Source organism: Nonlabens sp. Ci31 (assembly GCF_012974865.1).
Taxonomy (GTDB): domain Bacteria; phylum Bacteroidota; class Bacteroidia; order Flavobacteriales; family Flavobacteriaceae; genus Nonlabens.
Genome location: NZ_CP043633.1, coordinates 115,344 through 230,686, shown reverse-complemented (window position 1 = coordinate 230,686; position 115,343 = coordinate 115,344). Strand labels below are relative to the sequence as shown.

Annotated in this window: 102 protein-coding genes and 3 pseudogenes (2 of these 105 cut by a window edge); 81 read left to right on the top strand and 24 right to left on the bottom strand. The window is 36.7% G+C overall.

From position 1 onward, the window contains the following. The 4 genes from F0365_RS01075 to F0365_RS01060 all read left to right on the top strand — a co-directional run. Positions 1-2,073 carry the 3' portion of a tetratricopeptide repeat protein gene (locus tag F0365_RS01075; protein WP_169931954.1) on the top strand. The gene continues 1,191 nt to the left of window position 1, outside the view, so the window shows 2,073 of its 3,264 coding nt (coding positions 1,192-3,264); its start codon lies off the left edge, out of view; it ends in the stop codon at positions 2,071-2,073. After that, positions 2,057-3,997 (top strand): transglutaminase-like domain-containing protein, encoded by a 1,941-nt coding sequence (locus tag F0365_RS01070; protein ID WP_169931953.1) that lies wholly within the window; start codon positions 2,057-2,059, stop codon positions 3,995-3,997. The genes F0365_RS01075 and F0365_RS01070 overlap by 17 nt, the downstream gene beginning before the upstream one ends. Next, positions 3,997-5,958, top strand: coding sequence for a DUF3857 domain-containing protein (locus F0365_RS01065; RefSeq protein ID WP_169931952.1), 1,962 nt, complete (start codon positions 3,997-3,999; stop codon positions 5,956-5,958). The genes F0365_RS01070 and F0365_RS01065 overlap by 1 nt, the downstream gene beginning before the upstream one ends. A gap of 76 nt (positions 5,959-6,034) precedes the next feature. After that, on the top strand, positions 6,035-7,555 hold the full coding sequence (locus F0365_RS01060) for a GH3 auxin-responsive promoter family protein (RefSeq protein ID WP_169931951.1): 1,521 nt from the start codon (positions 6,035-6,037) through the stop codon (positions 7,553-7,555). A 75-nt stretch (positions 7,556-7,630) separates the two neighbouring features. Here the strand turns inward: F0365_RS01060 and F0365_RS01055 are convergent, their stop codons facing one another. Beyond that, a complete protein-coding gene (locus F0365_RS01055; RefSeq protein ID WP_169931950.1) occupies positions 7,631-8,236 on the bottom strand; it encodes a hypothetical protein in 606 nt (201 codons plus the stop codon). Between the two features lie 148 nt (positions 8,237-8,384). Between F0365_RS01055 and F0365_RS01050 the strand changes: the two genes are divergently transcribed. The 8 genes from F0365_RS01050 (at position 8,385) to F0365_RS01015 (ending at position 14,337) form a co-directional block, all read left to right on the top strand. After that, the gene (locus tag F0365_RS01050) at positions 8,385-9,461 is read left to right on the top strand and encodes a 2Fe-2S iron-sulfur cluster-binding protein (RefSeq protein WP_169934708.1); all 1,077 of its coding nucleotides are present in this window, start codon (positions 8,385-8,387) and stop codon (positions 9,459-9,461) included. A gap of 195 nt (positions 9,462-9,656) precedes the next feature. Then, positions 9,657-10,619 (top strand): 1,2-phenylacetyl-CoA epoxidase subunit PaaA, encoded by a 963-nt coding sequence (gene paaA / locus F0365_RS01045; RefSeq protein WP_169931949.1) that lies wholly within the window; start codon positions 9,657-9,659, stop codon positions 10,617-10,619. Positions 10,620-10,876: 257 nt separating this feature from the next. Then, on the top strand, positions 10,877-11,161 hold the full coding sequence (paaB, locus tag F0365_RS01040) for a 1,2-phenylacetyl-CoA epoxidase subunit PaaB (protein WP_169931948.1): 285 nt from the start codon (positions 10,877-10,879) through the stop codon (positions 11,159-11,161). A 159-nt stretch (positions 11,162-11,320) separates the two neighbouring features. After that, positions 11,321-11,458 (top strand): hypothetical protein, encoded by a 138-nt coding sequence (locus F0365_RS16485; RefSeq protein WP_240961977.1) that lies wholly within the window; start codon positions 11,321-11,323, stop codon positions 11,456-11,458. A 135-nt stretch (positions 11,459-11,593) separates the two neighbouring features. Then, positions 11,594-12,397, top strand: a complete 804-nt coding sequence (gene paaC / locus F0365_RS01030; RefSeq protein ID WP_169931947.1) for a 1,2-phenylacetyl-CoA epoxidase subunit PaaC — start codon at positions 11,594-11,596, stop codon at positions 12,395-12,397. A 55-nt stretch (positions 12,398-12,452) separates the two neighbouring features. Continuing rightward, positions 12,453-12,812: a four helix bundle protein gene (locus F0365_RS01025; protein ID WP_169931946.1), complete on the top strand. Its 360-nt coding sequence runs from the start codon at positions 12,453-12,455 to the stop codon at positions 12,810-12,812. A gap of 49 nt (positions 12,813-12,861) precedes the next feature. Continuing rightward, positions 12,862-13,359, top strand: a complete 498-nt coding sequence (gene paaD, locus F0365_RS01020) for a 1,2-phenylacetyl-CoA epoxidase subunit PaaD (protein WP_169931945.1) — start codon at positions 12,862-12,864, stop codon at positions 13,357-13,359. Positions 13,360-13,713: 354 nt separating this feature from the next. After that, positions 13,714-14,337, top strand: coding sequence for a hypothetical protein (locus F0365_RS01015; RefSeq protein ID WP_169931944.1), 624 nt, complete (start codon positions 13,714-13,716; stop codon positions 14,335-14,337). A 140-nt stretch (positions 14,338-14,477) separates the two neighbouring features. Here F0365_RS01015 and F0365_RS01010 read toward each other — a convergent pair whose 3' ends face one another. Then, complete coding sequence (locus F0365_RS01010) at positions 14,478-16,607, bottom strand: T9SS type A sorting domain-containing protein (RefSeq protein WP_169931943.1); 2,130 nt, start codon at positions 16,605-16,607, stop codon at positions 14,478-14,480. A gap of 140 nt (positions 16,608-16,747) precedes the next feature. Here F0365_RS01010 and F0365_RS01005 point away from each other — a divergent pair, with 140 nt between their 5' ends. From F0365_RS01005 to F0365_RS00985, 5 genes and pseudogenes are all read left to right on the top strand, one after another. Next, entirely contained in the window at positions 16,748-17,530 is a 783-nt protein-coding gene (locus tag F0365_RS01005) for an enoyl-CoA hydratase-related protein (RefSeq protein WP_169931942.1), read from the top strand. A 75-nt stretch (positions 17,531-17,605) separates the two neighbouring features. Then, positions 17,606-17,962, top strand: coding sequence for a four helix bundle protein (locus tag F0365_RS01000; RefSeq protein WP_169931941.1), 357 nt, complete (start codon positions 17,606-17,608; stop codon positions 17,960-17,962). 58 nt (positions 17,963-18,020) lie between these two features. Beyond that, a complete protein-coding gene (locus F0365_RS00995; protein WP_169931940.1) occupies positions 18,021-19,238 on the top strand; it encodes a 3-hydroxyacyl-CoA dehydrogenase NAD-binding domain-containing protein in 1,218 nt (405 codons plus the stop codon). Positions 19,239-19,250: 12 nt separating this feature from the next. Beyond that, positions 19,251-19,622 (top strand): annotated as a pseudogene (locus F0365_RS00990) (four helix bundle protein). Between the two features lie 44 nt (positions 19,623-19,666). Beyond that, positions 19,667-20,083: a PaaI family thioesterase gene (locus tag F0365_RS00985; RefSeq protein ID WP_169931939.1), complete on the top strand. Its 417-nt coding sequence runs from the start codon at positions 19,667-19,669 to the stop codon at positions 20,081-20,083. Positions 20,084-20,140: 57 nt separating this feature from the next. Here the strand turns inward: F0365_RS00985 and F0365_RS00980 are convergent, their stop codons facing one another. Both F0365_RS00980 and F0365_RS00975 read right to left on the bottom strand, forming a co-directional pair. Next, a complete protein-coding gene (locus F0365_RS00980; RefSeq protein ID WP_169931938.1) occupies positions 20,141-22,795 on the bottom strand; it encodes a Plug domain-containing protein in 2,655 nt (884 codons plus the stop codon). Beyond that, positions 22,788-23,630, bottom strand: a complete 843-nt coding sequence (locus F0365_RS00975; protein ID WP_169931937.1) for a GLPGLI family protein — start codon at positions 23,628-23,630, stop codon at positions 22,788-22,790. The genes F0365_RS00980 and F0365_RS00975 overlap by 8 nt, the downstream gene beginning before the upstream one ends. A 375-nt stretch (positions 23,631-24,005) precedes the next feature. Between F0365_RS00975 and F0365_RS00970 the strand changes: the two are divergent. After that, a pseudogene (locus F0365_RS00970) lies at positions 24,006-24,107 on the top strand (thioesterase); the annotation flags it as partial. A gap of 55 nt (positions 24,108-24,162) precedes the next feature. Beyond that, a complete protein-coding gene (locus tag F0365_RS00965) occupies positions 24,163-24,537 on the top strand; it encodes a four helix bundle protein (RefSeq protein WP_169931936.1) in 375 nt (124 codons plus the stop codon). Between the two features lie 131 nt (positions 24,538-24,668). Here F0365_RS00965 and F0365_RS00960 read toward each other — a convergent pair whose 3' ends face one another. After that, positions 24,669-27,266 carry a T9SS type A sorting domain-containing protein gene (locus F0365_RS00960; protein ID WP_169931935.1) on the bottom strand — a complete coding sequence of 866 codons (2,598 nt, stop codon included), beginning with the start codon at positions 27,264-27,266 and terminating at the stop codon, positions 24,669-24,671. 121 nt (positions 27,267-27,387) lie between these two features. Between F0365_RS00960 and F0365_RS00955 the strand changes: the two genes are divergently transcribed. The 3 genes from F0365_RS00955 (at position 27,388) to F0365_RS00945 (ending at position 31,962) form a co-directional block, all read left to right on the top strand. Further along, entirely contained in the window at positions 27,388-28,599 is a 1,212-nt protein-coding gene (locus F0365_RS00955) for an acetyl-CoA C-acyltransferase (protein WP_169931934.1), read from the top strand. 157 nt (positions 28,600-28,756) lie between these two features. Then, entirely contained in the window at positions 28,757-31,165 is a 2,409-nt protein-coding gene (locus F0365_RS00950) for a hypothetical protein (protein ID WP_169931933.1), read from the top strand. A 251-nt stretch (positions 31,166-31,416) separates the two neighbouring features. Continuing rightward, a complete protein-coding gene (locus F0365_RS00945) occupies positions 31,417-31,962 on the top strand; it encodes a T9SS type A sorting domain-containing protein (protein WP_169931932.1) in 546 nt (181 codons plus the stop codon). 47 nt (positions 31,963-32,009) lie between these two features. Here F0365_RS00945 and F0365_RS00940 read toward each other — a convergent pair whose 3' ends face one another. Next, positions 32,010-32,771, bottom strand: coding sequence for a hypothetical protein (locus F0365_RS00940; RefSeq protein WP_169931931.1), 762 nt, complete (start codon positions 32,769-32,771; stop codon positions 32,010-32,012). Positions 32,772-32,776: 5 nt separating this feature from the next. Further along, positions 32,777-33,574 (bottom strand): hypothetical protein, encoded by a 798-nt coding sequence (locus F0365_RS00935; RefSeq protein WP_169931930.1) that lies wholly within the window; start codon positions 33,572-33,574, stop codon positions 32,777-32,779. Positions 33,575-33,823: 249 nt separating this feature from the next. Here F0365_RS00935 and paaZ point away from each other — a divergent pair, with 249 nt between their 5' ends. From paaZ to F0365_RS00900, 7 genes and pseudogenes are all read left to right on the top strand, one after another. Continuing rightward, positions 33,824-36,361, top strand: coding sequence for a phenylacetic acid degradation bifunctional protein PaaZ (paaZ, locus tag F0365_RS00930; protein WP_169931929.1), 2,538 nt, complete (start codon positions 33,824-33,826; stop codon positions 36,359-36,361). Between the two features lie 107 nt (positions 36,362-36,468). After that, entirely contained in the window at positions 36,469-36,789 is a 321-nt protein-coding gene (locus F0365_RS00925) for a GIY-YIG nuclease family protein (protein WP_169931928.1), read from the top strand. 143 nt (positions 36,790-36,932) lie between these two features. After that, positions 36,933-37,685 carry an enoyl-CoA hydratase/isomerase family protein gene (locus F0365_RS00920; RefSeq protein WP_169931927.1) on the top strand — a complete coding sequence of 251 codons (753 nt, stop codon included), beginning with the start codon at positions 36,933-36,935 and terminating at the stop codon, positions 37,683-37,685. Between the two features lie 94 nt (positions 37,686-37,779). Further along, entirely contained in the window at positions 37,780-38,757 is a 978-nt protein-coding gene (locus tag F0365_RS00915) for an AAA family ATPase (RefSeq protein WP_169931926.1), read from the top strand. A gap of 6 nt (positions 38,758-38,763) precedes the next feature. After that, entirely contained in the window at positions 38,764-41,262 is a 2,499-nt protein-coding gene (locus tag F0365_RS00910) for a S8 family peptidase (RefSeq protein ID WP_169931925.1), read from the top strand. Positions 41,263-41,625: 363 nt separating this feature from the next. Next, positions 41,626-41,823 (top strand): annotated as a pseudogene (locus F0365_RS16720) (four helix bundle protein); the annotation flags it as partial. A 126-nt stretch (positions 41,824-41,949) separates the two neighbouring features. Then, positions 41,950-42,549 carry a transferase hexapeptide repeat family protein gene (locus F0365_RS00900; protein ID WP_169931924.1) on the top strand — a complete coding sequence of 200 codons (600 nt, stop codon included), beginning with the start codon at positions 41,950-41,952 and terminating at the stop codon, positions 42,547-42,549. Positions 42,550-42,559: 10 nt separating this feature from the next. Here the strand turns inward: F0365_RS00900 and F0365_RS00895 are convergent, their stop codons facing one another. Further along, positions 42,560-45,283, bottom strand: a complete 2,724-nt coding sequence (locus tag F0365_RS00895) for a T9SS type B sorting domain-containing protein (protein WP_169931923.1) — start codon at positions 45,281-45,283, stop codon at positions 42,560-42,562. Between the two features lie 183 nt (positions 45,284-45,466). Here F0365_RS00895 and F0365_RS00890 point away from each other — a divergent pair, with 183 nt between their 5' ends. The 13 genes from F0365_RS00890 (at position 45,467) to F0365_RS00830 (ending at position 59,648) form a co-directional block, all read left to right on the top strand. Next, positions 45,467-46,792 (top strand): dihydrolipoamide acetyltransferase family protein, encoded by a 1,326-nt coding sequence (locus F0365_RS00890; RefSeq protein ID WP_169931922.1) that lies wholly within the window; start codon positions 45,467-45,469, stop codon positions 46,790-46,792. Positions 46,793-47,079: 287 nt separating this feature from the next. Then, positions 47,080-47,400 carry a GIY-YIG nuclease family protein gene (locus F0365_RS00885; RefSeq protein ID WP_169931921.1) on the top strand — a complete coding sequence of 107 codons (321 nt, stop codon included), beginning with the start codon at positions 47,080-47,082 and terminating at the stop codon, positions 47,398-47,400. Positions 47,401-47,715: 315 nt separating this feature from the next. After that, complete coding sequence (locus F0365_RS16765; RefSeq protein WP_169931920.1) at positions 47,716-47,922, top strand: GIY-YIG nuclease family protein; 207 nt, start codon at positions 47,716-47,718, stop codon at positions 47,920-47,922. A gap of 315 nt (positions 47,923-48,237) precedes the next feature. Then, positions 48,238-48,774, top strand: coding sequence for a hypothetical protein (locus F0365_RS00875; RefSeq protein WP_169931919.1), 537 nt, complete (start codon positions 48,238-48,240; stop codon positions 48,772-48,774). Between the two features lie 120 nt (positions 48,775-48,894). Then, a complete protein-coding gene (locus F0365_RS00870) occupies positions 48,895-51,021 on the top strand; it encodes a thiamine pyrophosphate-dependent enzyme (protein ID WP_169931918.1) in 2,127 nt (708 codons plus the stop codon). A 14-nt stretch (positions 51,022-51,035) separates the two neighbouring features. Beyond that, complete coding sequence (locus F0365_RS00865) at positions 51,036-52,532, top strand: hypothetical protein (protein ID WP_169931917.1); 1,497 nt, start codon at positions 51,036-51,038, stop codon at positions 52,530-52,532. After that, the gene (locus F0365_RS00860) at positions 52,529-54,013 is read left to right on the top strand and encodes a hypothetical protein (RefSeq protein ID WP_169931916.1); all 1,485 of its coding nucleotides are present in this window, start codon (positions 52,529-52,531) and stop codon (positions 54,011-54,013) included. The genes F0365_RS00865 and F0365_RS00860 overlap by 4 nt, the downstream gene beginning before the upstream one ends. A 17-nt stretch (positions 54,014-54,030) precedes the next feature. Then, complete coding sequence (locus tag F0365_RS00855; protein WP_169931915.1) at positions 54,031-54,444, top strand: OsmC family protein; 414 nt, start codon at positions 54,031-54,033, stop codon at positions 54,442-54,444. Positions 54,445-54,579: 135 nt separating this feature from the next. After that, positions 54,580-55,167: a bacteriocin fulvocin C-related protein gene (locus tag F0365_RS00850; RefSeq protein ID WP_169931914.1), complete on the top strand. Its 588-nt coding sequence runs from the start codon at positions 54,580-54,582 to the stop codon at positions 55,165-55,167. Positions 55,168-55,177: 10 nt separating this feature from the next. Then, entirely contained in the window at positions 55,178-55,588 is a 411-nt protein-coding gene (locus tag F0365_RS00845) for a DUF1573 domain-containing protein (RefSeq protein ID WP_169931913.1), read from the top strand. Between the two features lie 107 nt (positions 55,589-55,695). Continuing rightward, positions 55,696-56,115: an OsmC family protein gene (locus F0365_RS00840; RefSeq protein ID WP_169931912.1), complete on the top strand. Its 420-nt coding sequence runs from the start codon at positions 55,696-55,698 to the stop codon at positions 56,113-56,115. A 121-nt stretch (positions 56,116-56,236) separates the two neighbouring features. Continuing rightward, positions 56,237-57,271 carry a hypothetical protein gene (locus tag F0365_RS00835; protein ID WP_169931911.1) on the top strand — a complete coding sequence of 345 codons (1,035 nt, stop codon included), beginning with the start codon at positions 56,237-56,239 and terminating at the stop codon, positions 57,269-57,271. After that, a complete protein-coding gene (locus tag F0365_RS00830; RefSeq protein WP_169931910.1) occupies positions 57,246-59,648 on the top strand; it encodes a hypothetical protein in 2,403 nt (800 codons plus the stop codon). Before F0365_RS00835 ends, F0365_RS00830 begins: the two co-directional genes overlap by 26 nt. Before the next feature lie 203 nt (positions 59,649-59,851). Here the strand turns inward: F0365_RS00830 and F0365_RS00825 are convergent, their stop codons facing one another. The 3 genes from F0365_RS00825 to F0365_RS00815 are packed head-to-tail and all read right to left on the bottom strand — an operon-like array spanning position 59,852 to position 62,623. Then, complete coding sequence (locus F0365_RS00825) at positions 59,852-60,391, bottom strand: DUF4136 domain-containing protein (protein WP_169931909.1); 540 nt, start codon at positions 60,389-60,391, stop codon at positions 59,852-59,854. A 60-nt stretch (positions 60,392-60,451) separates the two neighbouring features. Beyond that, complete coding sequence (locus F0365_RS00820; RefSeq protein WP_169931908.1) at positions 60,452-62,455, bottom strand: urocanate hydratase; 2,004 nt, start codon at positions 62,453-62,455, stop codon at positions 60,452-60,454. A 6-nt stretch (positions 62,456-62,461) separates the two neighbouring features. Beyond that, entirely contained in the window at positions 62,462-62,623 is a 162-nt protein-coding gene (locus F0365_RS00815) for a DUF5522 domain-containing protein (RefSeq protein WP_169931907.1), read from the bottom strand. A 223-nt stretch (positions 62,624-62,846) separates the two neighbouring features. On the opposite strand from F0365_RS00815, the gene F0365_RS00810 reads away from it, so the two are divergent. The 5 genes from F0365_RS00810 (at position 62,847) to hemL (ending at position 67,108) form a co-directional block, all read left to right on the top strand. After that, positions 62,847-63,266 carry a hypothetical protein gene (locus F0365_RS00810; protein ID WP_169931906.1) on the top strand — a complete coding sequence of 140 codons (420 nt, stop codon included), beginning with the start codon at positions 62,847-62,849 and terminating at the stop codon, positions 63,264-63,266. 396 nt (positions 63,267-63,662) lie between these two features. Continuing rightward, positions 63,663-64,022, top strand: coding sequence for a hypothetical protein (locus F0365_RS00805; RefSeq protein ID WP_169931905.1), 360 nt, complete (start codon positions 63,663-63,665; stop codon positions 64,020-64,022). Next, a complete protein-coding gene (locus tag F0365_RS00800; RefSeq protein WP_169931904.1) occupies positions 64,015-64,983 on the top strand; it encodes a 1-aminocyclopropane-1-carboxylate deaminase/D-cysteine desulfhydrase in 969 nt (322 codons plus the stop codon). Before F0365_RS00805 ends, F0365_RS00800 begins: the two co-directional genes overlap by 8 nt. Then, positions 64,967-65,803 (top strand): glucosaminidase domain-containing protein, encoded by an 837-nt coding sequence (locus F0365_RS00795; RefSeq protein WP_169931903.1) that lies wholly within the window; start codon positions 64,967-64,969, stop codon positions 65,801-65,803. The genes F0365_RS00800 and F0365_RS00795 overlap by 17 nt, the downstream gene beginning before the upstream one ends. Before the next feature lie 12 nt (positions 65,804-65,815). Continuing rightward, positions 65,816-67,108: a glutamate-1-semialdehyde 2,1-aminomutase gene (gene hemL, locus F0365_RS00790; protein ID WP_169931902.1), complete on the top strand. Its 1,293-nt coding sequence runs from the start codon at positions 65,816-65,818 to the stop codon at positions 67,106-67,108. A gap of 146 nt (positions 67,109-67,254) precedes the next feature. Here the strand turns inward: hemL and F0365_RS00785 are convergent, their stop codons facing one another. Together F0365_RS00785 and F0365_RS00780 are read right to left on the bottom strand one after the other, a co-directional pair. Then, entirely contained in the window at positions 67,255-67,626 is a 372-nt protein-coding gene (locus F0365_RS00785; RefSeq protein WP_169931901.1) for a hypothetical protein, read from the bottom strand. A gap of 240 nt (positions 67,627-67,866) precedes the next feature. After that, positions 67,867-68,277: a hypothetical protein gene (locus F0365_RS00780; protein ID WP_169931900.1), complete on the bottom strand. Its 411-nt coding sequence runs from the start codon at positions 68,275-68,277 to the stop codon at positions 67,867-67,869. A gap of 184 nt (positions 68,278-68,461) precedes the next feature. On the opposite strand from F0365_RS00780, the gene F0365_RS00775 reads away from it, so the two are divergent. Then, positions 68,462-69,787 carry a TlpA family protein disulfide reductase gene (locus F0365_RS00775; RefSeq protein WP_169931899.1) on the top strand — a complete coding sequence of 442 codons (1,326 nt, stop codon included), beginning with the start codon at positions 68,462-68,464 and terminating at the stop codon, positions 69,785-69,787. Between the two features lie 82 nt (positions 69,788-69,869). Here F0365_RS00775 and lysS read toward each other — a convergent pair whose 3' ends face one another. Together lysS and F0365_RS16415 are read right to left on the bottom strand one after the other, a co-directional pair. Then, on the bottom strand, positions 69,870-71,561 hold the full coding sequence (gene lysS / locus F0365_RS00770; protein WP_169931898.1) for a lysine--tRNA ligase: 1,692 nt from the start codon (positions 71,559-71,561) through the stop codon (positions 69,870-69,872). Positions 71,562-71,703: 142 nt separating this feature from the next. Next, positions 71,704-72,069, bottom strand: coding sequence for a hypothetical protein (locus F0365_RS16415; RefSeq protein WP_206071291.1), 366 nt, complete (start codon positions 72,067-72,069; stop codon positions 71,704-71,706). A 17-nt stretch (positions 72,070-72,086) separates the two neighbouring features. On the opposite strand from F0365_RS16415, the gene F0365_RS00760 reads away from it, so the two are divergent. The 4 genes from F0365_RS00760 to F0365_RS00745 all read left to right on the top strand — a co-directional run bounded on the left by F0365_RS00760 (position 72,087) and on the right by F0365_RS00745 (position 75,937). After that, positions 72,087-72,245, top strand: coding sequence for a YqaE/Pmp3 family membrane protein (locus F0365_RS00760; RefSeq protein ID WP_169931897.1), 159 nt, complete (start codon positions 72,087-72,089; stop codon positions 72,243-72,245). Positions 72,246-72,296: 51 nt separating this feature from the next. Further along, entirely contained in the window at positions 72,297-72,992 is a 696-nt protein-coding gene (gene lipB, locus F0365_RS00755; RefSeq protein WP_169931896.1) for a lipoyl(octanoyl) transferase LipB, read from the top strand. 352 nt (positions 72,993-73,344) lie between these two features. Then, positions 73,345-75,555, top strand: coding sequence for a TonB-dependent receptor family protein (locus F0365_RS00750; RefSeq protein ID WP_169931895.1), 2,211 nt, complete (start codon positions 73,345-73,347; stop codon positions 75,553-75,555). 55 nt (positions 75,556-75,610) lie between these two features. Further along, positions 75,611-75,937, top strand: coding sequence for a YegP family protein (locus F0365_RS00745; protein ID WP_169931894.1), 327 nt, complete (start codon positions 75,611-75,613; stop codon positions 75,935-75,937). A gap of 336 nt (positions 75,938-76,273) precedes the next feature. Here F0365_RS00745 and F0365_RS00740 read toward each other — a convergent pair whose 3' ends face one another. Further along, positions 76,274-77,068: a class I SAM-dependent methyltransferase gene (locus F0365_RS00740; RefSeq protein ID WP_169931893.1), complete on the bottom strand. Its 795-nt coding sequence runs from the start codon at positions 77,066-77,068 to the stop codon at positions 76,274-76,276. 82 nt (positions 77,069-77,150) lie between these two features. Between F0365_RS00740 and F0365_RS00735 the strand changes: the two genes are divergently transcribed. The 6 genes from F0365_RS00735 to F0365_RS00710 all read left to right on the top strand — a co-directional run bounded on the left by F0365_RS00735 (position 77,151) and on the right by F0365_RS00710 (position 82,571). Continuing rightward, complete coding sequence (locus tag F0365_RS00735) at positions 77,151-77,810, top strand: flavin reductase family protein (protein WP_169931892.1); 660 nt, start codon at positions 77,151-77,153, stop codon at positions 77,808-77,810. Between the two features lie 361 nt (positions 77,811-78,171). Then, a complete protein-coding gene (locus F0365_RS00730) occupies positions 78,172-78,315 on the top strand; it encodes a DUF2256 domain-containing protein (protein WP_169931891.1) in 144 nt (47 codons plus the stop codon). A gap of 412 nt (positions 78,316-78,727) precedes the next feature. Next, entirely contained in the window at positions 78,728-80,062 is a 1,335-nt protein-coding gene (locus F0365_RS00725; RefSeq protein WP_169931890.1) for a DASH family cryptochrome, read from the top strand. 416 nt (positions 80,063-80,478) lie between these two features. Beyond that, positions 80,479-82,041, top strand: a complete 1,563-nt coding sequence (locus F0365_RS00720) for a cryptochrome/photolyase family protein (protein WP_169931889.1) — start codon at positions 80,479-80,481, stop codon at positions 82,039-82,041. Between the two features lie 172 nt (positions 82,042-82,213). Next, a complete protein-coding gene (locus F0365_RS00715; RefSeq protein ID WP_169931888.1) occupies positions 82,214-82,378 on the top strand; it encodes a lmo0937 family membrane protein in 165 nt (54 codons plus the stop codon). Positions 82,379-82,406: 28 nt separating this feature from the next. Next, positions 82,407-82,571: a hypothetical protein gene (locus F0365_RS00710; protein ID WP_169931887.1), complete on the top strand. Its 165-nt coding sequence runs from the start codon at positions 82,407-82,409 to the stop codon at positions 82,569-82,571. A gap of 951 nt (positions 82,572-83,522) precedes the next feature. Here F0365_RS00710 and F0365_RS00705 read toward each other — a convergent pair. From F0365_RS00705 to F0365_RS00690, 4 genes are all read right to left on the bottom strand, one after another. Continuing rightward, complete coding sequence (locus tag F0365_RS00705) at positions 83,523-84,074, bottom strand: type 1 periplasmic binding fold superfamily protein (RefSeq protein ID WP_240961783.1); 552 nt, start codon at positions 84,072-84,074, stop codon at positions 83,523-83,525. A 75-nt stretch (positions 84,075-84,149) separates the two neighbouring features. Then, positions 84,150-86,615 (bottom strand): TonB-dependent receptor, encoded by a 2,466-nt coding sequence (locus tag F0365_RS00700; RefSeq protein WP_169931886.1) that lies wholly within the window; start codon positions 86,613-86,615, stop codon positions 84,150-84,152. A 203-nt stretch (positions 86,616-86,818) separates the two neighbouring features. Beyond that, the gene (locus tag F0365_RS00695; protein WP_169931885.1) at positions 86,819-87,115 is read right to left on the bottom strand and encodes a hypothetical protein; all 297 of its coding nucleotides are present in this window, start codon (positions 87,113-87,115) and stop codon (positions 86,819-86,821) included. Between the two features lie 42 nt (positions 87,116-87,157). Then, complete coding sequence (locus F0365_RS00690) at positions 87,158-89,056, bottom strand: putative porin (RefSeq protein WP_240961776.1); 1,899 nt, start codon at positions 89,054-89,056, stop codon at positions 87,158-87,160. Positions 89,057-89,364: 308 nt separating this feature from the next. Between F0365_RS00690 and F0365_RS00685 the strand changes: the two genes are divergently transcribed. Next, positions 89,365-89,964: a ribonuclease HII gene (locus F0365_RS00685; RefSeq protein ID WP_169931883.1), complete on the top strand. Its 600-nt coding sequence runs from the start codon at positions 89,365-89,367 to the stop codon at positions 89,962-89,964. A gap of 67 nt (positions 89,965-90,031) precedes the next feature. Further along, positions 90,032-92,464, top strand: coding sequence for a hypothetical protein (locus tag F0365_RS00680; RefSeq protein ID WP_169931882.1), 2,433 nt, complete (start codon positions 90,032-90,034; stop codon positions 92,462-92,464). Positions 92,465-92,760: 296 nt separating this feature from the next. Here the strand turns inward: F0365_RS00680 and F0365_RS00675 are convergent, their stop codons facing one another. Next, positions 92,761-92,916: a hypothetical protein gene (locus F0365_RS00675; RefSeq protein ID WP_169931881.1), complete on the bottom strand. Its 156-nt coding sequence runs from the start codon at positions 92,914-92,916 to the stop codon at positions 92,761-92,763. Positions 92,917-92,934: 18 nt separating this feature from the next. Here F0365_RS00675 and guaB point away from each other — a divergent pair, with 18 nt between their 5' ends. From guaB to F0365_RS00620, 11 genes are all read left to right on the top strand, one after another. Further along, on the top strand, positions 92,935-94,407 hold the full coding sequence (gene guaB / locus F0365_RS00670; protein ID WP_169931880.1) for an IMP dehydrogenase: 1,473 nt from the start codon (positions 92,935-92,937) through the stop codon (positions 94,405-94,407). Between the two features lie 3 nt (positions 94,408-94,410). After that, a complete protein-coding gene (locus F0365_RS00665; protein WP_169931879.1) occupies positions 94,411-95,025 on the top strand; it encodes a fumarylacetoacetate hydrolase family protein in 615 nt (204 codons plus the stop codon). Then, the gene (locus F0365_RS00660) at positions 95,022-95,357 is read left to right on the top strand and encodes an Hpt domain-containing protein (RefSeq protein ID WP_169931878.1); all 336 of its coding nucleotides are present in this window, start codon (positions 95,022-95,024) and stop codon (positions 95,355-95,357) included. The genes F0365_RS00665 and F0365_RS00660 overlap by 4 nt, the downstream gene beginning before the upstream one ends. Beyond that, positions 95,358-96,614, top strand: coding sequence for a CinA family nicotinamide mononucleotide deamidase-related protein (locus F0365_RS00655; RefSeq protein WP_169931877.1), 1,257 nt, complete (start codon positions 95,358-95,360; stop codon positions 96,612-96,614). Between the two features lie 59 nt (positions 96,615-96,673). After that, positions 96,674-96,913, top strand: coding sequence for a 50S ribosomal protein L28 (gene rpmB, locus F0365_RS00650; protein ID WP_101012094.1), 240 nt, complete (start codon positions 96,674-96,676; stop codon positions 96,911-96,913). A 20-nt stretch (positions 96,914-96,933) separates the two neighbouring features. Next, entirely contained in the window at positions 96,934-97,119 is a 186-nt protein-coding gene (gene rpmG / locus F0365_RS00645) for a 50S ribosomal protein L33 (protein WP_015362874.1), read from the top strand. A gap of 7 nt (positions 97,120-97,126) precedes the next feature. Continuing rightward, on the top strand, positions 97,127-97,279 hold the full coding sequence (locus tag F0365_RS00640) for a DUF4295 domain-containing protein (RefSeq protein ID WP_169931876.1): 153 nt from the start codon (positions 97,127-97,129) through the stop codon (positions 97,277-97,279). Between the two features lie 285 nt (positions 97,280-97,564). Continuing rightward, positions 97,565-98,518, top strand: a complete 954-nt coding sequence (gene ftsY, locus F0365_RS00635) for a signal recognition particle-docking protein FtsY (protein ID WP_169931875.1) — start codon at positions 97,565-97,567, stop codon at positions 98,516-98,518. 223 nt (positions 98,519-98,741) lie between these two features. After that, on the top strand, positions 98,742-100,340 hold the full coding sequence (locus F0365_RS00630; RefSeq protein ID WP_169931874.1) for an amidase family protein: 1,599 nt from the start codon (positions 98,742-98,744) through the stop codon (positions 100,338-100,340). Between the two features lie 116 nt (positions 100,341-100,456). After that, positions 100,457-100,786 (top strand): hypothetical protein, encoded by a 330-nt coding sequence (locus tag F0365_RS00625; RefSeq protein WP_169931873.1) that lies wholly within the window; start codon positions 100,457-100,459, stop codon positions 100,784-100,786. A gap of 4 nt (positions 100,787-100,790) precedes the next feature. Then, the gene (locus F0365_RS00620; RefSeq protein ID WP_169931872.1) at positions 100,791-101,402 is read left to right on the top strand and encodes a DUF1684 domain-containing protein; all 612 of its coding nucleotides are present in this window, start codon (positions 100,791-100,793) and stop codon (positions 101,400-101,402) included. Here F0365_RS00620 and F0365_RS00615 read toward each other — a convergent pair. After that, positions 101,399-102,607: a hypothetical protein gene (locus F0365_RS00615; RefSeq protein WP_169931871.1), complete on the bottom strand. Its 1,209-nt coding sequence runs from the start codon at positions 102,605-102,607 to the stop codon at positions 101,399-101,401. The genes F0365_RS00620 and F0365_RS00615 overlap by 4 nt on opposite strands. Before the next feature lie 77 nt (positions 102,608-102,684). On the opposite strand from F0365_RS00615, the gene F0365_RS00610 reads away from it, so the two are divergent. Continuing rightward, on the top strand, positions 102,685-102,828 hold the full coding sequence (locus tag F0365_RS00610) for a hypothetical protein (protein WP_169931870.1): 144 nt from the start codon (positions 102,685-102,687) through the stop codon (positions 102,826-102,828). A 45-nt stretch (positions 102,829-102,873) separates the two neighbouring features. Beyond that, the gene (locus F0365_RS16760; protein WP_169931869.1) at positions 102,874-103,059 is read left to right on the top strand and encodes a DUF1684 domain-containing protein; all 186 of its coding nucleotides are present in this window, start codon (positions 102,874-102,876) and stop codon (positions 103,057-103,059) included. Positions 103,060-103,138: 79 nt separating this feature from the next. On the opposite strand, the gene F0365_RS00600 is transcribed toward F0365_RS16760, so the two are convergent. After that, entirely contained in the window at positions 103,139-104,005 is an 867-nt protein-coding gene (locus F0365_RS00600; protein WP_169931868.1) for a carboxypeptidase-like regulatory domain-containing protein, read from the bottom strand. A gap of 288 nt (positions 104,006-104,293) precedes the next feature. On the opposite strand from F0365_RS00600, the gene rimO reads away from it, so the two are divergent. Both rimO and F0365_RS00590 read left to right on the top strand, forming a co-directional pair. Beyond that, positions 104,294-105,604, top strand: a complete 1,311-nt coding sequence (gene rimO, locus F0365_RS00595; protein WP_169931867.1) for a 30S ribosomal protein S12 methylthiotransferase RimO — start codon at positions 104,294-104,296, stop codon at positions 105,602-105,604. Positions 105,605-105,751: 147 nt separating this feature from the next. Further along, positions 105,752-106,126: an endonuclease domain-containing protein gene (locus F0365_RS00590; RefSeq protein ID WP_169931866.1), complete on the top strand. Its 375-nt coding sequence runs from the start codon at positions 105,752-105,754 to the stop codon at positions 106,124-106,126. 1,848 nt (positions 106,127-107,974) lie between these two features. Here the strand turns inward: F0365_RS00590 and F0365_RS00585 are convergent. Continuing rightward, entirely contained in the window at positions 107,975-109,870 is a 1,896-nt protein-coding gene (locus F0365_RS00585) for an ABC-F family ATP-binding cassette domain-containing protein (protein WP_169931865.1), read from the bottom strand. Positions 109,871-110,147: 277 nt separating this feature from the next. Between F0365_RS00585 and cysQ the strand changes: the two genes are divergently transcribed. The 6 genes from cysQ to F0365_RS00555 form a co-directional block, all read left to right on the top strand. Further along, positions 110,148-110,948 (top strand): 3'(2'),5'-bisphosphate nucleotidase CysQ, encoded by an 801-nt coding sequence (gene cysQ, locus F0365_RS00580; RefSeq protein WP_169931864.1) that lies wholly within the window; start codon positions 110,148-110,150, stop codon positions 110,946-110,948. A gap of 1 nt (position 110,949) precedes the next feature. Next, complete coding sequence (locus F0365_RS00575) at positions 110,950-111,189, top strand: DUF2061 domain-containing protein (RefSeq protein WP_169931863.1); 240 nt, start codon at positions 110,950-110,952, stop codon at positions 111,187-111,189. Next, on the top strand, positions 111,179-111,766 hold the full coding sequence (gene cysC / locus F0365_RS00570; protein WP_169931862.1) for an adenylyl-sulfate kinase: 588 nt from the start codon (positions 111,179-111,181) through the stop codon (positions 111,764-111,766). The genes F0365_RS00575 and cysC overlap by 11 nt, the downstream gene beginning before the upstream one ends. Continuing rightward, entirely contained in the window at positions 111,763-112,668 is a 906-nt protein-coding gene (gene cysD, locus F0365_RS00565; RefSeq protein WP_169931861.1) for a sulfate adenylyltransferase subunit CysD, read from the top strand. Before cysC ends, cysD begins: the two co-directional genes overlap by 4 nt. 368 nt (positions 112,669-113,036) lie before the next feature. Next, the gene (locus tag F0365_RS00560; protein WP_169931860.1) at positions 113,037-114,329 is read left to right on the top strand and encodes a sulfate adenylyltransferase subunit 1; all 1,293 of its coding nucleotides are present in this window, start codon (positions 113,037-113,039) and stop codon (positions 114,327-114,329) included. A 274-nt stretch (positions 114,330-114,603) separates the two neighbouring features. Next, positions 114,604-115,343, top strand: the 5' portion of a protein-coding gene (locus tag F0365_RS00555) for a polysaccharide biosynthesis/export family protein (RefSeq protein ID WP_169931859.1). It continues 58 nt past the right edge of the window; the window shows 740 of its 798 coding nt (coding positions 1-740); its start codon is at positions 114,604-114,606; its stop codon lies beyond the right edge, outside the window.

Below are 115,343 nucleotides of genomic sequence, written 5' to 3'. Positions count from 1 at the left end.
TATTACGAAAATGGAAGCGTACGAGAATCTCAAGAATTTGAAAGCGGTAAAAAAGATGGTGTGAATCTAGGTTATCATCCTAATGGAATGAAATCTTACGAGCTTTTTTGGAAAAATGATTTAGCCATTGGTAAGTATACTTATTACACGACTAGCGGTGCACTCAAAATTGATAAGGAATTACTGGATTCAAAAAATAATGGAGCATTTAAAGAATATTTTGATATCGGTAAGAGTGCACTAGAATATGAAGGTACTTATAAGAACGATTTTATAAATGGTTCATTAAAAGAATATTACTCAGATGGCACGCTTTTTAAAGATGCTAATTATGATTTAAAAATGCTTAATGGCCTTGAGAAAACATACAATATAAAAGGAACTTTAGTTGCTGAGGTAAACTATAAAGATGGTGAGCTTAATGGTATATATAAAACGTACCACAATAATGGTAAGATATCTATAGACGCGACTTCTAAAAGCGGATATTTTTTTGGAAAATACACCTATTATTTTGACAATGGAGAAATTGCTACTAAGTGCTCCTACAACGAAGACGGTGAGATAGATGGACTCTATGAAGAGTTTGCTTCTGATGGAAAGCTTTGGTTAGAATACAATTATCGCAATGGTAAAATATCTAATTATACCTATTATAATAAAAAAGGAGCTGTAGTCCATACCGATAAAAAGAGAAGTGGTAGCCTTAAATATATTGGATATAATACAAAAGGTGATTTAAAAATGGAAGGTGCCTATGATGTGAAAGATGGTAAAACAGGTATGTGGAAATATTATAATGACAATAACGGTTCATTGTCAAGTAGCGGAAGTTTTGAGGAAGATCAACGACAAGGAGTTCATAAGAAATATTATCCAGAAGGTATTGAACAAGAAATCACAACTTATAAAGATGATGCTCCTCAAGGTTATTCAGTTTTTTTCTATCCTAATGGGAAGATTAAAAGCCAGCTTTACTTTAAAAACGGTGTTGAACATGGTAGTTGGGAAACCTATCATGAAGATGGTTCTCTTAAAACAAAATCATATTATAATAATGGTGAAATTATTAATGATTCTGAAACTTATGATGTTGAAGGTAAGTTAACACAAGTAAATCGTTATAAAAAAGGAGAAGTGATTAGTGAAACTAATTATCACCCAAATGGGAAGGTTAAAGAAAAATTTGAATTTCCTAGAAAATCAGGAGTAAGCACTCAAAAATATACCAATAATCAAGGAAACTTAATAATGGAATACAGTTATCTTAATGGTGTATTACATGGCTCTGTTTTTCAATACGGTTCGGGAGGAATTATTACTTTCAAAGGGCAATACTTTCATGGTAATAGACAAGGTGTTTGGGAATGGTTTGATACAGAAGGTAATAAAGAGTCTATAAGAGAATATTATTTGAACAACTCTCACGGAAAAGTAGAGTTCTATTATCCGAATGGAAGTCTTTCTGCAGAATATACTGACTTATTTGACCAGCTGGAAGGCACTTATAAAAGCTACTGGAAAAATGGTTCCATTAGTACTTTAAGCTTCTACAAAAGCGGTAAACTTCACGGAGAACGCAAAAATTATGATCCATCTGGAAATCTTCAATTGATAAGATATTACGATGATGGTGCTTTTATAGGTTATGCTTATGAGAAAAATGATGGCACGTTAATAGATACAATTCCTATAAAAAAGGAAACTGCAAAAGTGACCGCTTACTATAAAAACGGACAAATTTCACGAGATTATACCTTAAAAGCCGGGCAAATAATGAACACTTATAAAATCTTTTATCCTAGTGGTCAACTTTTATCTTCCACTGCTTATAAATATGGATTAATGGATGGTAAAGAAATAGATTACTATGAATCAGGGAATTTGAAGTCTAAAACTAATTATTTGATGGATGAAAAGCACGGGCTAGAAACACTCTATCATAGTAATGGAAAAATGAAAAAAGAAACAACCTTTAAAAGTGGTAAAAAAAATGGGCCATGTAAGAATTATGATGAGCAAGGTCAACTTAAAAAAACAGAAGAATATTACAATAATGAATTACAATTTTAATCTAGTACGTTTATCATTTTTTTTTATTTTTGGAATCAGTTCTCTTTCAAATGGTCAACTGCCGCAAGAAGTTATAGAATACCAAAAAAAATACCCTGATGATAAATTTGTCAGACTTATCGATGAGCAATTAATTACGATCGACTTAGACAAAGGACAGTTTAACATTGAGTATAAAGTGGTGGAGGAGGACTTATACTTAACTTCAGATGCCCACTTTGCCGCTAAAGAAAGCAGGTCGTTCTCTCATTTTTTTGAATTAGATGAGATTGAAGCCAGCAGTTTTAATCTAGAGAAAGGAAAATATCGTGAATCGCGAGTAAAGGATTTCAAAACTAAAGATCGACTAGATCAATCCTTCAGAGATGACTCAAAATCGATTAATTTTTTATTTGATAAATTGGCAGAAGGATCTAGAAGTCGCATTGAGTATACTGTTAATATTAAGGATCCAAGGTTCTTACCTACAATTTATTTTGCCGAAGGTGTTCCCGTTATATCAAAAAAAGCGGTATTCAAAATTCATAAAGATGCAGAACTCAAATTAATCGAATTGAACTGTGAGGATTTTAAGGTTAATTTTTCTAAAGAAGAAAAAAGAGGTTACGTCTATTATACCTGGAATGCAGAGAACACAGACGGTATTGATTTTGAATACCAAGCGCCTGATATACGTAATTTTGTACCTCATATTATACCTGCAATTGCTCGATATAAAGATGGCCAAGGAAAAACCGTTGATCTTCTTAATGATGTAAAAGGATTATATGGTTGGTACAGTAATCTAGTATCTACAATTAATACTTCTCCCATTAATCCTGCACTAGAAACTTTAACTAAGGAATTAACTAAAGACAAACAAACAGAAATAGAAAAGGTTAGAGCTATTTATTATTGGACACAAGAAAATATTAAATATATAGATTTTGAATATGCTTTAGGTGGTTTCATACCTCGAGATGCAAATGATGTTTTTGATAAAAAATATGGAGATTGTAAAGATAATTCTAGCATTATGAAAGAAATGCTTGCAATAATTGGTTTAAAAGGGTCTTTGTCGTGGATTGGGACTCGCGATATACCTTACGATTATAATACGGTCTCAACACCTAGTGTAGATAACCACATGATTCTTTCTTATGAAAATAATGGAAAACGTTATTTTCTTGACGCAACAGGTAGATATCAGCCTTTAGAATTGCCTACTTCATTCATTCAAGGAAAACAGATCCTCATAGAAAACGGAAAAGATGAGTTTATTTTAGATGAAGTACCTGTGATAGAAGCATCGGTTAATTACCGTAAGGATACTATAGAATTAAATATAAAAGATGATTTGCTAGTAGGAAGTGCTACTACCGTTTATGATGGGTATGAGAAATTAGATATGTATAGGACTTTAGAGCGAGTGAACAAGGATTTGAAAAAAGACTTTTTTGAAGAAGAATTAAGACTAGGGTCAAACAAGTTTTTGATTGATAAATGGACAGAAAATAATCTCTTTGAATACAATGATATTTATTCTATCAATTATCAATTCCAGATAAACAGCTACATACAGTCCTTGGATGATGAGGTTTTTGTTAACCTTAATTTGAATAAAAACGCAGAGTCCATGCGTATGGACGAAAACAGAAAATTACCTATTGAGTTCGATAACAAGAATAGTTATTCCATGCTAACTTCACTTGAGATCCCAGACGGTTATGAAATTGATTATTTGCCTGAAAATTTTGAAATTAAAAGTGACTTAATGGAATCTTCTATAAATTATAAAATAGAAAACAATAAAGTTATATACGAACAACAAATGGTTTATAATTTTATAGAACTTTCTAAACTACAACAAACTAAAATAAATAACCTAATCGATAGCATAGCTCTTCAATATAAAGAAGTTGTGGTACTTAAAAGAATCAACTAATGAATTACCAATTTTTACTGACAGCATTTCTATTATTTAGCATATCGCTACAGGCTCAAGAGGCTCCTTATTATGAATCTTATGACTGGAGTGATCAACCTTCATACATGGGCAAAGACTATGGAGATCAAGAGATCGTAGGCTTGTTTAGTAATGTCGTTAGCGAGTTCTACTTTGTAGATTCTAAATCGCTAGTAGAATATTATATGGAACACGAGATTTTATTACTTAATAGTGATAAAATTATCGAGCAGTATAATAAAGTGTACCTTCCTTACGATGATCGCAAAGAAATAGTCTTACATAAAGTAAGAGTAATTAATATAGACGGTAGCGTTATTGAAGTTGGAAAGGATAAAATTTTTGATGCAAAAGATGAAGAAACAGGAAATCAATATCAATATTTTGCGTTAGAAGGACTTGAAAAAGGAAGTGTTTTAGAACGTATGTATGTTTATAAACGTTATCCTCAGTACAATGGAAAGTATTTAAGACTGCAAGAAGATTATGATAAAAATGAGGTAAGCTTTCAACTTTTTGCCCCTAGCAATCTCATATTTGCATTCAAATCTTATAATGGTTTGCCTCAAGCAGTAGTGAAAGAAAATGATTCTAAAAATCACTGGATCATATCTGTAGATAAGTTAGAAGCTATTGATAAAGAAGAAGGAGCCTCTTACAACGCAAATACTGCCCATGTAATTTATAAACTAGATAGTAACACTGCAAGTAGTTCAGAAAATTACGCAAGCTACGCAACGGTTGCAAAGAATATTTATAAAAACCTTAACGAGGAGTTATCAAAAAGAGAATCTAAAGAACTAGATAAGTTTATTAAAAATGCAGTTGTTGGAAATAGTCTCGATGAAAAACTTTCTTCATTAGACAATTATATTAAAGAAAATATTTTCAAAACAGATATAGAGGAAGAAAAATACAATTCTGTTCCTTCTGTTCTCAAAAATAAAATAGGGACTGATACAGGAATTATTAAACTTTATTTAGCCTCACTTAATCTTATGGAAATAGACCATGAAATTGTGTTAACGTCTAGTCGTTCTAGTGAAAAATTTGATCCAGAATTTGAGGCTTATAATTACCTGCAAAACTATTTGATCTATTTCCCAGAAACAAAAAAATATACCTCACCTGACGATTTTTCAACACGCTATGGTTATCCAGATGGATATCTGACAGATAATTATGGATTGTTTATAACAAAAGTGAAAGTTGGAAATTTTGAATCCAGTGTTGGAGAGGTGAAATTCATACCTGCTGTAAGCGCTAAGGATACACAGGATATTATGAGACTTGATGTAAAATTTAGCAGTAAAGATAATTCTGTCATCGAAGTGGATCTTAGAAATGAGTTGACTGGCTACTCAGCAGCCTCATTGCAACCATTTATATTCAGATTAGATGATGATACACGTGAAGAGATTATGTTAAGCTATGCACATAGGTTAACAGAAGATATGGAAATCACAGAAAAGGTAATGATGAACGTAGAAAAAGGAGATTTCGGAAAAGCACCTCTTATTATGAATTATAAATTTTCTAGTAGTGACTTTATTGAAAAAGCTGGGAGAAAAAGTTTGTTTAAAATAGGTAAACTTATAGGTGCCCAGACGGAGCTTTACCAAGAGAAAGAGCGCAAACTACCTTATGAAAACACGCATAATCGTACCTACGATAGAGAGATTACAGTTTATTTACCAGATGGTTACACGATTCCAAATTTAGACGATATCAAAATAGACAAGCAATTTAAAAATGACAAAGGTGAAACCGTTTTTTACTTTAAATCAGATTACACATTAGAAGGAAACATACTCAAAGTAATTGCAAATGAATTTTATGACCAGACCGTAGTTTTACCCTCTAATTATGAAGAATACCGTACGGTGATTAATAGCGCAGCAGATTTTGAAAAGATTAGCTTGATTCTACAATCTAAATAATAGAATTTTAATCTTATCATATTGTTAACCAAAGCTTATTTGGTAAAATCATAAGTTTGAATCAAACAATTTATTCATGGCGCTTTTAGGTCCTATAATTAAAACAGCTTTACATATCCACGACTCGATTACTTCGGGTTCAAATCATGTGGAATTACAAAGGGAAGTGCTAAAAAACTTATTAAAAAAAGCTAAAAAAACCTCTTTTGGCCTTTACTACGATTTTAATGGTATTTTAAAAGATGATGATATAGAGCACGCTTTCGCAGAAGCGGTACCCTTCTTCGACTATCACAAAATGGATGAGCATTGGTGGTCTCGTACGAAAGAGGGAAAGCCCAATATCAGTTGGCCAGGTACTCCAAAATTCCTGGCAAGATCAAGCGGTACCACAGGTAAAAATCCCAAAACTATTCCAGTATCTGATGAGATGATCGCCGCTATAAAAGCAGCAGGAACAAGACAAGTAAGTGCATTAACTAATTTTGATCTGCCAGCAGGTATTTTTGAAAGTGAGGTGCTTGCATTAGGCAGTTCTACAGATTTAACAAAAGAGAATGGATTCATCATTGGAGAAATTAGTGGTATTTCAGCCAGTCAAATTCCTGAATTTTTAGATTCGTTTTACAGACCAGGAAAAAAAATATCCTCCATTGATGATTGGGATGAACGCGTTCAAAAAATAGCTGAAGAAGCTAAAAACTGGGATATTGGTATGTTGAGCGGTATTCCATCTTGGCTCGAACTGATGTTAAAAAAAGTAATGGATTATAATAATGTAGATGCTATTCATGACATATGGCCCAACCTATGCGTCTATACTTCTGGCGGCGTCGCTTTTGAGCCCTACAGGTCTAGTTTTGAAAAATTATTCTCTAAACCAGTACAAATTGTAGATACTTATCTCGCTAGTGAGGGGTTTATCGCTTGCCAGCAGCGTCCAGAAACAGATGCTATGCAACTTATTACAGACGGAGGGATTTACTTTGAATTTGTGCCGTTCCAACCAGAGTATGTAGAGCAAGACGGCAGTATTACAGCAAATGCACCTGTAGTATCTATGGCTGATGTAGAACCAGATGTAGATTATGCACTTATCATATCTACCGTTTCTGGTGCTTGGCGTTATTTGATAGGGGATACCATCAAATTTATTGATGTTGAAAGAGCTGAAATCAAAATAACAGGAAGAACTAAGTTTTTTCTAAACGTAGTAGGAAGCCAATTGTCGGTTTTAAAAATGGAAACAGCCATTATTGAGCTACAATCGAAGTTTGATACAACCATAAAAGAATTCACCGTTTCTGCTAAGAAAATAGAGGGTGATTTTTATCATGTTTGGTATTTAGGAACAGAAACAAGTACTTCAGAAAAGGAACTTGCTCAGGCTTTAGATCAGTTACTTCAAGAAGCTAACAAGAATTACAAAGTAGCTCGATCTAAAGCATTAAAAGGAGTCCAAGTAAATAAAGTACACCCAGAAACATTTGCAAAATGGAACAACCACAATAATAAAAAAGGTGGCCAGGTTAAGATGGAAAAAGTAATGGCTGAAGAAAAATTTAAAAATTGGGAAGAGTTTGCAGCAAACCTTTAATGGCAACAAAATAAACTTATGAAGAGCTCAATCACGAACTAATAGCTCCAAATAAATTTAATTACTTACCAATAATTAGGAATGAGGAAGGTTGATAGGCGCCAGTTCTTCGTCTGTTGGTTTTTCACCCGTTTTTCCATACCTGTTAATGAGTTCTAGAATTTCTTCAGGGGAGAGGTAGAACTTGCGCATGTGTCGCTTGTATTTTTCTGACAGACTGGTGTGATTAAGAATAAAGTTTTTAGTTTTTAAAATGTACGCTCCCATTCCATGACGCACAGCATAATCGTCTGCGGCTCGCTCTACTTCTTGAATATGAGAGTGTGAATACAAGTATTTTAATCCGAAAATAATCATCCCTATACTGCTGCGTGCTCGATAATCCATCACGTGCCCAAGTTCGTGGCCTAGCCAGCCTATGAGGACATCACGAGGTATTTCATCGATGGTGAAGATTTCATTTTCTACTTTGAACTCTTTACTTATCAGGATGATATAACTGCGATTGCTTCGAGACTTGAAGATACTGCTGTAAGTGGGCTGTGCTTGCATGAAGTTTTTACGCACCATATCATTGAATCTAAATTCGATGTGTGTATCCTTTAATAGAGGATAAAAAGACATGGCTTTTTCTGCCTCTTTTAAAATGGATTCTGGTGCTTTAATATGAGGATACTTCATAGATAACAATATACGATGCAGTTCCAATTATGGTCGTGAAATTCAAGTTAAAGGTGCATATCTAAATTTATTTCAGATTGTAAAATAAGGTACTTGTTTTCCAAACTAACAAGTGTTAGTTTTGTATCAACTTAACGACTTAACTATAGTGAGCACATTTCATAACATAACCCTTTCCCAGGTCTATAAAGAGACGGAGGATACTACCGTAATAGCCTTTGATGTTCCGCAGGAATTGAAAGAAGAATTCAAGTACCGTTCAGGTCAGTTTTTGACTTTACGTACTACGATTAATGGTGAAGATGTGAGGCGTAGTTACTCGTTATGCAGCAGTCCGCTGGATGATGAATGGAAAGTAGCCGTTAAAGAAATTTTTGAAGGTAAGTTTTCGACTCACGTGAATCGCGAGTTAAAGACTGGTGATGCGCTACAAGTTGCTGCTCCTAGTGGGGATTTTGGTATTGAACCTCATGATGAAACTGAAGTAAAGAATTATATAGCTTTTGCTGCTGGAAGTGGGATTACTCCTATGTTGAGTATTATAAAAACACACCTTGCTAGCGAGCCAAATGCTAAATTCAAGTTATTCTACCTTAATAGAACGGTAAAATCCATTATCTTTAAGGAAGAGATAGAAGCACTGAAAAACACCTATTTAAGTCGTTTTGAAGTCTTTTATTTTCTAAGCCGAGAGAACAGAGATATTCCGTTATTTAATGGAAGATTTAATAAAGAGAAATTACAAACACTCACGCAAACGTTGATCAATGCACCACATACAGATCACGCTTTTATTTGTGGTCCAGAAGAGATGATTTTCTTGATCAGAGATGAACTCGTTGCCGCAGGAATGAAGAAAGAGAATGTTCATTTTGAGCTTTTCGTAAGCGGATTGAGCGATGCCGATAAAGCTAGAGCAGCTGCAGCGCTTGAGAAAAAAGTGGATGGAGTAGATGTGACCATCATTGATGGAAGTAAAGAATTTCATTTTGTATTGGGTAAGGATTTTGATAACGTACTAGATGGTGCGATAAGCGCTGGAGCAGATTTGCCGTATGCCTGTAAAGGTGGCGTGTGCAGTACTTGTAAATGCAAAGTGTTAGAGGGGTCTGTGGAGATGAAAGTAAATTATGCATTGACCGATGAAGAAGTGGAGAAAGGTTTTGTGCTGAGTTGTGTTAGTGTACCTACCAGTAAGAGGTTGGTGGTGAGTTATGATGGTTAGGTAGAGAAATAAGATTGTTGGGATCTCGCTTTCGCGAAAGCGGAATAGTACTAAATAAAGAGAGAATAGTAAGTTTGGAGGTTTTAAAAAGCTTCAGATAGTTGATAATAAGACTCCGCATGAAGTGTGGAAAAATATAAAATTAATCGTAGGTGCTGAATCCAAAAGATTTTTACCTACTCAGGAAAATAAATTATGAGCGAAGCAGAAATCAAAAGTTTAGAAGCGCAATTTGATGCAAAAATTGCTAGAGATGAAAAAATCGAGCCTAAAGACTGGATGCCTGAGAAGTATCGCAAGACGCATATCAGACAGATTTCCCAGCATGCACATTCTGAAATTGTAGGAATGTTGCCAGAGGGAAACTGGATCACTCGTGCACCATCATTGCGTCGTAAAGTAGCACTACTGGCAAAGGTGCAAGATGAAGCTGGACATGGTCTTTACTTATACAGCGCTTGTGAAACTTTAGGAATCACAAGGGAGCAGATGTATGAAGATTTACATTCTGGAAAAGCAAAATATTCATCGATTTTTAATTACCCAACCATGACTTGGGCAGACATGGGAACTATAGGATGGCTGGTAGATGGAGCTGCGATTATCAATCAAGTCCCATTGTGTAGTACTTCTTTTGGACCCTATGCTCGCGCAATGGTGCGCGTATGTAAGGAAGAAAGTTTTCATCAGAGACAAGGTTATGAAATCATGCTGTCGCTTTGTAATGGTACTGAAGAACAAAAAGAAATGGCTCAAGATGCATTGAATCGTTGGTGGTGGCCATCATTAATGATGTTAGGTCCTACAGATGCGGCAAGCACGCATACAGAGCAATCTATGAAGTGGAAGTTAAAGCGCAAGACCAACGACGAGTTGCGCCAGCAGTTTATTGACCAGACAGTTCCACAAGCAGAACTTTTAGGACTGACCATTCCAGATGCAGATTTAAAATGGAATGACGAGAAAGGAAATTATGATTTTGGAGAGATTAATTGGGACGAATTTTGGCAAGTGGTAAAAGGTCACGGACCTATGAATAAAAAGCGATTAGACGACCGTCGCAATGCTTGGGAGAATGGATCTTGGGTACGTGAAGCTGCAACTGCTTATGCGTCCAAACAGAAAAATAGAAAACAACAAACTGCGCAAGCAGTGTAACGGCGGAACGCATTCCGCCGAAACCGCGGAACGCATTCCGCCGAAACAGCGGAACACACTCTGCCGAAACCGGCGCAAGCAGCGTAACGGCGGAACGTATTCCGCCGAAACCGCGAAACACACTCTGCCGAAACCGGCGCAAGCAGCGTAACGGCGGAACGCATTCCGCCGAAACCGCGGAACACACTCTGCCGAAACAGCGGAACACACTCCGTCGGAGGACGGAGGAGCTATTTAATGAAGTGAAAATTGAAAATATGAGTCAAGAAACGCCACTTTGGGAAGTTTTTATACGATCTAAAAACGGACTAGAACACAGACATTGCGGTAGTCTGCATGCTGAAGATGCTGAGATGGCAATGAATAATGCCCGAGATGTTTACACCCGTAGAAACGAAGGTGTCAGTATTTGGGTGGTCGAATCCAATAATATTACAGCCAGCAGTCCAGAGGCAAGTGGCGAATTATTTGAGCCTGCAACAGATAAGGTATATAGACATCCTACTTTTTATGAGTTACCTGATGAGCTGAAGCATATGTAGTTTTAAAAGGAAAAGGAAAATCAAAACTAAAATCAAATCATAATGAGTGAAAAACCTTATGATGTAGAAGATAGATTGATACTATTTGCAGCCAATGTGGTTAGAGAATTTGATTTTCCGATAAAAACATACGCGTCAAAATAGCATGCGGAACAACTTATCCGTTCCTCAGGAAGTGCTGCTTCAAGTTACGGAGAGTTTGCTGTTGCAGGAACTAGTAAAGACAAGATTAATAAACTTAGGATTTGTTTAAAGGAATTAAAAGAAGGTAAGAATAACTTAAAGCCGGTCTTTTAAAAAACGACCAAACAAATCTAGTAGATGAATCTTTACAGCTCAGTAAAATAGTTGCAACAATTATTAAGAACCAAAAATAAGCGTCCTCAAAATTGATTTTGATTTTCGTTTTGATTTTTTAATCATTTCATTGATATGAAACAACCGATAAAGGAGTTGAATCCAAAATTTTTGGAATCATCACAAAACAAAGAACATTTAATAAACTACCTACTAGGTGTTGCAGATAATTACCTGATTCTAGGACAGCGATTAGGAGAACTCTGTGGTCATGGACCTAATTTAGAGCCAGATATTGCATTGACTAATATTTCTTTAGATATGTTGGGACAGGTACGTAGCTATTATCAATATATCGCTCAGTTGAGAGGAGATAAATCTACGGAGGACGATATCGCTTTCTTGAGAAAAGAACGAGAATATAGAAGCGTATTGCTTTTAGAACAACCTAATACAGATTTCGGTTACGTGGTGGTACGTCAGTTTTTCTTTGATGTGTACAATAAAATGTTTCTAAATGCTTTACAACAAAGCGCCGATGAAACTTTGAGAGCCCTGGCTTTTAAAGGAATTAAAGAGGCAAGTTATCACGAGCGTTTTTCAGGAGACTGGTTAAAACGTTTAGGTGACGGAACAGAAGAAAGCAAGAGCCGTGTTCAAGAAGCTGTAAATGATCTTTGGATTTATACCGATGAACTCTTTCAAACTACCACCGCAGATGATGCGATGATTGCAGCTGGAGTAGCACCAGATATGTTGCCATTTCGTGATCTCTACTATCAAAAGCTAAATGAATTACTCACTACGGCAACACTAGATATACCAGAAGTAGAATACTTTCAAAAAGGAGGCAAAGAAGGATTGCACAGCGAGCATATGGGATTTATCCTTACTGAGATGCAGTACATGCAACGCACGTATCCAGATTCAAAATGGTAAGTGAATATCGAATATCGATTATGGAACACTGAATAACGAAATGAAATAAGAAAATATGAAGTTTGATATAGAAACTCGCTTGATTCAGTTTTCTGTGGACATTATTAAAGTTGCAGACCATTCAATGAATAATAGCTACACAGCAAACCATTTATGCAAGCAATTGATAAGAAGTTCAACTGCAGCAGCTCTTAATTATGGAGAAGCGCAAAGCGCTGAATCACATAAAGATTTTTTACACAAGATGAAAATTGCACTAAAAGAGTTGAGAGAATCGATGGTCAATCTTAAAATTCAAAAAGGAGCCGCACTCATTAAGAATAGTACAGATGTTGATAGGTTAATTGATGAAAACAACCAATTGATTTCAATCTTCGTAGCCAGTATAAAAACATCTAAGACTAAAAATTCTTAAATCAAAATTTCAATATTCCTTATTCGTTAATCAATATTCGATATTCATTATGATTCAAACCTTCAACATATCGCCAGACCTTCTAAAAATTTTAGAATCCGTTATGGATCCAGAAATACCCGTACTTAACGTGGTAGATCTGGGTGTGATTAGAGATGTTGAGGTAGAAGGGAAAGAAATAACCATAAAGCTCACGCCTACTTATAGTGGTTGTCCAGCAATGGATGTGATAGGTGATGATCTGGAAAGCGCATTTGCCGCTCATGGATATACCGTTCATGTTCAATTAATCATGAGCCCACCATGGACAACAGACTGGATTACGGAGCGAGGTCGCAAAGCATTGGAGAAATATGGTATCGCCGCACCACTGGGCGAGTCTGCAGACAAAGATGTGCTTCTTAACGAGAAAAAGCTGGTAAAATGTACTAATTGCGGTTCTAAGAATACAAAATTAGTGAGTCAGTTTGGTTCTACCGCTTGTAAAGCGATGTTTCAATGTGAAGATTGCCTCGAGCCTTTTGATTATTTTAAATGTTTGAAGTAATCCGGATTCTCTTCCCGGTAGTCACCTCTTCAATCAAGGCTAAAACGAACCCTTTTAAAGCATTCTTTTCATTGAAGTTAAACCTCAATTCTTTCTAAACAATAAATTTTATAATATTTCCAAATTAGCTCTTTTATTGATGGATGCAGTTCGTCGTTTTAATTATTGTTTACAACGAAAACAGAATAAAATTATGATCTTTTAAAGGATGCAACTAGGTGTACACCATACATTTACCTTATTATAATTGTTAACATGAAATAACATTTATTTATTACGGTATTCCTGCTGTCTTTATCACTACAACTAAAGGCACAAGTAGGTGTTAATACAGATATTCCAGACTCTTCAAGTATGTTAGACGTATCTTCCTCTGATAAAGGAATTCTAGTTCCTAGAGTAGCACTGACGAGCACAACTGATGTTACAACTATTGCAAGTTCTGCTAATAGTTTATTTGTTTTCAATACAACTGTTGTTAGTGATGTATCTGTAGGTTTTTACTACTGGAGTGCACCTCTTGTTAAGTGGGTTAAAGTTATAGACCAGCAAGATCAATTAAAAAAATTCGGTACTCTTTTTGCAACATTTGCAAGTACTAAGGTAAACGTAGGAGCAACGACTCTAGAAACATTTAATTATGCATCTATCGGTTTTAATACTATAGACGGAGCCTTTTTATCAGGTAACAATTTATCATTACCTCCAGGAGACTATATCGTTGAATCTTCCGTTTATTTAAATTCAGGTAGTTTTGATTATATCATGAGAATAAACACTGCCCAACAGGGATTAAAAGGTACTATGGCTTCTGTAAAGACTCAAGTGGAAATAGTTCAACAAAAACAAATCGCCGTATTTACAACTACCGAAACTATTACAATTGACTTTATTGCAACGGGTGCTTCTGGGCAAGATACAAATGGTTTTTTAGATGTAAATCCTGATTTATTTTATCTTAAAATCACTAAGTTGTAGCTTTTAAATTTACTAATAGATAGGAGCTATTTGGATCTTAGGATTAAAGAGCTTTCTAAAAAATTTAATATGTATCATTTGGTAATTTTGTTATGCTTTTGCGAAAGCAAAACTTCAATGATAATTATAGAGATTAAAAATCACTCTTTCAGCAACTTAATGCTGGCTACTTTTCCTTCAGAGTATACCTTTAAAATATAAAATCCAGAATCAATAGCATTTAAAATAAGTTGGCTATTTGAAATGTCTCCGTGCCATACTTCTTTACCATCTAGGGCATACAATTGTGCTTTTCCAGTAGCTATATTTTCAAAGAATAAGGTGTTTCCTTTAAGTGGAATAGGATAAATAGCTCCTGTTTTAATATCATCTAAAGATGCAGGTACGTCAAAGGTAGTGAACCAAGTTTCTGTAATTACTGGAGGATTGTAATCAAAAAAGATACTAGCACTGGCAGCAATAAGGTCACCAACAGCAAATCCTGGTAAAGGTTTGATTCTATATCTTATGAACCCATTGCTGGCTTCAGGATCATTTACCTCTGGAGCAAGTTGAATATGATCAAAAAACCAATCTAGGTCATTAGCATTTTTAGTATAGGTAAAATTATGACTGGCTGTAATCATCTCAAAAGTCGCTGGATCAAGTTGTGGATCTAGTGTAGAAAGCACTCTTACAAATTGTGCGCTGGCCGTTCCAAGGTTTTGGAAACGAATGGTATATTCCAGATAGTCTGTATTTGAAAAGGTATTTATAGGAATAGTCTCCCCACGTATTTCGGTCACATCATTAGGATCATAGGAGGCCACTACATCTACATTTAAAGTGGCTGTATTATTTGATACATCGTTATCAGTGGAAGAAGGGTTAATGGAAGCTATATGAGTAAATGTGTCTCCTATTTGGACTCCATTTATAGGCGTAGACATATTAACCCTAAACCTCTGTTGTCCAAAATTGTTAATGTTATATGGTATTGTAAAACCGCCAGCTATTGTAGTTGCAGTTCCGTTAGTGAGCAAGTCTGTGCTGTTTCTATCTATAACCGAAAGAATGGTGGCTCTTGAATCATTTGTGAATTGTAGCGTTCCTGTCGCAACTCCATTTAAAGTATTATCAATAACTATACTTGCTACACTATCAAATCCAGGATTTGGAGGAGTGTTGCTTGCTAAATATACCGCAGTATCCCTGTTAGATGTCGAATTTTCTATAACCGCAAATTCTAACTCAGTTGTAACTCCATTTGTGGTCATAATATCATCAAAGCTAGATGTCGCAATGTTGTAGAAATTATTAAACCTTCCCAAAGTTGCATTTATATCATTTAGTTGGGTTCCGGGATCTATATCAGATTTTACGACAGGTAATCCAGTGCCATTATTTAAAATAATGCTGGTTGTTGGGTCATTGTTAGCTATAAACTCAAAGTTGGTATAGGGTACGTCTATTTCTGTTACGTCTCTTGAGCCATTATTATTTTCATCAAGAAAAGCAGTCGCTCTCATTAAACCAAAATTAGTATTACCGTCTGCGTAACCATGCTCATATTGAATCGATGCAGCCAAAGGAAAAGCAAGAGGGAAAGGAGATGTTCCTGCAACTAACGGATAGTTAGTCATAGCAACAGGAAAGGAGTTTTGATCAACTATTCCTATGAAATCTCCAGCAGTATTTATAAAATTTGGTGGTATGTCTGCATTCCACCATCCAGTCTCGTTAGTAGATACAGAAAAAGTATTTCCATTTTGATCTCCTATATTTATCACCGCGCCTACAATCGTATTATCAATCCCAAAATCATACCTTCCATTTAAGTCTACATCTATATAAATAACCCCGTATCGATGTGGTTCAAAGGCTTGATAAAAAGATGGGCCATCTTCAACTCTAAATCCATTAGGGCCTTGTCCGTCAGATAATTCGGTGATAGAGTTTCCATTTAAAAGACCATTAATGCTAGCTTGAGTAGAACCGAAAATAACTCCTAGTGACGCACCTTCTCCACCTATTGCAATTTTACCAGTAGCAGTAAGACTAGCTCCTGGTGTAAGAGTGGATGGAGTTGGAGTAAATGAATTTATCACCGCATCTGGATGGTCTATTACTAGATTAGATATAGGATCAGTTGAAATATTAGTAATCGTATAAGTAATGTTTATGTAGCCACCGACAGTTCCAGTAGATACATCCATATCAAAATCAAGTTCGTTTTGAGCAGTAGCAAACAATGTAAAAAGAAGAGCAATTAAAAAATTACATATTTTCATGGTGGTTATTTGCTATGAAATTAATCCATTCTAATACAACCTTGGCAATCATTCGGTTAATTTATTATTAATAATATGGCGGTGTTCTCGCTTTCGCGAAAGCGGAACTTCCATTATCTTTATAAAAATTAAAATGATCCATGTCAGATTCCATCCTCTTGCAAGTCGAAAACGGCGTTGCTACTATAACTCTAAACAGACCAAAAGTATTTAATTCGTTTAACCGTGAAATGGCTTTTGCTATGCAAGACGCGCTAGATCAATGTGCTACAGATGAGAAAGTAAGAGCAGTTTTGATTACAGGTGAAGGAAAAGCATTCTGCGCAGGACAAGACATTCAAGAAATAACCAATCCAGAGTTGCACCCAGGTTTTAAAGCCATCCTCGATGATCATTACAACCCTATAGTATTGAAGATTAGAAATCTAGAAAAACCAGTAATAGCTGCAGTTAATGGAGTAGCTGCTGGAGCAGGGGCAAACCTGGCATTGTGTTGTGATGTAGTTATCGCCACAGAAAGTGCCGCTTTTATTCAAGCTTTTTCTAAAATAGGACTGATTCCAGATAGTGCTGGGACTTTCTTTTTACCTCGATTGATAGGGTTTGGTAAAGCAAGCGCCACCATGATGCTGGCTGATAAAATCTCAGCAACAGAGGCTGACCAAATGGGAATGATCTACAAAGTCGTAAAGGATGATGAATTTCTCGCTTTCGCAAAAGCGACATCACAAAAACTAGCCGCACTACCTACAGTTGCATTAGCCAATACAAAAAAGGCCTTAAATCAATCTTTCTACAATACGGTGGAAGAACAACTAGCACTAGAATCTAAACTTCAAATTGAAAGTGCCGCCACAGAGGATTATGCCGAAGGTGTCGCTAGTTTTATGGAAAAGCGCAAGCCGGTTTTTAAAGGACGATAGGATTAACGATTGGAGATTGTTGATTAACGATTAACGATTGATTATTGTAGATTTATAAAAAATTAAAACCTTCTTATGAATCCCAATCAATTAGAAAATCGCTTAATAGATTTTGCCATTGCTGTAATTCATGCCTGTAAATTCATTGATCAAAGTTTTGCTTCAGCACATTTATCACAACAGTTAATTAGATCTACCACTGCTGTTGCTTTGAATTATGGCGAAGCTAGGTCTGCAGAGTCGAACAGAGACTTTCTTCATAAAATGAAAATAGCCTTAAAAGAGTTAAGAGAGTCTTATGTGAACCTTAAGATTCAAAAAGGGGCTCATACAATCACTAAAATCGAGTTAATCGATAAATTACTTGATGAAAACAATCAATTAATTTCCATTTTTGTAGCTAGTATTAAAACCAGCTCTTTCAAATCATAAATAACTCATTGATACAAAAATACGCAACCGTTAATCTCCAACCCTCACTATTTTATAAATGAAAAATCAAAAATCTCCAATCGTTAATCCCCAATCGTTAATCTCCAAAGTAGGAGTCATAGGAGCAGGAACCATGGGAAGTGGTATCGCTCAAGTAGCTGCAACAGCAGGTTGTCAAGTAAAACTATTTGATGTAAACAAAGAACAATTAGAAAAGGCCCAAGCAGCTCTCGAAAAAATAATGAACCGACTTATTGAGAAAGGAAGAATTGATGTTGATGAGAAAGACCGCATTCAGTCTAACATTTCCTATGTGAGTGCGATCAAGGATTTATCAGATGCTGACCTGACCATAGAAGCCATCATTGAGAATCTAGATATTAAGAAAAAGGTGTTTCAAGAATTGGAATCTCACGTTTCTGACAGCTGTATCATTGCTTCAAATACTTCTAGTTTAAGTATCGCGAGTATTGCTGGATCACTAGAAAAACCAGAACGTTGTATTGGAATTCACTTTTTTAATCCAGCACCATTGATGAAGTTGGTTGAAGTGATTCCAGCCGTTCAAACGGCTCAATATGTTACCGATACTTGTGTTGCTACCATTGAAAGTTGGAAAAAAGTAGTCGCTGTGGCAAAGGACACACCAGGCTTTATTGTGAACCGTGTGGCACGCCCTTTTTACAGTGAATCCCTGCGTGTTTATGAGGAAGGAATCGCTAGTTTTGCCACTATAGATTACGCTTTAAAGGCATTAGGTTTTAAAATGGGGCCTTTTGAGTTGATGGATTATATAGGTCATGATGTGAATTACGTGGTAACAGAAACTGTTTTTACGGCCTTCTATTTTGATCCACGTTACAAACCTGCGCTCACTCAAAAACGTTTGATGGAAGCGGGTTGGTTGGGTCGTAAATCAGGAAGAGGTTTTTATGATTATGTAAATGTAGATAGCGAGCAGGCTTTTGCGAAAGCAGAACCTGTAAAATCACCAGAATTGATAAAGGAAATCCAAGATCGTGTATTAGTAATGCTTATCAATGAAGCCGCAGACGCTTTCTTCTTAAAGATCGCAACAGCTCATGGAATAGACAGCGCCATGACCAAAGGCGTTAATTACCCAAAAGGATTACTAGATTGGGCAAACGAAAAAGGACTGGATTGGTGTGTGAATGGAATGGACGCTTTGTATGATGTATATAGAGAAGATAGGTACAGATGCTCACCAATATTGCGTAAGATGAAGGCAAGTAATTCAGTCTTTGAGGTAGAGTGAAAAATATAAATTATGTTGGAAAGCGAATATCATTTTAAGTTTGAAGATTTATTAGTTGATCAAAAAGCAATGGTTTTTAGTGAAAAGGTTAATACAATTACAGAGGACTTCCCAAAAAAAGAAATCTATCTACTATCATCACAATATGCTAGAGCCACTGACTCTATTGCTGCTAATATTTCTGAAGGTTATGGAAGTACCGACACTAATTTTAATAGGTAATTGAAAATGGTTTAGACTAGCAGTCATGAATGCATTACTTGGAATACAAAAGCCTTTTTAAGAAAATACATAGACCACAAAGAATTTGAAGAAAACAGAAAGATGTTGACAGAAATTGGAAAGATGATCTCAGCCTTGAGGCGAAGTCTCAAAAATAAATAAAACCTTAACTCACCAACTCACCAACTCACCAACTCACCAACTCCATGACTCAAAAACTAAAAGGAACTGACATCCCACATAAAATGCTCTCACTAGATCCGTACTCCACTTGGTTAGGAATCGAGATCTTATCTGTAGAAATAGGTTGTGTAAAGTTGGGAATGACTATACGACCAGAAATGCTCAACAGCATGGGAAAAGCCCATGGTGGAATTACCTATGCACTAGCAGATACCGCTTTTGGTTTTTCGTCCAATACGCATGGTAAATTTGCTGTTTCCATAGAAACGAGTATCAATCACATTGAAGCACTGGAAGAAGGCGACTACATTACCGCAGAATGCACGCTGGATAAAACCAAAACTAAAGTAGGTTTCAACATCGTTGAGGTAAAAAAAGGCGATGAACTTGTGGCGCTTTTTAAAGGTGTTGTGTACCGAACAAACAAAGACTGGACATAAGAAGGATCAGTCTTAACTTAAAATGAAAAACACATATTTGAAAGGGTTTTTATAAATTTACAACGTATAATTTAATCCAACTGTAAATTGAATTGGACGTAAGGAGAACTGATTCTGACTTATAAAGTTAGAACTACTTGTTGCAGTCGTGAAAAAACGCTCGTTGAAAATATTGTATAATTCTGCTCGTAGAATGAGCTTTTTGTGAGGCTTATAATAAAAACTGGTATTGAATAACGAATTTATATTAGTGTTGTCGCTGCTAGAAAAGGAACTGATAGCAGTTTCTGTATTAAAATTCCACCGTACTTTATCAGATAAATAAAAATCTAATCCTAGATGGTGTAGTTGAAAATTATTAGCTGCTCTTGAGCTATCTATTAGTGATAAACCAAAGTTGATCGTACCACTATAATTCAAAGCATAAGAACCACCAGTACTCCAACTCAATTCTGTACTTAACGTATGATTTATGATGGTGTTATCTTGCGATTGACCATTGAAAATTTGCTCTATTTTTGAAATGTCAAAGTTATAGCTCGTTTGAGTAGATAAATGTTTGAAAAAACGTTTAGTGAGTGTAGTTGTATTTCTTATAGTGCTGAATTGATTATCCTGTCTTATGGCATTTATTTGTATCAAACCATTATCATCCAGAGACCTATTAAAAATGAATTGAGAAGTAGAGTTGTTATAAGACGTATTATTTTTTAAGAGAATTCCAGATAAAACATCGCTATAACCAAAGAATAAGGAAGCGTTATTTGAGCGAGTTACATTTATATCCTGTGGATTAGTACTCAAATTATCAAATTGTCTCAAAATGATTCCAGGATACAATTCTTCAAAACTAGAAATAGAACTTTTTATTGAGCCGCTTACTCCTAGATCCCATTTCCTATTAAAATTGCGAGATACTTGCACATTCATATTCATAAAAAGATAATTGTCCTTTTCATTAGAATCAGTTAACTCTTTCATGCGATTTATATTAAAGTAAGAAACTTCTGGGTTGAGATTGAACCTAAATCTTCTCCAATTAAATGCTGAAGATAGTTGTGTTTGTGATTCAAAACTATCAAGACTAAAATCGGTGGCAAATGGCAATGTACTGTTATTTATATTCTGATTTTTTAGCGAACTTTCTAGTTGTTCTTTAGACCATCTCACACGTTGTTTTGCTTTCCATTCTACATCTAGAAGTTGAAACGTATAACCTGTATAAGCGCCTATATTCATTTTCTCCATTGCTACATCTTGTGTTGTGATAGTAGCATTTGCTCCAGGTATTAAATCGGTAAATACAGCAGGATTTGTTGTTAATTGCTCGTCAGTTGATCTATATTCAAATAAGATGCCGCTATCCACAATTTGGTTATTGATGCTGTTTTTGAGCTCCAGAATATTAGTAATCGCTTTTTCAGTGTTTTTAAAACCTGTTTGGATGGCATTATTATTTAAAATATTTGAAGAATTTCCATTTTGGTCTATAAACCTACCAGAAAGTTTATTGTTGATGTACAAGTCATCTCTATTTAACTCAATAGTGTTGCCTAATTGGTATCGTGTTTGCGATAATTTATTTATTGAGCTGCGATCTACTTTTAAACTATCATTTCCTGTAAAAAATACACTCTGGTTGTTTTTTTCTATTTCGCTATCTTCATAGTTATAATCAACAGAACCTTTTACGATTAACTCCTTAGGCAAAGTTGTTAAGATGTCATTTGTTGCAGATACAGAATTGTTGTCTAACCAGTATCTGTTAGAAATAGTATTGCCATTAACTTCTGGTGGTGTTATAACAGAAGTATTGTTCATTTTTAATTGATAAATATCTCGATTTCCTCTGGTTAAATTAGTACCAAAATCTTGTAATGATTTACCAAAGTTATTAGCACGCAAACTTGCTATATTTTGCAGTTTATCCCTTAGATAAATAGGAGTGACCTCACCACGAGCAGTGAGCAAAGGAGTTCCTATATCGGCTTTTGAAGAACCAAAAACGAGACTTTGATTTTTTTTAATTCTTAAATTGAGAGCTACTTCACTACTTAGAGTTTTACCTATTTCAATACGTGCGTGATTATGACGTCTTAATAATTCTATATCTTCTACCGCACCTGCAGGTATGCCACGAGTTGCAATGTTGTAACGACCTTCTAGTAAATCTACTCCATTAATGTAGAGATGACTTATGGGTCCATCGTTATAGGATATTTGTCCATTCTCAGCAATAGTAACGCCAGGAATGCGATCAATGACTTCTTCTATGGTATAATCTTTCTTTTCTTTTAGCGCATCAACGTCATAGCGCACGGTGTCGCCTTTGATGGTTATATTACGTTTAGCTTCAATGAGAACTTCCTTTAAGTCGTTGTTGGGTCTGAAAAGTACTAATCGATGTTTTTTATCAAAATCAGTAATGATGAATCGTTCTGATTTATAAGTGATGTGTCTTACTTCTAAAAATAGAGTATCTATGTTTACTGCGACTTCAATAGAAAATTTTCCAAGAACATCAGTTGTTTTAAAACCAACAATAGAAGTGTAATTTGGGTCTTTGTAAGCCGTAACAATAGAGTAAGATAGAGGCTGTTTTACAGAATTGATAACCGTTCCTTTAATTATATTTTGAGCAGTACAAAAAAATGGCACCCATAAAAAGAGCGCCACTACATAAATGGTTTTGGAAAAGTAAGAATTATTCAATATGATCTATTTCAATAAATTGATAGTCATCCATCTCATCTAAAGATTTACTTTTAAAATCTACCTCGCCGTCTTCTGAATTAAACGTTCCCTTAATTATTCCCGCTTCACCTCGACTTAAATAAGCCATGCGTTGTTCAAAGCTTAAAGCAAGATATGCTTGTTGATGTTTATTAAATTCTTTGCGCGTCGTCTTTTCCATCGCATTTTTTGTAACACTAGAAAAATGTTCTAATCGGACTTCTCGTTTTTCTTTAAATTTTATTAGAGAATACTTAAAAATATTTTCAGAATCATTTATTTCAATAATGGCACCTGGCAAATCTTTAAACTTATAAGGGCCTACATTTATCGGTATGTCTTGAGTGAACCAAGCATTCCAAATTCTTCCGGCATATGTGGTTGTGGCAAACTTACATTTGTAAGAGTTTATTTTACGTATGGAATCAGTGATATTCCATTTGAATCGTATTTGTTCTTCATATTGAAAATATTGATCTCCTACCTCAGCGGTAAATAAAATTTTATCTTCAACTGTTTCAATGTAATAAGGATATTCGTTGATTCTAAAGTCAAAACGCTCCTGACTAGACATTTTTCTAATAGAATTGATAGAATCACGTTTCATTTGATTGTAAAATGATGTGAACGTCGTATCACCTTTTTTATTTACTAAAACATAATCGGTGAGAACTAAATCTGGACGATTGGTATGGTGTTTAAAATCAAATTTATAAAGAAATGCGTGAGATTTTACCTGACTATTCTTTAAACCTATAAAGTAAATTCCTAGCAACATAAATGTTGCTAGGAATATTTTTGAAACAGTTGTCATTATATTCATTTAAAGAAATGGTGGCGCTGGTGCTATGATTTCAACTATTGGACGACTATTACAGTAATTTTGTAATCTTCTTTCGGCTTCATCTGTTTGGGCTGGATTAAGAGACTGTGGACTACCTCCTACAGTAATAGAATAACAACCTCTTGTGCAAGTTGCAATTATCTCAGTAGAATTAGCTGGACAATCCAAAACATCTTCCTCAATCGTTTTTTAAACACTACTAAAGGATAGCATTGCCATAGCAGCTAAACTTAAAAATAAAATTTTTATAAAATAAAGTTTTAGTTAATATGCCATAAAGTAAAGTAAAGTAAAGTAAATATCCAACTTATGAAGCATATTAATTTCAAGTTCTATAAAAACAACAAAACTAAAGTAGGCTTCAACATCATTGAGGTGAAGAAAGATGAAGAGCTGGTGGCGCTTTTTAAAGGTGTTGTTTATAGGATGAATAAGGATTGGGAATAATCTAGAAGATTGGTTGTTGTGATGATTAGAAGAATAGTTGTCTTATTTTCGTAAAATGAGCAGTAACTATCATTTTGCTTTTGAAAAACTGGATGTTTATACTAAGTCTATTGATTTTGGTGAACATGTTCAAGTTCAAATAAAGCAATTCCCTAAAGAAGAATTATATGCATTGTCAAGTCAATATAGACGTGCTGCTGACTCCATAGCGCTAAACATAGCAGAAGGTTATCCAGGAAGTGATGCTCAATTTATCAAGCATTTCAACATCGCAATTTATAGTGCAAATGAATGTGTAGTTTGTAGTACAAAAGCTAGACGGCGATTATACATATCTGATCAGGAAGATGAAGAAAATCGCATGTTAATAAGTGAATTAACAAAAATGTTATCTTCTTTTAGAAAGTATATAAGAAATAAAACATCTTAATCCACTAATCCACTAATCCACTAATCCACTAATCCACTAATCCACTAATCCACTAATCCACTAATAAATGAACACATATATAATTGACGGAGTAAGAACTCCCATAGGAAGCTACAAAGGAACTTTATCTACTATTCCTTTATCAATTTCAAACTTTGCCTCCCGTTTTTATCCTCAACCTCAATAAAATAAAGTCCTGTTTTAAGATTAGAAATATCAAGAGTTTTCTCAAAACTTTCCTGCTCTAAATAAATAATCTTTACTATTCTTCCTAAATGATCATAAATTTTAATCATTTCTATTTCACATAGAGATTCAAGAGTAACTTCATTGTTTGCCGGATTAGGGAATAGTGTTACAAGATTTAAGTCAGCATCATTTAAACTTGCTGTTTGAGCTACGGTAACCATATAATCATTAGTAATAATAGGAAAATTGAAGTCAAAATAAATACCTGCTTGATTTGCAATTACATCTCCTAATTGTAAGCTAGGCAATGACTTGATTTTATAAATTAAATAACCATCATTAGTCGCATCATTAAAATCTAGGTTAATGTCTTCAAATATAAATTCAATTAAGTTGCTATCAGTAATTCTAGTACGGATAGGATGACTACTCGTTAAAGGAATAAATGTGTTAATATCTAGTTTAGTTAAATCAATTTCATTTCTTACCACCACATTAATCGCGCTTGCAGTTCCAGTGTTTTCAAACCTTATCTTATAATGAAGATCTTGACCTACGTTTCCAGGATCTAGAATTTCGCCTTGTAGGCAAGTGATGTCATTAGGGTCAAAAGAATTTACCACAGTCTGTGCAAATTCAAAAGTATTATTAAGAGTATTTACGTCATTGATACCTGATGGTCCAGCGATACTACCATTGTAAACGAGTATGTCGCCACCATTAACTGCTGGTGTGTCCATAGGAGAATTCACTCTAAAATCTACCGTTATAATATACTCATCTCCTGGTTGAAGTGTGTTAAGGTTCCAGCTTAAATTCCTGTTATTATTTGATGCAAGTACATCTGATGATCCTTGAAATTGAATAAGATTGTCGTTATAATTTAAAAAGACAGTTCCATTTATGGCGGCTGTTCCTACATTAGAACAAATCAATCTATAACCTGATGTAAATCCAGGCCTGGCAGGAAGTATTTCATCCATAACAATAGCTAGATCTACTATATTTCCATTAGGTGTCAAACAAATATCTTGTATTATGTCAGGATCTCCCATTGCAAAGTTTGCCGTGTAAGAATTTAAAGGATTATATAAACTAGGAGCTACAGGTTCAGTCGTAATAGTATAATTCCCTTCTGGTACAGCAATTTCGTAATCATAGCCAGGAGATTCAAAAAAGATAGCACTAGATGTTCCATTATCTGCAGTAAATTTAAAGTCAGTAAATCTTGTGTCACTTACAGAACAACCGTTCAAGTCTGCATCTATACGCACATCACCAGTAATCTTAAATAAATCGCCACCTGGAGCAAAGGTGCAATAGGTGTTTAAATTTACGTTAGTTATTCCATTGTTGTTCGTTGCTGTAGATACAGCTAGTATTTCATCAGTATCTGCACATATGTAATTGATACTGTTAGTTCCTGAAAATGTGATGTTATCAATTACTCCATTTTTTATGAGTAATCGGTCCATAGAACAATCGGTAATATCTATTCCCCAAGGAGCTAGAGTGTTATTTGAGTTTAGCTCAATCAATTGATTTTCATTAGTAAATGACATATAACCTATTGCTTTATTATTCTCAATATTAATCTGGGTTAAAGCATTTCCATTAGTTACAATGTCATTGATATCATTATTGAATGCGGTAAGAGTGATCAGACTAGGATTATTATCTATTCTAAAATTTAAAAAAGTCGAATTAGAAATGGTAATGTCATTTAGTAATGGGTTATTTGCAATATATATATCTGGTGCACCACCTTCAACGTTGTCTATGTTCAAAGATGTGAGCTGCGTATTTTCTATAAAAATAAAATCAAAACCTATTTTGTTAGTTAGTCCTGTTAATGAGGTAAGCGGCGTATTAATTACACTCAACTGTAAAAAACCTAGTTGAGTACTTACATCTAGTTGAGTAAGTAATGTGTTTTCAACGTTAAGTTCATTAATGTTAGGGTTAAGGCTAACATCAATTGCCATAATTGGATTGTTATTTAATGTAAGAGATATTAAACTAGGGTTCTGGCTTACATCTAAACTGGAAATATTATTATCACTTAAGGATAATTGAAAAAGTAAAGGACAATTTGAAACGTCTATACTGCTTACTTGATTATTGAATAGAAATAAATTTTTAAGATTCGGTAAATTAGTTACATCTATTGAGGTAATTTGATTATCACTTAAACTTATGTTTTCTAGGGACGTTATAGTTAAAATAGGAACAAATGCAACTTGACTATTGTTAACAATTAGTTTTTCAAGGTTTGTAAAAAACTGAACACCTTCTAGTGATGTAATATTTGTATTAAACCCTAATAATAAATTAGTTACAACATCAGCTTCTGACCGTTGAATTTCGCCATCGTTATTTAAATCTATGTCAGCATTTACAGAACCATTTCCTGTTGTATCCGTAACATTGGTACTAATAAGGAGGTTTTTAAAGACAGCATCAGGAATATTAACGATTTGGGAAGTAGCGCTTAAACACAAGAATAAGGCAAGTAAGAAAAATGAATAATTGGTTTTCAAAAGCTTTGATTTAAATATGCAAAATAATTCTTTAATATGAAAAAACAAGAGGATAGGAATTGAAAAATTAGGATGTTGTATTTTTGAATTCGCTTTCGCGAAAGCGGACTAAAACAACCTCATGAAAAACACCTACATTATCGACGGAGTACGAACTCCTATAGGAAGCTACAAAGGAACCTTGTCCACGATACGACCGGATGACCTTGCTGCTCACGTTATAAAAACTCTAGTAGAAAGAAATCCCAACATCCCAAAAGATGCTTACGCAGACGTGATCATGGGTTGTGCCAACCAAGCCGGAGAAGATAACCGCAATGTCGCACGTATGGCTGGATTGTTAGCCGGCTTGCCAAGTACCGTTCCTGGAGAAACAGTGAACAGGTTATGCAGCTCTGGATTGAGTGCGATAGTTCATGCACACAGAGCCATACAAACTGGAGATGGAGAGGTCTTTATTTCTGGTGGCGTGGAGAACATGACTCGTGGACCGCTGGTTATTGCAAAAGCTAGCAGTGCTTTTGGAACCGATGCTAAGATGTACGATTCTAGTTTTGGATGGCGATTTGTCAACCATAAAATGGCCGAAATGTACGGTGTGGACGGCATGGGAAATACAGCCGAAAATCTCGTTGAGAAATTTGATATCTCTCGAGAAGATCAAGATGCATTTGCTGCATGGTCGCAACAAAAAGCTGCTGCTGCACAAAAATCTGGCAGACTTGCCAAGGAAATAGTAGCGGTAGAAATACCCCAACGTAAAAAAGACTCCATCATCTTTAAAGAGGACGAATTTATACGTGCAGGAACTACTAAAGAAATACTCTCCAAGCTGCGTCCAGCTTTTAAAAAAGAAGGTGGATCTGTAACCGCTGGGAACTCTAGTGGTTTAAATGATGGTGCTGCAGCAACCATAATCGCCAGTGAAGACGCTGTTAAGAAATACAACCTAAAACCTATCGGCAGAGTAGTAAGTAGTGCAGTAGTAGGAGTAGAACCTAGAATCATGGGAATAGGTCCCGTAGCCGCTAGTAACAAAGCACTAGAAAAAGCGGGTTTAACTATGGAAGATATGGATGTCATAGAACTCAATGAAGCCTTTGCATCACAAGCACTCGCTTGTACCAGATCTTGGGGACTTGCAGATGATGATCCACGTGTCAATCCTAATGGAGGCTCTATTGCTATAGGTCACCCACTTGGAGTTACAGGAACACGTCTTGCTTACAGCGCCGCACTACAACTACAAATAACAGGTAAAAAATACGCTTTGATTACCATGTGTGTAGGTGTAGGTCAAGGATATGCGATGGTGATTGAAAATGTGAGCTAGAATATTGTAAACATTTTTTTAAAAGCTCCTAAACTGCTTATTTTAGGGGCTTTTTTAATGTTCTAAACCGCATAAAGGTAAAAGCTTTCTTGATCATCATAAAAAAATTTGGAATAATAGTTGTTAAATTTTATCTTTAATCAACCAGATCCGTTCTATGAAGTTCAACTACATTCTTTTTGCCGCTATTTTTTATAATTCTGGTTTTAATGTCCAAAAAATAAAAAAATGGCTCCTTGTAAGTGTTTTTTTAACAGTAGGAAACTCTTTATTGTATGGACAACAAAATAGAGCACTTAGTACAATTGATTTAGAAAAAACCTATTCTGAATATACCAACTTACCTCGAGAAGTGGTGTATGTTCACCTTAATAAAGGGCTTTATATTAAAGGAGAAGCACTCGCGTTTAGCGCGTATGTTTTTGTTAAAAAAAATAAATTACCATCTGAATCTACTACCACCTTGTATTGCGAGATATTAGATAGTAATAAGAATAGGGTAGAAGTAAAGATGCTTAGAGTTCTTAATGGTCAGGTCAGTAATCAATTTGATATATCGGAAAACTACCCTTCGGGTTCCTACACATTTAGAGCTTATACCAGCTGGTTGAAAAATTTTCCAGAAGAGAACAATCATTTTGAAACTAGCTTTACCGTTGTCGATCCTGAAGAAGTGAAAAGTAATTATGAAGAAGGGACAGAATCATCTATAGATGCACAGTTCCTGCCAGAAGGCGGGCATTTAGTAGAAGGAGTTATTAATACTGTTGGTGTTGTGATCAAAGACCAAAGAGGTTTTGGTGTAAAAAATATCGAAGGAATTATACTAGAAAATAATATCAAGATTTCTGACTTTAAAACCAATCATTTAGGTTTAGGAAGGTTAAATATTCAACCTAGGTTAAACGCAACTTATAAAGCAATTGTCATTTCAGAGAATAATCCATATGAATTTTCCTTTCCGAAAGTAGAAAGCAAAGGTGTTGCTCTGTCAGTTTCCAGTATTAAAAATGATGTAATTGTTCAATTAAAAACAAACCAATTAACCTTTACGCAATTGGAAGGAAAGGAGTATAAAATCATGTTTCATAACGGTTCATCTAGCATTGTTCAACCTGTTGTTATGAAAAATATGGAATCTATTTTTAAAATAAATAGTAAAGAACTGAGTGAAGGAATACAGATTATTACAGTTTTTAATGAAGAAAATAAGCTTGTATTAGAAAGATTATTTTTTAATTATAAAAATTTTTCTAAGCTCAACTTAGAGACCGCATCAGTAAAAAAAGATCAAGATAGTTTAAAATTCATTTTGAGATTTGAACAATTTCAAAATGACTCTATTACTAATGGTAATGTAAGTGTTTCAACTCTGCCCCAAAGCACCAAATCATATACAGAGAATGAGGGTATATATGCTCAAGTTTATTTAAAGCCTTACTTAAGAGGTGTTGTGGAACAAGCACCCTACTATTTTAAAAATTTAAATAGGAAGAAAAAATCTGAATTAGATGATTTATTGTTAACTCAGGGCTGGAGCTCTTATAACTGGGATGCTATATTTGAAGGTCCTCCTATAATCGATTATCCTTTTGAAACTGGAATGAGTGCTCAGGTAACTATTCAAAAAAAGAGGCAAAGAAAATTTATGATCCATTTGATGCGATATAGTAAAATGGGTTTTATAGAAATAGAAAAGGATAAGGAAACATTTGATGTAAACGGTTTATTCCCAGTGGAGGATGAAAAATTTACGATTAGTTACATGCCAAAATCGGGGAAACTGAAAAGCACAAGTGTTATTCCTAATTTTTCACCTCAAGAAATACCAGTGTTTCATAAGCAAATGAAAACATTAAATTCCATATCTCCTGTTCAAAAAATGACTTTTGAACCTTTTTATTTTGATTCAGAAGTTTTAGACACTATAGTGATAGATGTAGATGCGATACGCAAGAAAAACATTAAAGATAAAAGTCGTGGGAGGGTAGATTATTTTGATAACTTTAAAAGATCCAGTATATTATTAGTTCCCTATTTAAATTCTTATGGGTACACAACTAGTTATTATAATGGTGAGTTTAAACTAACGGACACAAGAAGGAGTTCTAACGGCCCACCTGTTATTGTTATAGATGGCGCTATATATCGAGATATATCAATTTTACAAAACTTTACTTTTGGTAAAGTGGATTATGTTGAGGTGTTTAGAAATGGGATAGGAGCTCCTGGTTTTAGTCGTCCAGGTGATGGCGATATTATTAAAATATTCACTGATCCTAAATTTGGAAGAGGTACAATGGCCGATCAAGAATCAGCTTATGATTTCCCTATTCATTTTAGTAAACCCAAAGAGTTTTACACACCTAAGTATAGTATTATAAACTCAGACTTTTATAACGACTATGGAGTTTTGGATTGGAAGGGGAATCTGTCTCTAGATAAAACAGGAACAGTTCGTTTTACAACCACCTACAACGGTTCGACAAATTTTAAATTGATTGTTGAAGGAACTACAAAGTCGGGACGTCTAATTCATGAGGTGATTGATATAAATTTAGAATAATTAGTACATCTATAAAGATCCTTTACAAGCGCTGCTCCTATGAAAAAAATACTTTTAGCATTAATTCTTGTTATAATTAGTTGTAGTTCATTGTTAGCACAAAACCTAGCGCTTACTTCAAATGACTGGATTCTACAGGATTTATTTATAAACGGCAGTTCTAATCTGCCATCTAGCATAACATATCTTACGTATGATGTAGAACTCAGGTTTTTAGATTCTGGCACAGATTATTCATTTGAAACGTCCGTATGTCCTGGTTCAGAGGAAATTTTTCATATCCAAATGCAATATTTGGTTCTATGACGTTACCCTTTGCAACGCAGACATTAGCCTTTTGCTGTGATCCTAATCCTGCTGGTCCTAAGGTAACTGATCAGGATTGCTTAGATTCAATAGGCTACAGCGGCATGTATTCTCAATTTTTCCTGTCAGATAATCCACCTGTAGATTTTGATTATAAGATCGTCACCATTGCAAATAGCACTTCTTTAAGAATTACTAAAGGGAATGGTGATTATGCGATATATAACAATGCTCCATTATCAACTCCAGATTTTTATGCAGCATTAGATAGTTCATTAGCAGCAAATCGAATAGGAGAAAAATTGCTTTTAAATAGCAGGGACTTGACTGATATCCATCAAATTTTTCTATACAATCTTGAGGGAAAAATGATAATGAGCACTGTACCTGATAAAGATTTTATAGATATTTCTTCTCTTAGTAAAGGCTTATATTTTCTAATCCTCCACGATTCTAGCTCTTCTAAGACTTTAAAATTTATTAAAAAGTAAAATAGTACATCGTCCAACAGTTCAACTGCCTCAAGTAATCGTTAAACTTAATCCAGTCGTTCTATAAAAATGGAAGAGGTGTTGGCACTTCTTAGGTAGACGTTTCCTGCATCTTGAGTTCTACTTACAAATACAGTTAGTTGGTCATTGACAGCTAAATTTACAATTTCCGTAAAGCTGATACTGCCGTAGTCAGGAGTCGTAGAATTAGGAGAAATCATCTCACTACTTCTATAAATTCCACCGGTGATGATACCATTAATCCTTAACCTGCCTTCTACTGCCAAAAGACGCTGCGTCGCGTTAGGTGAAGTCGCTACTAAGGAAAGGTTTACAATGACTTTATACCTTCCTGCTTCTCCTATTGTTACCGTATTTGGTGTGGCCGCAGGCGTTTGGTAAATCACTGCATTATCATTGAAAACTGTATTCCTAGAAATCTGAGCATTTGCTCCGCCCCCATTTAAATTAGTAGAGCCAGTGGAAGAGAGGGCATTGGTAAACTTTGCCATACCGCCTTTAGTTCCAAAAATAGGTTCCCAATTAGGAGCTAAAAAGTAATAATACCCTTCTCCAGTAGTGGTATTGGTATTGTATACTATGGTTCCATTTTCAGTACCTGCAGGTAATGGAGCGACTGTTGTAAGGTCTACAATATTGACCTTGGGAAATAAAACGCCAGAAGTTCCTGTAATATCTTTGATATGTAAAGCGGTTCCAGGTGCGGGTGTATCGGTGCCTATACCCACTTGAGCAAAAGTAGTATAGGGTAAAAAGAGTAAAAAAAATACAAGGTATGGTAATTTCATATATGTCATCTCAATTTTTCAATAATGATTGCAGACTGGTTGGTGTCACGTTGGTATACAGGTGCAGTGCCTTGTAAACCAGTACAATTTATAGCAATGACATCAGAATTGTTTAATTCGATCACCTCGGTAAAATATAAAGTACCGTCATCATCTCCAGTTCCGTTTTGATCCATTTCAGTGCTTCTGTGGTAGCTGCCTTCATAACGAACTGTTCCGATAGAATTAGTCACCTTAATCCTCGCTTGAATTCCAGTACTGCCAGTAAAATTAGAATCTTGTTCAAGTCCTAAGTAGGTCGTTATCCTATAGCGACCATCATTTGCTATTCGTACGCTATTGACTCTTCCGTTAGGATCTGTGACAGGTACAAATAGTGTTGCATTATTTGTAAAAACAATACGGTCCATAATTTCAACATTTACTCCACCTGTTGCAGCAGCTTGGTTTAAATTCACTGCTGGATCTATTTCTATTACTTTTGCGTGCTCAAATTTTGTAGATCTGTTGGTAAACAACTGGACCGCCGCCCACAAAATACCATTCCAGTAAAAGAATCCTTTACCTGTAAAAGCATTGGAGTTAAATACCATGGTTCCTATTTTTGTTCCAGTAGGCAATGGGTCTACAGTATTTAAATCAATTAGTTCAGCATTCGGTAGTTGAACACCTTTGGCACCACTTCCATCGTCTATGTGGAGCAGGGTTCCTATCGCAGGATTTAGTGTGCCTATTCCTACTTGGGTGTAACCCAAAAAAGCATTTGCAAAAACTAAAAAACAAACTATTTTGAAAAGGTACATGTGATATTACTAATGACGAGCAAATATATTATCGTAGCAGTTTTAGTTAACTATTGTTTATTATATTTTAACGTGTATTTTCTATTAAAGGAATAGATATTCGTTAAAAAGCGAAAGCAGTGTGTTGCCATTCTATTTTAAATTCAAAACTAACAATTGTTAGTAGTTCAAGTCACTTTTTGTATTTTCGTATTTGTTTACTGTATACGCTTTCGCGAAAGCGAGATTACAACCATTTACAAATAAACTATGATCTTAGAAAGTTACATCAATGGCCAGTGGCAAGCTGGAGAAGAGAAGTCAGCAAGCAACATGTACGACGCTATTACTGGTGAAGTAATAGGTCTTACCAGCACCGAAGGACTGGATATAAAGTCTGCCTTGCAATACGGTCGTGATCACGGAAAAGTTTTGCGAGACATGACCTTCCAGCAACGTGGGAACATGATCAAAAAGTTAGCGCTTTATTTAAATAAGAGAAAAGCCGCTTTTTATGAAATAAGTTACAGAACAGGAGCCACTCGAGCAGATAGCTGGGTAGATATAGAAGGCGGCTTTGGTAACCTGTTTGCAAATGCGAGCTTGAGAAAGTTGTTTCCAGATCAGTCTTATGCGGTAGAAGGCGACCCTATAGACTTATCTAAGGGAGGTCGTTTTATGGCGCATCATATTTTAGTGCCTCGCAAAGGAGTTGCTATACATATCAATGCATTCAACTTCCCAGTTTGGGGAATGTTAGAAAAATGCGCGGTCAACTGGATGGCAGGAATGCCAGCGGTGGTTTTGCCAGCACCACAAACCGCTTTTTTAACAGAGGCTGTTGTACGCGAAATCATCAATTCTGGAATATTACCAGAAGGATCTTTACAGTTATTAAGTGGATTGACAACAAACATCTTGGATACCGTAAACTCTCAAGATGTAGTCACATTTACCGGTAGCGCACAAACAGGAAGAAAATTAAAGGCACACCCTCGTTTGCTGGAAGAGTCTGTTCCATTTACTATGGAAGCAGATTCATTGAATTCTTCAGTTCTAGGGCTTGATGCGGTTCCTGGGACTCCAGAGTTTGACATATTTGTAAAGGAAGTCCGCAAAGAAATGACTTCTAAAGCCGGTCAGAAATGTACAGCAATACGAAGAATAGTGGTTCCAGAAAACCTGATGGAAGACGTGCAAATCGCTCTTGGAAAACAACTCTCTAAAACGGTAATAGGAGATCCATTATTAAGAGAAACTCGTATGGGTGCCCTGATCAATGAGAATCAAAAAACTGCGGTAAAGGATCAAATCAGTAAAATAGCAAATACGGCAAGCATGGTCTATGGAAGCTTGGATGAGGTAGAGGTTTTAGGAGATCGCGCTCAAAAAGGGGCGTTTATGTCGCCTATTTTAATGCGAGAAGATCAGCCTTTTAAAAACACGTCGGTTCACGAGATTGAATGCTTCGGTCCTGTGAGTACGTTGATGCCTTATAAAAATATAGAGGAAGCTATAGAACTGGCTCATATGGGTAAAGGTTCTTTAGTGAGCAGTGTCGTTACTAGTGATGACGCTTTCGCAAAAGCGTACACCATAAACGCCGCATCATCTCATGGAAGAATATTAACTTTAAACAGAGATAGTGCGCCACAATCCACAGGTCACGGATCGCCATTACCATTACTAGTACACGGAGGTCCAGGAAGAGCTGGTGGCGGTGAAGAAATGGGCGGACTGCGCGGTATCAAACACTATATGCAACGCTGTGCTGTTCAAGGAAGTCCCACTTCCTTAACTGAAATCACTGGGATTTATCAACCTAATGGAGCTTACAAAAAAACGGAGAACCATCCGTTTTCTTACCATTATGAAGATATCAAACCAGGGATGAGTCTGGAGACTCATAAAAGAACACTCACAGATAACGATATTCAGAATTTTGCAAATCTTACTTGGGATCATTTTTATGCCCATACAGATATTACTAGTTTAGAAGGAAGTATTTTTAAAAAGCGTACTGCTCACGGTTACTTTATTATCAGTGCAGCCGCAGGACTTTTTGTGTATCCGAATAAAGGCCCCGTAAGTGCCAATTATGGTCTAGAAGACATTCGGTTTTTAAGACCTTTGTATCATAATGATACGATTTATGTACGACTCACTTGTAAAGAGAAAAGAGAACGTGATGTAGCGGGTCGAGAGCATCCATCTGGGATCGTAAAATGGTATGTAGAAGTTTTTGACGCAGAGCCAGTAGATTATGAAAACGGAAAGACAGATGAGGAAGCTACGGCACTTGTCGCTGTTGCCACTATCTTAACTATGGTGGAGAAAAAGCAAACTGTTTTTCCAGAAATTACGGAGAGCTATATCAAATCTTCCTTATCAAAATTGAAAGCAGATTCAAAACCTCATTGGGGAACGATGACTTCACAGCACATGGTAGAACATCTTGAAATGAGTTACCGTATCGCCAGTGGAGAAATCCAAGACTTTGAAGTAGTTACTCCTGAAGAATACTTAGAAAAAGTAGCGGCAACCTTGTGGAATTATGATAAAATGCCTCCAAATCATAAAATGCCATTAATGAAAGATGGTGCACTGGAAGATTTAAAGCACGCCGACTTAGAAACTGCCAAAGCAACAATGCTTGAGGCTAGAACGGAATATCTAGAGTACTTTAAAAAGAATCCCAAAGCGACTCATAAAAATGCGGTCTTTGGTGACTTGAGTAAGTATGAATGGAGTCTCTTAGAGCGTAAACATGTATTTCATCACTTAACTCAATTCGCGTTAATTGACTAGCAAGCCGCTCTGTAGCGGCTTGACACATTACCATTGGTATGTCAAGCCGTCGCAGGACGGCGCCGCTCCATTACTAAAGAAATGCCAATTAAGAACTATTATCCACAATGAAAATAATGTATACCTATATCATGGCTCATATTGAAAACAAGCTATTTTACTTAGGTGTCACAAACGATATAAAGCAGCGTACTTTTGACCATAAAAACACGACTTTTGAAACTCATGTTGGAAAGTTTAACATCAAACAATTCTTTTGGTTTGAAAAACAGGAGAATCCAGCAGAAGCAATCAATAGAGAAAAGCTGATTAAAAAATGGAAAAGAGAATATAAATTAAATCTGATTGAAAGTAGGAATCCAGATCGGATTGACCTTGCAGCAGACTGGTATTATGAAGATTACGTTACGAGTAAAGAGAGATTTTAATAAACATTGAGATAAATAATAAGCGAAGCCGTCCTGCGACGGCTTGACAATAAAAAGGAGCATTCTTTTTAACAGCTTGACTTTGATTTGGTCAAGCTGCTGTAGAGCGGCTTCGCTAAACACGAACACAGAACCACATTAATATGAGCGATCCCTACGTAAAATCAAATATAGAAAACGCAATAACAACCATAGAATTCTTCCATCCAGCGCACAACTCGTTGCCTGGAAATATTCTGGCACAACTTGCACAAGCCATAACTGATGCAGGTACTGATGATGCTACAAAAGTGATCATATTAAAATCTGGTGGATCACGTACTTTTTGTGCAGGAGCAAGTTTTAAAGAATTGATAGCTATTGATGATGAAAAAACTGGCGAGGTATTCTTTTCAGGTTTTGCCAACGTGATCAATGCGATGCGCAAGTGCCCTAAATTCATTCTAGGTCGTGTCCAAGGAAAAACCGTTGGAGGAGGAGTAGGAGTTGCCAGTGCGACAGATTATTGTTTTGCCACTCAATTTGCCAGTATCAAACTCAGCGAGCTCAACATAGGAATAGGTCCATTTGTAGTCGGTCCAGCGGTAGAACGCAAACTAGGATTGACGGGAATGAGCCAGATTGCTATCAATGCAAACGAGTTTTACTCCCCAGAATGGGCTAAGAACAACGGTCTTTATGCAGAGGTTTATGATTCTACAGAAGAAATGGATGTAGGAATTCAAGCCTTTGCTGAAAATTTATGTACCTATAATCCAGATGCTATGGCAGAGATGAAAAAGATGTTTTGGACCGGTTGTGAAAACTGGGATCAATTACTTTTTGAAAGAGCTAAGATCTCAGGGAGATTAGTGTTGAGTGAATTTACTAAAGAGACGTTAAAGCGCTTCGCTTAGGGATGAGGTAATAAAGATGTTGTGTTTTATTAGCTAAACGAACAAAAATAAATTATAAATTGAATACTATACGAAATATCTTAACTTTGTTTAAATGGCAGCAGCAGAACAAATAAAAAGTTTAATCAAATCTTTTGGGGATGGAGATGAGTCTCGATTCTTCGCTACTGCTATGCAAATTGCAGCTTCTGAAGCAAGAAAGGGACATACTACTTTTGCTCAAGAGCTTAAAAATTTAATTGAACGAGCGAAAAAGGGTCGTTCAAATTCATTTTTAGATGGTGCTAAAACCATTTCAATATCTAAACCAAAAAGAGAATTAAATGAACTTATTGAGGTATTTCAACCTAAGATCAAGCTCAATGATATGGTTTTAGATAAACAGGTTAGAGAATCTTTAGATCGTGTTGTTGAAGAACAAAGAAAAATAGAGCTTTTACGACAACATAATCTGACTCCAAAAAGGAAACTATTGTTGACAGGAATACCTGGTTGTGGAAAGACAATGACAGCTCAAGCTTTAGCGGGAGAATTAGGTCTTACTGTTTTTATAATTCGACTGGACGGTCTTATGTCTAAGTTTATGGGAGAATCCATTGCAAAATTGAGAATGATATTTGATGCAATGGAAGATCATAGAGGAGTTTATTTGTTTGACGAATTCGACTCCATTGGTGCACAACGAGATCAAGGCCAAGATGTAGGAGAAATAAAGAGAGTTCTAAATAGCTTTCTAATCAATATTGAAAAAGATCAATCTAATAGCATTGTAATTGCTGCAACTAATTTACCTGAATCACTAGACAAAGCACTATTCAGGAGGTTTGATGATATTATCCGTTATCCATTACCAGAAATGGGAGAGATTAAAAAAGTTCTAAAAAAGAATCTATCTGGATTCTCATTATCAACACGAACATCCCTAGATAAAATTGCAAAAGAAGCCATTGGGCTAAGTTACTCAGATATTGTTAGAGCTTGTGAAGATGCTATAAAGGAGATGATAATTATGGGTGGAAGTAAAGTTCCCGTATCATCCCTTCTCACTTCGCTCGAAAAGCGAAAACAATAATTTTAAATGGCTGATCAAAGTCCTCTTAGACACATAAAAATCGAAGGCTATTCTCAAACAGACGAATTTGTAAGTCCAAGAGGTGGTGGTAAGCAACCTCCTATTAGAGTTCGAGAAAGAGGTATTCACGGAAGTAAAATTCAGGAACATTTAAATAACATCAAACTCGAATTTGAGACATTAAAGGATGTTGAACTTCCAAATGGAATAATTAGAGATGATGCTATCTATGTTGAATTCATCTCTGAATTTGACTTTAAACCTGCATTTGATAGTTTTCATAGTGATGCAAAAACTTCTAAGTACGAACTCTTAAATATAAAAGAAGAACTAATTGATGGAAAGGTTAGGTTTAGAATTAATGTAATGCTTACTGAAGGAGGGATTAGTCACTTTCTTAGTAGAGTCAATGATTACATTTCTTCAGAAACTGAAACTCCAAAACATAACAGATTAATCAGTAATCTTGAATCTATCCAAATTGCAACACTAAAAGCCTTTTGGACAGAGCCTAATGAAAATCCGTTTCCAGATGAAGAAGAAGTTGTTTGGTGGGAAGTTTGGTTTAGAAAGAAATTAGATATAGATCATACATCGGAATATGGTAAAATTATTTTTCAATTAGGTTTAGTAAATGCAGAAATTGCTGATAAGGAATTAGTTTTTCCTGAACACTACATAAAATTAATAAAAGCTTCTCCACGTCAACTTTCAGAGTCAATCTATTTATTAGATAATCTAGCAGAGCTAAGAAAGCCTAAAGAAACTGCTGATTTTTTCACCACTTTTAATATCTCAGAAAAGGAAGATGCATTTAATGAATTACAAAGCCGAATCGAGAATAAAACAAATGAAGATAGCTTAGCTATTTGTATCTTGGATGCAGGAGTACAAAGACAACATCCGTTATTAAAAGATTTTATAGCTGAAAATAGCTTATTCAGTTATAAACGAGATGATTGGGGTACTCATGATAGCGGAAGTGGTATAATTGGTGGTCATGGAACTGGAATGGCTGGACTAGCATTATACGGAGACCTTACCACAGCAATGGCTTCAACAAACAATATTCAAATTTATCATCAATTAGAATCCGTTAAGTTTATCAATAAACCAGACCCACATGACCCTGAATTCTATGGAGCAGTAACAATTGAAGCAGTAAACTCACCTATTGTTTCAGCTCCCTTTCGTCCTAGGATTTATTGCATGGCAGTTACTGATAAGGATCAAGCATTCTATGGTAGACCTTCTTCTTGGTCTTCTGCTATTGACAAAATAACATTCGGCAATGAAGATGAAAATTTAGAAAAACAGTTATTCTTTATTTCGGGAGGAAATATTTTTCTAGAAAATCCAGATGATTTTCTAAATAAAAACTTTTACGAATCGGTTCATGACCCTGCTCAAGCATTTAATGCTATTACTGTAGGTGCTTATACAGAAATGGACACTTTTGATTTTGAAGAATTTCCAGATTCGAAACTATTAGCTGAAAAGGGAGGAATGTCTCCTTCTAATTCTACTTCTGTAATTTGGGAAAATGATTGGGCTATTAAGCCTGATTTAGTAATGGAGGGGGGAAATTTGATTAATCAAAGAGGTGATATTGTTGCACCACATTCATTACAACTCTTGACTACTCACAAGGATTATCGTACTACATTATTACAGACCTTTAGTGATACAAGTGCTGCTACTGCTTTGGCTGCTCGTTTTGCAGCGCAATTGAAAGCTGAATACCCAGACTTATGGCCGGAATCAATTAGAGCATTAATGATACATTCTGCCGATTGGACACAAGCCATGTTAGGAGGAAAAAATATAAAAAGTGTAGAATCATTTAATAAGCAAGAAAAAAGAAATTTACTAAGGTCTTTCGGATATGGTGTTCCAAACTTAAAAAAAGCCTTGTACAGTGCGCAAAATTCTCTTACTCTAATTGCAGAAAAGGAAATAACCCCATATAGAAAGGAAGGAAATATCAAGTTTAATGACATTCATTTATTTGAACTTCCATGGCCGACTGAAATTCTTCAAGAAACTTTAGGTGAAACAGATGTGAAATTAAATATCACAATATCCTATTTTATTGAACCAAATCCTGGTAGTAGAAAATATAGTAATAAGTTTAGTTACCAATCACATGGATTACGATTTAATGTAATCAAACCTGGAGAAGATAATGAGACGTTCCAAAAAAGAGTAAATAAAAATACTCGTGAAGAGGGAGAAGTTGGTTTTTCAGGGGAAGATTGGATAATTAAAGAGCAATATCGTAATAAAGGATCCATTCACCGTGATTTTTGGATTGGTTCTGGAGCAGACCTTGCAACAAGAAACTGTATCGCAGTTTATCCAGTTTCTGGTTGGTATAGAATGAGAAAGAAACTTGAGAAATATGATTCTACGATTAGATATAGCCTAATCGTTACAATTGAAGCTCCTGAAGTTGAGGTAGATATTTATACTCCTATTAGGACATTAATTCCAATTGAAGTATAATGTGAGCAACGCAATCTTCACATTTCCCATCCTCGTTCCTACTACGGTGGCAAAGAGCAAAGCTTACACACAAAAATGGGAATGAAAACAAAGAACGAAAACACAACAATATGTATAGTGCATAGCACCCTCAGGGATGCTACGACACCATACATGGAACATAAAAGAACTCTAAATTTAAATAAGCAGGTTATTGTGTCGATTAACAGATTTTGAGTTGGTTTTATTTGTAATATGAAAAGCAACTATCATTTTAAATTTGAAGATTTGGTCGTTTATCAAAAAGCGAAGGATTTTGCTGAGGTTGTAGATTCATTGGACCAACTATTTCCGCAACGAGAATTATAGGCTCTAAGTTCACAGTATAGAAGGGCAGCAGATTCAATTGCTTTGAATATAGCAGAAGGTTACCCTGGAAGTGATGCTCAATTCATAAAACATATTAATTATGCGATTTATAGTTCTAATGAGCGTGTTTCGGCTAATGGAAAAGCATGGAGAAGAAATTATATTTCTTTAGAGCAAAGAGAGAATATAAGAAAAGAGATCACGACTATTTAAAAAATGTTGATAGGCTTACGAAGTAAAATTAGGAATAGAATGGAGAAATAATAATTTTACCACATACCACATACCACATACCACATACCACATACCACATACCACATACCACATACCACATACCACATGTCCATCTACTCTTTCAAATCCCACATCCCCGTAATTCACGAATCTAGTTTCGTCCATCCACAAGCCACCGTAATCGGTAATGTGATTATAGGTAAGAATTGTTATGTGGGTCCTAGTGCGGTGATACGAGGTGATTGGGGCGAGATTATCTTGGAAGATGGAGTAAATGTGCAAGAGAATTGTACCGTACACATGTTTCCCGGTAAAAGCATTACCCTTAAAGAAGGTGCTCATGTAGGACATGGTGCGATTATTCACGGTGCCAACTTGGGTCGCAATTGCATGATAGGTATGAACAGTGTGATTATGGACGCCGCAACTATCGGTGACGAATGCATCGTAGGTGCTATGTCATTTGTAAAAGCTGAAGCCATTTTTGAATCCCGATCAGTTATCGTAGGGAATCCTGCCAAAAAAATTAAAGAAGTTTCAGATCAAATGATCGCATGGAAAACAGCCGGTACAAAACTATACCAGCAACTTCCTGCCGATTGTCACGAGACGATGACAGAGGTACAACCACTCAGAGAAATCCCTGAAAACCGTCCTGTGCAGGAAGATTTTTATAAAACTTTGCAAGAGATGAAGAATAAATAAAGATGTAAGTTTAACGTTTTAATGCAAAATAACCATTGAAACTAACAGCATGAGATAACTCTACATTAAACCAGTATGTATCAGAAGGTAATGGAGTAGAATTAAAAGTACCATCCCAACCTATTCCGTTTCCAGAAATTTGTTTTAAGAGCTTTCCATATCTATCGTAAATATAAATTTTAGCATTATTATTGGATTTTATTCCGCTTATTTGCCAGTTGTCATTATAACCGTCTGCATTAGGCGTAAAAAACTTAGGGTAATCAATAATATTTATCAGCTCACTATCTTCTCCACAACCATTTATATCTCTAACAAAAACTTGATAAGTCCCACCTAGTAAGTTTTCAAAATAATTACTTTCTTGATAGTTAATTCCATTTATTGAATATTCAAAATCACCATCTCCAGCAGCAATTATTTCTACAAAGTTATCACCTAATAATCCCGAATTTACAGTTGTGATAGTTGGTAATTGAGATCTATTTAATGTGGAGTAAAATATGTTAGAACAAATGATGCCATTATTCCTTCTAAACACTTCCACACTATAATCGCCATTGTCAATCAATTGAACAGTGGAGTTATTAGAAATAATTAGTCCATTTTCTAATTGAGTCCAGATATAATTATCAAAACCGGTATTTACTGTAATATCAATGTAGGGTTCTGTTCCACAAATTAAGTAAGAAGTATCTAGATCTATATCAGGTAGGTCTTCAGTAATTATATCAAACATTATGGACGAGTTACACGAGCTATTTGATGTGAAACTTACAACAGCTGTAATAGTTTGTCTATAGGCAGTGGTGTTTTGATAATTAGATAAAGAGACTGGATTTATCAAATTGTCATTTTCATCATAATACGCAATAGTTAAGTTGTTTTGACCATTTAGAATATCGGTAGAAACTTGGGATAAATTAAAAGCAGCATACCCATTACCAGTATCACAAGAATATAAATTGTTAGGTGTGTTAATAATAGGTTGACTTATAGTTTCTAAGAATAAATCGGTAGCAGATAGACAAGAAGTATTTATGTCAGTCACTTCTATGGTAACCGTCTGATTAAAAGGTGTTGTATTTGTAAACGGAGTTGTAAAGCTTGAAGTTATATCATTTCCACTTGCGTCAAAGTAAGTAAAGTTCAAATCGGTTCTGTTATTTGATAGTGTTTGTTCAACTTGCGATATATCAAATAAATTAGAAATACCATTATTATCATCATCACAGCTTGTTAAAATTGGTAAAGCAGGAAGAGTAGGTGAAGCTTCAACTAATAAATCAACAAAAAACTCTGAATAACAGTTAGAATTTCCATCCGTAATTCTAACGGTAACATAGTCTATCATAGGGTTTATATTTTGAAAGCTTGTTAAATCTGTATTTGCAATTAAATTTCCATTCCTATCATAAAATTGATAAGATGGAGACTGAATTGTGTTTTGAACAGTACTTTCTACTTCCCTAAGGTTAAATAGACTAAAACCACTATTAGAAGCTGATTCACAGGCGACAATGTCGGGAATTGAGTTTACATTAGGTGCAGCATTAGTTATGATCTCAAAAGTAGTTTCACTATAGCAACATAAATCGCTAGAATAAGCGATTCTAGCAGTTATAATTTCAGAATTAGCTATGATATTATTAATAGTAATGGGCAAAGGATTAGGAAGAGCCTCTCCATTTTGCCTAAAAAAAGAAACGATGACATTGGTTTGCGATCCTGCGACAGAATTTATAAGGTTACTAGTGTCAAAGTTATTTGAAAAGCCGAGATTTCCTGGGTTTTCGCAAGCATACAGGTTAGCAATAGAATTTGCTATTGGAGCGTCATAAACTTCTACTGTTTCATTTAGGTTGTAAACCGTACCATCTGTCCTTGTTATCGTAGCAATTAGATTGTAAATACCTGGATTTGAAAATGTATGGACAGGAGATTGAATAATAGATGTATTATTGGCGCCAGAATTAGGATCGTTAAAATTCCAAACGACTGATTGGATATTGGTCACATTATTTAAATTAAAAGTCTTGTTGAGACCGCATTCAGAATTAAAATTTAACGTAAATGGTTTGGCTGTATCGTTAATTGAACCGTTGACTTTCATGAACCAGTTGTATTCTGAGCCTGGATTTGAGCCGTTAGCATTTATCGTATTCGTATTTTGAAAATTGTTAACGGTAAATACTGTTCCAAAAGGAGTACATCCATAATACCAATTAGTTCCAGTGTCTATTGCTGTTGCCGCAAAAAATATGATCCCAGATCCAAAGAATGCTCCTTTTGTAATAACTATTAAAATCCTTTCTGTTCCGCTTGGTACAACTACTGGTGTAGTGAATATTGTATTAATATTAACCGGTGGAAAAGTTATAGAATTTAAAATGGGAAAGGCGGTTACTGGACTAACTCCTAATGGTGCAGGTGGTGAAGAAATATTGAATGAAGAAGGAAAGTTCTGATCAATAGGATAAATACTTATCGTATAATTAGATCCAAAGTTGGAATAGTCCACGGCAAAGTCTATACTTTCTATTATGAATTCTTCACTAGCGCTTATCCCAAAATCAGACATTGCATAATCTTTCGCATATCTTACGGTTGTGTACGAACAACCATAATTTGTCGATGGTAAGATTTCACAATCATTATAACTTAATGTAATCTGAGAAAAAGAATAGCTGGTATATATCAAAAAGAGACTAATTAAAAAGAGCTTTATTTTCATATATTAAAGTTACTCTTATTATTCCAATTCCCCATTTATATTGGATAATATTATCTCAATCAGGATATTAGCATTTTAATTTTTTAAAATGTAAATAAGCTCATTTTTGTCGCGCTTTCGCAAAAGCAGAATTACAACATAATTTTACATACTAACGAGCCTTAGTTTTCTTATTTTTATGCCATGGCAAAGACTATGGATTTTATACTCCCAAAAATGGGAGAATCAATTACCGAAGGAACCATCTTAAACTGGCTCGTTCAAGAAGGAGAATCTTTTGAAGAAGGAGATATTTTAGTAGAAGTAGGAACCGATAAAGTAGATAATGAAGTGCCAGCGCCAGCCGCTGGAACCATGTCTAAGCACTTGTACGCTGCAAATGATGTGGTGGATATAGGAACTGTAATGGCTCATTTTGAAGCAACCGATGGTTCTTCAGCTAGTCAAACGAGTTCAAAGGCTGAGCAACAGATGGCACCTAGCGATACTAAAGCACCGATTACTGATACGGTAAAGCAAGATAAGAAGCTCAAGATTTCGAATTCCAGTTCAAATTCGATCTCCAATTCATTCATTAATAAAGATCTTTTCGTCAGTCCATTAATAGATGTCATAGCTCGTGAAAATCATATGTCCTATGAAGAGCTAGCGCGTATTCCAGCAACGGGAAATGAAGGTAGGTTGCGCAAAAGTGACGTGGTGAACTACATCAATGAGGGAAGACCATTCCAGTTTGCACAAGCAGTGAGCAATGAACCAGACCCAACAGCTTATCGGATACCTCAATTAAAATTTGACAAAGGAACTGGTAAGATTGTAGAAATGGACCGCATGCGCAGGATGATTGCTGATCGCATGGTCTACAGCAAGCACACCAGTCCGCACGTGACGGCTTATGTAGAGGCAGATTTAACCGATTTAGTGAACTGGCGTAATAAGAATAAAGTGGCTTTTCAAGAAAAGTACAGCGAGCGATTGACCTTTACACCATTATTTGTAGATGCAGTAGCACGAGCAATTAAGGAATATCCTCATATCAATGCAAGTGTAGATGGAAAAAACATCATCGTTAAAGAAAATATTAATGTAGGAATGGCAACGGCGCTGCCATCTGGAAACTTAATCGTTCCAGTAGTAAAAAACGCCGATCAGAAATCCCTACAAGAAATCGCTGCAGATGTGAATCGAATGGCAAACCTGGCGAGAGAAAACAAACTAGGAGGTGATGATATAAAAGGAGGGACTTTTACAATTTCTAACGTAGGAACTTTTGGCTCTCTTATGGGAACGCCTATTATCAATCAGCCGGAAGTAGCGATTCTTGCCACAGGAATTATCAAAAAACGTGCTGAGGTCATGACTAAAGACGGTGTCGATTCGATAGAAATACGAAGTATGATGATGTTATCCTTATCTTTTGATCACCGAGTAGTGGATGGATTTTTAGGAGGTAGTTTTTTAAAGCAAGTGGCTTTGAATTTGGAGCAAGCGCCGACAGAACATTACTAGAAAAAAAATACCGTTTTTGTTTTCCCGCCCCTGACGAGGAAACTATTTCTTATTGTTTTCCCGCGCTCGACGCAGGATCCATGTCGGCGGATGATGAAATTTGAATTTTAGGATATAGCTTTACGTGGACTCAAGGATTAGAACTTAGTTTTCAGTGCAAGAGTATAATAAAATACCAATATCGCGTAGGCTCCGCGTCAAGCGCGGAGAAACAAATTGAAAATTGAAAGAAATAATAATAGAGCGCGGAGAAACAAATCGACAGTTGAGAGAAGCGAAAACCAAAAATGCCCAATAGAGATTTTCATTGTTACTATGTTTATATTCTCGCTAGTAAGAAGAATGGGACTCTTTATACTGGAATGACTGGAGGAATTGATAATAGAATGGAACAGCACAAACTGGAAATGTTTGAAGGGTTTACTAAGAAACATAATGTCAAAAATCTAGTCTACTTAGAAGAGTTTCAATATGTGGATGATGCGATGGCAAGGGAAAAGAAATTAAAGAAGTGGCGCAGACAGTGGAAGATTGATTTAATAGAAGAGGAAAATCCACAATGGAGAGATTTGACCGAAGATTGGAAAGGATTTATGGGAAATAAATAAGAATTGATTTTTCTGAGTTTGAGATGAAAAAAAAAATACCGTTTTTGTTTTCCCGCCCCTGACGAGGAAACTATTTCTTATTGTTTTCCCGCACTTGACTCGGGATCCATGTCGGCGGATGATGAAATTTGAATTTTAGGATATAGCTTTACGTGAACTCAAGGATTAGAACTTAGTTTTCAGTGCAAGAGTATAATAAAATACCAATATCGCGTAGGCTCCGCGTCAAGCGCGGAGAAACAAATTGAAAATTGAAAGAAATAATAATAGAGCGCGGAGAAACAAATCGACAGTTGAGAGAAGCGAAAACCAAAAATGCCCAATAGAGATTTTCATTGTTACTATGTTTATATTCTCGCTAGTAAGAAGAATGGGACTCTTTATATTGGAATGACTGGAGGAATCGATAATAGAATGGAACAGCACAAACTGGAAATGTTTGAAGGGTTTACTAAGAAGCATAATGTCAAAAATCTAGTCTGCTTAGAAGAGTTTCAGTCAGAATACAATACAAATTTTTGATTAGATGCGATGACCGGTAAAACTCTTAAGATAGGAGCCGAGTTTAGAGCAAGTGCAGAGGTGACTAAAGGTTCAATGATAACTCGATCATATTCTGAAGACTCCAACAATTTAGATCAAGCTAGAGTTTACTTTGTTGATAACGTAATAATTAACGAGGGTAATTCACAATTTAATTTTGGTTGTATACATTGGAAACGCACTTATTATGATCTAAGCAGATATACAACAGCTAAGGTTTCTTTTTCTTTAGTTCCTCTAAAAGTCCAATAGATAAAAAATTTATTTATAAATATTTTTATTTCAGCAATTGTTGTGATTTTTATTCAATGTGACAGTAATGATGCAAGCGACAGTGATAAACTGAGTATGTTTATGCAGGAAGTTCATGGAACTTATGAATTAAGAAATGCCGTTGTAAACATTCCCATAGACCTCGATGGCGATAGTATTTCTCAAACAAATTTATATGTAGAAGGTTCTTTCTGTGGAAACTCTAAAATCTTTGATTCTTATAAGTGTTCCCTTACAAGCAATGAGTATTATAATGAATTCAGTGTAGAAGTGCCTTTATCAGAATTTTCGCCACAGTATATGCCTGACATTTGTTTAAGAGATAAACATTTACTGGGCAAATTTATTTATAATAGTGATAATGATAATATTGTTTTAGAAGTTAACGATTTTTACAATAACTATAATTCAAGTTTTCGTTCTGTAGTATTGGATACGTCCTGGGAAAACAGATGGGTCTATTTTACTATCAAGACTGAATTTTATGATAAAAATGGTCATTGGAAAAACGTAGAATTATTTTTAAGTTATGAAAAGATTTTAGACACTCCTATATAATCAGATGCTGATTTAATGTTTAAACCTTCTAAAATTAAATTTTAGAAGGTTTTTTTGTTATATCTCATTTTTAACTAACAACTGTTAGTATAACTTTTCTGTGCTTTGTATCTTTACTCTATGAATAAGGAACTACTCAAAAAAGCCTACAAAAACCTAACCACTGCTAAAGCAATGACGGAACTCTACGAAGAAAACTTTAAAACAGTTTCTAAGTACGTTCACGCGACCAGTCGCGGTCATGAAGTGATTCAGACAGCATTAGGTATGCAGTTAAAGCCTCAAGATTATGCGTTTCCATATTACCGAGATGACGCGATGTTGTTGTCTATAGGCATGAAGCCATATGATTTGATGTTGCAACTACTGGCTAAGAAAGAGGACCCTTTTTCTGGTGGTCGTACCTATTACTCGCATCCATCTTTAAGGGATGATGACAAGCCTAAAATTCCTCATCAGTCTAGTGCTACAGGAATGCAAGCTATTCCTGCGACTGGAGTGGCGTTAGGTTTTCATTATAAAGAAAGTCTAACAGTAGAGCAGCAAGAAAAAATAAAAGAAAATGCCAGCTCGAGCGATAGTGCTGCTTTGAGCTTGTCGAAGAGTCGAGAACATTTAAATACGGATGATTCAAATTCAATAGTAGTTTGTTCTCTAGGTGACGCGTCTGTTACAGAAGGTGAGATTGCAGAGGCTTTTCAAATGGCTGCTTTAAAGCAATTGCCTATTCTCTATTTAGTACAAGATAACGGCTGGGATATCAGTGCCAATGCTGAAGAGACACGTGCTCAAAATGCGGCCGAATATGCCGCTGGATTCCATGGAATAGAGGCGATTTCTATAGATGGGACTGATTTTGAAGAAAGCTATAATACCTTAAATGAGGTGATTGAGAAAATAAGAACAGAGCGTAGACCATTTTTGGTTCATGCAACAGTTCCCTTATTAAATCATCATACGAGTGGCGTGCGTATGGAGTTTTACCGCGATGATTTGGAAGAGGCGAGAAGCCGTGATCCATATCCGCGTTTGAGACAGTTATTGTTTGATAATGGTTTTAGTGAGCAGGATGTGGATGGTTATGACGCTTTCGCGAAAGCGGAAGTAAAAAAAGCCCTAGACTTAGCTTTACAACAACCCGATCCAGAACCAGCCGATTTATTTACAAACGATTTTGCGCCAACACCAATTACCGAAGAAAAAGGAGAACGCTCTCCAGCAGGGGCAGAGAAAGTGGTCATGGTAGATTGTGCCCTATTTGCCATAGAGGAATTGATGAGAAAACACCCAGAATGCTTGCTCTACGGACAAGATGTAGGTAGCAGATTAGGCGGTGTTTTTAGAGAAGCAGCAACCTTAGCTCAAAAGTTTGGTGATAATAGAGTATTCAACACCCCTATTCAAGAAGCATTTATCGTGGGAAGTACGGTAGGAATGAGTGCTGTAGGATTAAAACCGATTGTAGAAGTGCAGTTTGCCGATTACATCTGGCCTGGATTGAACCAGTTGTTTACCGAAGTGTCTCGTTCTTGCTATTTAAGTAATGGAAAATGGCCAGTATCTATGATATTGCGCGTGCCAATAGGAGCATACGGCTCTGGCGGTCCTTACCATTCCAGTTCTATGGAAAGTGTAGTTTCTAACATAAGAGGTTTAAAAATTGCATATCCATCAAACGGCGCCGATTTAAAAGGACTCCTGAAAGCGGCCTATTACGACCCAAATCCAGTAGTGATTTTTGAACACAAAGGATTGTACTGGTCCAAAGTAAAAGGTACCAAAGGAGCGACAAGTGTCCAGCCTAGTGAGGATTATGTATTGCCTTTTGGCAAAGCTTGGGTTTTACAGGAGATTTGGAAAAAAGAAGAAGAAGAAACCTTGTCGATTATCACTTACGGAATGGGTGTGCATTGGGCAATGAATGCCACTGCCGAGCTTGGTTTACAAGATCGAGTAGAAATTGTAGATTTAAGAACCTTACACCCGCTGGATTATGAGACGGTTTTTGCGAGTGTGAAGAAATGTGGAAAATGTCTGGTAGTCACTGAGGAGCCCAGCGATAATAGTTTTTCTCGAGGTTTACAAGGTCGCATTCAAGAAGAATGTTTTAAATACATCGATGCGCCAGTAATGGTTATAGGTTCTGAAAATATGCCAGCGATTCCATTGAATTCTATTTTAGAAGAAACGATGATTCCTAGTACAGAGAAAGTAAAAGCTAAAATTGAGGAGATCTTGAGTTATTAATAAGAGGTAAATTAATGCTTAAAAGACTTGGCAATCATTTAGATCGTAAAACGATTTCTTTTGACTTTAGGTCACTTGCATTGTGGAGAATCATCACAGGTCTTGCAGTTCTTTATGATTTGGTTTTTTATAAGTTTCTATTTCTTGAGAAGTACTATTTCTCAGGTATTTTAAGACCTGAATCTGCCATTGAGCCTTATTATGGAACTGGATTTGATGTAGTAAACGCTCTTGGAGAAAATGCTTTTATTGCTTTTATTTTCTTTAGCATTTTACTATCGATTTGTTTTACCATAGGGTTATTGGATAGATTTGTTAAGCCCATATTATTTTTTTGCTATAGTCTGATTATAGTAAATAGTCTTTACCTGATCACTGGTTTCCATTTTATGGTATTGGTATCTCTTTTTTGGAGCATATTTCTACCTACTGGAACGGTATGGAGTTGTGTGAAGCATAGAGATTTTTCCATACATCCTCTCGCATTATACGGGTTGTATTTGCAAATAGCGTTGATTTATTTAACGAGTTTTTTGGTTAAAAATGGTGCTATATGGTTGGATGGTAATGCAATAGAGCTAGTTGTTCAAGATGAGTATTTTGCTTCTGGTTTTGGTTTTCAACTAAGAAACTATCCTCTAGTTTTAAAAGTACTTACCTATGTAGCTTTAGTTTGGGAGTTTTTAATTCCAGTATTTATCCTATGGCCTTTTAAAAGGAATTTAAAGCTTATTGCAGCAATGATGATTGTGTTACTTCATTTAGGAATAATGATGATGGCGCAAGTAGGACCTTTCTTGATTATGGGTATGGCATTTAGCGCTGCTTTATTACCAAAGCATTTCTGGGAGCGCTGGAAGTTTTTAAAAAATGATTCTTCAAGTAAAAGTTCTGTATCATTTAAAGGAGTAAGGACAGCTTATCTAAAAACTTTCTTGCTACTCGCGGTTATTGCAATAATGTTAAAGGGTAATTTAAGATATTGGTATTTAGGAAGTCATGTGAGTCCTTTGATGCGTTCTATTCCTGGCAGCTATGATTTGTTTTATAAAAGATGGATTCCGTTGTATTTTCTGTACGGCTTTAATGATCAACCTTGGGTGTTTTTTCAAATGAATGCAACCTCTGATTTAGGATTGTATTTAATTATCGAAGAAAATGAAGCCGGTGTTTTTTCTTTAAATGGAATCGAGATAGGCAAAGAAATAAATGACCTTAATAATATAGATCAGGCAAAATTTATAAATGGATTTGGACATCATCTGGAATATACAGATTACCTTTATACGGTCAGTTTAAAAGACTACTCTGATCGGTTCACGAGTGCCACATATCAAGAAATGTTGGTAGAATACAGTCTTAAAATGGACAAGGAAAAAGAAGGCACTGTTGAGAACTTGTATTTAGTCTACTTGTCAAAAACTCCAAACTGGAACGGTACATCATATGCTTATGAGTTTCATACTTACTGTTTACAAGAGTTAAATTTAAATGACTTAAAAAGCGAATGAAAGTATCATTGGAAAATAGAATTATGAGTTTTGACCTCAGGTCGCTTGGGCTTTTTAGAATTGCATTAGGTGTTGCCCTTATCTATAATTTAATTTTTTATCGTTTTCCAGCTGTGGGCGTCTATTACAATAATAACGAGTGGCTTCCAGAAGCAAGTTCGAGCGATTATTACGGGGAGAGTTTTCCATTATTTAATTGGTCAGACTCTAATCTTTGGTACTATTTCTTATTATCTCTGATGTTGTTACTAAGCCTTTTGTTTGTGATAGGTTATAAGACAAAATGGATCACACCAGTGCTTTTCATAACTTTCGCTAGTTTGATAACTACCAACCCTTATATTTCTCATGGTGTAGAACACCTAGAGGAGACGGCATTATTTTGGGCTATGTTCTTGCCTCTTAACCGTCGATTTCAATTTTTTCAAAATCAAAAAGCAACTTTTTTTAATTTTGGAAAGTTGGCTCAGTTGGGTTTTCAATTTCAATTGTTCTTAATCTATTTCTCCAGTTGGATTTTTAAAAACGGAGAATTATGGCAGAGTGGCCGATTGCTCGAGGTAGTTTCAAAGGATCTGATTCATGCAAGACCATTATTACAACAATTGGGTATGTATCCCGAACTGGCTCAAACTTTTACTTATGCCGGTTTTTACTTAGAAGTGCTGGTTTCCATACTGTTATTGCTCTCTTTCTTCTTTCAAAGAGCAAGATTGTGGTCTGCAATTTCTATTATTTTATTGCACGGTATTATGGCTGTATTCCTACACGTAGGAACCTTTTTTCTTATAGGGTTAGCCTTTGGATTGCTTTTATTACCCCAAAGCTTCTGGAGTTGGAAGATCTTTCCTGACCGTTGGAGGTATCAAAATTCTATAGGTTTGGAAGTCCTTTCGCATCGATGGAAAAACGTTAAAAGAGTTTTTATTCTAGCAACAATGCTATTCATCTTACACGGTAACTTCTATCATTGGAGTAAAAATAGTTATTTAAGTCCTTTTCTATCCAGTCTTCCTTTATATAAATATACCATAGGTAAACAGTTAGCCGATCCTGGTATCTTCACTGGTTTCTGGCATCAATCGTGGAAATTTTTCCCAAATAATATATATGATGATCTGGGGGATTTTTTGTTTATTGGATATGATGAGAATGAGGTCCCATACGAATTAAGAACATCAGAAAAGTTACAGATAACAGATTTTGAGGGCTCTTATAAAATAGAACCACTACCTACTGCCTCTTATTTTGGAGCAGAGTTTACCTTTGGGGTTTATTATAAATTCTATCAAGATCGTTTTCCAGTCTCAACGCAAAAAGGATGGCTAGAATTACAACTGAATACATATAAGCAAAAGCAGCCTAAAAAGATAATTACAAAAGCAGAGTTATGGAAATTACAAAGATTCCACACCTATGAAGGAGGGGTTCTAGTGCTAAAAGATACATTGTTCAGGTTGGTTCGTATCAACAATCCATAAATAATAAATAGTTACTCATGAAAATCCAAATAGAAAGAAAAAATAACGATTACCTAATGGAGGCCACAGGTAAATCAGGTAATAAAGTAATGATAGATCACAGCGGTATGGAAGTCGTTCAAGGAGTTAGTCCTATGGAGTTGCTTCTTATGGGAGTAGGTTCTTGTAGTGCGATTGATATGATTTCCATCCTTAAAAAGCAACGCCAGGAAATTACGAGTTATAAAGTAGAAGTAGAAGGAGAACGTTATTTGTTAGATGACTCCAGGCCCTTTAAAGAAATGCATGTAAAAGTGTACTTAGAAGGAGCTATCGATCCAGACAAAGCCCAAAAGGCTGCTGATTTAAGCTTTGAAAAGTATTGTTCGGTTTCTAAGAGTTTTGATAAATGCTTGAAAATTACTTACATCGTTGAAGTGAAATCAACTTAGAACTATTGTTTAAACAACAAATAAGTCAATACATATTAAAATGTTGTTTTAAAGTTAATAATATTTTTAACAATTTAAATTTCTTTATTTCTTTATTTCTTTATTTCTTTATTTCTTCACGTAAATTTTATTTATATGAAAAAGTTAATGTTGTTTTTAATTTGCTTAATTGTTATCTCATGTTCACTTGATGATGAAAAAGGTTATGAAAGTTTAGATTATGTGAAAATTGATCAAGTATTGGCGATGCAAGGTAAAATGCAGCGATTGGCATATAGTCCTCTATCAGCGAGTGAAAAGTATTACGTTTGGATTACAAGACTTAATGAAGTTCAAAAAACAACTATTAACAATGAACAGACAATAATTTTGAATAATCTTCGAAATCACCTTTCAATAAATTATTTTAATAATTTAGAAATTAGGGAATCGAAGGAACAATCATTTTCTCTATTGAAAACAAGGGTTGTTGAACAATTTGGAGCTGATTTGGCTAAAAAATACTTCACAACATTAGATAAAATAGGGTCATCGAATGTAAATAAAACAGATACTGGAATTGTTCCACCAGACGGCGGTGATAGACAATGCACTTGTAATTCAAGCGATGATTGGTGTATATATGGAAGTAGTTGTTTTGCTGGATTTTGTTTGCAAACTAATAGTGGTTGTGGTTGGTGGTTAGAAGGACCATGTAATGGAACATGTGTTAGTAATCCTTAAATTTAGTATTATGAAGAATTTGTTTTATTTTTTAGTAGTTGCATTTATTCTGTTTGGAAGTGCTTTTATGATTTTGAAATGGGATCAACTTCAATATTATTTTAAATTTGGCAATACCGACTTTTCTAAAATTCTGGTTGAATCTCCTGAGGATCATGAGTTGAACGTTGGACAAACGGCAACATATGTTTTTAATTTAGAAAACACAGGTTCTAATGATTTAAATATAGAAAATGTATTAACGGAATGTGAATGTTTAATACCTACTATTAAATCAAGCACAATTAGCAGTGGGGAATCCACTAAAGTTTATGTTCAGTTTACTCCTGAAAAACAAGGTAAATTTATTAAATATGCTATAATTGAAGCAAATACAGCTCCGCCATTAACGGTATTAACAATAGAAGGAGAGGTTAAATAATTAATTAGATACAATTCTAATTATTTAGATATACCTTGATTAATCTATCGATTATTTCTAGTTCTCACATGTCTATGCGATCTTCACCGTCTCAAATTGCATATATTATGAAAGTAGCCCTAGAAAGAAAAAACAAGGATTACCTGATGGAAGCCACAGGCAAGTCAGGTAATAAAGTAATGATAGACCACAGTGGTATGGAGGTCGTTCAAGGAGTAAGTCCTATGGAATTATTGCTAATGGGTGTAGGTTCTTGCAGTGCGATTGATATGATTTCCATCCTTAAAAAGCAACGCCAGGAAATTACGAGTTATAAAGTAGAAGTAGAGGGAGAGCGTTATTTGTTAGATGACTCCAGACCTTTTAAAGAAATGCATGTAAACGTATTCTTAGAAGGAGTTATTGATCCAGACAAAGCCCAAAAAGCTGCTGATTTAAGTTTTGAAAAATACTGTTCGGTTTCTAAAACCTTTGATAAAATAGTAGCAATACATTACAAGGTAGTTGTAAATGCCAGTCAATCATAGGAAAATGATTTAGAAACCAACTAAAAAAAAGCCGGATTCATTTATCTCAGACTCCTCATAATAAATGGGTTATGATACGGTCAATATAGTATCTTTATACCCTATTTTGAAGCTTTATTTCATGCGCCCCATAGGTATACTTTTATTTTTTGCAGTGGTTTTTATTTCTTGTAAAAAAGAGGTGAAAACAAAGAATAACTACTCCTTTTACCACTGGAGTACGACCTATCATCCTACCGAAAAAACAGATCAGTTGATCAAAGATGGGGGCACTTATAAAGAATATGTACGCTTTTTTGATTTGACAGTAGACCAAAAAGCCAATAGTGTATTTCCAATAGCAACCATTCAGTTTGATGAGGAGGTACAGATTATAGCTAAGGAAATTATTCCTGTAGTTTATATACGCAACGAGGTTTTTCTTCATAAAGACGGAAGTAAAAACAACCTAAATAAACTAGCTAAAAATACGGCAGAGAAGATCAAACGCATTCAAAATAAAAATTTGATGGGTAAAGCTGCGGTAAAACAAATACAGATTGATTGTGACTGGACGAATCGTACAAAGACCAACTTTTTTGAATTCCTAAGATTCTTAAAAAAAGAAATGCCAGGTTATGTGATCAGTGCTACCTTGAGGCTTCATCAAGTAAAATTTAAGGAACGCACTGGTGTACCGCCTGTAGATCGAGTGGTACTAATGGCTTATAATGTAGGCGATTTGGGGGATGAAGAAGAAATGAATTCTATCATAAGCAATGAGGTCACCGCTCAATATCTGGAGCAACTGGAAGATTATCCGTTGCCTTACGATGTCGCATTGCCGCTTTTTGAATGGGGCGTTCTTTACAGAGATGGAAAACTTAAAGGGCTTATAAGAGATCTTACTCCCAGTTTGTTGGAGTCCGCTTTCGCGAAAGCGGGAAAAGAAAACACCTATAAAGCCACATCAGACTCTTATATCAACGGCATATTTATTTACAAAGGTGACGATTTAAGGGTAGAAACGGTTAACAAAGAAAAACTGCAAGAACTTTCTTCCATGATCAAAAAAGCCTCTGGATCAGACGCTAATTATGAGACTATATTCTATCACATCAATTCACCATTAACTTTAAAATTCTCTTCTGATGAACTATCGTCTTTTGCTCAGTAAATTATGGTTGTTTTTATTTCCAGTATTGGGCTTTGGTAACACTATTAATAATACCACGGGAGCTTTTTGTGGTTGGGATCCAGCTTGGGAGGATAGTTACTACCCCATTATAGACCAATTCTCTTTGGTCAATAAAGATTTTCACGCCTTTTTAAATTGTCCGGACACTCCATTTTGCGATACCATATATAGGAACCTAGCGTCTATCAATATACAAGAATGGGTTACCTATTTTAATGGTGAATTTACCGAAGAAGAACTGCGAGGTATTATTTATACAAGACCTTTAGAATGGTTTTTAGGAGAAAAGGGCTTTGAAACTTATGATGATGATTTGGGAGAAAAACTCAGTACTAAAAAATTTGAATTTTTTAAAGAATATTTAATCCTTGCAAAACAAACTCAAAATACGTCAAGTGATACATCTGGCGGTAGAGGTTGGTACCAGGGGGAGCGATCGGAGTATCAAGAGCAACAAAAAACAGTAGATAAAAGAGAATTACTTTCTGAGGCATTAGAGCTTGTAGCTATAGCTCCAGACGATTTTATGCGCAATAGAGCAGGGTTTCAAGCTGTAAAAATGGCACATTACCTTCAAGAGAATGAAGCGGCGATCAGGTATTTCTACACGATTCTTAAAAAAACAAGCGAGTATAAGTACATCTACTATCGTGCTATGGAAGAAATGGCTGGTGCGGCTTATCATCAAAATCGTCAGGTTTTAGCAGCGACCTCCTACTTAGAAGTTTATGATCAATTACCAGATAGACGCAGCACTTGCGGTATCAGCTTAAGGTTTTTGAATTGGGAACTATTAGAGAACAACTCAGAATTTACGGCTTCCAATAAAAACACAGATGTGAAGAGTTTCTTCAAAGCCTTTCACGGTCGCGGCTCTGTTCTAAGAGAAATGGAAAATATCGCTCGTGATAATGTGAATTCGCTTTATTTAGAAGTGCTTGCTGTTCGGTATTTAGACCAAATGCAATCTAGTATTTTTGAACATTTGGAGTCGGGTTATTACGATGAAAGTGAACCTATTGAGGGCTATGCAAAGCAATTGTATCTTTTCACAAAATCCATCCTCAATGAAAAAAATCTTAAAAATAAAGATTTATGGTCGCTGGTACTAGCTACCACTTATTTGTATCAAAATGAAAATGGATTAGCCTTAAGCTATATGTCTACTTTACGACCTGGAACTGCATATAAAAAGCATTTCAAAAGGTTAAAAACGGCGGTACAATTTATGAGCATCAAATCTTTGGATAGAAAAAAAATCAATCAAAGTTATGAACGCATCGCTAGTGATGAAGACTTGAGAACTCATAAGCCTACGGTAGCAGCTTTTTTCAATCATATCAGTGCGTTGTATAAAGATGCTGGAAATCCTATTACAAGTGTATTGGCTTCTATAGATTATGATTCTTATTCAAGTGATAAGCCATACGATTGGACTGGGGTAGGGAACTTACACGGGAGTAGTTGGGAGTATGACGCTAAATATTATTACCTGAAAGAGGAGTACATCAATAATTTTGACATATTTGTTGGACTGTCTAATCCCACATCTTTTGAAAAGACCATTATCCAACGAATGAAGACGCGGCCTAAAGATTATGTTCACGATTTACGAGGTACGTATCACCTGAGACAAGATCAGCTAGAAGAAGCGATTATCGAATTCAAGCAAGTAAAAAGACCAGAAGTGTTTTGGGAAAAAGGCGTGCGTGCAGAATTATTTTCTGCCTCGATTAAAGAGTATATGAATGTGCCTTTTACTACTATTTCAAATGACTTTCATGTTACCTATTCAACTATTTTGGGAGAAAACGCAAAAGAAATTGATTCTAGTAAAAAACGCGAATCTTACAAGGACAATAAGATTCAATTAGCGCAAACACTGATCCGGCTAAAACAGCTTGCACAAAGCAATCCTGATAAAGCTTCTGACTACTATTACATGATCGGTAATGCTTGGTACAACATGAGTCATAAAGGCTGGTTTATGAACAATAGCTATTACATCAGCAATGATAACCGCAATACTTTAAATGCTCCAAGTTATGGTGATGACGATGGTGAAGAAGAAGTCATAGATGACAGTTTTATTCTGGGTCAAGCAACAAAGTATCTCTTAAAAGGACTGCGCTCAGAGAGCGGCTCTAAAGAAACCAAAGCGGCTCTGCTTTTTATGCTCGCCAAAACCAATAGTTGTGAAGACGGAAATTATGATTATGATAGGAATACCTATGAGCTTGATATTTGTGGTGATCATAAAGTTTATTTCAACCAATTGAGAGACGGCTATTCAGATACAGCATATTACAAAGAGGTGCTGAAAGAATGTTCTTGGTTTGAGAATTATGTAGAGTAATTAAAATATCCATTTTCTAAATAAAAAGATGGCATACTTAAGTACTGGGACATTTTGGTAAATTCAGTAAAATTAAAGATGAGATAAGAAATTATCCCTTTTGCCTTTCAGCCAAAAGATCGATAATTAGGACGCCAAAAATTAAGACAAAAGAAATCCCATTTCAATTTAATAAAATGGGATTTTTTATAGGTGATGCGATACTAGTTTTTAGGCATCGGTGGAAACTGTTGTAAGATTTCTTTTACAATTTCATTAGTGCGTTCTACTTTCTTTTCTGGAGTGGATTTAAGCGGTGCTGTTCCTACTCCTTGCCAGATCAATTCTTTTTTCTGAGCGTCTATTAAATCTATGTAAAGGATACCTTCTGTAGTTCTGGTGACATTGTTATTCATGTTATTACCCCAGAAACCGCCGCCCCAGCCCCAGCCGTAACCAAAGCCCCAGCCCCAGTTATTATTGTATACATCGACACGTTCTTTCGAATCAGTAAAAATGCTGACTAATACGTCTGGGTTTTCAGATTTTATAAATCCTTTTGCTGCCATTTCTGTATCGATAGCTCTTAAGATTCGTTTTTTATCTAGTTCCGAAATTTTTGCCTCATCCACGCCTTTTTTATAATAGGCATATGTTTTATAGTTACTGAATTCAGTACCTAACGCATAATCTTGTGATACTCGTACTGTTTGGCAGCTTGCCATTAAGGCAATTACTACGAGAAGTGTAAATAGTTTTTTCATTGCTTTTTATGTTTATGCTTTCGCGAAAGCGGAACCAAGAACCACTAGCTTAAAAACAGATTATAAGTTATTGATCAAATCATCACTGACCAAATTAGGAATAGTGACTTTTAAAGAAGGATTTGTTTCCATCGCTTTTTTTATAGTAAAAACAGCATTTTCATTTCGTGCCCAGTTCCTTCGAGCGATACCATTATTTACATCCCAAAACAGCATGGACTCCAATTTATTTTCTGACTCTTTACTACCATCAATTACCATTCCAAAACCGCCATTGATCACTTCACCCCAGCCTACGCCGCCGCCATTGTGGATAGAAACCCAAGTGGCACCTCTAAAGCTATCTCCTATTACGTTCTGTATCGCCATGTCTGCAGTAAAGCGAGAACCGTCATAAATATTAGAAGTTTCTCGATACGGCGAGTCCGTTCCAGAAACATCGTGATGGTCACGTCCCAAAACAATAGGTCCTATTTTTCCGTTAGCGATAGCTTTGTTAAATGCTCGGGCAATTTCAATCCTCCCCGTGGCATCTGCGTAGAGAATACGTGCTTGTGAACCTACTACTAATTTGTTTTCTTGCGCTCCTTTGATCCATTTAATGTTATCCTGCATTTGTTGCCGGGTACGTTTTGGCGCTTCTTTAGAAAGTTGTTCCAATACGGCAGTCGCGATTAGATCTGTTTTCTTAAGATCTTCTGGATCATTTGAGGCACAAACCCATCTAAACGGTCCAAAACCATAATCAAAACACATGGGTCCCATGATGTCCTGAACATAAGAAGAATAACGGAATTCTTTACCGACCCCCACAATATCAGCTTGGGCGCGGCTTGATTCTAGCAGGAATGCATTCCCATAGTCAAAGAAATAGGTGCCTTTTTCTGTGTGTTTATTGATCGCTTCAACATGTCTTCGCAGCGACTTTTGTACTTCAATCTTAAATAGGTCGGGTTGATTGCTCATCATATCGTTAGATGCTTCAAAAGAAAGATCTACTGGATAGTAACCGCCAGCCCAAGGGTTGTGTAAACTGGTCTGGTCGCTACCTATAGCGATATGAATTTGCGCATCATAAAGGGCTTCCCAAACATGAACTACGTTTCCTTCAAAAGCAATGGAAAGGGGCTCCTTTTTTTCTTGAGCATCTCTTACTCGAGAGATTAAATCTGCAGTATTGTAGACCACTACGTCCACCCAACCTTGTGAATGTCTGGTATGAACGGCTTTAGGATTCATCTCTGCACAAATAGTAATACAGCCAGCGATATTTCCAGCTTTAGGCTGAGCGCCGCTCATGCCGCCTAATCCTGAAGTCACAAATATATTTCCCGTGGGTTCTTTTTTAATTTTTCTAAAAGCATTGAGAACTGTAATGGTAGTTCCATGAACGATTCCTTGTGGTCCTATATACATAAAAGAACCAGCGGTCATCTGTCCGTATTGTGTGACACCTAGCGCATTAAACTTTTCCCAGTCGTTAGGTTGTGAGTAGTTAGGGATCATCATTCCATTAGTTACCACGCAACGTGGAGCCATTTTATGAGAAGGAAATAATCCCATGGGATGTCCAGAGTACATGACCAAGGTTTGCTCGTCAGTCATTTCACTGAGGTACTTCATGGTAAGAAGGTATTGCGCCCAGTTAGAAAAAACAGCTCCATTACCACCATAGGTGATCAACTCATGTGGGTGCTGTGCCACGGCATGATCTAGGTTATTTTGTATCATCAACATGATTCCAGCGGCTTGTTGTGATTGCGCTGGGTAATCGGCTATATTTCTTGCTTTGATCTCATAGGCTGGCATAAAACGATACATGTAAATACGGCCGTAAGTATCTAGTTCTTCTTTGAATTCTGCTAATAATAACTCATGATGTTTGGGATCAAAATACCGGAGCGCATTACGCAGTGCCAGCTTTTCCTCATCAGCGGTAAGAATTTTTTTGCGTTTAGGAGCATGATTCACATCAGGATCGTATCTATAAGCTGCTGGTAATGTTTCAGGAATCCCTGTTTGTATGCTTTCGCGAAAGCCTGCTAAAGAATTAGTGTCATTCATGAAATTTTAATTTTGGCTGTTTGTTTTCTTATCATAACCATACGGGCAATGGCGGCAACCGCTTTCACAACAATAACCTCTTTTAAGGTGGTATTGCTCTGTAAAGCAGCGGTATCCTTGAGGTGTTATATAATAATCGCCTTCTTCTACAGGAATAATCTTTTTCATGTTTTAAAAATACGATAGTATCCACAGAAAATAGAACAGATAAAGAGTTGTTTTATCGGTATTTAAATGATGGTGTTCCACCTGCAGGTGGCAATAGCCCCTATGGTCGTTACGCAACCAGAATATATGCTCGCTACACATAAATAACACTTATGCATTATATTAAAAATATAAATATTTAGTAATGCATAAAAAGATCTATTTTACGTGGAAAATATATATTATGAAATTTTTAAAACCTATTATTATTCTAACACTTATCTCCACGGCATTCTTCTTACACAGCTGCTCTGATGATGATGACTTAATCGCAAATGTGAGGTTAACGGAAGGTATTACTGGTGATATAGGCGGTGACTTTTCAGGTAATGGTGGTGCTGCCTCTGAAACTTTTAACTGGCAAAACGACCTTTCTACTGCAGACTATAATGCAGATATTACATCTTCTGCTACTGGTGTATTTCAAATGATTGTCAAAGATGCAGATGGTACAACAGTTTTAGACAGGTCTTTGAATGGTGCTGTCGAGCCAGATTCCTTTTCTGGTGTAACATCTGCCGGTACCCCAGGAACATGGACCGTGACCATTAACCTTTCAAATTTTAATGGGGATGGAAGCTTTACGTTAAGTGAGGGTAATTAGGCCATTCCATTTTTATAATTGGTAATGCCTTTATAGCATTATGCATACATCATAGTGATTGGAGTTTTAGCTTCGATCACTATTTTTTTTGACGTAGATATTATTTTAAAACAGTTTTTTACAGGTGCTGCTATTCCTACTGCATCTCGCACATATATTTGATAGTGTGTAATAAGAGCGCATTTGCAATGCGCCTTATGAGTTCTACCAAATAATAATAATTTTTACGTCACAACTACAATCATCTGTATACACCAGGTCGCGCCTATCTTTTGATGCGTGTATGCTAATGGCGCATTTGTAATGCGCGTTATGGAAGGTTGTTAGGCTGGCATTACAAAAGCCAGATAAAATCGCACGCATCTGATATGCACACGACCCAAAATCAAGCAGTAAATGAATAACTTTGCACTTATGATTCCTATACCCTCAAAACAGCTTAAAACATACAACGGCATAAGGCTATGGCCATTTTTGTTGGTAAAGGATAAAGAATATGTCAAGGACCTTGTTTGTATAAATCATGAACATATTCATGCCGCACAGCAAAAGGAATTAGTCATCATTTTCTTCTATACGTGGTATGGAACCGATTATTTGATTCGGCTGTTGAGGTTTAAAAATCATTTTCTCGCATACAGGAATATCGTCTTTGAAAGAGAAGCTTATTCCAATGAGGCAAGTCTCCACTATTTAAAAAGCCGAAAGTTATTTTCGTTTTTGAAATTTTACAGTAAAAAGTATGCGTATGAATAGGCTTTTTACACCAAATGATTCTGTGAATCAAAAGTTCAAATCTTTTCCAGATTTAGAAATTGAGGTGGACATGAAGAGAGAAGACTTACTCCACAAAGAGGTTTCAGGGAATAAGTTGCGTAAACTCAAATACAATCTTCTTGAGGCTCAAAAGCAAGGTGCGCGCACTATTCTGACCTTCGGCGGTGCTTTTTCTAACCATATTGCAGCAACTGCGGCAGCAGGACAACTTCTTAATTTACGTACTATAGGGGTTATACGGGGAGAAGAGTTAGCTGAGGATCTGGAAAAGACATTTGCTCACAACAGCACTTTAAAAAAAGCCCATCAAAATGGCATGCAGTTTCATTTTGTTTCTAGGCAGGCATATCGAGAGAAAGACACGAAAGCATTTCAGACACAGATGGAGGCTATTTTTGGCTCTTACTACAATATTCCAGAAGGTGGAACGAACAGTCTTGCTGTAAAAGGAACGGAGGAAATTCTCACAGAATACGATACCACCTATTACCATATTATTTGCGTAGCTGCTGGTACTGGTGGTACAGCTGCGGGAATTATTAACACTGCTTCACCACATCAAAAAGTTATTGTTTTCTCTGCTTTAAAAGGAGGCTTTATGAAAGAAGAGATTGAACAATACACCCTTAGAAGGGATTTTGAGGTGGTGAATGAAATGACTTTTGGCGGTTATGCAAAGTCTGATGATCGATTAATTGATTATATGAATACTCGCTTTCGCGAAAGCCTAACTATAGAAAACCCTTATGGAATCCCATTAGAACCCATTTATACAGCAAAAATGATGTACGGTATAGAACAAATGGTTGAAAGTGGCGTTATCAAAGGTAAAACCCGTATTTTAGCTGTCCATACTGGCGGTTTGCAATCAATTGCTGGATATAATAAAATGTTAGAAAAAAAACGACGCCTTAAGCTTAGTTATGAAAATCAATTTTAGACTCCTTTGCTCCTTATTATTAGCTGGAATGTTCTTAGTTTCTTGCGGCTCTAAGAAACACGTTAGAACTACCAAACAAAAATCAAAAAGAACCACAACGACTCCTAATGCACCCGTAGTTATTCAGGAAAACGATAAGGTTACGACTACAACAACCACCCGCAGTACGGATAAAATTGCCAACTATGTGGAAGATTTTAAGGATGTTGCTATTCAAGAAATGAAACTTTATAAAATTCCGGCAAGTATAACCCTTGCACAAGGAATTCTAGAAAGCGGTTCGGGTAATGGAAGACTGGCGTTAGAAGCAAATAATCATTTTGGAATCAAATGTCATACAGGATGGACCGGTGGACGTATCTATCATGATGATGATGAAGATCAAGAATGCTTCCGTACGTATAATGATGCGAGTTATTCTTATAGAGATCACTCCTTATTTTTAAAAGACCGAAGGCGGTATGCGGGACTTTTTGAATTGGATCAAGACGATTATAAAGGTTGGGCAAATGGCTTGAGAGAAGCTGGTTATGCAACCGATAGGAAGTACCCGCAAAAATTGATCAGTCTTATTGAACGTTACGAGTTGTATCGTTATGATAATATGGCTTTGGGTAAGTCTATTGATGAGAAACCTAGAGTCGTAGAGGAAGTAAAAGAAAATAACACGACTAGTTTTACTAAGGAATACGTTGTCGTAAAAGGCGATACCTTATACAGGATTTCAAAAAAATACGCCATCACTATTGATCAACTTAAAAAACTCAATAGATTAAAATCAGACGAGTTAAACATAGGCCAAGTGCTTATCGTTAAATAATAAATCCATTTTATGTCATTTATTTACCAAAGAAGTAGTGCGCTTTTTCAAGAAGCAAAAAAATATATCCCCGGCGGAGTGAACTCTCCAGTAAGGGCCTTTAATGCTGTAGGGGGTGATCCTGTTTTTGTAGAACGTGCAAAAGGTGCGTATTTACAAACAGAAGATGGTCATCAAATTATAGATTATATCGCCTCATGGGGCCCGATGATTTTAGGTCATGCTTTTGAGCCTGTCGTAGAGGCCGTAATCAATGCAACGAAAAAAGGCACCTCTTACGGAATGCCTACTGCCATTGAAACAGAAATTGCAAAACTCGCTATTTCTATGGCTCCTAATGTGGATCAAATTAGAATGGTGAATTCTGGTACGGAGGCTTGTATGAGTGCCGTAAGACTTGCTAGAGGTTATACTGGACGTGATAAGATCATAAAATTTGCTGGATGTTATCATGGTCATAGTGATTCCTTCTTGATTCAAGCGGGTAGTGGTGCAGTGACTTTCGGTAGTCCTAATAGTCCTGGTGTGACTCAAGGTACTGCAAAAGATACCTTACTTGCACCGTATAATAACCTAGATCAGGTAGCTGATATATTTAAGAAAAATAAAGGCGAGATTGCCTGTGTAATTATAGAACCTATTGCAGGAAACATGGGCTGCATAGTGCCCAAAGAAGGTTTCTTAGAAGGCATCAGATCACTGTGTGATGACAACGGCGCTTTATTTGTTTTTGATGAAGTGATGACTGGCTTTAGACTGGCTCAAGGGGGTGCACAAGAAACTACTGGAGTGAGAGCAGATATAGTCACCTACGGTAAGGTGATCGGAGGAGGACTGCCGGTAGGTGCGTTTGCTGCTCGTCAAGAAATAATGAACCACCTAGCTCCCTTAGGACCCGTGTATCAAGCAGGAACATTAAGTGGGAATCCGCTGGCGATGAGTGCTGGTCTAGCGATGTTGTCTCATTTGAAAAATCATCCTGAAGTTTTTGATAGCTTAGCTGCTAAAACAGAATACCTGCACAAAGGAATAGACAGCGTACTTTCTGAAAAAGGAATTGATTTCCAGATCAATCGTTATGGATCGATGATGTCGGTACATTTTACAGACCAAGAAGTAGTTGATTTTGCTAGTGCAGCTACAGGAAATAATGACTGGTTCAAGAAGTTTTTCCACGGCTTGCTAGAGCGAGGTATTTATTTACCACCTAGTGCTTTTGAATCCTATTTCTTAAACGATGCATTGAGTTATGCAGACCTTGATAAAACTATAGAGGCAAGTAGAGAAGTGGTGGCAAAGTGGTAGTACTACTTCGTGCTATGCTTTATAAGCACTGTAAAAATACCATAGCTAGCTAACTGGGGATTTGCTCACTTTAAGACCGTTGAAAGTGAAACATAAAAAAACCGTTCTTGATAAAAGAACGGTTTTTTTATTTAAGAATAACTTTTTTACTTAGGGCTAACTTTGCTTTGAAGTAAGTTGAATTTTGATTCTCCTAATAATTTTCTCAGGAGATCTTGGTAGTTGTTCATGATATCGTTGCGTCGTCCTTGATAATCTTGGGCTTCTTTTCCTTCACGATCGAGACGTATCAATAGCATTTCTTTAGTAGCAACTATTTCTTTAAGCTCGGAGTGTTTCTTTTTCTCCAGTTTTGTGATCTCAACAATCGCAGTTACCTTCGTTTCTATTTTTTCATTAAATGCTTGAACTCTCGCACTAGTGTTTTTACTCAATTCTTGTTGTGAATTGCTTATTTCCTGTTGAGCAAAAGATAAAGATCCTGCAAAGATCGCAACTATAAAAAGTAATTTCTTCATGAGTATATTTGTTCTTAATTTTTAAAAGTAACGATTTAATTGGATATGTAGTGCTCATTTGGACTTTTCTTTTCACTGTAAATCATGCAGGATACACTAAATTTTCATTTTGCATAAAAGCTACAATTATAGGTTTCCCTTAAAAGGTCAAAAGGGATTCTAAGTAAAATGCTGACTTCAATTATGAAACCAGCTCTGATAACGGGAAAGTTAATTACTAAAAGCAGTCCATTTCAACCATTAATTGTTGCGATCTCTTCTTTCACCTCTTTTGTTTTTTCCCCTTTTTCTTTCTGCTCTTTTAGCCTTCATTTCTTCCCATTTGCTGTATTGATCTGCATTTAAAATATTCTTCATTTTACGTTTTATCGTGATTTTCTTATCCAGCATGGTCTCCATTTTTGCCGCTTTTTGTACATCAGTAAGTTGGGCTCTATCTTCTCTACTCATTTTATGAGCTTGGCGTTCTTTAGCGTTTACCAATAATAATTTTTCTACTTGCGCTTGTTGTTTGTTACCAAGATCTAAAACAAGAGTCATTTTTTTAGATTGAATCGATGCTAATTGTTCTGGAGTTAAATTCCTTTCTCCAGGTTGAGCATTTGCAAAACCTACTGCTAGTATTGCTACTAAAATCATTAACTTTTTCATTCTTATTCCTTTTAATGTTATAATTATATGACGTAGTTTTTTTAATAAGGTTTAATTTGAGCCTAGAAAAACTTTTGATTTGCAATACTTTTTTACCTTTGGATCAGGTGGATCTTAACTTTTCTCCTATTTAACTCTGAACTCCAACACCTTTGCTATAATGATTAAAAATCTATTTATATTAATGAGCCTGTTTATAGGAACTGCAGGCTTTGCCCGTACAATTGTTTATCAAACTCAAATTAAAGGCTCGGTAGAGAATTCAAGTTTTGATAAGGTTACTATTAAAACAATAAATGATCGCCCAATCCATACTGCGACAGTTGATTCAAATGGGGATTTTAATTTAAAAGCACCCTTGGACACAAGCTTTTACTTACTTGAATATGGGCGGGAGTCGATTTATGTACATTTAGATGCTAAAGACAGATTGGAAATTTACTTTGATGCTAGTGATTTAGAAGGGACCTTGCAATTCAAAGGTGTTGGTGCTCAAAAAAATAAATATCTTTCAAAAAAAGCACGACTCACCAAAGAAATTACCAAAGAAGTAGAGGTGTTCTATGATGTTGATGAAAATAAATTTCTTGAAAATATTAGTAATTTAAAAACAAGACTTCAAAAGGAACTTTCTGAGTACAACGTCAAGCAGTCTTTTATCAAGCAAGAAGAGAAATCTCTTCAATTCAATTATTTATTTAGCATACAAAACTTCCAAAACATTTATAAATATAATTTAGGTAAAGAAATTAATCCGTCAAATGCATTTTATGAAGAGTTGAAAGGAATTGATTTGGAGAACATGTCAGATTATAAAACTCAACCTTACTATTATTACTTAGTAAACTCTATCTGGTCAAAACGTATTGAAGCAGAGGATGGATTTGAAAATATGGATAATAAATTTCGTGAAATCAGTAATAACGAGGTGTTGAATAGTATTTTTATTGGATTCTATTCTAAAATTACTCGAAATAAAGATACAGCAGAGGATTATTATAACCTTATTAAAAAATACTCCACAAGTGAAGAATTTGTTACAGCAGCTAAAGAAAAGCTGGATTCTTTATTTCTAATACATAAAGGAGATGTATCACCTTCATTTACTTACGAGGATATTGATGGTAACAAAGTGTCATTAGAAGATTTTAAAGGTAAGTTGATTTATATAGATGTTTGGGCAACTTGGTGTGCTCCTTGTAAAAAGCAAATACCTTATTTAAAAAAACTAGAGGAGTATTTCCGTAAAGAGGATATTGTTTTTATAAGTATATCTGTAGATGATGAGAAAGCTTACAATAGCTGGAAAAATATGGTAGAAAGCGAGAGCCTAGAAGGAGTACAACTATTTGCAGATAATTCTTTTGACAGTAAATTTATGGAGGCTTACGGCATTAGTTCCATTCCTAGATTTATAATTATAGATCAAGAAGGAAAAGTTTATGATGAGCAAGCTCCGAGCCCTTCTTTTGATAAAACAAAAGTATTGTTAGAATTATTATTAGAATAAATCAATGAAACCTCCAACTATTTAAAATAGAAAACCTGCCTATCAGTTATAATAAGCAGGTTTTTAACTATTGTAGCTGTGATTAAACCACTTCCACAAAAAGCCCTTCATCGGTTTTAGAAACTTTAGCTACTTTCTTACCAGTAAGTCCTTTGATAGCTTTATCCCATTTCTTGTTACTTAATCCAGCTTGATCTTTTAAAGCGTCCAATTCGATTTTTCCTGACTTAGAAAGCAAATCAAAAACCGACTGTTCCTCTTCATTAAGCTCCACTGAAACAGTGTTTTCTGGCTTCATTTGTGGGAAGAACAGCACTTCCTGAATCGATGGATTATTGGTTAAATACATGATCAATCTATCCATTCCTATTCCTAATCCAGAAGTAGGAGGCATACCGTATTCCAGTGCTCTTAAGAAGTCTTGATCAATAAACATCGCCTCATCATCACCACGATCGGCAAGGGCAAGTTGTGCTTCAAAACGCTCTCTTTGATCTATAGGATCGTTTAATTCTGAATAGGCATTTGCGATTTCTTTACCACAAACCATTAATTCAAAACGCTCGGTTAATTCTGGATTATCTCGGTGTTGCTTGCACAGGGGGGACATTTCTTTAGGATAATCTGTGATAAACGTAGGCTGGATATACTGACCTTCACATTTCTCTCCGAAGATCTCGTCGATTAACTTTCCTTTCCCCATGGTGGCGTTGACTTCTATTCCTTCCGCTTTCGCGAAAGCGAACAACTCTTCCTCATTTTTCCCATCAATATCAAAGCCTGTGAAATCAATAATCGACTGGCGCATGGTTATTCTAGGGTAAGGTGCTTTCCATTCAATTTTGTGTTCTCCAAACTGGCTGGTTGTTTCTCCATTCACGCTTACCGCGCAATTCTCAAGAAGCTCCTCTGTGAAGTCCATCATCCAGTTGTAGTCTTTGTAAGCTACATATATTTCCATCGCTGTAAATTCTGGATTGTGCGTGCGATCCATTCCTTCGTTACGGAAGTTTTTACTGAATTCATACACACCGTCAAAACCACCTACGATCAATCTTTTTAAGTACAACTCATTTGCAATACGCATATAAAGTGGCATGTCTAGGGAGTTGTGATGCGTTTTAAAAGGACGCGCTGCGGCACCACCAGGAATAGGCTGTAGAATAGGAGTTTCTACTTCAAAATACTCACGTTCATTAAAAAACGATCGCATGGCATTAAAAAGCTTGGTTCTTTTAATAAATACTTCCTTTACATGCGGATTCACTGCAAGATCTGCATAGCGCTGTCTGTAACGTGTTTCTGGATCGTTAAATTCATCGTAGGTCTTTCCTTCCGCATTCTTTTTAGGAAGTGGTAATGGTTTTAAGGCCTTACTCAATAAGGTATATTCCTTAATGTTAACGGTTATTTCACCTACTTGCGTCTTAAAAAGTTCTCCTTTGATTCCTATAAAATCACCGAGGTCTAATAACTTTTTAAACACATCATTATACATGGATTTATCATCACCTGGACAAATTTCGTCTCGGTTAAAATAAACCTGAATACGTCCATCAGCATCTTGAATCTCTCCGAAAGAAGCTTTTCCTTGTATCTTCTTGCGCATTAAACGTCCAGCAATAACCACCTGTTTACCTTCTTGGAAATCGGCTTTTATCTTTTTAGAGGTGAAATCTACTGGATAAAGCGCTGCTGGATAAGGGTCTATTCCCATCTCACGCAGCTTGCCGAGTTTTTCACGGCGTACGATTTCTTGTTCAGAAAGTTGCATATTGTTTCTTTGAATTAAGCATGCAAAGGTAGAATAAAATCAAAATCAATATCCAAATTAAAGTCTAAAACGGGAAACGAATTTTTCTTCGCTCTTAGATAGGGTCATAATCCCCAAACAGTTCATCAAGTTGCATATGATGTTATATATTAAGGTGACTTTTGAAACAGTGATTTCCTAATGTGTAACAAAATGTTTTTTTTAGGGTCTTATTTATTGGGCATGAGGCATGAGTAATGAGTAATGGGGCATGAGGAATTTTATTTTTTTGCGAAGCAAAAAAATAACCAATAACCAATAACCAATAACCAATAACCAATAACCAATAACCAATAACCAATAACCAATAACCAATAACCAATAACCAATAACCAATAACCAATAACCAATAACCAATAACCAATAACCAATAACCAATAACCAATAACCAATAACCAATAACCAATAACCAATAACCAATAACCAATAACCAATAACCAATAACCAATAACCAATAACCAATAATCAATAATCAATAATCAATTTATGAGCATCTGGCGTGTTATTCTTTCTGTTATCTTCCCACCACTAGCTGTTATAGGCAAAGGTTGCGGTTCTATTATTATTGTTTTTATTCTCACCCTACTAGGTTGGATTCCTGGTGTGATTGCTGCCTTGATTATTTTGAATAATCCAGATAGGTAAATCTTATACTATCTTCAAGGTAAACCGACTTCTTACTTTTACCTTTGTAACATGAATAAAAAAGTTAATTTTCAGGATCTAGGTCGCAAGGATTACAAGGAGACTTGGGATTACCAAGAAGAACTTTTTAAGAATGTTCTAAATACTAAAATCAAAAACAGACGAGAAGATGCTGGACTGGAGACATCTAACCATTTACTTTTTGTAGAACACGATCACGTGTATACCTTAGGTAAAAGTGGTGATCTTGAAAATCTACTGGCAAATAAAGCTTTGCTTGAAAAAATAGGAGCTACTTTTTACAAGATCAATCGAGGTGGTGATATTACCTATCACGGGCCTGGACAGATTACGGGCTATCCCATTCTCGATCTGGACAATTTCTTTACCGACATTCACAAATACCTTCGTTTTCTAGAAGAAATTTTCATTAAAATCCTAGCCGATTATGGCCTCAAAGGAGAACGTAGTGATGGAGAGACTGGCGTGTGGCTGGATGTAGGAACTCCATTTGCTCGCAAGATTTGTGCTCTAGGAGTTCGCGCAAGTCGTTGGGTGACCATGCACGGTTTTGCCTTTAATGTCAATACAAATTTGGGGTACTTTGATCATATCATTCCATGCGGTATTGACGATAAAGCAGTGACTTCTCTAGCTACAGAATTGAAGAGGGAAGTAGACCTAGAAGAAGTGAAGTCCAAAATCAAAATTTATTTTACAGAGCTTTTTGAAGCAGAGTTGGTCTAAGTCGTTGATAGTTGTCTGGACCAAATTGTTTTCTATAGATATACCCTAAGTCTGATCAATGAAAGTGGCAGTAATTTTTATGTAGGGTATGATCAAGTTTTTATTTTTTATTTTTTCGCTTTCGCGAAAGCGAAACTTCCCAACAGATCATTCAACAAAACAGATGAGTATCCACCTACCTATCAGTTAGAAAAGACTTATTTAGAATCATTCTATATATTTTATCAATGATTTTGCGTCTTGGTATAAGTAATAACAATTGTTAAAACTAGCCCTTATGTTTATTTAATCTAAATAAGCGTTTTAAATTTGCAGCCGAATTTAAAACTCTATTTATACTTAATCTAAATAAATGAAAAGAATACTAAGTCTCGTTGTTATAGTTGTCAGTATTCAACTATCACAGGCCCAAAACGAACAACCAGTAGATTCTGTTAAGAATCTAAAAGTGATTCATCTCAAGCCTAATTCTCTCATAGGAAGTAAGTTTGAAGCTCAGAATAGAACAGGATCCTCTTACTATATGTCTTCAACAGACCTGAGCAAATTTAATTATACGGACGTGAACAGAGCTTTGCTCTCTATTCCTGGTGTAAACGTTACAGAAGAGGATGGTTTTGGATTGCGACCTAATATCTCATTAAGAGGTACACAAGCTGAGCGATCTTCAAAAATAACCTTGATGGAAGACGGGGTGCTTATCGCTCCAGCTCCTTACTCAGCTCCTGCAGCTTATTATTTTCCTAATATAGCTCGTATGGAAGCTATAGAAGTGTTAAAGGGTAGCAGTCAGGTGCAATATGGACCTTTTACTACTGGTGGGGCCATCAATTTTGTATCTAGCTCTATACCTAATGAGTTAAATGGTTACGCTCGAATGAGTATGGGGAACTATAATTCAAGACAGACTGAACTGCGTATAGGTGACAGTGGAGAACAATGGGGTTATATGGTAGATTTTTTAAACTTCAGTAGTGACGGATTTAAAAGTATAGATAATGGAGGAAACACCGGTTTTGATCGCAATGATTACAGTGGAAAATTAAGTTACAGGTCAAAGGCGTCTGCAAAAATCCAGCAATCGTTAACTTTAAAGTTACAGTACAGTGAAGGCTTAGATAAGGAAACTTATTTAGGTCTCACTGACGCAGATTTTGAAACAAATCCTTACAGAAGGTACTTAGGTAGTGCAGTTGATAATATTGTCACTGAGCACGATCAAATTCAATTGACACACCTTATCAAGCCTGCTCATAATATTACGGTTCAAACTACAGCTTATTCTAATAACTTTAAAAGAAACTGGTACAAACTCGATTATGTAAATACTGGAAATGGTAGGGTATCCATTAATAACATACTTACAGATCCCACGACTTACGCAAGTGAATACAATGCTATTTCTAGTGGACAAGATACTGCCGAAGATGTTTTGGGAGTAAAAGCAAACAATCGAGTGTATTATTCTAGAGGAGTTCAATCTAAGGTGAATCTAAGATTCGGCAATGATATTTTGAGTGATCTAGAATTAGGGGTACGTTACCATACAGATCAAGAAGATCGCTTCCAATGGGTGGATTTATACGGTGTAGAAAACGGTCAGTTAGCGCTAACTTCTCCGGCCACTAGAGGTACAGATGCTAACCGTGTGTCAGATGCCGAAGCGATTGCTTTTCATGCCCTCTACAAAGCAAACTTTGGAAAGTTAACATTAACTCCAGGTTTGAGATATGAGGATATCACCCTTACTAGAGATAATTACGGAAGTAATGATCCTGGTCGCACTGGTGCAAGCTTGAGCTCTCGGGAAAATAGCGTTAATGTTTTTATTCCTGGAGTAGGAGCAAATTACCGCATCAATAATCTATGGTCTTTCTTTGGAGGTGTTCATAAAGGATTTTCCCCTCCGGGAAGTGCACCTGATGCAGATGCGGAAGAAAGTATTAACTATGAATTAGGTTCTCGTTTTCTTATAAAAGGATTAAGAGGAGAAACTACGGTATTTTTTAATGATTACAGCAATTTATTAGGAAGTGATCTCGCCGCAATCGGTGGTGGAGGAACGACAGATATGTTCAACGCTGGAGAAGTAAATGTCGCTGGAATAGAAGTAAGTTTTTCTTATGATCTATTCGAGGGGAATAGTAATTGGTCATTACCACTTACCTTGAACTACACTCATACACAAACCGAGTTCCAAAATGCTTTTGATAGCAACGTTTATGGAGAGGTAGTCATAGGAGATGAAATTCCTTATATCGCAGAAAATCAATGGAGTTTTCTTGCAGGTCTGTCACATTCAAAATTTGATATCAATGCCAATGCTAGATTTGTAGGAGAAATGAGAACTGTTGCTGGATCAGGTAATACGATAGCTTCAGAAAGGGTAGATCGTAATTTTATAATTGATATTTCTGGAAGGTATAATTTCAATAAAAACCTGACTGGTACTTTAAACATGATTAATGTATTGGATAATGAGTATGCAGTGTCTCGACAACCAGCTGGTTTGCGACCTGGACACCCGTTTGGTATCAACGCTGGATTAATAGCTAGGTTTTAATTTTTAGATTTCCAAGAAGTATTTTATCTTTAGCATCCATATAAAAGATACGGACATGGGAAAATTTGAAGTTTATAAAAATAAATCAGAAGAATACCGCTTTAGATTAAAAGCAGGTAATGGGCAAAATATATTAGCTAGTGAAGGCTATAAGACTAAAGCAGCTCTGGATAATGGTATGGAGTCGGTTCGTAAGAATTCGCAAGAGGAGAAGCGCTATACTAAAGGAGTAAGTACTTCTGGAAAGCCTTATTTTAACCTTACCGCTACCAATGGTCAAGTCATAGGAAAAAGCGAAATGTACGAGTCAGAAAGTGCTCGAGATAATGGTATCCAAAGCGTTATGAAAAATGCACCAGATGCAGAAGTGGTGGACTCTTAGAGATACATTTCATTCTATAGAAAAATCCCTTTTCAAGTTATTGAAAAGGGATTTTTTTTGTCTTGCTGTTTCAGAATTATATTTAACTCAAAAGTCTTGTATCTTTAGACTGTATTTTTGAGTATTTCGACCCTTAGTGGATCCCAGATAAATTTGTATACAGATACCTTTCTTTAATTATAAAGCCTAGAGCCCAAATTTTCTGGGAAAACAAAATAGGATCGGTTGTCACGAGATTTATCGAAGAGAAAGCGACTCCTCTTTTCTCTCGTTTCTTGTTTCTGGTCTCTTTTCAGCAGTTAAAGCATCTATACTCCATAATCGATATTCTTATTTCTACTTCCTAACCTTAACCTCAAAAATCGAAGGGTTTAATCCATCCTTAATATAATAAAGTCCGTCATCATGCAATTCCATATCAGGAAATACATCATAGGGACTGCCATCGTGCTCAGCAAAAAGCTCTAAAGTTAGACCTGCATCAAGTAAGGACTGGATCACTTCGCTCAAAGAATGGTTCCATCCGTACTCTTTAGAAATCATTTTTGAAGTAGGATCTGCATAGGTGCCGGGATATTCATCGTAGATGGCTTCGTTTTGTGAATAATGGTATGTTAAAATAGGTTTTTCTTTACTGTAGTGAAACATCCATAAAATAGGATGGAACTCCACCATATAAAAAAGGCCGCCAGGCCGTAATCTTTCGGCTATCATTTGCGCCCAAGGTTTTAAATCTGGCAACCAGCCTATGCTGCCATAACTCGTAAAAACAATGTCAAATTGCTCTTTTACATGTTGCGAAGTCTCCAAAACATTACAGCACACAAAGTCGACTGGCAGTTCTAATTCGGCGCTTAGTTTTTTTCCTAACTCGATGGCTTTATCAGAGATGTCCACAGCGGTTACTTGTGCGCCTTTATTTGCCCAACTCAATGAGTCTTGTCCGAAGTGGCATTGCAAGTGCAGTAAACTCTTGCCGGTTACCTCGCCAAGGGCGTTGATCTCGTAGGAGTTTAATGAGTTTCTCGCTTTCGCGAAAGCTTGCTTATCATAAAATTTACTTTCATAATGAATACCTGTTTTGGTATTCCAAGTTTCTTTGTTGAGCTCAAATACCTTTTGTAAATCCATACAGCAATTTAATAAAGTTTAAACATTTCAAAAACCACATACAAAAGGGTTTTGTTTTATCTTTGAAGATATAAGTTAAACAATGAAACACATCGGCCTTGAAGAACTTCAGAATTATGAACGCATTTATCGGGGCAACTTGGTGAACAGTATCACGGGATTTAAAAGTGCTAATTTACTGGCCACTCGATCAAAAGATGGTGTAGATAATGTGGCTGTTTTTAGCAGTGTGACTCATTTAGGGAGCAATCCGGCGCTATTTAGTTTTGTGCAAAGACCCTTAGGACATGGTGTAGGTCATACCTATTATAACCTTAAAGAAACGGGTAAGATCACACTCAATCACCTACCTCAATCCTTGATAGATCACGCTCATCAATCCAGTTCCAAGTACGATGCTTCTATTTCTGAATTTGAGAAGTTGGCTATTGCAAAGATAGAAAGAGATGGGTTTTCAACCCCTTTTGTAAAAGAGGCTCCGGTGCAACTCGCAGCAGAATATGTGAATGAATATTACTTAGAAGAAAACAAATGCATACTGGTGATTTGTAAAATTACCGATATCTTTTTGAATGAAGATCACTTGGCAGAAGATGGTTGGGTGGATCTGGGAAAAGCTGGAACAGTTACTATAAATGGTCTGGACGGTTATGCTGTCGCCAAAGTAGAAAAGAGACTCAGCTATGCACAACTGGATAAAGACCTGGAAGAAATCTCTATGAAAACCGGGAAGGAGGAGTGAACTTGAATTCGAACTCGAACTCGAACTTGAAAATGAAACAAAGAAGCCGAATTCATTCGGCGCCATAAAAAAACGCCGTGAGGCGACAAAATAATTTCACAGAGGCAGAATTCATTCTGCCTCCATTCGGTGTCATAAATAAACGCCGTGAGGCGACAAAATAATTTCACAGAGGCAGAATTCATTCTGCCTCCATTCGTTGTCATAAAAAAACGCCGTGAGGCGATATTATAATTTCATAGAGGCAGCATTTATTCTGTCTTTGAGGATGATTTTAAAAGACTATAGAGACATTATATAGCGAAACCGTTCTGCAACGGCTTGACTATTAAAAGAGATTTGCGTTTATGCAGAAAATGTTATGAAACAAAAAGCACGTAATCAGCATCAGTTACCTACCAAGGTTTGTCCGGTTTGTGAACGCGAATTCACCTGGCGCAAAAAGTGGGAAAAGAATTGGGAAACGGTCAAGTACTGCAGTAAGAAATGCAGTTCCAATAAATGATTTGACGATGTGGTAATTTGATAATGCAGTTGGAGCGATAGTCGAAAACGTTTATTGATTTGATGATTTGAAATTAAAAACGAGTTAAAATGAAATTGGTTCAATATCAGGTATGCCGAATTCATTCGGCTCAATAAAAGAACGCCGCAAGGCGACATTATAATTTATAGAGGCATAATTCATTCTGCCTTCTTGAAATTGAAATTGAAATTGAATTCGAACTCGAATTTGAACTCGAACTCGAAAATGGAACAAGAAGCCGAATTCATTCGGCGCAATAAAAAACGCTGTGAGGCGTCAGAATAATTCACAAAGGCAGCGTTGATTCTGCCCTTAGAGGATGATTTTAAACAATTATGGACACCGTATATAGCGAAACCGTTCTTCAACGGTTTGACAAATAAAAAATAGTATGAACAACCTAGTTTGGTTTAGAAATGATTTAAGAGTAGCAGATAATCAAAGCTTAAAAGCGGCTTGTGAGAAGGAGGGGGATGTTATTGGGGTGTACTGTTTTGATCCCGCATTTTATTCAGCAAGTGATTTCGGATTTGATCTGGATATCAAACTTCCCTTTGGTAAAACAGGAAAATATCGAGCGCAGTTTATTAGAGAAGCCTTGGAGGATTTGCGTGCTCATCTTGAAAAGCACCACATTCCGCTTTTGATATTTCATGCAACACCAGCCACCGTTATCCCAGAATTGATAGTTCAACACTCTATTTCAACTATTTATCTCCAAAAGGAATGGACGCGAGATGAGTTGAAACAAGAAGAAGATTTAGGAAAGGCGATGGAAAGTGCAGGATTAAAAGATAAAGTAAAAGGGCATCGAGTATACGATCAGTTCCTGTTTCATCCAGAAGAGGTCCCTTTTGAAAACTGGAGTCAGTTGCCTAGAGTTTTTACAGAATTTAGAAAGAAGTGTGAAAAGCAGAGTGAGGTCAGAGAATTGGTCGATATCAAAAATTACTCTCAAGAACTTCCAGAAGTAGCGCAAACTCAAATTCCAACTTTAAAAGAATTGGGGTTAGAGGACTTTGAAAAAGACAGTCGCAGTGCTTTTCCATGGAATGGTGGCGAGACTGCCGCCTGGGAACGATTGGATCACTATTTCTGGCAAACGAAGAAACTTCAATATTATAAAAAGACCAGAAATGGACTGGTCGGAATTGATTACAGCAGTAAGTTCAGCGCATGGCTGGCGATAGGTTGTATCTCTGCTAAGCAGATTTATCACGAAGTAAAACGATTTGAAAAAGAAATCAAGAAAAATCAAGATACCTACTGGCTCATTTTTGAATTGATATGGAGAGACTTTTTTAAGTATGTTTCTTTGAAGCATGAAAGCCAAATTTTTCAAATAGGTGGTATACTTCAAAATGATTACGAGTGGAAATCCAATGAGCGCGAGCTTAAAAAATGGATGGAAGGAGAAACGCACGAGCCTTTTGTAAATGCAAACATGAAAGAACTCGCAGCTACTGGATTTATGAGCAACCGAGGTAGACAGAATGTGGCGAGTTATTGGTCCATGCACAAAGAACAAGACTGGCGTATCGGGGCTGCTTATTTTGAACACATTCTTATCGATTACGATGTACATTCCAATTATGGCAATTGGATGTATAATAGCGGCGTAGGGAACGACCCTAGAAACAGAACCTTTAATATAGAATTCCAGGCCAGTCGTTATGATGCTGATGGAAAGTTCCAACGATTGTGGTTGCAAGAAGGGTTGTTTTAGAAACGTCTGTTCTGGAACACGCCTTGATTTGCCATTTGACAGAGGAGGTACTGAAGCCGAATTTATTCGGCTTCATAAAACAACGCCCTGAGGCGACAGAAAAATTTCATAGGGGCAGAATTCATTCTGCCTTCTTGAAATTGAAATTGAATTCGGACTTGAACTCGAACTCGAAAATGGAACAAGACGCCGAATTTATTCGGCGGCATAAAACAATGCGGACAGTTGAGATTATAATTTTACAGAGGAGAGTTTAATCCGGCATGGAACAGATGATTTTTGTCCCTATGGAGAAAGAATTTAGCGAAGCCGTTATGCAACGGCTTGACATAATAAAAAGATTTCCGGGGGCGGGGATGCAATTTTGGAGAACACAATAAAAAGATTTCCGCCTACGCGGAAATTAACTATAGCATATGAAGACACTTAGACTAATATTAGGAGATCAACTCAATCACAAACATTCCTGGTTTGACGGAGATCAAGAGAATGTCATTTATTTTATGGCAGAGATGCGCCAAGAGACCGATTATGTCACGCACCACATACAGAAAGTAGTCGCCTTTTTTATGGCCATGCGCAGTTTTAATTCATGGATCGAGGAGCGCGGCTGGAACAGTGTCTATTACAACTTAGACGATAAAAACAATACGCAAGATCTTGTAAAGAATCTGCAGCAACTCATCAAAGAGCAGGATATTGAAAAGTTGGAATACCTCGCGCCAGATGAATGGCGACTGGACCAGCAATTGATTGAATTTTGTAAGTCGCTGGATATAGAATGGGAAGCTTATGACACCGAGCATTTCCTCACCAAAAGAAAAGATGTAGAAAAGTTTTTTGAAGGCAAAAAACGCTGGACCATGGAATATTTCTACCGCGATATGCGCAAGAAATACAATATCATGATCGAGGGTGATAAAGAGCCAGAAGGTGGTAAATGGAATTACGATCAGAGCAATCGTAATAAATGGGATGAAAAGACCGCTATCCCTCACGAACGAGGATTTAGAAAAGACGTCACTGAAATTACTGATTTGCTAGAAAAGGAAGGGGTAAAAACTATAGGTCGCATCGATCCGTCTCATTTTAACTGGCCTACTACTCGACAAGATGGATTAGATGTGTTGAATTATTTTTGTGAGCACTTGTTGGTGCATTTCGGCGATTTTCAAGACGCGATGCATACCGATCAAGATTACCTGTTTCATTCCAGATTGAGCTTTGCGATGAATTGCAAACTCCTTTCTCCGATGGAAGTTATAGAGGCTGTATTATCTCGCTTTCGCGCCATGCCTGCCGGCAGGCAGGAAAGCGGAACACCACAAATAGACATCTCTCAAGTAGAAGGGTTTATAAGACAAATTTTAGGTTGGCGCGAATTCATGCGAGGGATTTACTGGAGTAAAATGCCAGGCTATCAGACGAAGAACGCTTTAGAAAATATAAATAAACTTCCTGATTTTTATTGGACCGGTGATACAAAAATGAATTGTCTAAAACATTCCATTAACAACTCGCTAGACAATGCTTATGCGCATCACATACAGCGATTGATGGTTACTGGTAATTATGCGCTACTCACCATGACAGACCCAAGTTATGTGGACGAGTGGTATTTAGGAATATACATCGATGCCATAGAATGGGTAGAAATTACCAACACCAGAGGCATGTCTCAATGGGCAGATGGAGGGATTGTGGCCACCAAGCCTTATGTGTCTAGCGGTAGTTATATCAACAAGATGAGTAACTATTGTAAAGGTTGTGCTTATAAAGTATCTAAGAAGAAAGCAGAAGATGACGCTTGCCCTTTCAATTCCTTGTACTGGAATTTTCTGGCAGAAAAAGAAGAGCATTTGAAGAACAACCAGCGTATGAACATGATGATGGCATTGCTGCGCAAGATGGATCCAGAATTATTGAACAAACACCGGCAAAGGGCTCAAAAGGTAATTGATTCTCCTGGAGACTTTTAATTTGTTTGTTTCTTTTTAAATAACAACCGTATTTGACTAAAATGATATCTTGTCGTATTAAATTTATTTAATTACAGTAAATACTGTTAATAATTAAATAATTACTATTTAGTTAACTATTTAACTCGATTTTGTATGGTATATTTAACATGAAACAAAAAAATAATACATCATGAGAAATATTCTTTGGATCATCGCTATTATCTGTGTTTTTATATGGGTTTTAGGCCTTATAGGTATAGGTGGCGGAATGGGAGAAAGTAATTTAATCCATATTTTACTAGTTATTGCTGTAGTAGTCATACTCATCAATATCATTTCTGGTAGAAAATCATAGTAATTCTAACTTTATAAACTCAACTATCATGATTAAAAAAATCCTAGTAATCGCGGTCATAGCAGTATTCACCTTTGGGACAGCTGGCTGCAGAGAAGAAAAAACAACTGGAGAAAAAATAGAAGAAGCGGCTGAAGATGTAGCTGATGATATCGAAGACATTGCTGACGATATCGAAGACAAAGCAAATTAATTTTTACCGCATATAAACACGAAAACCGCTCTTTTAAGAGCGGTTTTTTTTTGTAGAATTACTTCACTATTCAAATTACTTAAATACATATCATTTTGATTGTTAAAGTAAAAAACTAATTTGTACCATACTATACCATACAAATTAGGTATTTAAAAGTAGAGCATTATTAAAAGAATACTTCTAATAATTTTAACCCTATGGTCTTATTATACGTACGGCAATAATATATCAATTTCAAATCAAGAATACCTTGTTATCAATATAGAAGGAGCAAAAACTTACGAAGCTCCTAGATTTGATTCCAAAGTTGCTGCTTATGATAACTTTTAAAAAACCACAAAAAAAGTAGGATCTGTTGTTTCTAAGGATTTATTTTTTGTTGCAGATGGTATTGTATTAAATGGCAATTGGTAGGTTGTAAAACATAATGGTTTAAAAGCCTATACGTATAGTGCAAATTACAGTGATAGGAAAGATATTTTTTTTAAAAACGATAATAATAAACGAGAACTAAGACTTTTAGGTAAGTTGTTAAAAAGAGAATTCTCAACAGTGATAAACTTTATCACAGATACAAATAAAGAATAAATCTGAAAGAATAACAGAGACATTTGAATACGGTATCAAAGTAGATACTGGCAGTGATGGTTGTCAGAATTTTGTAACTATATTTAACAATGCTACCCTAAATGAGGTTTATTTTCAGCAAGTTTTTAATCATTTTTATAAGTCAGGTAATGGACAAATTCATACTCCTTTATCTAATCAACAAAGTTATGGGTAGATACAACTTGGTGATTTAGAGGCCACTCAAGACTTGACTATAGTAGCTCAAGATTCTGGAGATTTTGAGGTGTCATTTTATTCGTGTACTTAATATGAATCAAAAAAGCCCATCAAAGCAATAACTACTTCAACAGGCTCTATATACTATATGGTCAAGATAAGTTACTCCACTTCAAAAGTAAAACTCACTTCTGCATCGGTCTCGCCACCAGCACCAATTAATGTGTTGTCATTTGGTTTTATAGGCTCATGACGCAATACTACCGTTAGTATTCCTGTTCCTATAGCGCCAGTTTGGAAGCTAGATAATACCCCTAGTGGGTTCCCATTAGCATCTACATCTGTTTTTGTAATCGTGAGACCGGTAATGCTTGTGGTGTAGAATACCTCATGATCATTTGATTCTTCGATCACTTCTTCTGTAATATCTTCTGACGGTGCGATGGATTCATTTAAGAAACGCACTTCTCCTAGATAAGTACTGCTGGCATTGACAGTTCCTGTAACAGTGATTACCGGATCGTCAGGACCTTCACCATCTATATCAACCGATTTAAATAGGACCACATTGGTGGCATCAGCGGTGTTGGTGAGTTCTAATTCTACTGTGGTAATCAGTTCTTCTTCATTGATGATGGTAACTGCATCGTCATCGGTACAAGAAGTCATAAATAATACAGCAACTAGGCTTAAAGCTTGGATAGATTTTTTCATTGTTTTCATTTTGTTTGTTGTTTTTATTGTTGTCATTTTTGTTGTTGTTTTGATTGTTTTCATTTTTGTTGTTTTTTAAAAGTTATAGATAATTTGTAATTGTATGTCCCGACCTACTTCGTCTGCATAAAAACGTTGTCGGTTGAGGTAATTGCGGTACTGGGTATGGAATAAATTGTTGGAGCTAAGGTTGATTTTGGTATTTGCTTTCGCGAAAGCGTAACTCACACCTACATTCCATAGACTATAAGCTGCTGGAGTGCTAGAAATATCTACCGTAGAAGTGATGAGTTGTCCTTGATCATCTGGAATACTCACGTCATAGTTGTTATCTGGGAACCGATTTTGTTGAAAAACAGCCTGATTGGCAAGCTTGAAATCCAGACGATCCACTAAGGCGTTGTACCAAGTGAGTTGTGTTTGAAATTGCGCTGGCGGCATATCAATTAAAGGCTCGTCGGCGGTGGTACTTGTTCCATGGATATAGGATAAATTAGTTTCTAGACTTAAAAGTTTTACGGTTTTATAAAGGCTTTCATCAAGACGGGTATTTATTTCTTCGGCTGGTTTTTTGGTATAGAAATCATAAGTAGCATGAAGATCTATTCCATATAGTCTTGCGTTAATTTGCTCGTATTGAAAAACAGGAAACGCACCACGTATGGTTGTTTCCAGTCCAGTAGGAACCAGCTGTATAAAGTCATTTACAAAGTTGATATAAGGATTGATTTCAAAATCTAGATCGCCTTCATTTCCATGAAAAGTAGCATTTACTTTATAGGACTGTTCTTTTTTCAAGTCCAGCCTTCCCAGTTCAATAGTTGCTAAGGCATGGTGCAACCCATCGCTGAAGAGCTCACTAGGATTAGGTGCGCGGTTAGCACTACTCAAATTTATGGCTAGATCATAATGCGTGTCAAACAAATATTTTGCACCAGCGGTAAAGGCAAATAGATCGTATTGAAAATCTGGTTGGGTCTTTATTTGATTTCCTTCTCTGCCTATTTCAAATGCAGCAAATTGCTCATCATAACCCAAATCTTCCCAGCGGCTTTGCAGGTAGAATTTGGTCGCGTTGATAGCATAACGATCGTATCTCAATCCTGCGTCCAGCACCCATTTTTCAGATGGTTCGTGAGTCACACTGGCAAATGCACCTACTTTATAAGCATCATAATCTGGAATTAATCTTCTTACACCAGTAGCAGCATTAGGTCTGTTGACTTGATTCATGAAATCTATTCCAGCTTCATAGGTGGTATTTTCAAAAGCATCTGCCATACCATATATACTTATGTTTTGAGTTTGTAGATCGATGTCTAGAGAAGCGAGCCCCGCATTTGCGCCACGCCTGATGTCAAATTCCTTACGGTTATTGAACTGAAAGGAATAGTCCATACTCAATTTACCTAATCCAGCAAATCGTTTAAAGGCATTGAATTGCAACCCGTGATGAGCTACTTGTTGTTTTGGGGCGTCTATATCATAAGTAAAGTCATTGATAATAAGTGGTTGCCCGGAGTTGATGCTGCGTACTAAATCGCTGGCATTCCCAATATGGGAAGCTCTTAGGATTCCTATCTCACTATTGTAAAAGGAATATTTGGCACTTGCTCCGTACTCAAATGTTTTAAAACCTACTCCTAGATTTACAGCAGTTGTTTCACTTCCAGTATTGCTCAATACATAGTCTGGTGCTTCAAAATCACCTAGCTTTTTATAGGTTAGTGTTGCTTGCTGGTACCATCCAGAGGCACGATAATTATTAATGGTCGTTGTTGCGCTACCGCCACGACCATTGGTCTGTCCTTGAATGATGGCATGACCTCTTAAGGTGTCTTTTGAAATGACACGGGCAGGCTCTATAAGAATGGTGCCGCCTATGGCATCTCCTCCGTATCTCAAGGCACTGGCTCCTTTGATGATTTGGATATTGCTTGCGGTATTGATATCTATATTAGGCGCATGTTCAATTCCCCATTCTTGATCTTGTTGTCGCAACCCATCATTTACGATCGCTACACGACTTCCATAAAGTCCATGTACTATAGGTTTTACCACGCTGTTTCCTGTTTTAAGTGAAGTAACACCTGGGACTGTTGCCAGTGCATCACCTAATGAAGCACCGCTGTATTGCTGAATTTTTTCGGCCTTAATTCTGGTGCTCGACTGTGTACTGGCATGGTTATCATGAACGTCTGCAAGTACTTTTACTGTTTCTAACTCGCTGATATGATGCTCTAAAAAGATATGGAGCGTCCTATTTTGAGCTATTTCAAGTTTTCTTTTCTTGGTCTCACAATCGTAATGCGACACGCTGATTTCATAAGTACCCGGACAGAGACCACTGATTTCATAAGAGCCATCTGCTTTTGAGATATAGGTCTTTTGTAATTGTGCCACATAAATCTGAGCAAATTCCAAGGCTTTTGAATCGTGAAAATCTAGTATTTTTCCTTTGAGCACAAGGTTGCATTCTTGTGCATTGCTGAAGCAAAAGCTGAGAAATACAGCTATAACTACGAGTTGTTTAGTAAACATGTTGGATATTTAAATGACTGCTAAGTGCTGGGGCAGGAAGCCCACTTTATAAGAAGCAATAACTATTTAAATGAAAAGGAGGTATCAATAATTGGAGTTATTTTTTCACCAAATTACTGATAAATTAAAGTTGAGCTTCTGCTGTGCTTTAGTTTTTCAAGAAATAAGAGTAAAAAAGAAACGAATTATAGACGACCTTTAATTTAAATAGTGTCCATTAAAAATGGCGGTGGTCGTGTGGTGTGTATAATGGATTGGGATTCCGCTTTCGCGAAAGCGAGATCAATAACAATCTTTTCCTTGATACTAACAAATACTATAGGATCAAATGCTACCGAAGCAGATAAGTCAAAAGATTGTGTCTGAAAATTCTGAGCAACAATACAAATCGCACATTCTTTACTGTCTTCCTCATGAGAGAATTCATGGACAACAGAAATTTGTGCTGCTGTAAACAACAGCAACAAAAAAGAAGCGATTATGGATTTGCGTATAGCCACGGTCAAATATAAGCAGATGTCGTCCTAAAAAAATCTAAAATTTCACAAAAAGAAATTCCAGACCATCCCAAAACGAATACTAAAGTCCCGATACGGATTGCGCGGGGCACTAAAATAATCGGTATTGTTAGCAAAAAGCTGGTTGGCATGTTCCAGTTTAAAGAAGATTCTGGTCTGTCTGATTTTTGCATTTACAAATATATCTATCATCGGGAAACCACCTAGTTCCTCTGTGTTTTGACTGTAAAACTCCCCCAAAACTGGATCGTAACCATCCATATGGTATTCTGTAAAATACTTTGCTGTGATTCCTGTCTGTAGTAATAAAGCATTTTTAAAGAACCTGTTTTTGTAGTAGAAAGTACTGCGCGCTGTGAGGTCGGGCACGTTGATGATGTCATCGGTTTGTGTCACCTTTTGATACATCAGAGTATTATCAAGTCCGAAGTGCCTCAAAAAGCTAATGTCTTTACTGAGTTTAATTTTGAGATAGGTAATATCTCCACTGGCCTGAAGTGGTAAGGCGTTATAACCAGTTACTGCATTATTGGTATTGGTAACTAGGTTCTGTGCAAAATACACATGATCTTGTAGGGTTGTAAAAGTCACTTGAGCGTTCACATAGTTCTCAGAATCGATTAGGAAGCTCAATTCTTGCTTTTCAATGTTGTTGAAGCTGTTTTGCCAGTTGTAGTTGAGGTAATCGCTTTGATGAAGTGTAAAGATAAAATCTGGTGCGCGAGAACTGATCGCTAGTCCAGCTTTGACATCAAAATCTTTAAATTTATAGGAAGCTTGCCCGTTGATAAATTGTCCAGCTAGGTCCCCCGCGATATTCACACCACCGTTTGCCGTAACATCAAATTTGCCGATACGCTTTTCAAAGGCTGCTTTGAACTGATACAATTCTCCTATCAATCGGTTGTTGATGATCCCACTGTTTTGATTGATCAATCTATCGTAGCCGTAGTTGTATTTATGTCTAGCAACTCCAGCTTTATAAAATCCTAACAAATGATGCTCATAAGAAACGCCAGCTTCTATCATTCCCTCTTCCAGATTTGTTTTGTCTTGTAGGTTAGAAGAAATATAGGCGTCACCCAGAAAGTTTTCGTCAGCATTAGTTTGAGAAAACTGGTAGAATTTATCTTCGTAATAGGCTTTGTTATAAACGCGACCGCTGTAATAAGAAGTACTGTCTTTTTCTCCTATAAGTTCGTAATCGTGGTCTATATAAAAACGTTTTCCGTCCAGAAGGCTCTCGGCATCGGTGAGGTTGGGTTCTAGTCTTCCTCTGTTTTGAAAATTGGCTTCGTCATCTATAAAGCCTTGTAAAGAAGCTGCTTCTAGTCCGCCGTTTTCTTCATTTAAATGATCTTGAAAAACGGTGTGAACTCTCAGTCGGTAAGCTTTATCTTTTGAGGTATAGTTGGAGGTAAACTTAAAATTACCAGAACTGGTTAGCGTGTTGTCGTAGTTACCCGCGCTGCGCACTCCTTTATAGCTGATAGAGAAATTGAATTGAGGTGATAGGTTAGAAGTAAATAATGCCTCTAATTGCTGTCCTTGATTCACTACTGTTTTAAAATATAAATCGGTTAATGGAGTAGGGACATAGTAATCAAAAATATCATCGATCTCATAATAATTTTGATGTCTTGCTCGAGATCCTAATCGGGGAGAAAGAAGTTCCAGGTCAAAGCTTTTACCCAATTCATTGTAAGGCTGTCCCACGTTATGAAAGGGCATAAGCTCAAAATCGTCCTTACGCAGGTAGTTGAATTTAAAATCCTTTGCCATGGTAAGTGTGGTATCCAGATAAGTGGTATCGCGTTTTTGAGAGATAATCAGGTAATCTGTAATAGGCGGTTTCTCTCCTTCTACAGACACTTCCTTGTTGCTAATAGGTCTGTTAAGATCGTTTCTATTTCCATTTTGCAAAGGAGGTTTTTCCCTTTGGGCAAAAAGGCACAAAGGCATCAAAAAAAATAAAAAGAAAAGTCGTTTCATAAACAGTACGGCAAACAGAGTTCAAAAGTAATACCTATTTTAATCATAAAAGGAGGAATAAGAAACGAAGTTGCTTTTTTGACTCAGGAAGCTGTGAATACTTTTATAGCCCTAGCTATGGAAATTACAAATAACAACATACAACGAATAAGAAACAAGTTGAGATGCCTCAAGGGATGCTTATCATGGGTATCTTGATTTAAACGATTTTAAATTGCAGCTATTATGTACTTTTGAAAATGCTTTGGAATCAAATTCATAAAGGAATAGTAGAATGCGGTACAGATGAGGCTGGTCGAGGCTGTCTTTGTGGACCAGTAACTGCTGCTGCGGTGATTTTACCGCTGGATTTTGAATCTGAATTATTAGATGATAGTAAGAAGCTTTCCCGAAAGCGTAGGTATGAACTCAGGATCTTGATCGAAGAGCAAGCACTGGATTACCATGTGTCACATGTGATGATGGAGAAAATAGATGAGATCAATATTTTACAAGCCAGTATTCTAGCTATGCATCAGGCCATAGACGGATTAATCCTGCGTCCAGAGCACATCGCTGTAGACGGTAATAAGTTTAATCCCTATAGAGAAATACCTGCAACTACCGTGATAAAAGGGGATGGAAAGTATTTGCATATCGCAGCGGCTTCCGTTCTTGCAAAAACCTATAGAGATGATTTTATGTCGCGCATCGCGCAAGAACATCCAGAGTACAGCTGGGAAAGCAATCAAGGTTACCCTACTAAAAAACACCGAGATGCGATTAGAAAACACGGTGCAACACCTTATCATCGCATGACTTTTAAATTACTCCCAGATCAGTTGACATTAGATTTATAAGTTGTTGGTATTTCTATCGTTTAGAAGGATTATCCTATTTATTTTTGTGTTAATTAAAATGACTTCCATGCGCAATCTTATTGCCCTTATTATCATAGTATTTACCTGTATATCTTGTCAGGAAAATAGCGAGATCAACAGCGATTTGATCAACCGCATTCCTACCGATGCTAAGATCATTGTTCATATAGATAATTTAGAAGATCTGGATCAGTTTTTTAGCAGTAATGAATTGTTTCAAAAACTGTCGGAGCTTTCTCGCATAAAAGAAATAAAGGAAGCCAGTTCTTTTCTTAAAAACTACAATCCTAATGGGGAGTCCCTTATCGCTTTGAGTATAGAAGGTAAAAATGAAGTGGTCATAACACTCATTACTTCACCTCTAAAAAAGACTATAGACTCCACCAGTACTACTTCTGTAATTACTTATAACGATGCAAAAATCATTAAAAATAAAATCAATAAGAGGAGTTATTATTCCTTGAATCACAAAGGAGTACACCTAGCGAGTTCTTCCTTATTGGTATTAGAAAGTATCGTGCGTAGAGATGTATCTGATTATGTTTTTGACGATGGTTTTCAAAATATTTATAACCGAACCAAAAGCGGCAGTACCTTTTATATAAAAGCGACAGAAAAGAAGTGGTTGGAGCAATTCCTTTTAGGTAATAATATCAGTGACAGTGGAAACCATGCCGAGTGGTATCAACTAGAAGCTCGTACCGGAGGTTCTTATTTTCAATTGGATGGTGTGATTACCTATCAGGACAGCCTAAAAATGGATCACGACTTATACAATAACTTAGACGCTGCAGAGAATCATATTCAAGAAGTAGTGCCCCTCAGTTTTAGAAGTCTAAAATCGGTTACCTACCAAAAGCCCTCCCAGTTGATAGATAACTTGAAAAGATACCACAGTAATGAGGTAAAAGTGGGAAGCCAATTAATGGCGATTCTTGATAATACACAAGAAATGAGTGAGGTGAGGCTGGAGAAAACAAATGCACTGGTATTTACTTTAAAACCATACGAAGCCGTTTTTATGAATCTAGACAGTCTTTCTGTGGCAAAGTTTACCTATCGCGATCACCTGATTTATGAATTGGCTAACCCTATAAAGACTCATGCTATACGGCCTTTAGTCCAAGCTAGGGAGTACAAATTTGTCACTGTCTTAGATCAACACCTTATATGTTCTAATAGCGCTAGTGCACCAGAAGAATTTATTTCTAATTACCAAAACAAAACTGTTTTATCAGAGCAACCTTGGTGGAACGATGCTAGAGAAGCATTGAGCAATAGCAGTAGCCTTCTTAAAATTACCAGTGTCAAAGAAGTTAAAGAGTTGGCAAAAAATAGTGATCAAGAAGATCTGAAGGTGATAAATAAGCTCGATGAAAATGATTTTCCATTAATAATCAGTCAGTATGTTCATGAAGATGAATATGCGCATTACCACCTGGTGGTTCCTTATGCAATGGGAAGAAGTACTAAGATGCAAGTAAGTCAAATAGGATCCTATAAATCGCCTAAAAAGATCATCGCAGGGCCATTTTTATTCCCCAATCATTTGAATAAAAGACATGATGTAGTTTTTCAGGATGAAGACTTCACCTTACATATGCTTTCTGAATTTGGAAAAAAAAGGTGGAGTAAAAACTTAGACGGGCCTATTCTTGGAGAAATAGAAGTGACTGATGCTTATAAGAACGGTCGCCAGCAAATGGCCTTCGCTACTAATAAGTCTGTATATTTTATCGATAGAAATGCTAAAGATGTGAACGCCTATCCTAAAAGGTTTAAAGATGCTATCACACAACCTTTGAGTGTCTTTGATTATGATAACAGACGGGAATATCGATTTTTAGTAACCCAAGGCGATGAGTTGATCATGCTGGACAGAGAAGGGAAAACGGTTTCTGGTTTTACATATAAAAAAGGAAAGGACATTACCAGCCAGCCGCAACACTTTAGAGTAGGGATAAAGGATTATATCGCTTTCGCGAAAGCGGATAATTCCATAGCATTATTGAGCAGAACAGGTTCTATGCGCACCAATGTCAAAGAAAAGCCAAAGCTAAAAACAGCTCTCTATTTAAATAAAAACAAAGCTTTAGCACTAACAGAAGACGGTAGGTTGATGCAATTAGATCCAGTAAAAGGGACGGTAAATTATAAGGAGACTTACCGAAGTGATGCTGCCCTGAAAGCCAATTCCAAAATGGTATTGATTCAAAACAACAACGAGCTAAGCATCAATAGTTATGAGGTAAAATTACCTTATGGAACCTACTTACCAGCTGAAGTAACTCGTCTTTCTAGCGGTGATTTTATCCATCTTATTGAAACAGGAGAAAACAAGGTGTATGTCTTAGATAGAAAAGGAGACATACTTTCTTCCTTACCAGTTTACGGGAAAACCAAAAGTGCGATAGCCCAATCTAAGAATCGATACCTCGCTACTTTAGACGGCGATGACGTGATTATCTATAAATGGTAAGGTTTGCTTCCATGGCTTAAAAAGGAGTCAGGATCGTGTTGCTATAAAAATATAAAATCAAGATGTTCTATTTTATATGAGAGGTGCGGGCTTAAGCACTGAATGCAGTTCCGTGCTGGGCTCCGTGTTTTTTAATGTCTGTTTGGGCGGCAGTAGAGAACTTTTGTGTCTGATTTTATAAAACTATTTGTTACAAAAGGCTTATTGAATATGGAGATTTGTTTTGTGTAGCATTCCGTACAAAGATGTAAAATACCATCTATTGGTATGGACATTTTTTAAAATTGATCTGGAAGTTATTCCCCAGAAAAGCCGGCTGTTAAATCGCAAATAGCGAGAATAAAGACCATTTTATCAACTTTTATGGAAGTTGTTCCATTTAAAAGAAACCATTGGTAAATAATTAAGAGTGATAAAAATACAGCACAAGAATTAAAAAGGTATCTTTGCATGCAATAAAATTTTATTGCATGATATCCCACGAATCCAAGTTTTTAGGCGAAGGTTTAACCTACGACGATGTTCTTCTTGTACCTGCTTACAGCGAGGTGCTTCCTAGAGAAGTAAGTATCAAAACTAAATTTACAAGAAATATAACACTCAACGCTCCCGTAATTTCGGCAGCTATGGATACGGTTACTGAAAGCCGTATGGCTATCGCTATGGCGCAAGAAGGTGGTATAGGTATTCTTCATAAGAATATGACCATTGAGGCACAAGCTCAAAAAGTACGTCGTGTAAAACGTGCAGAAAGCGGTATGATTATCGATCCAGTAACCTTGACAGAAACGGCTACTATAGGAGATGCTAAGGCCAGTATGAGAGAGCACAGCATAGGTGGTATTCCTATCATTGATGCAGATGGTTATATCAAAGGAATCATTACCAATCGCGATTTGCGTTTTGAAAAAGACGATTCAAGACTGGTGTCTGAGGTAATGACTTCAGAAGACTTAGTAACAGCAAAAGCAGGTACCTCCCTCCAACAAGCGGAGGTTATTCTTCAAGAATATAAGATTGAAAAACTGCTTGTCGTTGACGATGAAGGCAAACTAGAAGGCTTAATTACTTTCAGAGACATTACAAAATTGACCTTACAACCTAACGCAAACAAGGATACTTACGGTCGCTTGCGTGTTGCGGCAGCTATAGGTGTTACTGGTGATGCGGTAGAAAGAGCTCGTGCGCTAGTTGCTGCAGGAGTAGATGCTGTAGTAATCGACACCGCCCATGGTCATACGAAAGGCGTGGTAGATGTGTTAAAACTAGTTAAAGCAAGCTTTCCAGACCTGGAAGTGGTTGTAGGAAATGTAGCCACTGCTGAGGCTGCAAAATACCTAGCTGACGCTGGAGCAGATGCAGTAAAAGTAGGAATAGGTCCTGGTTCTATTTGTACGACTCGTGTAGTCGCTGGAGTAGGTTTCCCACAATTAAGCGCTATAATGGAAGTAGCTCATGCGTTAAAAGGAACTGGAGTTCCCGTAATTGCTGACGGTGGAATACGTTATACTGGAGATATTCCTAAAGCTATCGCCGCTGGAGCAGATTGTGTCATGCTAGGTTCTATGCTGGCAGGTACGACAGAGTCTCCAGGAGAGACTATTATATATGAAGGCCGTAAATTTAAATCCTATCGCGGTATGGGCTCTGTGGAAGCCATGCAACAGGGTTCTAAAGACCGTTATTTCCAAGATGTGGAAGACGATATTAAAAAATTAGTACCAGAAGGAATCGTAGGTCGCGTGCCTTACAAAGGAGATTTGGTAGAAAGCATGACCCAATTCTTAGGCGGTTTACGCGCAGGAATGGGCTATTGTGGAGCAAAAGATATTGAAACTCTAAAGGCAACAGGCCGTTTTATAAAAATCACCGCTGCTGGAATGATGGAAAGTCATCCTCACGATGTGACCATTACTAAAGAGGCTCCTAATTACAGTAGATAAACTATGAAAATTATTTGCATAGGCAGGAATTACACAGATCATATAGAGGAGCTAGCAAACGAGCGACCTGAGGAGCCTGTAGTTTTTCTAAAGCCAGATACTGCCATACTCTTACACAAGCAACCCTTTTTTATTCCGCCATGGACAGAGGATGTACACCATGAAGTGGAAGTAGTGGTAAAGATCAATCGCATCGGTAAGCATATCGATAAGAAGTTTGCCCATAAATATTACGACGAGATAGGCCTTGGGATAGATTTTACAGCTAGAGATGTACAACAAAAGCTCAAAGAAAAAGGATTGCCATGGGAAAAGGCAAAAGCCTTTGACGGAGCAGCAGTGATTTCCAGAGACTTTATTCATAAAAGCGAGCTTCCAGAAATGGACGATCTCGATTTTCAATTGTTTAAAAATGGCGTCTTACAACAAGACGGCAACACCTCGCATATGTTGTGGAAGATAGACGAGATCATCGCTTATGTTTCCCAATACTTCACCCTTAAAATAGGAGACTTGATTTACACAGGAACACCTGCTGGAGTTTCTAAAGTATCAGAAAACGATCTTCTAAAAGGGGTGCTTCACGGCAAAGAGCTCTTTGAAATAAGGGTTAAATGAAAAAAGTGACCTACGATTTATCTCAGATCATCGAAATGTCTGATAATGACCCTGATTTTATAAAATTGATGGTAGACACTTTTATAGAAGAAATGCCTGTTGATCTTGATTATTTAGCACTGGCTATAAAAGAAGAAGATCGAGAGAATGTGCATCGCTATGCTCATAAGATAAAGCCTTCCCTAGAACTATTTGGACTTCAAGGACACCTAAATGCAGTGGTATTAGAAAGTTGGGGGAAAGGCGATGAAACAAAGGACATCAATAAAAATTTTAAGTTTTTATATCAAGAACTTCAAGAAACGCTGATTCAGCTTAAAAGAGATTTCTAAATGAAAGCGACCATAATTACTATAGGTGATGAAATACTCATAGGTCAGATTGTGGATACTAATTCTGCATGGATGGCACAAGAGCTCAATAAAATAGGAGTTCATGTGTACGAGATTATTTCTATAAGTGACGATAGAGCTCATATTTTGTCTGCTTTCGCGAAAGCGGAATCACAATCAGACATTGTCCTTATCACAGGTGGATTAGGACCTACAAAAGACGATATTACCAAATCTACTATTTGTGAATACTTAAATGATGAGTTGGTACTTAATCAAGAAGTATTGGATCATGTGACCCAATTATTTGCTAAGTACATCAAGGATCCTATGGTATCCATGAATAAGGCACAAGCTATGGTTCCATCGAGAGCAGAGATCCTTAAAAACGATTATGGAACTGCACCAGGAATGTGGCTGGAGCACCATAAAGTGATTTTTGTTTCCATGCCAGGCGTGCCTTTTGAAATGAAAGAAATCATGTCAAGTGGTGTGCTGCCTAGAATTCAAGAATTTCCAGATTTACCTTACATACATCACAGAACCATATTAACAGCTGGTCAAGGCGAGAGCACCATTGCAACAAGAATAGAGCAATGGGAAGATGCCATGCCAGTTCATATCAAACTAGCTTATTTACCTAGTTTAGGAACCGTTAGACTGCGTTTATCAACTACCGGGACAGATAAAGCACTTCTTGAAAAAGAGGTAGATGATCAGATCAAAATGCTTTACAGCCTTATAGAAGATATTATAGTTGGTGAAAGCAATGAAGGAAGCTTAGTAGAACAGGTAAGTCGTTTATTTAAGGAGCAACATAAAACACTGGCCACAGCAGAAAGTTGTACGGGGGGGAAGATAGCCAACTTAATTACAGAGATTCCGGGAGCTTCAGAGTTTTTTAAAGGAAGTACGATTACCTATGCAACAGCTTCAAAAGTGGCAATATTAGGCATCGATCAATCGCTTATTGAGCAATATTCTGTTGTGAGTGGTGAAGTGGCAGAAGCTATGGCGGTAGCGGCCAAGAATCTATTCCAATCGGATTATGCAGTAGCTACTACAGGAAATGCGGGTCCATTAAGAGGAGATAGCGATGCTGCCGTAGGAACGGTTTACATAGGTATAGCCACGGAGCATAAAAGTTTTGCATTGAAATTTATGATGGGAAATCATCGAGAACGAGTGATTCAAAAGACAGTAAATAAGTCATTTGAATTGCTTCAAAAAGAATTATTAAAAAAGCAGCTAATTTAGACTTGTGAGATCGAATTAAATATCGTTATTTTGCATTCCGATTTTAAACAACAATAATCATGTCTCGAGTTTGTGAACTTACTGGAAAATCAGCGATGACTGGAAATAACGTTTCCTTCGCTATGAATAAGACTAAACGTAGATTTAACGTAAATCTTTTCAAGAAGAAATTCTATCTACCGGAAGAAGATAAGTGGGTGACCCTTAAAGTTTCTGCTAGAGCAATAAAAAACATCAATAAGAAAGGAATTACTCAAGTAATTAAAGAAGCCCGCGCTAAGGGTTTTCTTACTAAGTAATTTTATAAAAGTTATATAAGATGGCAAAAAGTAAAGGAAATAGAATACAAGTGATTCTTCAGTGTACAGAGCATAAAGAATCTGGTATGCCAGGGATGTCTCGTTACATCACTACAAAGAATAAGAAAAACACGCCAGATCGTCTTGAGCTCAAGAAGTTCAATCCGGTTCTCAAGCGTATGACTGTTCATAAAGAAATTAAATAAGTAAGACATGGCAAAGAAATCAATCGCATCCCTACAAACGGGAAATGTAAGATTAACAAAAGCAATCAAAATGGTAAAGTCTCCTAAATCAGGAGCTTATACATTCGTAAGTGCTATTATGGCGCCAGATTTAGTAAACGATTTCTTGAATAAGAAATAAGTTGGTTAATTAATGTTCAGAACCGTCCTATGAAAATAGGACGGTTTTTTTTGTTAATTCCAGCATCGCAACTACGTTTTCCATCGTGACAATCACATCAACAAAAGCTGTTGATGGCAGGATTTGTCGCGCTAGAAAATAAAGTTTTATCACCCCTGTATTTATAACCGAACTTGTTCCAAATTGGTTCGGGACCTTTTGGCATGTGTTCTCCTGTTGTTTAATCACAACTATAGTCATTATTGCCATTTACTTTCCTATTTTTGTACTCATTCTAAATAAGCCATGAGTTTTTTCAAAAACATATTTTCTAAAGAGAAAAAAGAAACCCTAGACAAAGGGCTGGAGCAAACTAAAGCCAGCTTTTTTGACAAACTAGGAAAAGCCGTAGCCGGTAAATCTACGGTAGACGCTGACCTACTTGATGATCTGGAAGATGTATTGATCTCTAGTGATGTGGGTGTTGCAACCACTGTAAAGATCATCGATCGCATAGAAGATCGCGTAGCAAAAGATAAATACTTAGGCACTTCAGAGCTGAATCAAATCTTACGTGAGGAAATTGCGGGATTGATGAGTGAGGTGAATCATGGGGACGCAACAGAGTTTACCATTCCAGAAACCGATGGTCCTTATGTCATCATGATTGTAGGAGTCAATGGAGTAGGGAAGACTACTACCATAGGTAAATTGGCCTACCAACTTAAAAAAGCTGGTAAAAAAGTCGTTTTAGGAGCTGGAGATACCTTTAGAGCTGCTGCGGTAGATCAATTGGATATCTGGGCACAACGAGTAGGTGTAGAGATCGTAAAGCAAGCTATGGGAAGTGACCCTGCAAGCGTCGCTTACGATACCTTACAAAGTGCTGTCGCACAAAAAGCAGATGTTGTTCTTCTCGATACTGCAGGCCGTCTACATAACAAAGTTAACCTGATGAACGAGCTTTCTAAAGTAAAGCGCGTCATGCAAAAAATCATTCCCAATGCCCCTCACGATGTGATGTTAGTACTTGACGGTTCTACAGGCCAAAACGCCTTTGAGCAAGCTAAGCAGTTTACAGCAACTACCGAAGTAACCAGTCTAGCAGTCACAAAATTAGACGGTACCGCAAAAGGTGGTGTCGTGATAGGAATTTCTGACCAGTTTAAGATTCCAGTACGCTACATAGGCGTAGGAGAACAATTGGAAGATCTTCAAGTGTTTAATAAAGTGGAATTTGTGGATAGCTTCTTTAATTAGAATTAGGAACTCCTAAATAAAAGGATGCATCTCTGTTGAGGTATAGAGGAGAAACCCTTATTCCTATGGTTAGAGCTCCTTTTGTTTTCCGTAATGGAGATCTGGTTTTAGCCTTTATAAACAGCGTAGCGGTTTTGTATCTTTTTCACGTACGAACCCTATAAAACGCTCTTAAATAGTTTGTTTTACAGCTAAGAGTTTTACTTTTAGGCAAACTTATTTCATGAAAAAATTCCTCTTCTTCTTGCCGTTGCTATTTCTAGCCTGCAAGTCTTCAGATACATCGGTGCCATCTTCAAGCAATGATTTTAGAGAATTCAAAGTGCTGGATTCTAAATATATAGATAAGGATCAGATCTTTGGAGATTTGTTGGATGAAGTGATTAGCTTTCGCGAAAGCGATAACCTTAAAAGCCTTGTTCTAGAGAAGAGTATTCCAGAAATTAAAGAAGCCATTGCTAGTGGGCAATTTTCCTACCGGGACCTGACTCTTTTCTACCTGAAAAGAATCTATACCTACGACAGGGAAAACCCTAAGTCATTGAATTCTGTGATTGCCATTAATCCCAATGCCTTAAAACAAGCTGATGCCGCCGATCAAGACTTGGCCTATGCAAAGAAAAATGGGGAGGACCTTCCTTATTACTCCATCAAAGGAATGCCTATTTTGTTAAAAGATAATATCGATACCAAAGATATGCCTACCACTGCTGGTGCGGCTGTATTGATAAAAAACACTACGGCACAAAATGCTCAAATCGTTAAGAATCTAAGACAACAAGGAGCGGTTATTTTAGGAAAAGCCAATTTAAGTGAATGGGCTTATTTCTTTTGTGGAGATTGCCCTAGTGGTTACAGCGCGGTAGGTGGACAGACCTTAAATCCTTATGGAAGAAGATCTATAGATACTGGCGGGTCCAGCAGTGGAAGTGGTGTTAGTGTCGCGGCAAATTTTGCCGTAGCTGCTATAGGAACGGAAACTTCTGGTTCTATTTTATCACCATCTTCTCAAAATAGTGTGGTCGGTTATAAACCTACTACAGGAACTTTTAGCGGTGTTGGAATTGTGCCTATTTCCAGTTATTTAGATACTGCTGGACCTATGACCAAAAATGTGATGGACAACGCCATTCTTGCACAAGCATTAGGAGCGCCTTATGAAGTGATTGATGAGTACGGTTTTAATAGTTTTGAAACCGCCAGTTTAAAAGGAGTGCGCTTTGCGGTATGGACTTCTTTTAAAGAAAACTCTTTGTATGCGCAGGCTTTACTGGATTTAGAAAAGTCTGGAGCGGTACTTATTGAAATAGACGATACCAGACCACAATTAAACGGTTTTTTAAAACTGCTCAATGCCGATATGAAAAATGACCTACCAGCTTATTTTGCAGATCAGGCCAATAGTAAATACCGCGGGTGGGACGTCGCTAAAGTTATGGAATGGAACAGAAAGGATTCTTTAAAAACCATGCCTTACGGGCAGAATCTTTTTAAAGGGATTATTGATGAGCCTGCTATTTCTGATGCCGATTTTTGGGAATTTAAAAAGGAGATGACAGCAACTGCACAAGCGTATTTTTTCAATTTGATGAAGGAGCATGACCTACAGGGTTTTATTTCTATCAATAACTATACTGCAGGAGCTGCCGCAGCAGCTTTCTTTCCTGCGATGACTGTTCCTATGGGTTATGATGACAAAGGACAACCTTATGGCCTTACTTTTATCGCGCCTATGGAAGAAGATCAGTTGCTTTTTAACTGGGCTGCTGCTTATGAGAAAACGACAAAACACCGAGTATTACCAAAGAATTACAAAAACTAATCACAGCTTTTAAGGGTTCTATTTTTCAGACCCAGATCGAGGTATTCATCTCTTTAAGATTTGTAGAAAGGATCAGGTTGTGATACGACTGAATAAATAATAGTTAAAAAAAAGAATTGGAACAAGAACGACCACCATTATTCAACGATCGAAGCCTTCAGATAACTACTAAGATAGTGGTCATTTACGCCGCTTTTTATATGTGCACAGTTATCTTTCAGTTGCTGACCAATCCATTAGAAGAGAGTTCGCTGGCGCCTCAAAATGCATATGATCCATTGTATTTTATGGCTGCGGTACACCTTGTAGTATTTGTAGTTACAGGTGCTAGTGTGGTGTATAAAAAATACTTTTGGCCACTTACTTTAGTCGCTGTTGCTGTTGTTGCGATGGCTAGATTTTATTACAATGACATCGCCTTATGGGTATGGAGTCTTACTTCTTAATGCTATGAAAAACACACTTACTTTATTAGTACTTGCTTTTAGTATTAGCTTATGTGCTCAAGATGATAAGCAGGAATCCACAGACTACCGAAAGGAACTTTCTTTAGAGTACAAATCTGGAGAGAACAAGGTCTTAACAGAAAGGGAAAAGAAAAACTTTGGCTATTTGAATTTCTACGATTTTGATCCAGAATTTGTGGTAGAGGCCAGATTTGAACCACTGGATAATACAGAAGAACTGCAATTAGAAACTTCAACTACGCGCATTGCCTCTTATGTAAAATACGGTTATTTGCATTTTACTTTAAAAGGCAAGAAATGCAAACTACTTGTTTTATCGAGTCCTAGTTTAAAAGACGATCCAGAATATTACAATTATTTATCGGTTTATTTTACTGATCAGACCAATGGAAAAGGCTCTTATAAAGTAGGTCGTTATATGGAATTAAGAGCACCGCTAGGAGAGACAGTAATGCTCAACTTTAATAATACTTATAATCCTTATTGCGCTTACAGTAAGAGATTTTCTTGTCCTATTCCTCCAGTAGAAAACCACTTACCTGTAAAAGTTACTGCTGGTGTCAAGGAGGGTTTTAGGAGTTTTAGGAAGTTTTAGAATCGATACCCAAAGGATAGATCTAATTTACTGAAAGATAATTTTGATGTGTTTTCTAAAGTACTACCTGAGTTTATAAAGTTCACCACTTTTTCCTGGCTTATAAATGAAGAATAACTAACTCTTAGAAGAAAATTTCTTTTAACTGCTACTTCAACACCAATATGAATATTATCTAGATCTTTTGGGAAATTGGAAGCGCTCGTGATGCGCTCGCCATTTTCTAAATCAAAAAATACAATATCATTATTGGAATTTCCAATACTTTTTTCAAAGGATAACAATGGGCTTATAGTAAAATTATAATTGATATGAATGTTGTATTTAACCCCTAGCTCAAAGGATAGGTATTTCATTTCAACTTCTGCATTTGTTTCTGTTCGGTTGACAGAGGATTGCTGATTTAGTGTAAATTCATTGTCACCACTCAACGAGTAATATTTCATCCCTCCAAATGCTGTTACTAGATTTGTTATTCTATCTAAATTCTTTTCTGCTCTCGCATTAAAGTGAAATCCATTCAAAGGGGTTTTTGAGCCACCGCTTTCTCCAGAATTAAATTCTGCGCTTCCTATAGAATAACCAGCAAAACCACTGTAGTTCCATGATTTTACTTTCTTTTCTTGAGAGAGGATTTCTATAGGCTCCTCAGTGTAGTTGTTAAGGAAATATTCAGTGATCCCTTCCTCGTCAAATGATAGTTTTTGATAGGACTTTTTATCTGTATTATTAGGATTGTACTTTACAAACAATACTTCTTTAAATGATTTCTCATTACTTTTCTCTGTAGATGCTATTCTCAATACATCTTCAACTGACCCATCCCGTTTTACAATGTAATAGGATTGCGCTTCATCAGAGTATTGCAATATTTCAATAAAACCAACAGATAACTTTCTAAGGAATATATTTTGATCAGAATGGATCTCTTTTATTTTCTCGCTTACAATGACCAAGCTTCCATCGCTATACCCTATTTCTTTAATGTCCATAGAAGTCGCCACTATTAGACTTTTAGATTCTGAATTGTCGTAATACTGTATTACATTTTCTTTATCCAAAATAACTTTTTGAGAAGGCAAGAAAATTTGCTTTTTAACTCCGTTGGAATCTATGAGATAAGCATTAATTTTAGATTGGCTGTATCCTAAGGTAATTGTAAATAAGAATGCAAGAGTGAAATAATGAAATTGTTTAATGGTCATAATGTTTTTTTGGTGTGTAAAGAACGTACTTTTTCCAATAAATTTATTTATAAATAAAAACTATACCCTACACCTATTTGAAATTCTTCATAGCTGGCGAGATGCTGGTAACCCAGAGCAGCATTCCAACTATACCAGTCATAGGAGAGGTGAGTATTGAATTTGTTAAAATCTTGCCAGGGGATGAAGCTAACTTAAATCTATTGGTTGTTCAAACATAATAGGTATTCAGAAAAATAAAAAGCTTTGTAGAGGGAAAAGCACTTTTGGATGAGGGAAGGAGGTACTCATGTCCTATTCCTCCAGCAGAAAACCATTTACCCGTGGAAGTAAAAGCTGGTGTCAAGGGGGGTTTTAGGAGTTTTAGCAATCAACATGCCAAGTATTTTTCTTTGGCATGTTTGGTTCAGTGTCGAGATGTTAAAACTATGGATCATCAATCCAGAAAGTAAAAGTTAAAGCCGTTGTCCGGGAGGATTTTAGGAGTTTTAGAAGTAGAAGTTTTATTCTATTTTGATTTGCGTATATTCATTACCAATAGCCCCAACTACGTGAAATTCCTATACTTATTTCTTCATAATTATTAACATGTTGGTATTTAAAACTAGCAATCCAATTATGTTTAATCAAGTATTCACCTTGTAATTTTATTTCATTAACTCTATTCCAATAAGTGTATTCAGACGAGATATAGATGTTATTTATAATTCTTTTCCTTAAATGAAAGCCCAAGCCTAGATTCTCTTCATTATAGTTTTGAGTTTGAAATTTTAAGTGTCCTAATACTATTGCAATGTGCTGAAAAGGATTTCTATCTGCTCCAAAATTCTTTTTTAAAAAAAGTTGATTTTTTTTAAAATGACTTGATTCAAAATCGACTTGCTGATGAATAAAACCAACATTTAAATAAAAGTCAGTAATTGGTATGGGTTTGTCAATCGTAAATTCAAACTTTTTATTCCCCATAAAATTAGAACCTAAAAAAGTTCTAACCTCAAAATCTAAAGGGTAATTGAATTCCTTCATTATTCCTAGCCCATAGGTCTGATAATTAAATCCATATTCATTTTCTATTTCAAACTTTTTATCATAGTAATGAGTTACAGTAAAAACTAAAGTCAACTCTGTTGTTAGTTTTACATTAATTACTGATTGATCTCCAACTACAATTTCTTGAGTATCATATCCAGGATAGGAAAAAATCAAAACATCTCCAGTTTTAGCTGCTATAGCATAATTACCGTCAAAATCTGTGCTTGAATTTATAACAGTTCCCTTAACTAAAACTATTGCGTCAAAAAGACCACTGTCAACATCACTAACAGTTCCAGTAATAGCTCGTTGCCCAAAGCAAAAAGAACTTGTGGAAAGTATGCATAGGAGCAGAAGTGATTTCATAAAACTATTGGTTGTTCAAACATAATAGGTATTCAGAAAAATAAAAAGCTTTGTAGAGGGAAAAGCACTTTTGGATGAGGGAAGGAGGTACTTGGTTGATTGTTTAAAATCCTTCCAGCAGCTTTGATTTTAAGGGGGCTTTTGTTTTTAAAACTGCCGACAAGGATTTTGGAGAAGTCCGCTTTCGCTCGGAGCTGCTTCCTGATCAACTTCCATTTTCTTAAGAAAACAGAAAGCCTGTTAAAAACAACAATAAACCACGGCTAAGTCGTAAATTTGCAGCCGCTTATGAGAACAAAAACTAGAAAAAAGAACAGGATCAACGTAATTACTTTGGGTTGTTCTAAGAATGTGTACGATAGTGAAGTGCTGATGGGTCAATTGAGAGCCAGTGGTAAAGATGTAGTGCATGAAGAAGAAGGAAATATTGTAGTGATCAATACCTGTGGTTTTATTGATAATGCTAAGGAAGAATCCGTCAATACCATTCTTGATTTTGTAGAACGTAAGCAAAGAGGCGAGGTAGATCAGGTGTTTGTATCTGGATGTTTATCGGAGCGTTATAAGCCAGATCTCCAAAAAGAAATTCCAGATGTGGACCAGTATTTTGGAACCACAGAATTGCCATCACTTCTTAAAGCACTAGGTGCCGATTACAAGCACGAACTGATAGGGGAACGAGTAACGACCACACCAAAAAATTACGCGTATTTTAAAATAGCGGAAGGTTGTGACCGACCATGTTCTTTTTGTGCAATTCCATTAATGCGTGGTGGACATAAAAGCACCCCTATTGAAAACCTTATTATCGAGGCTGAAAAGCTTGCGGCAAAAGGGGTAAAAGAATTGATACTCATTGCTCAAGATTTGACCTATTACGGTCTTGATTTGTATAAAGAAAGAAGACTAGCCGAATTATTAAGGGAGCTAGCAAAAGTAGAAGGAATCGAATGGATACGTATGCATTATGCGTTCCCAACTGGTTTTCCACTGGATGTTTTAGACGTCATGAAAAGCGAGCCTAAGGTGTGTAATTACCTAGATATCCCGCTACAACATATTTCTACGCCTGTATTGAAATCCATGCGTCGTGGAACCACTTTTGAAAAAACGAATGCACTTCTAGAAAAATTCAGAACGTTGGTTCCAGAAATGGCGATACGTACCACATTGATCGTAGGTTATCCTGGAGAGACAGAAGAAGATTTTGAGATTTTAAAGCAATGGGTAAGTGACCAACGTTTTGAACGTATGGGATGTTTTACCTACTCTCACGAAGAAAATACACATGCTTACAAGCTAGAAGATGATGTTCCTGCAGATGTAAAGCAAGAACGTGCTAACGAGATCATGGAGATCCAATCTCAAATCTCGTGGGAACTGAATCAGCAGAAGATAGGTAAAGAATTTAGAGTAATGATCGATCGCAAACGCGGAAATCATTTTGTAGGCCGTAGCGAATTTGACAGTCCAGATGTAGATAACGAAGTGTTGATCGATGCAGATAAGCATTATTTATCGGTAGGTTCTTTTGTGAATGTAGTGATCACAGAAGCAGAAGATTTTGACCTCTTTGCAGAGCCTGTGGAGGATAAGTAGGTTTTAGCCTAAGTCTTGGTGTGCAGTGTGCGTTCCTCTCACTACTTTGGTCGCTCGTCGGAAGCAAGATTTATAAGGGGAACGCTTTTAGTTTTGTGGAGGTACTAGGTTGTTAGATATAGAAATGCTTTTTGTTATCTTCCTAACTTGAATAAAAAACAAATCCATACCAAAAAGTATTTAGAATACTACCGAAGAAAACTGCGTAACAATAGCACTCCGGCAGAAAAGTATTTGTGGTCTCACCTCAAATCAAAACAACTCGGCGGTTTGCGTTTTCAAAGGCAACATTCTATTCGTAATTATATTGTCGATTTTTATTGTGCATCTATAGGCTTAATCATTGAACTAGATGGAGAAATTCATAAGCATCCAGAAGCGCAGCAAAGAGATGAAATGAGGGAGCAAGAGCTAGTAGAGTTGGGTTTTACTATTCTTAGATTTGAGAATAAAATGGTCTTTGAGAATCTGGAACATATTTTTGAATGGATAAGAGATGTAGTGAAGGAGAAAAGCTCTTGAGGTAGCTTCCAGCACCGTGTAACCCCTTATTTCATTCGTACACGAATGAAATGTTCCCCTTATTTTATAAGGGGAAAGCTTTTAGTTTTATGGAGGTACAGTCTTGGTAGATGTACAAAAGCTTTTTTAAATGCCCGACTATTCCCATTAGATGCAGCAGCTGTAGGTTTAATTCTGGACCTATGTGAATCGCACAACAACAGCCTTTCCGTTCAGTTGAAGGAAAAAAGTTTGGCAGCTTTGCTGCAAACGCAAAGGGTTTGAGGTGATGTTGGAATTGCGAGCAGAGCTACAGGTATAGAGAGCTTCTCGCACCGTGTAACCCCTTATTTCATTCGTACACGAATGAAATGTTCCCCTTATTTTATAAGGGGAAAGCTTTTAGTTTTATGGAGGTACAGTCTTGGTAGATGTACAAAAGCTTTTTTAAATGCCCGACTATTCCCATTAGATGCAGCAGCTGTAGGTTTAATTCTGGACCTATGTGAATCGCACAACAACAGCCTTTCCGTTCAGTTGAAGGGAAAAAGTTTGGCAGCTTTGCTGCAAACGCAAAGGGTTTGAGGTGATGTTGGAATTGCGAGCAGAGCTACAGGTATAGAGAGCTTCCAGCACCGTGTAACCCCTTATTTCATTCGTACACGAATGAAATGTTCCCCTTATTTTATAAGGGGAAAGCTTTTAGTTTTATGGAGGTACAGTCTTGGTAGATGTACAAAAGCTTTTTTAAATGCCTGACTATTCCCATTAGATGCAGCAGCTGTTGGTTTAATTCTGGACCTATGTGAATCGCACAACAACAGCCTTTCCGTTCAGTTGAAGGGAAAAAGTTTGGCAGCTTTGCTGCAAACGCAAAGGGTTTGAGGTGATGTTGGAATTGCGAGCAGAGCTACAGGTATAGAGAGCTTATCGCACCGTGTAACCTCTTATTTCATTCGTACACGAATGAAATGTTCCCTTTATTTTATAAGGGGAAAGCTTTTAGTTTTATGGAGGTACAGTCTTGGTAGATGTACAAAAGCTTTTTTAAATGCCTGAATATTCCCATTAGATGCAGCAGCTGTAAGTTTAATTCTGGACCTATGTGAATCGCACAACAACAGCCTTTCCGTTCAGTTGAAGGGAAAAAGTTTGGCAGCTTTGCTGCAAACGCAAAGGGTTTGAGGTGATGTTGGAATTGCGAGCAGAGCTACAGGTATAGAGAGCTTCCAGCACCGTGTAAACCCTTATTTCATTCATACACGAATGAAATGTTCCCCTTTATTTATAAGGGGAAAGCTTTTAATTTTATGGAGGTACAGGCTTGGTAGATGTACAAAAGCTTTTTTAAATGCCTGACTATTCCTACTAGATGTAGCAGCCGTAGGTTTAATTCTGGACCTATGTGGATCGCGCAACAACAGCCTTTCCCTTCAGTTGAAGGGAAAAAGTTTGGCAGCTTTGCTGCAAACGCAAAGGGTTTGAGGTGATGTTGGAATTGCGAGCAGAGCTACAGGTATAGAGAGCTTCCAGCACCGTGTAAACCCTTATTTCATTCATACACGAATGAAATGTTCCCCTTTATTTATAAGGGGAAAGCTTTTAATTTTATGGAGGTACAGGCTTGGTAGATGTACAAAAGCTTTTTTAAATGCCTGACTATTCCTACTAGATGTAGCAGCCGTAGGTTTAATTCTGGACCTATGTGGATCGCGCAACAACAGCCTTTCCCTTCAGTTGAAGGAAAAAAGTTTGGCAGCTTTGCTGCAAACGCAAAGGGTTTGACGCGATGTTAGTGGTATTCAAAAAAGCTGTTTCCAACCAGAACTATTTATCCCATACCTAATACCTGCCCACTATAACTCTAAACTAGTTGGCCGCAATCTGTTCACTCAATTCCAGCCATTCCATTTCTACTTCTTCTTGTTGAGCTTTTGTTTTCTCCAATTGGATAGAGTTCTCCGTCATTTGATCAGCATGGATGTCTGTATTTAGGAAACTGTCTTGAAGTTTTTTCTTTTGCTCTTCTAGTTGCTTGATCTTGTTTTCCATTCTAGAAAGCCTTTTTTGTTGCTCTCGAGTAGGTCCAGAAGCAGGTTCAGATTTTGGTGCTGCGATTGCTTTTGGAACAGGGACTACTGCCGCTGCTGCTTCTTCTTCGGTGTCTTTGTCTAAAACAAGGTCTGTATTTCCTACATAAGCTCTAAAGTCGCTGTAGTTTCCAGGGAAATCGGTAATAGTCCCCGACTGATTAAAAACAAACAAATGATCTACAATCTTATCCATAAAGTAACGGTCGTGACTTACTACGATAATACATCCAGGGAAATCCATCAAGAAATTCTCCAATACGTTTAAGGTAGGAATATCCAGGTCATTAGTAGGTTCATCAAGAATCAAGAAATTGGGATTCTGAATAAGAACCGTACACAAGTACAGCCTCTTTTTTTCTCCACCACTTAGTTTTTCTACAAAATCGTGTTTCTTCTTATTGTCAAAAAGAAAACGTTCCAGCAGTTGGCTGGCACTGATGATCTTTCCTTTGTTCAAGGGTATGTATTCACCGTATTGTTTGACCACATCGATGACTTTTTGCCCTGGTTTTGTTTCCATTCCGTTTTGCGTGTAGTAACCGATTTTTACGGTTTCTCCAATCACTACTTTTCCAGCATCTGGTACCAATGCTCCGGTAATCATGTTTAAGAAAGTCGATTTTCCAGTTCCATTTTTACCGATAATTCCCAAGCGTTCTCCCCTTAGGAAGTTATAGGAAAAGTCATTGATCAAATGGGTGTCGCCAAAGGATTTACTGATCTTGTGCAATTCCACCACTTTAGTTCCCAAGCGTTGCATATTGATCTCCAATTCTACTTGATGATCTTTACGTCTGTTGCTTGCGGCTTCCTTAATTTGATTGAAATCTTCTATTCGAGACTTGGATTTGGTACGTCTCGCTTTTGGCTGGCGACGCATCCAGGTCAGCTCCTTTTTAAAAAGCTGTTGTGCTTTTTCTTGATTGGTTTGTTCTACTTCCAGGCGTTCCTGCTTTTTCTCTACATAGTAAGAATAATTTCCTTTGTAGGTGTACAGTTGTCCTTGGTCCAGTTCTATAATTTCATTACATACCCGATCTAAGAAATAACGGTCGTGAGTGACCATAAGAATGGTATAGTCTTCTTGTTTAAAATAAGCTTCTAACCACTCGATCATTTCTAGATCCAGGTGGTTGGTAGGCTCATCCATGATCAACAGCTGCGGGTCTGAGAGCAATGCCATTGCCATAGCGATACGTTTCTTTTGTCCACCACTTAGTTTCCCTACCTTTTGGGTCAAGTCGTCTAGTCGTAGTTTGGAGAGAATTTGTCGGTATTTGGTTTCAAAATCCCATGCATTTGCTGCATCCATAGCATCTAGTGCCTTTTGCATCATGTCAGCATCGTCGGGATTTGCCATCGAGTGCTCGTAATCGGCGATGATTTTCATGGTAGGTACATCACTACCTAGAATCACTTCTTCAATAGTCATGTCTGGATTGAGATTGGGTTCTTGAGATAAGAAGGCCATTCTCAAATCGGTTCGATAAGATACATTACCGCTATCTGGTTCTTCAGCACGAGTGATGATGTTGAGCAGCGAGGATTTACCATAGCCGTTTTTTGCTACAAAACCTATCTTTTGTCCTTGATTGATTCCAATGGAAAGGTCTTTAAAAAGCACTTTATCGGCAAAGGCTCTGGTAACGTTTTCTACGGTGATGTAATTCATGGCAATCGGTCTTAATTAAGAAATGCAATATTACGGCCTTAAGCTGTTAGATCAGTATGTTAATTCCATAAAATTTGGTTATTCTTTGAGATGCTGGCATTGAAAAAGTCCTTTCCAAATTTATCAGGGAACGCCTGATTTTTTGTCATTTGTTGGTATGCTTATTCCGCTTTCGCGAAAGCGAGAACAAGATCAACCCATCCCCACCAAAAAACAATCAGGAGTTGATAGTTGTCGGCTAAATCTTTGCCATTTTTACGACCATAACTTTTTAACTATGGTGCATCAAGACCTATTATATCACAGCATACAAGCGGCAATAGCGGCTGGAGATGCCATTTTAGAGGTGTACCATCAGGAACACATAGAGACGGAGGCAAAGGCCGATGAGTCCCCACTTACTCAAGCAGATCTTGCTTCTAATCGTATTTTAATGGAGCAACTGGAGTTTACGGGAATACCCATTATCAGTGAAGAAATTAAAAACGTAGCCTATGCTTCCCGTAAAAACTGGGAGGAATGCTGGATCATTGACCCGCTGGACGGCACCAAAGAATTTATCAATAGAAATGGGGAGTTTACGGTCAACATCGCCTTGCTCACGGACGGGAAGTTGCAATTGGGAATTATTTACGTGCCGGTTACTGGCGCGCTGTACTTTACCAATAGCGCCATGACCGCTGCTTATAGATACGATTACAAAAAAGAATTGCCTGAAATGGAAGAACTGCTGGAAAAATCAGTGCCCTTGCTACCGCATAAAAGTGAGGAAGTGCTCAAAATTGTGGGAAGTAAATCCCATATGAATGAGGCGACGCTTGCCTTTATGGAAAACCTTAAAAAAGAAACCGATCGGGAAGTGGTCATTGAAAGTATAGGCAGCTCTTTAAAATTTTGCTTGGTCGCCTCAGGAGTTGGTGAGGTGTACCCGCGTTTTGGCCCTACTATGGAGTGGGATACGGCGGCAGGACAAGCTATATGTGAGGCCGTAGGACTACAAGTCTTAGATGCCGATACAAAGGTACCTTTACAGTACAATAAGGAAGATTTGTACAACCCATTTTTTATAGTCAAGTAATATGGAAGTATCTAAAAAACGACATATCGCAAAGACCATTACTTGGCGTGTTATCGCTAGTGTGACCACTTTTATTTTGGCTTATGTATTCTTTAGGGAAGATCCTGAAGCCATTACCAAGGCCTCTGGAGTAGCCATCGCAGAGTCGTTTATTAAAATGTTGTTATATTACTTCCACGAACGTTTTTGGTACAAGAGTAATTTTGGAATCAAAGACAGAAATGTTAAAGATGGAGAATAATATTTTTGCTTATGATTACGAAGCGCTTCAAAAGCAGCGCACTCGCTTAAAAGGCCATTTGCCTTTAGTAGTTTGGTTGACCGGACTTTCTGGGTCTGGAAAATCTACGATTGCAAAAGCGCTGGAAATCCAACTCAACGCTGACGGATTCCACACCACTACCTTAGATGGTGATAACCTGCGAACTGGATTGAACAGCGGTTTGGGTTTTAGTACGGAAGACCGTCGAGAAAATTTAAGACGAGTGGCAGAAGTAGCTAAATTATTAATGGAATCAGGACTGGTTGTTTTGGCAGCATTTGTATCCCCGTTAAAAGCTCAAAGAGCCCAAGTAAAGGAAATAGTAGGAGCAGCGCATTTTGTAGAGATTTTTATCGACACCCCATTATCTGTTTGTGAAGAGCGGGATGTAAAAGGTTTGTACCAAAAGGCAAGAGCGGGAATTATAAAAGACTTTACGGGAATCAATGCTCCTTATGAAGCACCAGAAAATCCTTTATTACGTATAGCCGACTTAAGTATAGATCAAGCCGTAGAGATGATCGTAAAAGAAGTGCGTTTAAAAACAAAAATATGAATAAGTTTTACTTAGATTATTTACAAGAATTAGAGTCAGAAGCTATTTATGTGATCAGAGAAGTCTGGGCACAATTTGAAAAACCAGTCATCTTATTTAGCGGTGGAAAAGACAGTATTGTGCTGACACATTTGGCTCAAAAGGCTTTTTACCCAGCGAGAATCCCTTTTAAGTTGATGCATGTAGATACCGGTCATAATTTTCCTGAAACCATCGCTTTTAGAGATGCAATAACCAAAGAAAAGAATGTGGAGATGATTGTGGCTAGCGTTCAAGAATCTATTGATACCGGACGGGTACAAGAAGAGAAAGGAAAAAATGCGACCAGAAACGCTTTGCAAACCACCACACTACTGGATGCCATAGAAACCCATCGGGTGGATTGCGCTATAGGCGGTGCGAGAAGAGATGAAGAAAAGGCCAGAGCCAAAGAACGTTTCTTTTCCCATAGAGATGATTTCGGTCAGTGGGATCCTAAAAATCAACGACCAGAACTTTGGAACATCCTCAACGGGAACCACTACCAAGGAGAACATTTTAGAGCTTCCCCCATCAGCAACTGGACAGAAATGGATGTCTGGAATTACATTCAAAGAGAACAGATTGCTATTCCTAGTTTGTATTTGGCCCATGAACGGGAAGTGGTTTGGTTAAACGATGCTTGGATTCCAAATTCAGAACATTTAACTCAGGTACACCCTAGCGATGTGGTGACTAAGAAAATAAGATTTAGAACCTTGGGGGATATCACCATCACAGGAGGTATGGAGTCTGATGCAGATACCATAGAAAAAATCATTTTAGAAGTCGCTGCTTTAAAGCAAACCGAAAGAGGGAACCGCAGTGACGATAAAAGGTCCGAGACCGCGATGGAAGACAGAAAGAAACAAGGTTATTTTTAGGTGTTGGGAATGCGGTATGAGGCATGTGGGATGAGGTACGAGTCCTCTATTTAGGGATGTGGGATGAGGCATGCGGAAATAGGCATGAGTCCTATATTGAGGTATGCGGCATGAGGCATTTGGGATAAGGTATGAGTCCTATATTTAGGCATGTGGGAGGAGGTTTTGAAAACATAAAGAATTAGATACCTTAATCTTTTGGGACCTGGAAAAAGCTTGGATTGAAATAGATGTGAGGTATTGGGTATTGGGAATGTGGGAGGAGGTTTTGAAAAAGAAATAGAGACTTAAAACTTTAGCTTCTGAACAAAGGCTAAAGAGAAAAGAGTAAAGGAAATTAGAGTTTCCCAGTATAAAAGAAGTAAAAAATGAATATAGATAATAACCAATTATTAAGATTTACGACGGCAGGAAGTGTAGATGACGGAAAGAGCACTTTGATCGGTAGGCTGTTGTACGATTCCAAATCTATTTTTCAAGACCAGATCAACGCAGTAGAAAATAGCAGCAAGCAAAAAGGGCTAGAATCTATTGACCTCGCCATGTTTACTGATGGTCTGAGAGATGAAAGAGAACAAGGCATTACTATAGATGTGGCGTACCGATACTTTACCACGCCCAAAAGAAAGTTTATCATAGCAGACACTCCCGGACATATCCAATACACCAGGAATATGGTGACTGGAGCCTCCACGGCAAATGTAGCCTTGATTCTTATCGATGCCCGACATGGGGTGATCGAGCAAACCAGAAGACATGCCTTTATTGCCAGTTTATTAAACATCCCTCACATTATTGTATGTGTGAATAAAATGGATTTGGTGGATTACGATGAGCAGGTGTATAACAAGATCCTAAGAGACTTTGAAGAATTCGCTTCAAAAATGTTGACTAGGGATATTACTTTTATTCCTATGAGTGCTTTAGATGGGGATAATGTGGTCCACCGCTCTGAACACATGAGTTGGTTCCAAGGAGCGCCCTTGTTGTATACATTAGAGACCCTACATATTAGTAGTGATTTGAATAAATTGGATTTTCGTTTTCCCGTACAAACGGTGATCAGGCCTCAATTAAAAGGATTTGAAGATTACAGAGGCTATGCCGGTAGATTGAGCAGTGGTGTGGTCAGAAAAGGAGACGAGATCACCGCACTTCCTTCTGGGTTTACTTCAAAAGTAGCCAGCATTCATTTAGGAGATCAAGAAGTAGACGAAGCTTTTGCTCCTATGTCTGTTGCGATCACTTTAGTAGATGATATTGATGTGGCGAGAGGAGACATGCTCGTACGTTCTAATAATGTACCCGAGCTCTCACAAGAATTTGACATCATGATGTGTTGGCTCCACGACCAACCTTCTTTGCCTAGGAAAAAATATAAAATCATGCATGCTAATAACGAACAAGTTTGTATTATCAAGGATAAGGTCTATAAAATTGATATCCAAAGCCTCAAACGAATGGATACGCCAGAGGAATTTCAAATGAATGAGATAGGGCGTGTGACTCTTAAAATCAGCAAGGCGCTTATGATTGACCGGTATAGAGAAAATAGAATGACGGGAAGTGTGATTCTCGTAGATGAGCAAACCCATGAAACCATAGCTGCGGGGATGATCGTTGAGGTAAGGGTCTTAGTTACGGAGTTTTTGAATCGTTGAGTTTTGAAGGATGTGATTTTTTGAATATGGAATATTAAAATTCGATTTTTAGCCTTGTCCTCTTTAATGCTACATTTCGATAGACTCCGTACAGGTAATCTTAGCTCAGGTGGTATCTCAATAAATTCCGCTCATTTTGTTGGTCACTCCATACCTACAAGAAGTGGAAAATTAATCTGTATGTCTTTGCGGGTTGATTTTTTACTTTTCAATTCAAAGCATGCCTGTAATTTGCCGCAATAATTCTATATTAGCGTCTTATTTATTTTTATACATGAGAAAGCTGTTAGGCCTAATCCTTCTTTTTTTATTGTTGCTCGCTAGTTCCTTCGTACCTACTCGTAAAATCACTTACTTACAGGAGTCTAAATCTAACTTAAACGACTCCTTAATCACCATAAGAAAGATGCAACCGCCTTATCGTTTGCAGGTGAATGACGTGCTTTCCATTCAAATAAAAGCACCTCTTGATCCAGATCTAGTTAAGATGTTCAACATAACAAATGCTGCAGGTGGTGGTGCACAAGGCGGGGGGCTTTACTTTACAGGCTATTCCCTAGATCAACACGGTGATATACGCATACCACAATTGGGTAAAATAAAAGCTTTAGGGATGACGGTGGAAGAGTTGAGAGAATTGATTGAAAAACGACTGGTCAATGAATATTTTAAAGAAAATGCCAATCTTTTTGTTACTGTTAAACTCGACGGACTTCGATATACCATGGTAGGAGAAGTAGGTGGTACGGGACAAAAAACCATCTATAGAGACCAAGTGAGTATTGTAGAAGCTATCGCAGACGGCGGTGGGGTGCCGATTACTGGTGATTTAACGGCAGTGAAGATCGTTCGTCAATACCCGGACGGTGTGCGCACCCATGAACTGGATTTGACCACTATAGACGTGGTGTATTCGCCTTATTATTACATACAACCTAACGACATGATAGTGGTGAGTCCCCTACCTCAAAAAGCTTTGGGAACAGGAACTACAGGCCTAGCCTCATTCACCAC

Coding starts and splice junctions, on each gene's coding strand:
- F0365_RS01070 (WP_169931953.1), top strand. CDS start 2,057: ATGAATTACAATTTTAATCTAGTACGTTTATCATTTTTTTTTATTTTT.
- F0365_RS01065 (WP_169931952.1), top strand. CDS start 3,997: ATGAATTACCAATTTTTACTGACAGCATTTCTATTATTTAGCATATCG.
- F0365_RS01060 (WP_169931951.1), top strand. CDS start 6,035: ATGGCGCTTTTAGGTCCTATAATTAAAACAGCTTTACATATCCACGAC.
- F0365_RS01055 (WP_169931950.1), bottom strand. CDS start 8,236: ATGAAGTATCCTCATATTAAAGCACCAGAATCCATTTTAAAAGAGGCA.
- paaA (WP_169931949.1), top strand. CDS start 9,657: ATGAGCGAAGCAGAAATCAAAAGTTTAGAAGCGCAATTTGATGCAAAA.
- paaB (WP_169931948.1), top strand. CDS start 10,877: ATGAGTCAAGAAACGCCACTTTGGGAAGTTTTTATACGATCTAAAAAC.
- paaC (WP_169931947.1), top strand. CDS start 11,594: ATGAAACAACCGATAAAGGAGTTGAATCCAAAATTTTTGGAATCATCA.
- F0365_RS01025 (WP_169931946.1), top strand. CDS start 12,453: ATGAAGTTTGATATAGAAACTCGCTTGATTCAGTTTTCTGTGGACATT.
- paaD (WP_169931945.1), top strand. CDS start 12,862: ATGATTCAAACCTTCAACATATCGCCAGACCTTCTAAAAATTTTAGAA.
- F0365_RS01015 (WP_169931944.1), top strand. CDS start 13,714: ATGTTAGACGTATCTTCCTCTGATAAAGGAATTCTAGTTCCTAGAGTA.
- F0365_RS01010 (WP_169931943.1), bottom strand. CDS start 16,607: ATGAAAATATGTAATTTTTTAATTGCTCTTCTTTTTACATTGTTTGCT.
- F0365_RS01005 (WP_169931942.1), top strand. CDS start 16,748: ATGTCAGATTCCATCCTCTTGCAAGTCGAAAACGGCGTTGCTACTATA.
- F0365_RS01000 (WP_169931941.1), top strand. CDS start 17,606: ATGAATCCCAATCAATTAGAAAATCGCTTAATAGATTTTGCCATTGCT.
- F0365_RS00995 (WP_169931940.1), top strand. CDS start 18,021: ATGAAAAATCAAAAATCTCCAATCGTTAATCCCCAATCGTTAATCTCC.
- F0365_RS00985 (WP_169931939.1), top strand. CDS start 19,667: ATGACTCAAAAACTAAAAGGAACTGACATCCCACATAAAATGCTCTCA.
- F0365_RS00975 (WP_169931937.1), bottom strand. CDS start 23,630: ATGACAACTGTTTCAAAAATATTCCTAGCAACATTTATGTTGCTAGGA.
- F0365_RS00965 (WP_169931936.1), top strand. CDS start 24,163: ATGAGCAGTAACTATCATTTTGCTTTTGAAAAACTGGATGTTTATACT.
- F0365_RS00955 (WP_169931934.1), top strand. CDS start 27,388: ATGAAAAACACCTACATTATCGACGGAGTACGAACTCCTATAGGAAGC.
- F0365_RS00950 (WP_169931933.1), top strand. CDS start 28,757: ATGAAGTTCAACTACATTCTTTTTGCCGCTATTTTTTATAATTCTGGT.
- F0365_RS00945 (WP_169931932.1), top strand. CDS start 31,417: ATGTCCTGGTTCAGAGGAAATTTTTCATATCCAAATGCAATATTTGGT.
- F0365_RS00940 (WP_169931931.1), bottom strand. CDS start 32,771: ATGAAATTACCATACCTTGTATTTTTTTTACTCTTTTTACCCTATACT.
- F0365_RS00935 (WP_169931930.1), bottom strand. CDS start 33,574: ATGTACCTTTTCAAAATAGTTTGTTTTTTAGTTTTTGCAAATGCTTTT.
- paaZ (WP_169931929.1), top strand. CDS start 33,824: ATGATCTTAGAAAGTTACATCAATGGCCAGTGGCAAGCTGGAGAAGAG.
- F0365_RS00925 (WP_169931928.1), top strand. CDS start 36,469: ATGAAAATAATGTATACCTATATCATGGCTCATATTGAAAACAAGCTA.
- F0365_RS00920 (WP_169931927.1), top strand. CDS start 36,933: ATGAGCGATCCCTACGTAAAATCAAATATAGAAAACGCAATAACAACC.
- F0365_RS00915 (WP_169931926.1), top strand. CDS start 37,780: ATGGCAGCAGCAGAACAAATAAAAAGTTTAATCAAATCTTTTGGGGAT.
- F0365_RS00910 (WP_169931925.1), top strand. CDS start 38,764: ATGGCTGATCAAAGTCCTCTTAGACACATAAAAATCGAAGGCTATTCT.
- F0365_RS00900 (WP_169931924.1), top strand. CDS start 41,950: ATGTCCATCTACTCTTTCAAATCCCACATCCCCGTAATTCACGAATCT.
- F0365_RS00895 (WP_169931923.1), bottom strand. CDS start 45,283: ATGAAAATAAAGCTCTTTTTAATTAGTCTCTTTTTGATATATACCAGC.
- F0365_RS00890 (WP_169931922.1), top strand. CDS start 45,467: ATGGCAAAGACTATGGATTTTATACTCCCAAAAATGGGAGAATCAATT.
- F0365_RS00885 (WP_169931921.1), top strand. CDS start 47,080: ATGCCCAATAGAGATTTTCATTGTTACTATGTTTATATTCTCGCTAGT.
- F0365_RS16765 (WP_169931920.1), top strand. CDS start 47,716: ATGCCCAATAGAGATTTTCATTGTTACTATGTTTATATTCTCGCTAGT.
- F0365_RS00870 (WP_169931918.1), top strand. CDS start 48,895: ATGAATAAGGAACTACTCAAAAAAGCCTACAAAAACCTAACCACTGCT.
- F0365_RS00865 (WP_169931917.1), top strand. CDS start 51,036: ATGCTTAAAAGACTTGGCAATCATTTAGATCGTAAAACGATTTCTTTT.
- F0365_RS00860 (WP_169931916.1), top strand. CDS start 52,529: ATGAAAGTATCATTGGAAAATAGAATTATGAGTTTTGACCTCAGGTCG.
- F0365_RS00855 (WP_169931915.1), top strand. CDS start 54,031: ATGAAAATCCAAATAGAAAGAAAAAATAACGATTACCTAATGGAGGCC.
- F0365_RS00850 (WP_169931914.1), top strand. CDS start 54,580: ATGAAAAAGTTAATGTTGTTTTTAATTTGCTTAATTGTTATCTCATGT.
- F0365_RS00845 (WP_169931913.1), top strand. CDS start 55,178: ATGAAGAATTTGTTTTATTTTTTAGTAGTTGCATTTATTCTGTTTGGA.
- F0365_RS00840 (WP_169931912.1), top strand. CDS start 55,696: ATGAAAGTAGCCCTAGAAAGAAAAAACAAGGATTACCTGATGGAAGCC.
- F0365_RS00835 (WP_169931911.1), top strand. CDS start 56,237: ATGCGCCCCATAGGTATACTTTTATTTTTTGCAGTGGTTTTTATTTCT.
- F0365_RS00830 (WP_169931910.1), top strand. CDS start 57,246: ATGAACTATCGTCTTTTGCTCAGTAAATTATGGTTGTTTTTATTTCCA.
- F0365_RS00825 (WP_169931909.1), bottom strand. CDS start 60,391: ATGAAAAAACTATTTACACTTCTCGTAGTAATTGCCTTAATGGCAAGC.
- F0365_RS00820 (WP_169931908.1), bottom strand. CDS start 62,455: ATGAATGACACTAATTCTTTAGCAGGCTTTCGCGAAAGCATACAAACA.
- F0365_RS00815 (WP_169931907.1), bottom strand. CDS start 62,623: ATGAAAAAGATTATTCCTGTAGAAGAAGGCGATTATTATATAACACCT.
- F0365_RS00810 (WP_169931906.1), top strand. CDS start 62,847: ATGAAATTTTTAAAACCTATTATTATTCTAACACTTATCTCCACGGCA.
- F0365_RS00805 (WP_169931905.1), top strand. CDS start 63,663: ATGAATAACTTTGCACTTATGATTCCTATACCCTCAAAACAGCTTAAA.
- F0365_RS00800 (WP_169931904.1), top strand. CDS start 64,015: ATGAATAGGCTTTTTACACCAAATGATTCTGTGAATCAAAAGTTCAAA.
- F0365_RS00795 (WP_169931903.1), top strand. CDS start 64,967: ATGAAAATCAATTTTAGACTCCTTTGCTCCTTATTATTAGCTGGAATG.
- hemL (WP_169931902.1), top strand. CDS start 65,816: ATGTCATTTATTTACCAAAGAAGTAGTGCGCTTTTTCAAGAAGCAAAA.
- F0365_RS00785 (WP_169931901.1), bottom strand. CDS start 67,626: ATGAAGAAATTACTTTTTATAGTTGCGATCTTTGCAGGATCTTTATCT.
- F0365_RS00780 (WP_169931900.1), bottom strand. CDS start 68,277: ATGAAAAAGTTAATGATTTTAGTAGCAATACTAGCAGTAGGTTTTGCA.
- F0365_RS00775 (WP_169931899.1), top strand. CDS start 68,462: ATGAGCCTGTTTATAGGAACTGCAGGCTTTGCCCGTACAATTGTTTAT.
- lysS (WP_169931898.1), bottom strand. CDS start 71,561: ATGCAACTTTCTGAACAAGAAATCGTACGCCGTGAAAAACTCGGCAAG.
- F0365_RS00760 (WP_169931897.1), top strand. CDS start 72,087: ATGAGCATCTGGCGTGTTATTCTTTCTGTTATCTTCCCACCACTAGCT.
- lipB (WP_169931896.1), top strand. CDS start 72,297: ATGAATAAAAAAGTTAATTTTCAGGATCTAGGTCGCAAGGATTACAAG.
- F0365_RS00750 (WP_169931895.1), top strand. CDS start 73,345: ATGAAAAGAATACTAAGTCTCGTTGTTATAGTTGTCAGTATTCAACTA.
- F0365_RS00745 (WP_169931894.1), top strand. CDS start 75,611: ATGGGAAAATTTGAAGTTTATAAAAATAAATCAGAAGAATACCGCTTT.
- F0365_RS00740 (WP_169931893.1), bottom strand. CDS start 77,068: ATGGATTTACAAAAGGTATTTGAGCTCAACAAAGAAACTTGGAATACC.
- F0365_RS00735 (WP_169931892.1), top strand. CDS start 77,151: ATGAAACACATCGGCCTTGAAGAACTTCAGAATTATGAACGCATTTAT.
- F0365_RS00730 (WP_169931891.1), top strand. CDS start 78,172: ATGAAACAAAAAGCACGTAATCAGCATCAGTTACCTACCAAGGTTTGT.
- F0365_RS00725 (WP_169931890.1), top strand. CDS start 78,728: ATGAACAACCTAGTTTGGTTTAGAAATGATTTAAGAGTAGCAGATAAT.
- F0365_RS00720 (WP_169931889.1), top strand. CDS start 80,479: ATGAAGACACTTAGACTAATATTAGGAGATCAACTCAATCACAAACAT.
- F0365_RS00715 (WP_169931888.1), top strand. CDS start 82,214: ATGAGAAATATTCTTTGGATCATCGCTATTATCTGTGTTTTTATATGG.
- F0365_RS00710 (WP_169931887.1), top strand. CDS start 82,407: ATGATTAAAAAAATCCTAGTAATCGCGGTCATAGCAGTATTCACCTTT.
- F0365_RS00705 (WP_240961783.1), bottom strand. CDS start 84,074: ATGAAAAAATCTATCCAAGCTTTAAGCCTAGTTGCTGTATTATTTATG.
- F0365_RS00700 (WP_169931886.1), bottom strand. CDS start 86,615: ATGTTTACTAAACAACTCGTAGTTATAGCTGTATTTCTCAGCTTTTGC.
- F0365_RS00685 (WP_169931883.1), top strand. CDS start 89,365: ATGCTTTGGAATCAAATTCATAAAGGAATAGTAGAATGCGGTACAGAT.
- F0365_RS00680 (WP_169931882.1), top strand. CDS start 90,032: ATGCGCAATCTTATTGCCCTTATTATCATAGTATTTACCTGTATATCT.
- F0365_RS00675 (WP_169931881.1), bottom strand. CDS start 92,916: ATGCAAAGATACCTTTTTAATTCTTGTGCTGTATTTTTATCACTCTTA.
- guaB (WP_169931880.1), top strand. CDS start 92,935: ATGATATCCCACGAATCCAAGTTTTTAGGCGAAGGTTTAACCTACGAC.
- F0365_RS00665 (WP_169931879.1), top strand. CDS start 94,411: ATGAAAATTATTTGCATAGGCAGGAATTACACAGATCATATAGAGGAG.
- F0365_RS00660 (WP_169931878.1), top strand. CDS start 95,022: ATGAAAAAAGTGACCTACGATTTATCTCAGATCATCGAAATGTCTGAT.
- F0365_RS00655 (WP_169931877.1), top strand. CDS start 95,358: ATGAAAGCGACCATAATTACTATAGGTGATGAAATACTCATAGGTCAG.
- rpmB (WP_101012094.1), top strand. CDS start 96,674: ATGTCTCGAGTTTGTGAACTTACTGGAAAATCAGCGATGACTGGAAAT.
- rpmG (WP_015362874.1), top strand. CDS start 96,934: ATGGCAAAAAGTAAAGGAAATAGAATACAAGTGATTCTTCAGTGTACA.
- F0365_RS00640 (WP_169931876.1), top strand. CDS start 97,127: ATGGCAAAGAAATCAATCGCATCCCTACAAACGGGAAATGTAAGATTA.
- ftsY (WP_169931875.1), top strand. CDS start 97,565: ATGAGTTTTTTCAAAAACATATTTTCTAAAGAGAAAAAAGAAACCCTA.
- F0365_RS00630 (WP_169931874.1), top strand. CDS start 98,742: ATGAAAAAATTCCTCTTCTTCTTGCCGTTGCTATTTCTAGCCTGCAAG.
- F0365_RS00620 (WP_169931872.1), top strand. CDS start 100,791: ATGAAAAACACACTTACTTTATTAGTACTTGCTTTTAGTATTAGCTTA.
- F0365_RS00615 (WP_169931871.1), bottom strand. CDS start 102,607: ATGACCATTAAACAATTTCATTATTTCACTCTTGCATTCTTATTTACA.
- F0365_RS00600 (WP_169931868.1), bottom strand. CDS start 104,005: ATGAAATCACTTCTGCTCCTATGCATACTTTCCACAAGTTCTTTTTGC.
- rimO (WP_169931867.1), top strand. CDS start 104,294: ATGAGAACAAAAACTAGAAAAAAGAACAGGATCAACGTAATTACTTTG.
- F0365_RS00585 (WP_169931865.1), bottom strand. CDS start 109,870: ATGAATTACATCACCGTAGAAAACGTTACCAGAGCCTTTGCCGATAAA.
- cysQ (WP_169931864.1), top strand. CDS start 110,148: ATGGTGCATCAAGACCTATTATATCACAGCATACAAGCGGCAATAGCG.
- F0365_RS00575 (WP_169931863.1), top strand. CDS start 110,950: ATGGAAGTATCTAAAAAACGACATATCGCAAAGACCATTACTTGGCGT.
- cysC (WP_169931862.1), top strand. CDS start 111,179: ATGGAGAATAATATTTTTGCTTATGATTACGAAGCGCTTCAAAAGCAG.
- cysD (WP_169931861.1), top strand. CDS start 111,763: ATGAATAAGTTTTACTTAGATTATTTACAAGAATTAGAGTCAGAAGCT.
- F0365_RS00560 (WP_169931860.1), top strand. CDS start 113,037: ATGAATATAGATAATAACCAATTATTAAGATTTACGACGGCAGGAAGT.